Source organism: Undibacterium sp. Di24W, from assembly GCF_049340325.1.
Taxonomy (GTDB): domain Bacteria; phylum Pseudomonadota; class Gammaproteobacteria; order Burkholderiales; family Burkholderiaceae_D; genus Undibacterium.
Genome location: NZ_JBMPOP010000004.1, coordinates 57,672 through 173,014, shown reverse-complemented (window position 1 = coordinate 173,014; position 115,343 = coordinate 57,672). Strand labels below are relative to the sequence as shown.

The window sequence follows — 115,343 nt, the reverse complement described above, 5'->3', positions numbered from 1 at the left end:
ATTCATTGTTCATAAGTCCATCAAGGATGTGTACCGCTTCATATACACCGCAAGGAATAAAACGGCTGAACAACGCAATATACATATCAGAGACATGGTAGTAGCCAATACCACCATAACCACCATAACGAATGTGGTATTCAGAAAGTAAATTTTGTTCATAGACATTCCACTTAGTACCGTCGGCTGAGACGCTTTTTCCCGAGCCCCAATACTTAGGTAGAGCAAAACGATTATAAGAATTGATCACTTTGACTAGCGCCCGCTCTAATCGTTCTTCGGTAACATGCCGCAAATTGAGCCATGAAACCTGCTTGCGACTTAATCCTTTAACTGAGCGAGCCGTCTGGGTCGGGCCAAGATTACATCCATAGCAAAATAAAGTTGAAATAAAGCGCTTCCTCGGATCATCAATTTTTGACTCAAAACCTGATAATGGACCAAAGATCGTGTGCAAGTCTAACCACTGTTCTGTCTCAGTTAATATGTCCAAAATACTCGCAGTCTCCATCTGCTCAGTGATCGTTTGATCAATGATTTCCAAATTAGGCGGTGGTAGGTTGCGTTCGGTGCGTCGAATGATTAAGCCATCACTTGAGATTGCCACATGTTCGTTATCCGGAAATCGTTGATCAACCTCATGTGCCACATCCCTAAGGTCATCACGTAACTTATCAACGAACTTTTCAGAATCCATTGGGAGACCGACAACTGCACCGTAATTCATGATCTCCTTACGACATTCTTCCCAGCTAATAAGATGAGTTCGATAGTCGTCGTACTGATCACTATGCTCGATATAGATATCGCCTGATTTTAGTTCTTGCATGATTTGAGAAAATACACATAGCTCAAAATACTTTCTATGGATGCATAAATCATTCCCAGAAACTTGCGAACTACTTAGGATAAGGCGTCTCCATTTATCGGGTATCCAATCCAATTTTTCGATATTAATGTCAAATTTATTTGCAAAAACGTATTCTCGGTGACTGGATCGAAATTGGCGCATCCAACTTAGTGCGGCAAGCAAAGATTCATCTTGTGAACTAGATTTGAGAGAAAGTGCGTCAAGGCATTGAAAAAGCAAACCTCGCTTACCCCTATAAACTTGAAGCATGAAAGGATAATAATTGTTGCCTGCATAGGCCAGATGCTCGTCACATCGAATAATCCATGGTTCAGGATCACCCTCTAGAACTTTTGTTACTTGCAACAGACGATCATTGTCAGGAGTTTCATTTTGGAGAACCGTAAGTACGTCGCGAAATTGACTAATTAAGAGTTCTGTTTGATCGACATGCTGAGCACGATACTCACTTAGTTTACCTTCAGCGACATGATGCATGTTACGAATAGTTTTAATAAAAATGTCTGCAACATCGTCCATGGCCTTTTGTAACTGCGCTTGAATCAGTAAAACCGCTAAGGTGTATCGTTTGGCCTGTTTTGTTTCGCCCATATCGGATGCATTTAGAGCTCTCGCTTCAGTCACCAGCTGAGTTTTTTTGGGTACTGATAGGAAGGACGTGTCAGGTAAATTCTCGTGAAGCTGTGTCAGTTCCTGAATATGTTGCAAATAGCTAGCGACTTCTTTAACGCCAGGACGTTTGGGTTCGCGTTTTAATAAATCCCATCGAGTCCTACCCCCACGCCTGATTAAAAGATCATCAATACGAATACGCTGGTCTTCGGTCATCGCTGCCATAACCTTTTTATATATATGGTCGTTGTATTCTTTCCGTGCTTTGGTTGCTATACGGGATAAAAAGGAAAAACTTGGCAATTCAAATCTATGGTGAGCCAATTCCTCGATCAAGACATTGATGATGTCCGCGATTTCTTGTTTTGTGTGTGCCGTCTGAATTGCGACGTCGAACAACCAGTCTTGGTCAGACTGCGCTAGTTCCCTAATGTTGACGTAATTACGTAAGAAATTTTGATGTATCCATTTACTGCCTGACAGCTCGTACTTAACTAAAACACGTTTCAGTGGTGTCCGTGTTTTTAACCGTTGGCATATATGTTCAATAATTACTTGTGGTATCTCGGTAACTGCAATGAAATTACCTAGCCGCTGAAGCAATTTTAGTTGAATAAGTAAGATTGCCTGTGTAGCGACTTGCCTGTATTGAGAAGAGATGATCTGAATTTCATTCGTAGTAGGCGTGAATTGGGCAATGAGCTCTTTTTCTGATATTTCTGTATTAAGACGCGGATAAGCTGTTTCATTCACGCTACTCATCAAATTAACTCACTGAAAAAAATGTCAAAGGGAATTTTTGCTAAAAAATTATCCTTCGTTATTACTTCCACAGCAAACAAAACTCTAATTTACTGCGCAATTTTCGTAGTACCAAAAAGACAGTTCGGTTAGGGTGTATCTTGATGATACCGTTTAGTATCAATTTGATTCTAAAGAGTATTTCTAATTTGGCGACGGACCAAGTCGAGAGAAATTCACGCACAGGTTTCTAAGACGACTTTTAATGAAAATAACGTCAAGTTTACATCTTAGGAAAATTATGAAGAAAGCTGTATCTGGCAAAAGTGCCCTCGACTACTTTAAGCAGGATCACTTCCTGGTGCGAATGTCAGTCCTCATAATCGATCGATTGCCCAGTCTAATTGCAACGCTATTTGCGATTCATCGAATATTTTAAAGCTACTTTCTGGCGCTTAAGATGAAAGTAGCGATGCTATCAAACCGCGCTATGCTGCATAGTCCAACGCCATAGGCATTGAAGCCGAGAGATTTCCACGCCTTTTTGTAATCGTAGTCGTCATGATGATGTCCATGAAAACTCCAACCTACGTCCATCGATCGAGCAAGTTGATCGATTGTGGGAAATCCATGGGGATGACAGCTAGGCGCCTCATGCGTCACCAAAATATCTGCTTTTTGACTAGCTAATGAAGCATAGTCGATCGGGAAAATGGTACTGCGATGTTTTCTGGTGAGTCCTCCTCGCCACAAATTTCCCTTGCCGCCATGGTGTGCGTAGTCTTCTTGTGAATCGAATTTGGGATCGGTTGGTGGTATCCAAACTTGACCTCTAAAAACGCCACCGAGGCCGGCAATCCGATACCCGCCAATTTCAACCACGCGGCCATGTAAGTTTCGGTTGGCTAGATTTGAGCTAAATAGATGGTCATAGTCAGCATCGGAATCTGTGTCGTGATTTCCATGAATGAACCAGACTTCGGTCAGGTCGGTAATTTCTTCAAGTTCGACTTCTAACGGTCGCTTGGCTTGCAAGTCACCTAAAAAAATAATCGCCACAGGTCGATGCAATTTCACTGCATCAATCACATGTTGAAACTCACCGTGGGTATCCCCACAAAAGAATAGATCACCCATTTACTTTTGTGAGAAGCAATTGCTCATTTACGATATCGATATTGATAGCATCACCTTCATGCCAATTAAGTTTCTCTAGAAGTTCCTTGGGAAACTCGACATACCCATCGCCACTTCCATCGCCTGCATCGATCAGTGTGGCTTCCCATTTATCCAATGATTTTTCCGTTAAACTCATGATGATAATTTGGTTGAATTTTCTAGCCACCAATCGCTAAACGCAAGTAGATTTTGGTGACTTGAATCGATGTTCCCTAGCTCGTCACCAATATTAGGTGTGCCATTCGTTTCACGAGTGATTAATGCTCGATGTATACTCGGAGGAACACCTCGATGATAAGGAAGGAAATCATCGGCAAAAACAAGTGGTTTTAGCAGACGTAGAGCAGCTGCTTTAGGACTGATTGCCCCAGTGATACCGCTAGTTGCAATGACCCGTCGAATGGGAAAACCAAGGTTCATCAAATTTTCTAATCGTGCGCTTTCGAATTTTGACTCAATGGCGCTGACACAGACTAGCTCAAATCCCGCATCGTGCAATTGATTGCAGGCATGTATTGCACCATCGATTGCAGGAACAGTTCCCCAAAATTCTTCGTTAAAAAAGCGTCTAAAATGTGCCAATTCAACGCCTTCCAATCTGCGCACATCCCATCGGTCTATCGGCCAATAGGCGTTTTGATCTTTTAAGGCAGTAAGATGGTTAAATGCTTTATGCCAAGCGTTGCGATATGCGACATGATAATCCAGTAATACGCCATCCATCTAGGGCAATAATCTGTTTAGACATGTATTGTATTGATAGTTTTTATCGATTCTTTCTCGCGACTCTATCTTATAGAAAGTCCGAGCCGGGTAGCAATTAATTCCTGCTTAAATTTACCAAAAATATTCACACTCGCTTCATAGGTATCAGCCAGAGATGAACGTCCATGATTCATATGAATATTAGACACAAAATGTGATGGCTTGTCGAATGTCCGTCCTATGTTCAAGGTGATTCCCGAATTGAACGTACCATGATTTTCCAAGTTTGGATTTGGTTTTACTTCGCCTCTAGGTTTGGACATCGAATCAAATTTTACGGTCAAACCTTCTGGGACTTCTTGGGCTACCCTAGTTGCGTACTCAATTAAATCCGGCTCTGCTGGCATGTAGAGAAACGCATCGCTTTTAACTTCGCCATTGCTACGAAGTATTCGGCCAAGGACCTGACGAAAATGCAGTTCAGTTTTCACTCTCGTGAGGTGACAACAAACGCGTAATCTAGGAATGTCGGTTCCCTCGCTTATCATCCCAACAGCCACGATCCATTTTTCTGAATTGTGCTTGAACTCACTGATGACCTGCTGCGGATCATCGACGCGGTATGTCGCGATATAAGCTTGTTCGTTGAATTTCTCTTCGAGAATCCTGACGATTTTATTGGCGTGCTCAACCGTGGCAGCAACAATGAGTCCACCGGCATTGGGAATTTGTTTCCTGATCGTATCTAACTTGTCAGACGATTTGCCTAAAAGGTAGGTAATGAGTTCTTCGTTCTCGATCAACTGCTGATAGGAACACTTTGAATCTTTCAGTAGGTGTCCGAACGACGAATACTTAAAGTTCTCACCATTGTGCTTAACGATCACGTTATCGTTATCTATCAAGGTAATCTGAGGTGTTCTACAGACGTTGTCTGCAACGGCCTGCGGCAATCCATAAACGTAATCGCAGTGAATTCGATTATCTTGACAATAGCGAGCCAAAACAATGGGGATTTGATCTGACCGCCATGGCGTTCCAGTCAATGCCAAGGTGTATGTCGCACGACCTTGAATGTTTTCGATGATCTTTTGTCCCCAGGCATTCGAATTTTCAGGGCCATCACCAGCGCAATGATGAATTTCGTCAAAGATCACGAATATGCGATTGGCATCAAATAAGCTCCAAAATGACTCATCAAGATGAAGCATTCCTTGGTAAGTCAATGATCTTCCTTTTGAACCCAGAAGCCCGTCCATTCGCGAATGTGTATGCGTCGATAGCGATGACTCAAAATTAGTGGCTACGGCGACCGACGGTGAGAAACACAAGACAAGGTCGATCTTATTCTCAAGGAAAAGCTTATTGGCTAGCATCGATGCCATAACGGTTTTTCCAGCACCGGGCGTTGCTAAGCAAAGGAAATGATTTTCTACAGTCGCGAATTTACGCCATGCACGATCAATGCAAGCTGACTGCCATGTTCTCAGTTTCATGTTTATTGGGAACTTAGTGCGATCAGGTTTTCAATCGCTTTTACTTTACCCAATAATTTCGAGTATCGATCTCTCGATTCGTTATAGAGCTCTTGAATCTGCGCGCCAATTTCAGGGAGCTCTTTATAGATAGCGTCGTATTCCTCGGCTTCGCCTATTGCGGTGAGTAACATCAGCTTTTGTTGATTCAATCGCTCAGTGAGATTTTTTTTAAGTGCGTTTTTTTGCACTGGGGGTTCTTTTTGTTCATGCACAACAGGGGCGATTGACCCTGCGATTCGTGCACTGAACTGCTCCGTTATTTTGTATTTGTGCGCTCGTCCTTCAGAGTTCATTTGCACAATGTCGCCCGTTGATAGGAATCGCAAAATATTTCGATGTACAAATTGTCTTGCTGATTTTGGATCTGAGTGAATTTTGGAAGGTGTAGACATATACACATCAAGCGCTTGCCCGATGGTAAATGTCTTTCCAGCTAGAAGCTGAAATGTATCAATGACTTCCTTTTTGAATTTTCTATGCTTCATTTTGCGTCAAGTATTTGTATCGAATTTCGCTACATTGTAACGTGTCTCTACTATCGCTACAATGAAAACTTCATCCTACTCACCTCATTATGAAAAGCTTCGCTCTTGGTTGAAGCAAAGACGTGCGTTATCTTCATTGACATTACGCGAGTTGGCACCACTCATCGGCGCACATTTCACTAGCGTTGGCAAAATGGAGCAAGATAGGAAGAAGATTGAACTAGTCGAGTTCATTAAATACTGTCAGGCGATCGGCGCCGATCCGCACGAAGGGTTAGAAATCATCATTCAGTCGATATCTGAGCAAAATCCAGTCAAGAAGAAATCGACTAAAAGATAATTGATTGCGCTACATTCACTTGCGCGAACATTTCTAGGTTATTTTCAGAAAGTCGCTGCCTTATTGCGAAGCAGCTAGCAAGGCACGCAATTTTATTTCAGTGCTTTCGTTAAAACCAATACCTGATTCTGTTTTAATTAAAGTGGGCAAAAAAGGCCGAAACAAGTAAGGTTTGTCATCGATCGCAAGCCATGGCGCCCAGGGTTCCCCAGAATTTCGTAGCCACGCCTCAATTTCCACATGTCGTTGAAATCCAATGCGATCCATTAATTCAGGGTAATCACGCCAACTTGGCGTAACCCCGATGATTCGATGACGGATCTCAACGCAAAAAAAGTCACGCAAGGTGTCAATTGTGCGCGTCTCGCGCCAGGTACTGCTAATGACAATCCTAACTTGCGGAAAATCAATCAAGACCTTTTCTAATTTTGGCAGATGACAAAATAGTTTTTCTTGGTCGTAGCAAGGTTCTGGATGCAATACGCCATCAAAATCAAGAAATAAAATCATGAATAATTTTAAAGACTAAAGGCTGTCAGGATTTGTGTCCAATTATGATGATTCCAGCACCGAGCAAGGCAACGGCTACCCCAAGATAATCATTCCAGGTTGGCTTAATGCCGTCTACAACAGAAAGCCATGCAATGGCTGTGGCAATGTATACGGCACCATAGGTTGCGTAGACCCGGCCACTAGCTGCTGGATGCAAAGTCAATAACCAAACAAACACGGCTAAGCTCGCTGCCGCCGGGAGCAATAGCCAAGCTGTACCTTTGCCAGTGAGCCACAACATCGGCAAATAGCAGCCAATGAGTTCGGCAATGGCCGTTGCGACAAATAAAGCGAAAGATTTTCCGATGTCATTTAACTCCATTAACGGCCTCGCTTTAATTCAGGGACGGAAAAAGAATCAGGATTTGTAGCTAGTTGGATGCTGTCCTCAGGTCGTCTCTGCGGTATGACAGGCACCTGTAAAGTTTCGATGATGGAGCAGTATTTTGTTTGCCCGTCGACACAGCCAGCGTTACAGGCGCAGACGTAAGCATTCAACGTTTTTTCTAATTCACGCATTTCAGCTATTTTCTTTCGGATTTCATCAAGATGACGCTGTGCCAGATCTCTTACTTCTACGCAAGTGCGCTCACCATCCTCTAAAAGCTGACCCAATTGACGCACCTGCTCAATCGGAAAACCAAAATCGCGGCAGCGTTTAATAAAGCGCAATCGTTGAATGTCTTCTTGATGATAGAAACGATGCCCATTCGATGCCCGCTCAGATTGGGGCAAAAGACCAATTTCTTCATAGTATCGAATGGTCGGCACACTGCACTTAGTCTGTTTGGATAAGTGCCCGATTGTCAGTATAGATTTGTTCATCATCTCAAAAATAAAGCTTGTACCTCAAGTTACTTTAGCATGTACCTTGCAATTTTGGTAAAACAATTTCATTTTTAAGGAGATGGATATGGAAGTAACGAAGAGCAAGTCATGGCGCACTGCATTAGGTGCTGCCGCGGTAATTATTGCGGGGTGTGGCTTGTGCTGCCTGCCACTAATAGCGCCATTACTTGCGTCAATTGGTGTATCTATGGGTTTAGCTGCATATCTTGATGAACTGTCGATATGGCACTTCATCCCAATCACAGGTATAGGTATTGGGGTATTCGTCATGATAAGAAAACGATTTGTGCAACAAAAATGCAAAAGAGACTGCAAGTGTGAAAGCCAGTGCAATACGTCTTAAAAGGGTTTTCACTAAACTGTTAATGGCAGCCTTCCCCATGACTGCCCAGTTTTTTTATTGGCATACCTTCTGTCGTAGCCAAGTTATGCAAAATGCCGCAGTCTTTGCCTGCGTTGGAATTATGGCAAAGACTACGTAATTGCGTCAGTTGCTTTTGTAACTCGGTCAATTCATGAATGCGATGTGTAACATGGTCAATATGTTTATCTAAAATTTGATTCACTTCCGTACAGGTCTCCTGAGGCGCATCCTTAAAAAGTAAAAGCTGGCGGATTTCATGCAAGGTCATATCCAATGATCGACAGTGGCGGATAAATAAAAGTCGTTCAGCATGGCTGTCACCATACAAACGATAATTTCCTTGCGAGCGTATGGCTGGAGGAAGTAAGCCTTCCTTTTCATAAAAACGAATGGTTTCTACCTGACAACCAGATCGTTTTGCGAGTTCACCAATCTTTAATTCCATTCGATTCATCCTCATCGCAAAATAATGCTTGACCCTATACCTACTACAGGGTTTCTAATGGCACTATACGCCCTAAGGAGCTTTTATGTCATCCACAACTGAGGAAACATCCATTCGTAGCAGTAATCAACATGACTGCGCTTGTGGGGATACACCGCCAATCACTGCAACGTCACCGGAGTCACCCTCCGCCGTCGGTGCATCATCGGTGGTATATAGAATTGCGAACATGGATTGTCCAACGGAAGAAACTTTGATTCGTCAGAAACTGACTTCTGTTGAAGGCATTACGCAGCTTAAATTTAATTTGTTAGAGCGAAAACTCACAGTCGAACATCGACTAACCGATGAAAAACCGATTCAGCAAGCATTACAGGAAATCGGTATGCAAGCCGAGCTGGTCGATACGGCGACGCAAGCCCAACAACACCCAAGCACATCCCCTACGAGCAGTAAATCATGGTGGTTGATTGGTTTGGGTGTTGCCAGCGCAATTGCGGCAGAAGTGATTGCCTGGGTGAGTGGAAACGAATCAAGTTGGGCTGTGATTGCGCTATCCTTATTTGCCATTCTCATCAGTGGCGTTGGCACCTATAAAAAAGGATGGATTGCGCTTGCCAATCTCAATTTAAACATTAACGCCCTGATGGCAATTGCTGTTACAGGTGCTGTGATCATCGGGCAATGGCCAGAGGCGGCAATGGTGATGGCTTTGTTTAGCCTGTCAGAAATGATCGAAGCCTTATCCTTAGACCGTGCTCGCAATGCCATTCGGGGATTAATGGCAATGGCGCCCGAACAAGCGACGGTGAAACAGGCTGATGGTACTTGGCTCACCGTAGGAACTGACCAAATTCAAATTGGGGCAATTCTACGGGTCGCACCCGGAGAGCGCGTTCCGCTTGATGGCATATTGACTGAGGGGGCATCTGCGATTGACCAGGCACCCATTACAGGAGAGAGTATACCGGTCGCAAAAAATGTTGGCGATCAAGTGTTTGCTGGGACGATTAATCAAAGCGGTTCCTTTCTCTATCGTGTCTCTTCCACAAAATCAGATTCGATGTTGGCACGCATTATTGTGCGTATTGAAGAAGCGCAGGCGAGTCGCGCGCCTACACAACGTTTTGTGGATCAATTCGCCAAAATTTACACACCTGTGGTCTTCTTGTTAGCGTTGGCAGTCATGATTGTGCCGCCTGTCTTTTTCGGATTATTGTGGTCGGTGTGGGTCTATAAAGCATTAGTACTTCTCGTGATTGCTTGCCCTTGTGCGCTCGTGGTGTCAACACCAGTGACCGTAGTGAGTGGACTTGCCGCAGCAGCTAAAGCGGGCATCTTGATTAAAGGTGGGGTTTACCTGGAAGACGGTCGTAATTTGAAAGTGCTTGCACTGGATAAAACCGGCACCATTACGTTGGGGAAGCCTAGTGTCACCGATATCACGCCACTTCAAGGGGATACCAACGCCCATTTAGGGCTTGCGGCAAGTTTAGCGAACCGTTCAGACCATCCTGTCTCCGGTGCCATTAGTCGGTATTGGAAAACGCAATTTCCTACAGTTTCTCTCACTGAAGTATCTCAGTTTGAAGCTTTGATGGGACGTGGTGTAAAAGCACGTGTGGATGATCAGTGGTTTTACTTAGGCAATCATAGAATGGTTGAACAATTAGGTATCTGTAACACGAGCCTGGAAGCGACTTTACGCACCTTTGAAGGTGATGGAAAAACTGTGGTCATTCTCTGTAATGAAACAGCGCCACTTCTGATGGTTGCCGTAGCCGATACAGTTCGAGAAACTAGCCGACAAGCCATTGCCGAACTACATGCGATGGGCGTGCGTACCGTGATGCTGACTGGTGACAATACGCTCACGGCTAAGGCGATTGCCAAGCTGGTCGGTATTGACGACGCGCGTGGCGACTTATTGCCAGAGGATAAATTAGCGGCTATTCAGCAAGAGATAACACAATATGGTCACGTCGGGATGGTGGGCGATGGTATTAATGATGCCCCAGCACTGGCCAAAGCCCATATTGGATTTGCGATGGGTGCCGCTGGGACGGATACCGCATTGGAAACGGCCGATGTGGCATTAATGGATGATGATCTGCGTAAGATCCCTCAATTTATTCAATTGAGTCAACGTACCTCCCGCATTCTGAAACAGAACATTAGTTTAGCGTTGGGGATAAAAGTTGTTTTCTTAGTACTTGCAGTCTTTGGTTCTGCAAGTCTTTGGATGGCGGTTTTTGCGGATATGGGGGCAAGCTTGTTAGTCATTTTTAATGGCTTACGCTTAGTCAAACTTCCCGCATCCAAGCTTGCTGCGAAATCAGCATTATAGATAACAAATTTGTCATCCAATAGAGAAACAGATCAGGTATATAATTCGCGTCATGTATAAAAAATGGATCATCCTGTTAGTCCTTGCGTTGACCTTCCAACTAAGTTGGACGGCGGCAAGTGCTTTCTGTCAGCATGAAACAGATAAATCCACGCAACATTTTGGGCATCATCCTCACCAACATCACACTGCGGATCAAGAGGATCAAAAGAATAAGACAGGCAATCAGAAACCTGTGTCGCATCCAGATTGTACGACATGTCATCACGGCGCTTCAATGACTGCTGATGCACAAGTATGTCCATTTGATGATCTAGGACGTCAAGATTCCCGATCGCTCACACAACTTCAACTTCCCATACCGTTTTTGGCAGAGCCAGAACGTCCCAAATGGATGCGCGTCGTTTAATCCGGCGCCAATTCACTGTCATTCTTCATTATTTTCTTTTGTATTGAGATCCAAGGGTTGACAGTGCACGACCGGATTTTTCCTATCGCTTCATTTTAAGAATAGTTTCAGGAATTATTTCAGGGGAGTTCCATGCAAAAATTGCTTTTGCCGCCCACGTTGTCGTGGCTCGCGGTTGTATTACTTACGTCATCACCCGCATACCTTGTGGCGCAGACATTACAGACTATTACCAACATAAAAGATCAAGCGAGTACGCAAATGCTCGTAGCTAGACAACCGACAAATCAAGATCCAAATAACGACGTGAATAGTCGTTTGAGTTTGCGAGAAGCCCTACGTTTGGCCCAGCAATACCATCCGGATGTTGCTGCCGCCAAACGAGAGATAGCGGCGACCGAGGCAAGCTTACGTCAAGCAGGCTTACTACGTAATCCCGAACTGGTCACGATGATGGAAGACGCCCGAACTGAAAATCGCAATACAACCTGGCAACTCAATCAAGCGATCGAACTTGGTGGCAAAAGGCGTGCCCGCCTATCGGTGGCCGAAAGCGGTTTGAATATCGCTAAAATCGAATTCACCATAATGTTGAACGAGATTCGGGCCACCGTTACAACGCGCTTTAATGAGGTGCTGATTGCACAAGAGCGTCAACGATTGGCGCTCACTTCATTGGAGCTAACACAGCGCGCTTACAGTGCAGCTAAAAAACAAGTCACTGTGGGTAAAGTGGCGCCCTTAGAAGAGAGCAAGGCGCGGGTGGCGCAGTCCAGCGCGCAGCTTGAGTTAGCGAAATCCGAGAGTGAATTAGTGATTGCACGCCAACGATTGCACTCTATGATCGGCAATAACGCGACTTCATCCATTGAATTGGTGGGACGTTTTGATACTTTACCTGTGGTGCCTGATAGCTTGGATGTGGAAAAGCAACTAATGCAATCACCACAGATCATCAAAGCAAAAATAGAGGTGGAAAAACGCGCTGCGATAGCCGATGTAGAGCGCAGCAAACAAATTCCAGATATCACTTTAAGCCTAGGTGCCAAACGGGAACAACTGACCGGAAGACAGCAGCCTATGATCGGCGTTTCTATACCGATTAGCCTGTTTGATCGTAATCAGGGCAATGTGCAGGAAAGCATCAGTCGTCTGGATAAAGCGAAAGACGAACTGCAGTCGACACAGATTCGTGTGCGAAATGAATTGATGCAAGCTCAGCAGCGACTCCGATTTGCGGTCGACGAGGCACAGCTAAGCAAAGCAGACGTTCTGCCTAGCGCCCAAAATGCCTTTGACCTCGCGCTAAAGGGCTTTGAATTTGGCAAATTCGGTTTCTTAGACGTACTCGATGCGCAGCGCTCTCTCTTGGCTGCAAAAGCACAATATTTACGTAGTTGTGGCGATGCCCATCTTGCCGCAGCGGATATTCAAAGACTGCTGAATGATCAGGCGTTTGAATTCTATCCAGCGACTGACTCATTTTAGGAATAATCATGAAATTTTTATCTCAACTGACACAATCATCACCCCTCAAATATCGGAATCAGGCGATTGCCGTGGTCATCGTTCTTGTGGTCGGCGTTGTTTTAGCGACTGCTATCCTTTTTTCAAATAAGCCGACGTCTAAAACAGAAGACCACGAGAAAGCTAGTCATGCGGGAGAGCATGCAGAAAAAGCGGGAGAAGAACGAGCGAATGATCAGAAAGGCCCTCATGGCGGACGCCTATTTACGCAAGGCACTTATGCCTTAGAGGTCACTATTTTTGAAGTAGATTCTGTACCCGTCTTTCGACTCTATCCCTACCAAAATGGCAAAGCGTTGGCACCAAGTGCTAACGATGTGACGATCTTAGTGCAGCGCTTAGGTCAGGAAGTGCAAACGTATCGATTCAAGCCTGAGCAGGACTATTTGACCAGTACGGACGAACTTGAAGAGCCGCATTCCTTTGATGTCAAAATTAAGGCGACATTGAATCAAAAGACCTACGATTTTCACTATGAACAGATCGAAGGTCGCGTACAAATGAGTGAGCAGCAACGCAAAAATAACGGGATAGAGACGCAAGTTGCTGGACCGATGCTGTTGCAAAGCACGATGTCACTGTTAGGTGAAATTCGTTTAAATGCTGACAACACGGTGCATGTCGTGCCACGCCTGACGGGATTGGTAGAGCATGTATTGGTGAATGCGGGAGATAAGGTCAAACAAGGACAGGTACTAGCGGTCATTTCCAGTCAGCTTTTAGCGGATCAACGTAGTGAAGTGCTGGCGGCACAAAAACGGTTTGCATTAGCGAAGAAAAATTTTGAGCGAGAAAAGAAATTATGGGAAGAAAAGATTTCTGCCGAGCAGGACTATCTAGCGGCACAAAACGCCCTACAGGAAGCCGAGATCACACGTCAAAGTGCAGAGCAAAAATTAGCCGCTTTAGGAGCGAACTCCCCTTCAAACACGACTGGCGGATCACTCACACGTCTAGAAATTCGGTCTCCCATTAATGGCACCATCACAGAAAAAAATATCGCGATGGGACAAGTATTGAAAGAAGATGCCATGATCTTTACGGTGACCAATCTGGATACGGTGTGGGTGGAAGCGGTGATTCCTGCGAAAGAATTAGGACTAATTAAAGTCGGACAAAAAGCAACGATAAGCGCAACGGCTTTTGAATCCAATACCACCGGAAAAGTGAGCTACGTCGGCTCAGTGGTGGGAGATCAGACCCTAAGTGCGATGGCACGCTTGGTGGTGTCCAATGCCAAAGGTATGTGGTACCCCGGTCTACCGGTCAATCTGGTTGTGCAATCTGCCGCGGTGAACACACCGGTTGTTGTTGCCAGCGAAGCCATTCAAAGTGTGAATGAAGTCTCCAGTGTGTTTATCAAGGTCGGTGATCAATTTGAAGTACGACCAGTTGAATTAGGTCGGACTAATGGCAAATTTACCGAAGTAATTAAAGGCTTACAGGCGGGCGAAACGTATGTCTCAAAAAATAGTTTTCTGATGAAGGCGGAGTTGGGTAAGTCGTCAGCCAGTCATGACGACTGATTCCGATTCAAATGATCTTCTTATGAATTATTCCATTCATTTCAGAAAGTAAAAATTATGTTTGAGAAACTTATTCGCTTTTCCATCGATCACCGATGGATGGTGCTGGCCGTGACCTTGTGTTTTGCCGCATTGGGTATCGTCAATTATCAACGCCTACCCATCGATGCGGTACCCGATATCACCAATGTTCAGGTGCAAATTAATACAGTATTACCAGGGTACTCACCCTTAGAGTCAGAGCAACGTGTGACCTTTCCGATAGAAACTGTAATGGCAGGTCTGCCTTCTTTGCAGCAAACGCGCTCGCTTTCCCGTTATGGTTTGTCGCAGGTGACGGTGGTATTTAAGGACGGTACCGACATCTATTTTGCTCGTCAGTTGGTCAATGAGCGACTGCAAGAAGCGAAATCGAAATTGCCTGCAGGTGTTGAACCTACAATGGGGCCGATTTCAACTGGACTTGGTGAGATTGTGATGTGGACGGTCGAAGCTAAACCGGGTGCGCTAAATGCCTCCGGCGAACCTTATTCCTCGACCGAGCTTCGAGAGATCCAGGATTGGATCGTCAAGCCTCAATTACGTAATGTCCCAGGTGTCACCGAGATCAATACGATCGGCGGGTATAACAAAGAATTCTTGGTTGCTCCCAGACCAGAAAAACTCGTTGCCTACGACGTCACTTGGCAGGAAGTCGCTGCCGCAATCGAAAAAAATAATGCCAATATAGGTGCTGGCTATATTGAGCGACGCGGGGAACAATACTTGGTGCGTGCGCCTGGCCAACTCAACTCTATTGCAGATATTAAACAGATCATCGTGAAATCCATCCACGAAACACCGATTCGCATTGAAGATGTCGCTGATGTGGAAATCGGTAAGGAGTTGCGCACAGGAGCCGCTACTGAAAATGGTCGTGAAGTGGTGCTGGGTACCGTATTTATGCTAATGGGCGAGAATAGCCGGAAGGTGTCACTTGCTGTCAGTAAAAAAATCGAAGAGATTAATCATACATTGCCAAAAGGCGTGATTGTTAATACTGTTTATGATCGAACCATATTAGTGGATAAAGCGATTAGTACAGTGAAGAAGAATCTGCTTGAAGGTGCCGTTCTGGTGATCGTAATTCTGTTTCTATTCCTAGGGAACATCCGTGCTGCAATTATTACGGCGATGGTAATTCCACTAGCAATGCTGTTCACGTTCACCGGTATGGTTGGTAACAAGGTCAGTGCAAATCTGATGAGTCTTGGGGCATTAGATTTTGGGATTATCATTGATGGTGCCGTCGTCATTGTGGAAAATTGCGTGCGACGTTTAGCCCACGCGCAGCTGCACCATGGCAGGCTATTAACGCGGCATGAACGATTTAACGAAGTGTTTGAAGCAGCAAAGGAATCACGTAGGCCATTGCTATTCGGTCAGTTAATCATCATGGTGGTGTATTTGCCTATATTTGCACTGACGGGCGTCGAGGGCAAGATGTTTCACCCCATGGCTTTTACTGTAGTTGCGGCATTGATTGCAGCGATGGTACTTTCAGTGACATTCATTCCGGCCGCCGTCGCGCTATTTATTGGCGATAATATCGCTGAAAAAGAAAACGGCGCGATTAGTCGTATTCAAAAGCGTTACCAGTCATTATTGGATTGGACACTTCGTAGTAAGGCCTTAGTGCTCAGTATTGCAGGCACTACGATCATTTTGAGTGGCTTACTCCTAACTCGTATGGGAAGTGAATTTGTACCTAGCCTGAACGAAGGTGACATCACGATGCATGCGATGCGTATTCCGGGTACTGGCCTCAATCAGGCAGTACAGATGCAGCAGGATCTTGAACGTGTTATTCAAAAGTTCCCTGAAGTTGAACGGGTATTTTCAAAAATTGGCACAGCAGAGATTGCGACCGATCCAATGCCGCCAAGTTTGGCTGATACATTCATCATGCTCAAGCCAGAAAACGAATGGCCTAAGCCAAAACGAAGTAAAGACGGATTAATTGAGGCAATCCAAGAAGCTGTCGCCAAAGTGCCGGGAAATAACTACGAATTTACGCAGCCAATTCAAATGCGCTTTAATGAATTGATTTCCGGTGTCCGTAGTGATGTAGCGGTCAAGGTATTTGGTGACGACATGGACACCATGAATAAGTCTGCTGAAAAAATCTCTCAAGTGTTGGCTAAGATTGATGGTGCGACCGATGTTAAAGTTGAGCAAACAACTGGCTTGCCGATGCTTAATATTCAAATTGACCGGGATAAAATCGCTCGTTTAGGCGTCAACGTCAATGATGTTCAAGCAGTCATCAGTCACGCTATTGGTGGGCAGGCTGTTAGTACGATGTTTCAGGGTGATCGTCGGTTTGATATTGTAGTTCGCCTGCCAGATCATTTGCGCAATGATGTGGATACGATTAAACGCCTGCCAATTCGCTTGCCCAAAGATGGTATCAGCCCAGATAAAGCGGGTTATTTGCGATTAAGCGATGTTGCGACGGTCAGCATGGGAACGAGTCCCAATCAAATCAGTCGAGAGGAAGGAAAGCGCCGCGTGGTCGTCACCGCAAATGTCCGTGGGCGCGATATAGGGTCATTCGTGACTGAAGCCCAACAGAGTATGCGGAAAGAAATTAATATGCCTACAGGCTATTGGATCACCTGGGGCGGTACTTTTGAACAATTACAGTCAGCAAGTAATCGTCTGAAAGTTCTTGTGCCAGCCGCATTGGTGCTGGTCTTTATGCTGCTCTTTGCGATGTTTGGCAATATGCGAGACGGCCTATTAGTCTTCACCGGTGTACCCTTTGCATTAACCGGAGGCATAGTCGCCTTATGGTTACGAGACATTCCTTTATCGATTTCAGCGGGTATCGGTTTTATAGCCTTATCTGGCGTGGCCGTCTTGAATGGTCTGGTGATGATTGCCTATATTCGTTCACTCATTGATAAGGGCATGGATGTAGATGCCGCAATTAGTGAAGGTGCGGTAACAAGACTGCGTCCCGTGCTGATGACTGCTTTAGTCGCTTCTCTAGGTTTTATTCCAATGGCCATCGCCACAGGCACCGGCGCTGAGGTACAACGACCTCTAGCGACAGTCGTCATCGGGGGGATTATTTCCTCAACTTTGTTGACCTTACTGGTATTGCCATTGCTGTACAAGCTTGTGCCTTCCTATTTCACGAAAGAAATCGAAGCGTAGTTGTCGTTTAGGTTTACTCCACATGGTCGGTAATGGCATGTGGAGTTCTAATGAAGTCAAGGCTTACTTAATTGGTGTATTGGCGCAGACTTACCTAAACTGTGCTCGATACGTTGTTGAGAAAATTGATCAGCCACGTCGACATAGCGCATCGCTGATTGAATATTTTTCCAGCCAACATATTCCATTAGCGTCTTTAGATCCCATCCATTCGCTGTAGCCCAAGTAGCGAAACCGCGTCGAAGCGAATGGCCGCTATACAAATTAGCCGCTTCGATTCCGGCCGCGTGTAAAGCCGAACGAAAAATAGGAATCAAACTGTCTTCGTGCAAACTGATCTCAGATAGGTGTCCCCATCGATCAATCGCACGAAACACCGGACCAGAAGTTAATTGTGCGGTATGAATCCAATCGATAAATGCGTCGACTGGGCAGAGCCTTGATAAGGCTGGAGTTTTAAAACTAGTTCCTTGGTACCTTCTATCACTTTTCGTTTGTGATAAATAGCAAATCATACCTTCACCTGGTGATACCGTCACATCTTCTACTTGCAGTCGTGTGAGTTCATCGCCTCGGAAGCCGCGCCAAAATCCAAGTAGTAAAAGCGCTCTGTCTCGAACATAGCGTAGCTCGGCGCTACGGCTGCTTTCAGCGCGGGCACGCTCGATGGCTGATGCCAACCATCGATCTACCTGTTCAAGCTGGTCTAGTTGCAGAGGCTTGGCCTGTTTTTCTTTGGCAGGATGAAGTGCTTGTATGCCACGAAAAACCTTTCGTACGACGGGTGATTTGGTTGGATCTGGAAAACCCTGCGAAATATGCCACTGTGCCAAGGCGGCTAAACGTTGACGTAAGGTATTGATCGCGAGTGTCTCAGCGTACTCAACCAAGTAGTTAGCGATACTGTCGGCCGTAGCGGGCAAGAAACCACCCCATTCAATTTCAAAATGGCGCACAGCAGCTTGGTAGCTTTGACGGGTGTTGTCTCGGGTGGCTGCTTGAATATATTGATCAATCTTGCTCATGTTTTTGATGATTACATCTGAAATCAGTAATTTACCCCATTTTTAACACGTCACGCAGGATAACTCTATATTATCCGCTACCAATTTCAAGGAAAATTTACTTGAATTAATTCAAAAATTAGTATGTAATTACATGGTATGTAATGTATTACGATATTTGATGGAGTGACCATATGGCGCGAACTGGCTTATACAAATCGGAAGTGAAAAAGGCACGCGACGCCGTAATGGCACAGGGGCGACATCCTTCTGTCGACGCAGTTCGTGTCGCCCTTGGGAATACCGGCTCCAAGTCGACCATTCACAAATATCTCAAAGAATTAGAGATGGAAGATGGCGGGATTGCCGATCGAAAGACATCTATCAGTGAGGCCTTGCATGATCTGGTGGCGCGCTTGGCTGTCCAGCTGGAAGAAGAAGCCAATGCGCGGATTGGTGAGGTGCAAACACAAAGCACAGAGAAGGAACGGCAACTTAATGCATCAATTGCCGCATTAAACGCCGCCAATGAGGTGCTAAGCGATAAACTAAGTGCGGCCGAAGCCAGAACTCAAAGCGAAGTGGCGGCGCACGCCAGAACAGCAGAATCCTTGCAACGTGAAACGATTACCCGGCATACGTTAGAGCAACAGGTGGCCGATCTGAAAGAACGCCTGGTTGAAAACGATGCACACCGACAATCTTTGGAGGCCAAGCACATCCATGCGCGGGAAGCTTTAGAACATTATCGTGAGTCAGTAAAGGAACAGCGCGACCAAGATATTCGGCGCCACGAACACCAAGTACAACAGCTACAAGGAGAAATTCGCCACTTGCAGCAAAGCCTAGTGCACAAGCAAAACGAAATTACAGGACTCAATCAGGATGGCGCCAGGTTAATAACTGAGCTTTCTCAAGCGCAAAAGTCGATCTACGATCTGCAAAGTACTGAACGCCAACATATCAGTGAGATTGAGTCACTCAGGGTCACAACTGGTCGCATTCCTCTGCTGGAGTCTGATTCTGAGTTAAAAAATACCGCCATAGCAGAGTTGAAACGTCAACTAAATGAAGTCTCTGACACGAATCTTGGTCTACACGGACAGATTCAAACACTGCAATTAGAGCTCGCGAAGTCAACATCGGTAGTCGAAACTCAACAGAAAATGTTCGCAAGACTAGACGAGCATCTTAGTAAAGGCACTGAAAAAATATGATCCTAGATCAATTGGGAATAAATTTGGGAATATTTTGCTGTTGTTTTTGGTGTTAGCAACAATAAAGGTCACATCAACATCATCGCAAAGATAGGTGGATTGTTTGCCCCTTCAACTGTTACTGGCTCGTAGCAAGTAGGTAAAAAGACCTATTCATATTGTGAATATTCAGGAATTTCACATGATCAAATGGATGGTCACAAATCGCCAATGTAGGCAGTGCTCACAAAGTGGAACAATTTTTTTACATAAATACAATCATATAAATGTCGCTACATATTACTAAATGGCTTATGTGTCATTTCTGGCCTTATCTCGGCACATTCCCAATGGTCATATATAAAATTAACTATTAAGCGGTGGTGGCGTATTACTTTTGGTGTTATGGACGTTTTTTACCTGTATCTCGGCATGACACCTAGTTACCATACATCCATAGTCTGCGCCGTGGCTTGGCCGCCAGCGCCTATCGTGCTGACGCTGATTTTAAAGACATCAAGCGGCGAGGTGGTTCGCAACGATGGTACCATGCAAGGCTATATTGAAGAGGCTGGGCCGTTCGAAGAACATACCGCTAGAATGCCATTGCGACGCAAATAATTTTGAATGCATCAAAACGACTGCATTTAAGCGGGCGAATTTTCGATTGTATGAAGATACCGACTGTTAAGATAATACTGAAACGATTTGTAAATAATGCGGTACAAAACAAGCAATTTCCGTTACGATGATCGAATTTAACGATTCAATCAAAGAAAATTTAGTCTCAAATGTCTTTCCCACACCTATCTGAAGTACTGAAGATTCTGGACGGCGCGCTGCGATCAAATGCAACGATGTCCACCAATTACGCTGGCCTATTGGCCGACAAACTGGAACAGGATGGAGAACGTGAAATCGCCGTACGCATCCGCGAACGCTTGGCCCGCGCCCCGACGGCGGTGGCGTATGCCCTGGATGCGACCGGGTTGATCGGTGGCCTGCCGATCGATAGCGAGAGCCGGCTGGACACGCTCGACATCAGCACACCGAAAAAAGGCAGCGTACACCTCTGTCTACCGGGCGGCACTGCCAAACGGGTTGATGAATTTCTCCAATGCGTCAAGCACTACGATCGCTTGCACAGTGCGCGCGCTGCCACGCCGCTTCGCATGCTTCTTTATGGCGCACCAGGCACTGGCAAAACTCAGTCGGCGCGCTGGATCGCCAGTGAACTAGGTTTACCGCTATTGACCGCTCGCTGCGACACTCTGGTCAGTAGTCTACTTGGTCAGACGAGCAAGAATCTCCGTCGCATCTTCGACTATGTCGAGCAACGACCATGCGTGCTCTTTCTTGATGAATTCGACGCGCTTGCTTCCGCACGTGGCAACGAGCGCGACATCGGAGAGTTGCAGCGAGTGGTCATCGCGTTGCTGCAAAATATCGACGCACTATCCGACAATACCGTTCTGCTGGCGGCTTCGAACCACGAGAAGTTGCTAGATCCTGCTGTGTGGCGGCGCTTTCCCTTCCAGTTGCCGTTGCCACTGCCCGACGCGACATTACGACTGGAGATGTGGAAGGGAATGTTGGGCGACTACGCGCCCGACACGCTCGACTGGAATACTTTGACCGTGAAGTCTACAGGCGCCTCTGGCGCCTTGATCGAACAAGTTGGGCTGGATGCAAAGCGTCACGCCGTTCTCGACGGCCGAGCATTAATTGACGACGGGGAGCTCTTTCGCCGCCTGTCCTTGTCACTCGCGCTGATCCAGGGACATTCTCCTGCGAGCCTGAGCGACGAAATTGCCTGGTTGCGTCAATGGGACGCAAAAATATTTTCCCTACGAGAACTTGCCCGTTTATATAATGTATCAACAAGACAAATAAATCACTTTATTCAGGGGGAGCATGGCAACGCAAGCAAACCAACCCGAAAGAGGGGCGCCTAAGACTGCTAACCCGATCGCGCACGTCTCCTACGAACGGCGTGATCTGGTCGGTATGGATCCGCCTGCTGGTGGCGGCGGCAAAGAACTGGTCCCGGTCACCGCCGAACTACGGCAGGCGCTCGCGCGATCCATGGTCGATGCCGCCGCTCTGATTGCTGCCGAGGCGCGCTCACATCCGGACGTGCCGGGTGTGATGGTGATGCGTATGCGCGACATGGCCGTTGCCAAATCACATCGCCCGCTCACCCTGATCGCCGAAGCGAACATGCCGCAGGCAGGTCACGGCGAGATTAATGAAATGCTTGTTGCGGTCAATCCGGTCAGCCTCGACCAACTGGAGCATGTGATCAAGGCGCGCACGACCAAGGCAATCCGTGCCAATCTGTCGGCCGTTGATCGTTTCGAGGCTTGGGACATCAACCGTCGTTTGCCGAAGTACGCGCGCAACAAGCCTCTGGACCAAGTGCTGGCGACGTTTCGTCTGCTCGCAGTGCGTCTGATGGTACGTCTTTTTTCCCACGACTCGGCCGCGACGACCAGTCTGGTGGTGGAGCGCTTCGAGCAGCTCTTTCGCGAGCACGAAATAGCGGTCGTGCGGCTTCCGCAGCGTACCGGGCCACCTTTATTTCTGCTGACGATGAACGAAGCAATGAGTGTCGCCGCGTTCTCAGCCATCCTGCACTTTCAGGGGATACGCCAAGCTAGGCCCGAACCGCGCATCCTCCCTGCAGCCGCTGTTATGCCCGCCACCCCAATGCCAACATTCGCTGGAGCACCACCCATGTCTGGCCTGCCAGTCGTTGCCGTTTTCGACTCTGGCGTCGACCCAACCAGCGCCCACTTGCAACCGTGGATCGCGAGCCGCGACACGTATATCCTGCCACCCGATACCAATTTCGTGCATGGAACCGCTGTCGCTTCGCTCGTTGTCGACAGCCGTGGTCTCAACGGGCAGCACCCGTACTTTCCGATGGCGGCCGCCTGCCGAATTCACGATGTTTGCGCGCTTGAATCTGGACCATACGGCGCGCAACAGGGAGACCTTATCATCAGACTGCGAGAGGCGATCGCGAAGCATCCAGAGGTGAAGGTCTGGAACCTCTCGCTTGGCGGAGCAGAGATTGGCGACGATGAATTTTCCGAGTTTGGACGGGAGCTCGATGCCTTGTCGGACGTACATGGGGTACTATTCGTGGTTGCTGCCGGTAATTACAAGGATGTGCCGCGACGCGGCTGGCCGGCGCAGTCTGTTGCGATGGCAGACCGGATTTCCATACCGGCCGACTCGGTGCGGGCGTTGACAGTGGGAGCGATCACCCATCTGGAGAGTGCGGCAAGCCTGGTGCGCATCGCCGAGCCGGCACCATACTCCCGACGCGGCCCTGGCCCCGTCTTCACGCCGAAACCCGATCTCGTGCATGTGGGCGGCAACGCTGATACACTCCTTCAAACTGCAGGTATCGGCGTCAACGTACTCACTTGCGCCGGCACGGTCAGTAACGGTTGTGGCACCAGCTATGCATCACCAATCGCTGCGGGCTTGGCGGCACGCACCTGGCATTCGCTCTCCGCGCCTGGCCGCGCGAATCCGCTAACGGCGTCGCCCGTCATGGTGAAAGCACTCATGATCCACTGCGCGCAACTTGGCGCCCCCGATCGCACGGCTCTTGAACGTCGCTATTACGGCGCCGGAATGCCTGGCGATCCGACCGCCGTCCTTTACGATTCGGATTCGAGTTTTACGATGCTGTTCGAACTTGATATTGTTGATTCAATGAAATGGCGGAAAGCGCCATTTCCGATTCCTCCATCGCTGATCCATGAGGGAAAGCTCAAAGCTGAGATACTCATCACTGCCGTCTATGCGCCGCCAGTGGATCCGACGAAGGGTGCGGAATATGTACGCTTCAATGTCGATGTGGGCTTCGGGCGATTATCAACCAATGCCAAAGGTAACCTCGCATTCCAAGGTTGCGTTCCAATCGAAGGCGAACTTGGCACTACCGGTTTTGAGGAAGCACAGGTGGAACACGGCGGAAAATGGTCGCCCGTGAAGACCTACCGGCGCAGCTTCCCCAAAGGTGCGACGGGCAATGTATGGGCGTTGCAGGCGACACTGCTGCGTCGAGCATTCGAGCCGCCGCTGGCGCAGCCGTTGCGCGTGGTCATCGTCGTCACCCTCCGCTCGCTCGATGGCAATCCAAACGTCTACCAAGAAGGCCGTCGGCTACTGGCCGCGACAAACTGGTTGAACCAGGATATCGCGGCGCGGATCGTCGTACCAGTGCCGGCGTAGGCCTTGCTCCAACTTGCCACTGTGAAGGCGAATCCAGCGCTGACAAGTATTTGGGTAATTTTACATTTTTTGAGAGATGGGCAAATTTAACCCAGTACGAGTTGTTCGGGTACGAATTTTACTTATTTTGGCCCAATAGTGAAGAACTTGCTCAAGAATTTTCCTCAAGATTAAAGGATATAGTCGAGCTCCAACCTACGTGTTTGGAATTAAACTATGCCAATGGCGTTAGAAAAAATTACATACAATGAAAAAAAGTTGATCAGCTTATTTAGGAAGGAATCAGGTTTGAAATGGGACAAGCAAAAAACAAACAACGAGAGAATTTTTCGACACCCCTTATTGATGAGTGGGAGGCTGATGACTGCATCAACTTTGCCATCGCGCTGGCAAGATTGACAGGATGGCTACTTCACGTTGACTGGTGGGTTACCGATCCAACAGAAGATATTTCCGAGAATGAGATGAAGCCATTACGGGTGTATGTGGCTGATAACCGGGATGGTATTTTTGATGTGCGGGGTGTTAAGACGATTGCCGAATTTAATCAAAGCACGATCATTAGGTTAGCCAAGAAGAAAGGACTCGGATTCGGCGGTGTTCGCACGCGTTTTTATACTGAAGCAATGCTTGCCACTTTGCCTTTGAGAAGTTTGCCAAATGAAGACAAAATCAGTAAGGCTGTTGAGGTTATCAATTCACACCCACTTTACCTTAATGCAATTCCATCGAAACCACAGTCACGTATTCCTGCCTATGATGCTGCCAGATACACTTTTGGCCGCTGTGTTGCCTACGCCGAGGCAATATGCGAATTAATTGGTTTGCAGCCAGTAGCCATTATGGGCAAGCGATTTGCTCCATTGTATGAAGGCACTAAACGGTCGGCAGACGGCTACTTTCATAGCATTGTTGTACATCCAAATGGGATGGGAGAAGACGCTTGGGGTATCGCTCCGATTGAGGATATTGCTGGACGTTTTGGAGCAATCGAATTTGAGATAAGTGCAAACGTACACCAAGAAGTCGTGAAAAATTACAACCGAACATCCAGTGAAAATTACGAAGCAGAGTTAAAAATTGCTAGAGAATTAGTGGCCCAGTACCGACTTGATGCGTAAAAGCACGAGTTTAGCAGCACAGGTAATTAGTGTTTAAAGTGTAAGCAAAAAAACTTTTACCATTTCGAGGGGATGGGCATAAATAGCCAATTTGCTATGTGATCGAGATGAGTAGCGTCCATGAAACGGTCTATCTACGTTAAAGCTTGAGTTCACTGAACAGGAGCTCATAGACAAGGCGATTGAGGAGGGGATGAAGGCTCTTTGGCTTAAATTTATGTCAAAAAACTTTTACCTATCAGCAAAAGTCATTGTGCGGTTTAAAGGCGTAAAAAATTCTTAATTCTTACATTAAATCAAATACTTACTATACTTTCTGCGGATTTTTTACGAATCCTGGCCGACCCTCACCTTAGCTTGGTGGTTCACCTATGCCGCGTCGATCAATTCCTTTGAAATTATTCCGCTACAAGGAATCACGTTTAGTGGCCCATCAGCCGAATGGCTAATGCGTATTTTGTCGGCACCCAATACAGCCTTTAACTTCGATTTTGGCATGCTGCCGGCCGTTTTCGTAGGGTCGTTTATCGGCGCTTGGTATGGCAAAGACCTAAAACTAGAAGGATTTAAAGATGGATATAGCATGAGCCGCTATATTGTCGGTGCAATCTTGATGGGTTTTGGTGCGATGCTCGCAGGTGGTTGCGCAGTCGGCGCAGGAATCACCGGCGGCGCCATTTTTGCTTTAACCGCGTGGATAGCGTTGATCGGCATGTGGATGGGCGCTGGCGTGGCAGACAGATTGCTTGATAATGAAAAATTTTCAAACACACCAGAAAATCGCAACGACGCTACATCCGGAACTTTAAGAGCGCCGTGAATGAGCGAAGAAGAAATTGAAGAAACATCGCGTTTTAACTAATTACTCAAATCTCATTATTCTTAATTGAGTGATCTTGCTCATGACGATGTTGGTTTCTGACTTAGGAAACAGCCTGTATTAGTGAGGATTTACTACAAGAATATAATCAATAGATTTTCGCATAATTTATATTATGTAAAATGAGAGACAAGACCCCTCCGCAATTTGTACTCAAACGTCAGCTAACAAGTTAATGCAAAAATATGCAGAGTGAATTTGTTCTCGAATTGAAATCTATCGCAATAAGAAATAAAAAAATGAAGGAACAAAAATCGACTTATTGAACAACGCCGTGTGGCGAGGCATTGAAGGCGTTACTTAAGCTCACAACTAGCGGCAGATAGTTAAAATTCTTCCCACCCGGGATCCGCCTTGGTCGACGATTTCGGCTTGGCATTTGCAACAGGTTTTGTTGCGGACACGCTCTCGGCTGGCGCGGCCAAGCGTGGTGGAGCCGCCGAAGCCTTGCGCTCAGGCGCTGCCTTATGTGCCGCCGGCGCCGAACCACGATCGAGCTTGAACACACTAACCGCCGCCGCTAGATGGGACGCCTGCTCCTGCAGACTCTCCGCCGCAGCCGCTGCTTCCTCCACCAAAGCCGCATTCTGCTGCGTCACGCTGTCCATTTGCACAATGGCTTGGTTGACTTGCGAGATTCCTTCGCTCTGCTCTGCCGTGGCGACAGTGATCTCGCTCATGATCGCTGTCACGCGGCGCACGCTGGCCACCACTTCATCCATCGTGCTGCCCGCCTCATCCACCAGCCGGCTGCCGGTTGCCACCTTGCTAACAGACTCGTCGATCAACGCCTTGATCTCCTTGGCAGCCACTGCGCTGCGCTGAGCCAAATTGCGAACTTCCGACGCCACCACTGCAAATCCACGCCCTTGCTCGCCGGCGCGCGCCGCTTCCACCGCAGCGTTCAGCGCCAGGATATTGGTCTGGAAAGCAATCCCGTCGATGACACTGATGATGTCGACGATTTTTTTCGACGAATCGTTGATCGACGCCATCGTCGCCACTACCTGCGACACTACCGCGCCACTGCGCTGCGCTACATCTGACGCCGATCCCGCCAGCTGGTTTGCTTGGCGCGCATTCTCCGCATTCTCCTTAACGGTGCTGGTCAGTTCCTCGACCGAAGCGGCGGTTTCTTCCAGCGCACTGGCCTGCTGCTCAGTACGCTCGGACAGGTCGGTATTCCCGTGAGATATTTCGGCACTGCCACGCGCCACGTTCTCCGCACTTGCGCTTACTTGCACCAGAACATCGTGGATATTGCCGACAAATTGATTGAAGCCGTTGCCAATCACTGCAAGTTCATCGTTGCCACTCACCTCAAGCTTGACACTCAGATCTGCATCACCACTAGACAGCGCCGTCATGCGTTCGCCCAACTTGCGCAACGGCGCGGTCAAACGGAACACCACGGTGATCAGCACCAGAGCCGTTGCCATCGCGCACACTAGCGACACGATCAGCGTGTACAGCAATAGTTCGCGCGCGGGCGCCAGCGCAACGCTTTTCGGGAAAGTCAGCTGCACAGACCATAACCCTGTCTCGCCGTGGATGAACAGCGGCTGCAACAGATGCACCAGACCATCGGCATCTTCGTATTCATAGGCCTGTCCCTGGCGCACGCGATCGAGGCCGGCGGCCGGCACGTCGTCGGCTTTCTTACCTAGCTTTTCAGCCACGGGCGTACTTGCATACAAGCCACCATTAGAAATTAGACTCAGCCTGGCGCCGTCGTTCACCTCCAACTCGTTGAGTATCTTGGTCAGGCGCGTCAGCATGAAATCGGCGCTGGCAGTGCCTTGAAATTTGCCTTCGATCATGATCGGCGCCACCAGCGACGCCATCAGCGTAGGCTTACCGTCCACCGGATAGATGTAAGGTTCGGTGAAGAACACCTTGCCGCTGCTTTTGGGAATGTCATACCAGTCGTTGGCACCAGGCGCGCTGTCGAACACGATAGGTTCGACGTGGGTGCCACCGCCAGTGGCGCGAGTCCAATAAGGCATGTAGCGGCCAGTCGCGTCGTACAACGGCAGCTTACCGGCAAATTCGGCATCCTTGTTATCTAGCGCATTCGGTTCCCAGGTGACGGCGGTACCTATCAGGTCTTCCGATCCTAGCAACGTGGCCTTGACCATCTCATTGATCTGGTCGCGACTGAGCGCCTGGTTGGCAACCCGCGTGCCACGCATCGCGCCTGCCAGGTTGACCACCGCCGACAGGTTGCTGGCGATACGCGCCTGCAGCGATACTGCCACCTCGCGAGCAGACGTTCGGGCTAGGTTCATTGCGGCCGCCTCGGCGCTAGCGCTGCTGCGGACGCCGATCACAGTGGCCGTCACGGCGAGACTTAGCACCACCAGCGCAGTGGCTGCCGCGCAGATCTTGCCGTTTAATGAGAGGGAAAAGACGAATCGCGAACGCGGTGCGGACGCGGTTGTGAATGCTATGCTCATGTGAAGCCTGTTAAGAAAAGTCAGAAGGTTCGGGTCAGCGCCAATACCAGCGTGGCGTCAGCCGGATTCGATCTCTCGATCACTCCAGCGGAATTGGGTATGCCCAGCGTGTAGTTGTCATAGGCGTTGGTCTTGCCATGCGCCCTGGTGTAAGCCGCAGACACTGCCCATCCTGGCGCCAGCACCTTGGTGACGCCGGCCTTGTAATCGCGCCAGCTCCACATACTGTTGTTGGCCACGCGACCATGGCCGAAATGAAGATTGAGCGTGTAGCCGTCCCCCAGTTCGACATTGGCACCCAGGTCTAAATAGCCGGTGCCACGCGCATTCTCGATGCCGAAAAATTCCTTGGTAAACGTGTAGTTGTATTTGGCGTAGACGAATTTGTAGCTCAGTCCAAACGCCAACTCACCGTAATCGTAGGTGGTGCGGGTGGCGCGGATTTCGGCGCCCGGATATTTGTAGTAATAGAAACCCGCGCTGTAGCCTACATCGCCGACAGCACCACCATATGCGCCGAAAATATCCCATTCCAGCGTAGCGTTTTCGACAAAGCGGTTGCTGACATTGGACAGCCAAGTTCCGGCAGAAAAGCCGTTGGCACCCACATAATCGAAGCCGCCCTGAAGCGCAGGTTTACCCCAGGTTTGGCGGAAGCCGCGAGAGATATACTGTGACGTCAGCGTCACGTTTGAGGTAAGCGGCGACGCTGTAAGAGCCGGTTCGGCGGAGGTCTGAGCCACTGCTGGCGCGGCGGCAGCTAAGGCAAATGCGCCTGCTATCCCTATGCAAAATGCATGCTTCATATTTCGATACCTCCGACTGCGTTATGGAGCAGGTAGATAATCTGACGAAGGATAGGAAACTTTATTCCCTCACCTCAAGTATTTCACACTTCCCCCATTATCAATTGATTCTGGGCACGCGAAAAACATAATTCATTGCAGCCAATTTAGTTATTTACGATCTTTTCAAATTGCTGCACTACAAGCAAAATTGTTTTTTTTAACTTTCCTTGTATCTTCCAGTACGCATAGCAGCGCAAAATTATTGTCGTGCGATTGAAGAACTAAATTGGCAAGAAGTCTCGCTCAATCTGTACCAGAAATAATGAAGAACTTTCGAATTTTCGGTTTTCAATATCATGAGTCATTATGATTCTTTAACCATTCAAAATATTTTTTAAATACCTTATCTGTTGAACTTTAGCAACACATAACGGTAACAGGTGATTGTGACCAAAAAATTACATCGCATTGCAAGTCCAATTCATTTCTTAATAATTTAGCGGTACAAAAAAGGAATGGCACATGTTGCTTTGCCGAGAATTAATCTGCTTGAGGTGGACTGCCATGTACGTACGACAATTTCTCATCCTCAGCCAGAAGTGCGGATACTTTTAACGGCAGAATCAGTGTGAACCGCGTGCCTACACCGACGAGGGAGTGAACTTGTATTTGCCCTTCTAAAATGCCATGTACAATGTTGTAACAAATGTGTAGCCCGAGTCCAGACCCACCTTGACCTAGCTTCGTCGTAAAAAAGGATCAAAAACCTTATCGACGATCCTTGGCTCAATCCCGTTGCCGTTGTCGAGGAAGTGGATCTCAATATGGTCTTGAATTTCCTCGGATAGATTTGCCACAATCTTTATTTCTCCTTCTTTACGATTTTCAAACCCGTGAATAATAGCGTTGTTGAATAAATTTGCGATTACCTGAGTGAGTGGACCTGGGTAGCTGTCTAGTTCAATTTCTGGAGGGATGTTGAGAGAGAAATCAATCCGACTTTTTCGCAATTGAACCCTGAGAGTTACGGCCAATTCCTCTATTGTTTTCATCAGGTTAAATCGGCGCTGATTTTCACTTGACTGGTCGACTGCGACGGTCTTGAAACTCGTAATTAGTTCAGTCGCCCTTACTAAGTTTCTAATTAATAAGTCAGCCGCCTCCGACATCTCTGATTTAAAGCGTAGTAAAGATGATCGCTTCATTGTGCCTAACTCGAACTCGCTGTCAAACTCAGTTACTTTTTCAAGCACTGTAGTTGAAACCATATAAGCGTTTCCTATCGGTGTGTTGAGCTCATGTGCGATACCGGCAACCAAAGAACCAAGACCTGCTAGTTTCTCAGCATGGATAAGCTGGCGTTGAGCTTCTTTCAACTGAGTAAGACTATTTGCTAGTTGTTTGTTTGAACTCTCTAATTGCGATGTCCTTTTATCTACGCGTACCTCTAGAGAACGATTTAGCTCGGTTGTTTCGGCGATTTTGACTTCCAGAGAGTCGACTACACTATTAAATTGTTGTGCAATCTTCGTGAGTTCGTCGAACCCTCCAATCTCGACTCGTTGGCTGAGATCTCCTTTGACGATGGAGTCGCTTGCCTTTAGCATCGTCTGGAACCGTTTGGTAGTCCGGCTACCAATTTGAATGATCGCGTAAAAAGTTAGACCAATGACAAACAAAATACGGAGCAGTGAATTGCGATGCTGATCTTCTGTAGCTTCAATAATGTTCTCGGTGGAAAAGCCATACTGTAAGAAGCCAATTTCTGCACCAGGTAATAGCAATCGGTTTCTTACGTGAATCACACCACTTTTTGCTGCCTTATCAAGGTCTTTAACAGTATTTGGAATCGGCAACTTCTCGTTGTCTTTACGAGTTGAGATTAAGACTTGATTTTTCGAATCGCCAACAACGACATAGGTAAGACCATTCTTTGCGTTAGCATCTATCATCTCCGAAAAGTAAATCTTCACTGTCGCAAGATCTTGCTTGCTTGCTTGTGTAGAGGTTGTTAGATTAAGTAGCTGAGAAGTTTGGCTAATACTTGTTTTGACGTTTTCTAAAAGTGCGGCGTTAAGCGTCCTATTGTTATCATAGAGAACATTTAATACGAGAAGCAAAGATGCTAAGAAAGCGATGAGAATAAATTGACCTTTAATGCTGTATAGGTGACGTTTGATCTTTTCTCGATTTATCATGATGTACCCCAAAATTACGTTCGATCGTTAATTTTTCTCAAGCAAAGTACGGCACGGATGCAATAGTGTTGGAATTTTTCTGCGAAATTTTGCGTCGAACAAAGCCTTGAAGGTACATTTAAAATATTTACCGTTGATGACCCTTGGGCGAATGTTGAGTATGGTGACCGTATTCAACAATATGATCACTTATTTGTTCCGTTGCTTTTACACAGAATTTCTTACAGGCTCCAGAAGAAAATCTTTGAAGAAATGGTTGTTGTATTTGTTGATATGTATTAGCTCAGATAGTCTCGGACGCTGCTATGTATCTCAACGCAATTGAAGTCTAAAATAGTTAAATATCAGGTTAAAACATAAAGATAATGAATTCGTTGCCTCTTTTTTTTGACTTCATTCGTTCAGTTGATATTTTATTTTCTGCTAGTGTACTAGTAACTTCTGATTGAAGATAATGTACGAACACCTTCGTCAATGGCGTCAGCGCCATGCGGATTTACTTTTTGCAGTCTATGCCTGCGCTCTATTCTCGTTTGCGGCAACGCTTTTGTATCGTGCCTGGCTTGCCAAAGAGTTCGAATTTCATAATGTCTCAATATTACCGTTTGCGATCTGTTCGTATGTGTTGGCTGTCTTCATAATACTGCTTGGTTTTTCCACACCACGCTTTGTACATATTTCGCTGGATCGTATTACACAAGTGGGACTTGTGCTCATTCTAGGACCAGCCGATGCGGCGCTTATCAACGGTCTTGCTTCATTCACCTATCCGTTGTTGGCCCAACACCGGCAGTATGATATGCGGAAAGCTTTAGTGCATGCATTGCACAACAGTGCCATGTTCACGCTGATTATCTACTGTTCTGGTACCGCTTATCGATTGAGCGGTGGTGCAGTGCCTTTGATGGTGCTCGACTGGAACGCAGTACGCGCATTTATCGTACTTGTGGTTCTCATGCAATGTTTGAACGGATTTTTTTTGCGCATACGAGCCGTTGTAATGTCCGTCCCGCGTAAATGGGCTCTGGATTGGTATTCTCATGGAATTGAGGTTCCGGTTGCTTTGGTGGGGCTACTCACCGCCATGATCTACAACGGTATGAGTATGGCTGTTTTCGGTCTGTTCCTAATAATGGTCATCGCCGTCATCCTTATCGCCAAATTTCTAAATGAAGTGACAGTTGTTTTGAAGCGCCGCGTCAAACAAGTGATCACCATAAATCGCGTTGCAAAGGCTATTTCCTCTTCTATACAGCTCGATCATCTAATCCGTGTGGTTTATAACCAGTGCATGCAATTATTCAAACCAACGGAGTTCTATTTCTGCGTGCGAAACTGTAACAACGGGAAGCTCGAATGCAAGTGGGGCTATCGAACCGGAGCTCTACAATGCGCACCGGGAATAGACGCGCAGAAACTAATCCAGTACTCCGTGGAGCACCAACTTTCCTTGCACCTGACTTCGCTCCCTAACTCTCAATCTTCATTTCAACATATCCTCGACCCAATTCAGCTGACCGTCGGCTCACTTATCTGCTTACCGATCATGTATAACCACGAGATACTTGGCATTATTTACATATCCGATGATGTCGAATTCGCACTCACTCACCATCACTATAAGCTCATGCAGGCAATGTGTCGCCAAGTCAGTTCGGCGATCAACAATATCAATATGATCGAGCATCTGGAAGAGCATAAGATAGCGTTGGAACAGAAAGTCTATGAACGGGTCACTGAAATTGAGCAACAAAAACGGGTCTTGGCCGATATGAACCAAACCTTGGAAAAAGCAAACTTACGTCAGGAAGAATTACTTGCATCACTGCGCTTGGCGTCGGCCGAGCTTGAACGTCAGAATCGAGAAGACGCGTTGACAGGTCTATATAACCGACGCTATATGGATGAATTTCTCGCTCGCGAATATGCGCGCGCCATACGCCAGAACACCGCAATGTCAATTGCCTTGGTCGATGTTGATCATTTCAAACTTGTCAATGATCAATTCTCACACCAAGTGGGCGACGCAACTCTGAAAGCCTTAGGGGAAATTCTTCAAAATGTGGTTCGAGGACTTGATATGGTAGCGCGCTATGGCGGGGAAGAAATTTTGATATGTTTGCCAGATACAGAACTGAGAAGCGCGATTAACGTCTGCGAGAGAGCTCGAATGTCCATTCAAAACTACGATTGGGAACGTGTCGCATCTGGACTGAAAGTGACCGCAAGCTTTGGCGTTGCGCAGTGCTCAAGAAATGGTGTTGCAACACTGCTTGCAAATTGTGATCAGAAACTCTAAGAGGCAAAGCGTACCGGCCGTAACAAGGTTTGCGGATGACGGCAGCAGGTAGACTTAAACCGTCTCAGGAAACGCAAGGGTTCACAAGCGAACCTGACGCGTACGAATTCTCGATACTCATTCTCTCTTCCATTGTATTGGTGTAGCGCGGCTTATCGCCGAGCTAAGCGGCTGTTCTTAATTGTGGTTTTGTGAAATACTTTCACGCAGGAAAACCACAAAACTGTGACTTAAAAACTGTCCAGCACAGGCACGAAGTACCTGAGTGGCGGGTGCGCAACTTGTTATGCTAATACGCGTTTGCACCAACAACTTTAACTGTTACCTTTGAATATTCTGGAAACTTACGCTTGGTGCAACCACACTTAATCACAAAATTTTCTTCTTCATTTGGTGCAAGACTTTTACTAATGAATTCCGACTCTTCATAGACGAACTCACCTTTTTCGTTAAAAAATTCCGCTTCTAACTTAATTGAGCTAACCTTTTCCTTTCCAGAATTTTTGATTTTTCCTATTACCATGACAAAGTCGCCCTCTCTGGTATCGTGGAAACTTTGCACTTGGATACTCTTTATATGATCCTCTTCTTTTGATTTATAAGGATTGCTGTAGGCCTCATCGCTATAGAAAAAGTTAGAAATTTTGTAGTTCACTACGTTTGAAATGAAAAGAACCACCACCAAGGGAATTAACATTCCTAAACCAAGAATGAAACCCTTACGAAATATTTCACCAAATGAGTTTTGCATTTATTTCTCCATTAAGAGCATAACTAGATATAGGGGGCCATGGTGACGGGCGTAAAGGCCTCTTGTACATTCACTTTCCAGAGTTGTTTTGTATTCTCATACAGTACTAAATTTTCCTCGAAAAGCATCACGCTAATTTCTTTCCATTTTACCAAGTTCCCATATTATGTCAATGAAGCAATTAAATATAAGATTTATCATGCAAGTTTCGAGTATGTTTATCTTTTGGATTTAATCCAAGTATGTGGTAATGAAAGCAGCAACAACCGCCCGCCCCTTTTGTTCTGCCAGATCTCCCAAAACAAACACACCGCCGTCAGCCATTGAAAGGGCAGTTTTCACTTCGCTTTTGCGCAAGGTCAGGGGTATTAATTACCTTTTAGAATATTTCATTCCTCAACGATTGTATTACACCAAGTTTCCTTAATTCCGCACTCATTGACATGTAAAACGCGAAAAACTACACGCTAAGTGGATGTCTGACTCATAAAAATGATGTTTTTGACTGGCATGATGTTTGCTGAGATAACAATGACGGGATTGGCAGATTTTGTTTTTTTAGATTTTAGACCTGCTAGCTGTTAAGTTTTTGGCGAAACATGGATCGGACATTTCTACAGCGCAAAGCAGTTTGAAGTTTGGCGTGGATATGTTGTTCGCTTTAATCCTGTTCCTCGTTCCACCATCTCATTCATTGACTGTAAGACTAGGAGGAAACAAACTATGCATCTACCTAATTTCAATCGTAACGCTAAACGAAATGCGCTCACAACATTCATTGTTGGCCTGAGTTTTAGTTGTGCGTCGCTTACCAGCGCGACTGCACAAAATGTCGCACCTGCTGCACCTAAGGCATCTGTGGTACCGAGTTTTCCTTGTGGCGGTGTCAACCCGATTGGCGTTCAATTAAAGCCTATCCCTAAATTGAGCAATGGTGAATTCACCAATCCAGGTGCCGATTGCGCGATGTGGCAAACTTTTATCTATCTCAACTGGCCTGCCAAATCGGGGCAACGTGGCATCCCCGATACCTCTGCCCTATTCGGCGCACCAGGAACAACCGTTTGGGAAAGCTTTTTAACTGAAGAGCAAGTATTTTTGCCTAATGGAGCGAAGCCACAGCCTTGGAATAACAGTGTAGTTAATGCAGCGCTTCCAAAAGAAGTTGCTAGTGAAGTCGCTGTGGGTGGTGTGCGAATGTTGACCCGTACGGCAAAGGTATCTCCTACGGTCGCCAACCTTCAGGCAACGCTGAAGGCGAATAAAAGCCTGGCTGCGAACACGACCATTCCACTCGATGAGATCACTCAATCGGACGGCAATATTCTCTATGACCAGCAGAAAAATCCTGTGTATTACGATGTGGCCATGAATAAGGCTCAGTATGATTACATCACTCAAAACAGTTTGTACAACGCTACTACACAGGCTACTTTTGCAAAGACCACGAATATTGTGTTGCCTTCGGGGTCAATCGAGGTAAAAGCGGCGTGGAAAGTGCTGACTGCAACAGAAGCGAGCTCTGGGCGTTTTCATCTTGCAAAGGGATATATTCCTGGCGCTTCTGGTGGCAAATCGGTCACTATCGGCTTAGTTGGATTTCATATTTTCGCCAGTGGTGGAAAACAAAATGCCGGACTGTGGGCGACCTTTTATCAAGTAGATAATGCACCATTAATGGGTGCAACGCCTAAGCAAAACTACAGCTTCAATAATCCTGCAAGCAAGACCCCAGTGAACACCAAGGGCACCAATCCAACCCAGGTCGTACAGGTATTTCCGGATGATGTGAATGCGGCTCAAGTCAATACGCAAGCGCAAAAAATTATCATTGAGGGCTATGCAAAATCACCGTGGCAATATTACGCGATGATCGATACACAGTGGTCCAAGACCGTACTCAACCTCGCGACTCCAGTTCCGCTGTCTGTACCACTGTCTCCAGGCAAACCTGGCGATATCAGCACCAATACGCTGATCAATCCTGTGCTAGAAACTTTTATGCAAACCAAAGGGAATAGCTGCATGGGTTGTCATTCTTTTGCCACGACCGCACAAAAAGGCAGCAAAACTGCGACAGGCTTCAGCTTTATGTTCGGTAACGCGCAGGCACCCAAGTAGTCGGTTTTCATACTAAGTTCAGGTCTAATGCTGCCACCACCGTGGCAGCAATTCTTGAATTTGTGATTGTTTAAACCGATCATCAATTAAGTAAATCACGCCGCGATCAGACGTTGTGCGAATGACTCTTCCCGCGGCTTGAACCACTTTTTGCAATCCTGGATACAAATAGGTGTAGTCATAACCCGCACCAAATAGATGTTGCATGCGTTGTTTAATCTGTTCGTTGATAGGATTCAATTGTGGCAATCCCAAGGTCGCAATAAATGCACCTATCAAACGAGTACCAGGTAAATCTATCCCTTCACTAAACGCCCCGCCCAAAACAGCAAAGCCTATTCCTTGACCGTTTTCTGTAAAGTTCGCGAGAAAGCTATTTTTTGCCGGTTCATCCATGCGTCTCGTTTGCGTCCAAACCGTAACTTCCGGAAAACGTTCTTGAAAAAGACCTGCTACCTGATCCATATAATCAAAGCTGCTGAAGAAAGCGAGATAAGCACCAGGCAGTTCCTTAAATTGTGTTGCCATTAACTCTGCGATCGGTGACAAGGATTGCTGGCGATCAGCGTAACGGGTTGATACAGATTCAACGACATGTACCGTCAACTGATCCGCGTTGAATGGCGATTCAACATCGACCCAGGCGGTATTATCGGGCATGCCTAGCAAATCGCTATAATAATTCCAAGGACTTAAGGTCGCCGAGAATAAGGCACTGGTGTGAGTTGCTTTAAAACGTGGTTGCAAAAATGGTCCTGGAACGATGTTGCGAATACAGAGCACTGATCCGAACTTTGATGTGCTTATATCGAAAATCGAATGCTCGCCAAAACTCTCACTTAGTCGAATGAAGAGCAATGCATCGAAATAGAACTCTTGTAGTGATGGATTGATGGTTGAAGGGTGCTCCGCAAAATACGCACCGATTTCGCCGCACAGCGATGCCAATACCTTACTGAATTTGCCTGGCAGCGTGGCGTGCACTAGGTATCGATTTTCGTGCTTGTTACTGACGTCATCAGATTTCTCTAATGCCAGCCATTGTCGATGTAGTCGGTCTAGCGCTTTCTTTAAAATTGCAGGAGCTTGTTTACGTACTTCTTTAAAACGCGCATGACTCAATTCAGCCGTGTACATAGCACGAGCGCGCGACACCATATTGTGTGCTTCATCGACTAACAGACCAACCTTCCAACCGTTACTCAAAGTCAAACCGTACAACATCGCATTGAGATCAAAGTAGTAGTTATAGTCACCAATAATGACGTCGCTCCATTTCGCCATTTCTGTACTCAGATAATACGGACATACTTGGTGAGCCAATGCGACTTCTCGCATTTGGACCTGATCGAGAATGGCTATTTGCGCCGCCGCCGCGCGTGCAGCAGGTAGACGATCATAGAAGCCTTTGGCTAACGGACAGGAATCGCCGTGGCAGGCGTTTTCTGGATATTCACAGGCATTGTTTTTGGAAACAAGCTCCAATGTTCTTAGTGATGTGCTTGGCAATTCTTCCTGCAAGGTTTCTATCGCATTAAGTGCCAATTGGCGACCAGATGTTTTGGCAGCTAAAAAGAAAATCTTATCGAGCTGATGTTCGGCACTAGCTTTAAGCATAGGGAAAAGGCTCCCAATCGTCTTGCCTATGCCGGTCGGCGCCTGTGCCAGTAGACAGCAGGCGCGATTGCTCGCTTTATACATCGCCTCGGCCAGAGTCCGCTGCCCTACCCTAAAGCTAGTATGCGGAAAGGGCATTTCACGAAGCACCAGATCACGCAGCTCTCGATGAACTATTTCTTGTTTCGCCCAATTGAGAAACTGTTCGCACAATCGTTTATAGAAACTTGCTAACAACACGGTGTCGTACGATTCGACCATCGGAGTCTCAGCCTGTTTATCGACGTCGTAGTAAATCAGCGCGACTTTCATTTCAGGTAATGCTAGCTTTTGACAAAGCAAGTAAGCATAGATTTTCGCCTGTGCCCAATGAAGCTGGCGATGATTGTCAGGTATCGCTTGAAAATCGCCACGATAAGTCTTGATTTCCTCTAGCTGTACAAGATCGGGATCGTAGCCATCTGCCCGACCTTTAATCCATAGTTCCTCAAAGCGCCCTTCAAGCCGCACTTCGCGTTGATAGCTGACTTCTCGGCGGGATGTGACTTGATTATGCCCTTCGATACCTTCTAGACCTGAAGGTGAAGGGGTAAAACGAAAGTCCAAATCGCCCTGTTTGGCAGCAAATTCAACCAAACTCCGCACGGATACGATGTACGGATCTTTGCTCACTGGCTATCCTCAGACCATTCGAGATAGCAGACGGAGATTGGCATCTGATGTAAAGCGCAGTAGTCGATCAAGCGCTTCTGATTGTCTTGAAGGCGATCACCTGGGCCTTTGACTTCGATCATGTTGTAACGCTTCTCTTGTGGCCAAAACTGGATGAGGTCTGGAAAGCCATTTCTATTGGCTTTGATGTCAGACAAGATGCGATTAAACCAATGTTTCAGGTGTTCGGGCGGAATGCAATTTAATGCAAGATCAAGCAAGGTCTCGTCAAGCGCGCCCCAAAATACAAAGGGTGATTGAATACCATTCTTGACTTCAAAGGTTAGGCGGATGCTTGTGATATACGCATCTGTATCGAGTTGCGCTAGACAGCGAGCGAAGTCCGCCTGTCGTCGAGCATGAAAATCGACACTCGTTAAATCAACCGGACCACGATGAAAAGGATGAAAAAAAGCACCGGGTATCGGTTTAAAAATCGCATCCCAACACAACAAGCCAAACAAGGAATTGATGAGGGTGTTTTCTACATAAAACACTGGCGTATCTTCGCTATGTAAAAAATCTCTCACAACGCCTTCTACATTAAAAGAACCTGTTGGATAGGGCAATTGGAGTTCTATCACATCCACATCTGTGACGTTGGGTGCCGATGGCTTTTGATGACCAAGCTTACGGTTCAAACGTGGTGCGCTACGTTGTAACTGCTGCAGCTCGGCTTCACTTTCTGGTGCTACTAAGGCTTCATTGAGCAACTGCAAGGCTTGTGCGCTTTGCCCTATTTTCTCAAGCACACGGATTTTACGTAGTCTTACGCCAAGGTAAGGCGTCTGTCCATAGATCCTTAAAGCCAAGTCCCATTCTTTGAGTTTTTCCGCCTCCAGTCCTAGCTGGAATAAGAACTTGTGGCGGCGTCGGGCTATCCAATCGTTGTCGAAATGTAGCCCAGAAACTTCTCCGAAAACGATATCAATGGGCTCTTCTTGTTCAAATAGCTCGCGGCATAGCTGCAAGGCGATATAGTCTTCGATATCACGCCGTGTTTGAAAGCCGCGCGACTCGCGGGAGATATCGATGGATTCATAACGATAAATGCCGAGATCCGACAATACGAATTCGGACCAATCTTGGCGCCCGTTACCAAAGAAGATCAAGCGCAAGCGATCACATAGTGCTTTGTTCTTGATATGAATGAGCACTTCTTGCGAACTTGGATGCCAAGCTGAGTACCGTTTTATCCCGGGCTTCAGCTCGCGCAGGTAGAACAACTGCTCAGCTTTGTTCAATTGCTTGTAGGGAGCCGTGAGCGCAAAGGCTGATACGATTTCCGGCTTCTGCAGAACATCAAAAAGCTGGTCAATCGATAGCGCCGGATCTAGATCTATCCATCCTGCATTCAGCAGCGGCGCTAAAGCCGCTTGCCCATCTCCGATCTCCGCATAACTCAATTTACTTAATCGGAAAAATTCCCCTTTGCGCATGACCATACGGACAAACAAAGCACGAGCATTTTGTGGCATTCCTGAAAAGGTAGTGATCAATTCTCGTTCTTCATCGATCAATAAATCGTCATATCGTTCACCTACCCAATCGAGTACCAACTGAAAATTTTCAAGGTAATACAGCGGATTTTCTAAGACTGGTTTCATGGGGAGATTGCGATGTGTAAATTTGCCGCTGAAATTTCTATAAATATTTTCTAATTGTTTAATAAAAAATAAATTGCTTCAAAAATGAGATGGATAGGTCTTTTAAAAATTAAAATCTAGCAGTGCAAATAGATAGAACGAGAAGGGAAAAATTGAGCAATCGAATGAGCGAAATTTCCCTCCACAATACGTATAATTTTTACCCAGTTTGCATTGACCACGACAACTAATCAATAGGGAAGATATCATTTCTGGCCACCGTCAGGTACTTTCCGGATTTGTGGGCGGCGTGCAGACCTAAGGTATTTCGATGACGACATTACCTGTCTTCACGCCACTGGCGACGTAATCGTAGGCAGCAGCAATTTGATCCAATGGAAAACTACGATCGAGTATTGGAATAAATTTTCTGTTCTTCAAGCGTTCCACAATAAAACGTAGACTCGCCTTAATCGGACCTGGAATTGGAAAGACCACTTTTTGACCACTCGAAAAACGCGTCAGCAATGGTAGGTATAAATTCTGTGCGAAGCGTCCAAGCTCCGATGAAATGTAGATCCCATGTGCATTCAATACAGATTTACAGCGTTGATACGAATGTGTTCCCACCACGTCAAATACAAAATCATACTGAGTCTGCTCTCGGCTAAAATCTGTCTTTCGATAGTCGATGAAATATACCGCTCCAAGTTCAAGCAAGAGATTGCGATGCCGCTCTTCGCTGACTGCAGTGACTTCAGCGCCTAACTCCACACAAAATTGCAACAACGCTGAACCAATCGCCCCGCCCGCACCATTGATGAGGATCTTGCTCCTTGGTTGGATACTAAGTTTATTGATGTAATTGTAGGCATAATGTGCGCCTTCTATACTAGCAGCAGCCTGCTGCATGGAGAGCTGACCTGGCACCAACGCTATCGCCTGATTCGTGTTGATTGCCAAGTATTCGGCGTGGGCACTTAGGCCTAAGTCATTAAAGCCAAACACACGATCACCAGGTTTAAATTCCTTAACGCCCTCTCCTACTGCCAGCACTTCACCTGAAAACTCAGTCCCTAAAATTGCTTTCTTAGGCTTGAGAAGTCCTGTAAAAAAACGCATGATGAAAGGTCGTGCGCTTAAAATAGCGCAATCGGTGCGATTGACGGTACTCGCATTAACCCTCACCAAGAGCTCTTGGGAAGCAGGCTCCGGCCGATCGACGTTTTCGAGCTGTAAGAGCGAAGGCGCTCCATATTGTCGGCATAGAATTGCTTTCATCGATACGCTTTCTCTTTTGTGATGGATCGCTTTTTTTACAACAAACATGTTAAACTTACGATGTAAGTAAAAATCATTTGCACGCTGCCAAGGTCACTTCGTAGATACATTATGTGCGGTCGTATAATTCCTCCCAGCCTGTGTTGCACTTTGATGCTCATAGTGAGCGTGCTGCTTGGCGCTTGTGACACTAGAAACGAATGGCAAGACGGTGCATATCAATTGCGCTGGATAGACACGCCGGAATTATTTCTGGTTTACACCAACGACAAAGGGCGAAGCATGACACTGATCGACGCGGATATCATTGGCATCGGATCAGACGAAAAGCATATCATCATTCGCCATAGACATCACCTTAGTCGAGAGATATCGTATTTCGTCATAGACAAGCAGGCCACGAATACGCACAACAATGCACAAGCAGTACCTCTTCGACACTTGAGTGAGGAGGAATACCGCTCACAAGCCGCTCAGACCACTTGGCCAAACATTAACCGTGAATTTCATTACCCATAACTAGGATAAGATCCTCATCATAAGCTCCAAGCATCATGCCCTTTTTCTACATTAAATTCTTGCATTTAACTTCGTTAGTCCTCTTATTCGCCGCTAGTGCTTATAAGAATGCGCAACTCAACGCGCAATATTGCGATCATAAGCTACTGAAAAAAAACTTAATGGCGGATCGCCTCTCTGCGCTCAACGCGACGCTGATGGTTATTACTGGGCTGGCGATGCTACTAAAAGACTATCCCGTCAATCTATTCCGTCTGCATCAAACTGTCTTTTGGATCAAGATCGGAATCCTAGGCTTGACCACCAGTTTGATCATCGTGAGCAAATTTACTTTACGCCGAATCGCTCACGACCACGAAAGCATGCCAAACAGCCGTATATTCATTCCTCGTTCGATCAAATTCATACTAGGGATTGATCTCATTGGTCTGGTGTCGATGGCGGCGCTCGCTTCTTTCATGGTGCGCTATTGAGCGTTCAACGAGAGTCTATCCATTTCATCAAAGCGCTTTTAACAGCTTGGTGATATCGGTCGCGTAAAAATAGCTGTTCAACGAAAACGGTGTTTTGCAAGTCAGGTACAGGGATTCTTGGTTCGTGACTTGCACAGACGCGAGGCCGTGTTGCTGACAGGCCGTAAGTAACGCAGGTAAGGCCTGTGTATTGCCAAATATGGCATACCCTTCGAGTCCGATCACCTTCATCTTAGGCTTCAATTGTTTGCAAGCCTTTAAATCATCAATGATCAAACCGTCGCTTGCTTCAAACACACTGCTCTCACCACAGTCTTCTTTTATCATAGATGAGAAGACTTTCTTGATCATCATATCCAGTTGCACTTGATTCGGCGGAACGCGACGCGCGAAGCCCGTTTGTTGAAAAAAATCGTCCCACACTGTGGCCATCGGGATGGCACTCGTAAATAATTGGGGCAGCCACCTTGGGTGACAGTCTAGCTTGTCACCACATTCGATTGCATCAAAAAAGTCTGGCCGTATTCCATCTTGAATTTTCGCGTAAAACTCCGCAACATTGCTAATGCCTACGCTCAAATTTTTTCGTGCCGCCAAGCCAAACACATAAGCTGCAAAACCGCAGCGATAATCAAGTTGACGAGGTGCGGTATAGTTTTTAGACAAAGCCTGCCATGGTTTGTTTTCTACGCCCAACAAGCAACGATTCAAGGCATCGTCGAGATCTTTCGCTGCCTCCTCTTGATTCATCCAACCCAACTGCACTGCTGTGTGCCAGCGCAGATACTCTCCACCGCCTTCATGTATCACGCGACTCAAAGGATAGATATCGACTTCGTCTCGTTTTTGAAAGCGATGGCTAAACTCATGACCAACAAAATCGCTAATAGATTTTTTTTCTTGAGCTGTATATTCACTCGGCCAATTGAACAGACCCAGGCGCAAAACATTTCCTGCATCACCATCAAAACCGACAGCGCCAGCATGCGGCACATTCGCAGCCGCGAGTATTGGCATCATAAAGCGTGCTTTCGGCATCGCGGTGCGCAGGTATTTAATTGTTTCGCGGGAGACTTCTTGTATCCGTGATACATAGGCTGGCGATAAATTTTCGTCGACATAACTCAGTACGCCAGTGCCGGCATCAATAGTCAAGGCCTGTGTTGAAAATAGAATTGGAAAGCTACTCTCAGCAGCTGGTGCGAATCGGCTACTGCTTTGATACGCTCTTCCCTCGTACGCCAAGTGTGGTGCGAACATTGAGTAACGCATCTCGCCACAGCGTGAGTCAAGCTGGTAATTGCTCGTGTGCACATAAAGCGCCTTCGCCATCGGAAAGGCGGCGGGGTAGCCTGTCACTTTATTGACACTACTTGGCACAAAAAAACGGGCGACATGACATTGCGGCTTGAGCTTAATCTCGTCTCCCTCGATGCTAGCGCATTCGTCTTCCGCGCGCCAACTTGCGCGAATCTGTTGAGCTAGTGGTCCATCTTTATCAAAACGAAGTTGCGTGCACTGCGGCGGTACGTGATACTCCAGACTCAAGCCCTGATCCGGTAACAAACGCATGTGAATTTCTATCTGCGCCGTCGCGTTAAGACCGTACCACAAAGCTGTGTTGCAAAGCATCAGCTGTATCAAACGTAGGTAAGTTCTCTTCATCTTGAAGTATTCCTTTGTTGTGTATCAAGGTCTGTAAATACGGGGCGCATTGGGTTCACAGAGTTCCATTTTCAGCTGAGTAATTCCACCACGCGAAACCAAACAAGCGATCAATCTCAGCTTCCTCGAAACGGTATTTTAGGACGCGAGCATAGTTTTGCCGATCTCTTTTATTGAATCTAACGAAACCAACTTTTCGTCTGCTGCAACTTGATTTTGCGTGTCCTCCTTTGATTTTCTAGGGTTGGCATATGCTAAAATCCAAGGCGAGATTATGATACTTACACCGTAAGTAAGTCAAGGAGATTGATTTTGGCAACAAAGAAAAAGCTGTCAGGCCCAGAAAGGCAAAAGCTTTCTAGAGATGTCGTGATTCAAGCCGCAATTAAGCTGACCGATGAGATCGGTATTGAAGCACTTTCTATGCGTAAGTTAGCTGAAAATCTCAATGTTGAAGCAATGTCTTTATACAATCACGTCAAGAATAAAGAAGACTTGTTAGACGCCATGGTGGACGAGGTCGTTGCACAAATGTATTTACCCAATTGCGATGGAAACTGGCGTCAAGAAATTGAGCAAGCCAGCCTCTCTGCGCATACCGTACTAATGAAACATCATTGGGCTAGTATGCTATTAGTCTCTCGTCCTGCAGTGGGTAGCGCTAAATTAGCTCATTTTAATGCAATCCAAGGATGTTTCGTCGATGCTGGCTTTAGCCCGCAAATGGCGGATCAAGTACGGCACGTGATCGACGGGCATTTATATGGTTTTACTTTACAAAAACTGCTCTATCCAACACCTGAAGGCGATTATGCGACAGCGGCTTCACAATTTTTGCCTTTGCTGGCACGTGACTTTTATCCACATTCCTACAACTTGGTCGAGACAGTAGCTAAGGGCAAATATGACGGCAAACATTACTTCGAATTCGGACTAACCTTACTCTTAAACGGCATACAGAAAATGCTTGAAATCGAAAAAGCTAAACCCGAAGTAAAGAAGCACGCTCTCAAAAAAATTAAGGATTGAAACGAAACTTGAAGTTAGCCAAGTCATGGCGATCTGTAAATGCAAAGTTTAAAAAAACACATTGAACTCACGATAAAGGCTCTTTTGGCGTTAGAATTACATACTTACAGTGTAAGTTCCAATCTAAATGCGCTCTTCTGAATCTGGTATAAAAAAATTTCTGGGATCGTCAGCATGCAATAGAGCGATTGTTGCTTCGCTACCGATTATTTACCGACTGAGGTCATACATATGAAAAAACTCCACCATCTCCTTTTCTCTGGCTACCAAGCATCAGCGCGTTTGATGATGACTATCCTAGTTTGTTTCGCCACATTCGTTTCGCACAATGGTCAAGCACAGAATATCGAATACGAGACCAAAAAGATTGCGTACAAGGATCTGGTCGCTAAACTCTATTTGCCTAAAACAGTCGGCAAAGTGCCTGCGGTGATTGCCTTTGGAGGCTCCGATCCGAGTTGGGCGCTAGCTGATGCTAATGGCGAAATGATGGCGAAAAATGGCATCGCAGTGATTGGAGCCGTTTACTTCAAAATGGATCCATCACTACCTGTCAGCCTAGACCAAATTCCGATGGAGTATTTTATTAAGGCGATTGACTACGCACAGACGGTGCCGCAAATTGATGCAAATAGAATTGGTGTAGTCAGTGGCTCGCGTGGATCAGAGGCAGGCTTTTTACTTGCTATTTTGGATCAACGCATCAAATCCGTGGTGATCACGACGCCGAGCAAAGTAGCTTGGGGTGGCATGACAAGCCCACAATCCGCGTGGACATACCAAGGTAAAGATATACCTTCCTTAAATTTACCTGACAACGCAAATGCGACACAACTCGAACGCTTTTATCTCGCACTCTCAGACCAAGAAAAAGTTAAGAAAGCGATGTTTAGCTTCGAAAAAATCAATGGCCCTATTCTTTTAGTGTCGGCAGAAAACGACCAGATTTGGCCTGGCACCGCGATGAGTAATGATATCGTCGCCTATCTAAAACAAAAAAATTTCGTCCATTCCATCATCCACAAATCGTATCCGACTGGACACGCGTTTAGTCGCGAAACTGCACCAGAAATCAAGCAAATGATTATCGATCACTTTATCCGTACTTTGCGAGACCAATAGTTCTGGCTATGCGCAGTTTGAACCAACATTGGATGCTCGCTGAAATGATCGTGATCTTTATTCCGATCACCTTTATCTTAATGATGTCGGCACCATTTGTGGTGATGGTTTCTTTGAGCAGGCCCTTGCAGATCGCTAACCTGTTACTTGGCATCACGTATTGCGTCTCAAGTGCGGCGCTCTACGCTTCATGGGTATTGGCACTGCGCTTCTGGCGTCATGGCGCAGATGGCCTAAGAATGGTTTCAAAACACTATACGGTAATTGTGACACTAGGTGCTGTCATCGCAGTCATCTCATCCGGCATGGCATTATTTGAACAGACAACAGGTTTTCTTCTGGGAGTGCCTATGCTGATTCCTTATTCACACTTAATGTATGAGCTTCGTGCCTCAAATACGGTTTGATACACGCTACGAAATACTAAGACAACAACCAATAATAAGAGAAAAACTCTGCTAATTTCACAGTTAGCAGAGCTTCGACTCATCATAACCGAAGACGAAAATGTTAATGCTCAATCGGTCGATGACCGATTGAGCCGCGCGGACTTCTTTATTGTAAAAGCATGCAGTGAGCTATTGGCTAACCACACTCACATCATCAATCAAGAACGAAGTTGCTGTGACAGAACCTTCAGTACCAAGGAAGTAAATGCGGATGGTCTGTCCCTTGTACCCACTCAAATCAAACGACTTGCTGATATAACTTGTCCCCTTGTTTAGATTCGAGTAAGTAGCAAGCGTACTGAGCACTGCGCCACTACTATTGCGAATCTGTACCTGCAGAGTATCATAGGCCTGAGTCGTTGTCGTTTCATCTGACACCACCTTCAACCAGAAATTTAAGGTGGTGGAAGTACTGGTGCTTGGAATGACGATTTGTTGATACAAACTGTCGACATGTGCCGCACCATAACCATTGAGCCATGCTTTATAGGTCCCGGCGCGGGCAGCTTGCGTTGTGTCGTTGCTAATGACCCCGCTGGTTGCAGTCCATGAGCCGGCACCACTTTCAAAACCACCGTTGACGATCAACTGCTTCGTCACTGTGTTGTTGATACTGAAGTTCACCGACGCCGAGGTACCAATATTATTTGCAGCATCGTAGGCTTTTGCTACCAATGTATGATTGCCGTTAGCTAGCGTGGCGGAATTGAGCGTCGTGCTATAAGGTGCGGCAGTAAGTGTCGATTTCAAAGTGCCATCGACATACAATTCCACACGACTCACCCCAACGTTATCGCTAGCTGCAGCGCTTAAGATGATTGTGCCGCTGGTGCCGCTTTCGCTCGCACTTACCGTTGGCGGTGTGCTATCGACCACGGTATTATTGACATTGAAATTGACCGTACTTGAGGTGCCCACATTATTGGCCGCATCGTAGGCTTTTGCTACATAACTGTGAGCGCCATTTGCCAAGGTATTTGAGTTGACAGGCAAGCTGAAAGGCGCAGCTGTGGCTGTGCCTTTCAATATGCTGTCGATGTAGAACTCGACCTTGCTGACACCGACATTGTCGCTCGCGCTAGCGTTTAACGTAATCGTGCCACTGGTTCCTGTTTCACTTGCGCTGATCGTTGGTGGCGTCGTATCTCCTGAACTCGTGCCTTGACTCACCCAAATCGGTGCAGACCAGAGAATATTACCGTCGTCTTGGGTAACTCTAGCGTAATAGAAATGTTCACCAGATGTTGGTGTAATGGTCGTGACCGCAGTATTACTTAATTGAGTCACTGTACCATTGCGTCCTGGCACACCTTCAAAAATTTCTACCGTGCTCGCTGTACGGCCGTTGCTATTCGCAAAATTCGTTGTCAGGGTCAAAGCACCAGAATTGCTGAAGCGCTCGCCCATCATGCGGCCATTGGCAGTCAATACCAATTGTGAATTCTTATCCATGGTCGCGAACAAACGGCGTGCTTTTAATGCAGCGATGAAGTTGGCGTTATTCAATGGCAGACCATTTGGAATCAAGACACCGTTGCGGTTGGTGTAGGAAGCACCCCAGTTGGCGCAGTGATTATCTTGGTTGGTCGTGAATGCGACGTGGTAACCTGCTTCCAAAGCCTTGTTACAAGCTGCTTCATAATTGCTGCGGCCAGTTTCTGTCTCGGTCGTATTTGTCGAGAAAGCTGACGTATTCAACACTTCACAAGCGACCATGGCTTGGTCACCGTCCGCCGAATAGGCCAGTGGCACCGCGTTGATTTGGAATTGTCCACTCGTTGCTGGATGATTGAACTGACCAATCCAACCGCGTTGTCGCATCAAGGTGTACAAAGCAGCATAGTCACCTTTGGTAGTCAAAGTATCGGCGATTAACTGATTGCTACTGTTATATTCCCAACCCAATAATTCATTAGAGTTGAAAATATTCATGTGTCCGCCGTTGTTGATTACGCCCCACTCCATGCCATAAATACCCAAGAAGTTTGGATGGCTAGAATTAAAGCTACTGGCTGCAGTTAAACCGGATTGATAGAGATTTTTTGCGGTGACCGGATTGGCATTGGCATTGGTGCCATCAGAACCGTCATACATGTGGTTGTGCTCTGAAGTCATTAAAAAATCGAGGCCAAGGTTTAATGCATATTGGTAAGCGTCTATCGGACCAAATGCCGCCGACTGCGGATTCTGCGCGCCCGTGCATGAGCTCAAACTACCGCCGCCATCGCTATGATTAGTTTGGCTGTGCAAATTGCCGTAGTACACCGTGTAAGGCAATGTGTTCGTGGCTGGCACAGCTGGTGCCATAGTTGGGTTAATCGCTGGTGGCGCACTCATCTTGCGAGTGTTTTTGCCAGTACTCATCGCTACAAAAGCAGGCATAGCCACTTTGTTGGCAGCGCCAATCTGCATGGGCCAGGATTGTTCAATAACGTCTGCTTTATTGTGAAGTAGGACTTCGTTGACCAACTGGGATACGGACTTTCGGGCAGCGCCGGCGATTTCTTTTGCTTCCAAAGCTGCAGTCGTTAAACGCAACTGGTATATGCCATCGGGTAGGCTGGCGGCGTTCGTTGCAGTACGGCCAGGCCAGTAAATTTGCTTTGAAATTGCTTGAGTCAATAACTTCTCGGTACCATTCCAACTTTGAACAACCCGACCACCTGATGCAACGAGCTCGAGTTTCCAAGCTACCGTTTGTTCTTTTTGATTCAGTGGAAAACTGAAGTCTAAAGTAAACGTGCGAGACTCATCACCCCCGCGTGCGCTTGCGACGGCTCGGTAAGGCACATGTAAGCTTGCCTCAAATTCATGGTGATCTGAGTTGGCCGCATAAACAGTTGAACTGGTAGTGAACGTAATTGCGCTGAGCGCGAACAAGCAGACCGCTCCGAACTTTTGCCGGATATTTGTTAGGTAATACATGGTTTTCCTCTCCCCTATGCTTTGGCTTGGGCAGACTGACCCGTACCAAACATAGTCTTTGTAAATTGATGATTCGATACAGTGAGTAAATTGTGTTCACTCGTTGCATCGCACCAGCATTTCTAAGTTATAAAAATAGTTTTTTGTATTGCACAGGCTAAATTTAGAGCCTCTGATGACGCTGCATTGAAGCTACATTTTTTGCCTGAAATCAAACTTCTTTAGATGTTTGTTTGCAAACTTTCGAAGGCTGACACAGGGATGTGACAGTTCAATTACAAAATGAAATGTCAATTTCAAAAAAGGAATTGAAAAAGGAGGAATTTTCAACAGGTCTGCCCTCTGATGGACACAGGTTTTTTGGCTTTACATGAGAACTTAGAACGATCTCTCTAATTGGTTTTTATCGTGGTAAAAATGGCACGGCATTTGAATTGAATGGTCTAGCTTTTGGCTTTGAACAATTCAATATTTTGATGTGATGCGTAAAAGGCCTGGGTGCATTTGAAAGAACTATTCAATTTATAAGTCAATGGCAACTATTCGAATGAATATTTTCTTTTACGGAAGAATGCGTTGGAGTAAACAAAAAAACTAATCCTTTTCTAAGTGATTAATCCCCATCTATTGGGTGAGCCGTTGTAAGCGGCTTTCTAGATTTCATTCTCCAATTTCTTTTTTAGATATTTTTTGTTGATTACTGCTTTTTGTGTTGGCCATCACAGAGTTTAAGTATTGCGCAACTTAAGATGTGCACATCACTCTTAATCATCGCTTCAAAAAAAGGAATATCAACATGTTGGCCGCAATCAAAGATTACAAAGAATGGCGTAGTTATAAAGTCCCAGTTGGACAAGCAATTCGCCTGACACTAAAAAGTAAATTGGCACTTCGTACAAAGTGATTGGTGTCGATTATCTAGTTAGAATTTTTCCTCTAGTCCGCTCATATTTGCTTCCAAAACCCTGACGACTGAAGATAAAGATAAATTAATCTTCAGTCGCTTGCCTTATCTACTCTATCTAGCTGTTCAAAGCAGGAAAGACGCGCCACTACAAATGGCTGGCGGTGGAGCGAGAGTTTGCTTTTTTGACTGGGATGCGGCTCAGCTTGCCGAGACAGGACAACCCTATCTATTCTGTAATTACACTGCGATCCCTAAAAGTTTTTGTAATTCGCTCGTATTGACATCACTCGCTGCAAAATCATCAAAAGCTCGAGCACCCGTCGGAATGATATGGCGTTTGATAAACTCAGCGCCTTCCCTTGCGCCCGTCTCGCTGTCTTTCAGGCAGCACTCCCATTCCAGTACCGCCCAACCGCTGTAATCATATTGCGCGAATTTGCTAAAAATCGCAGTGAAATCAACTTGCCCGTCACCCACACTGCGGAAACGCCCTGCTCTTTCTAACCATGAGGCATAGCCGCCATAGACGCCACACTTTCCCGTAGGATTGAACTCGGCATCCTTAACGTGAAACATACGGATACGCTCGTGATAAATATCGATAAAGTCGAGATAATTGAGTTGCTGCAAAACGAAATGACTAGGGTCATACAGCATGTGACAACTTTCATGCTGATCGACCGCCTCTAAGAATCGTTCAAAACTAAGACCGTCATGTAAGTCTTCACCGGGGTGAATTTCATAACAAAGATCAATCCCATTCTCCTTATACACATCAAGTATGGGCTTCCAACGTTTCGCTAATTCAGCGAACGCTAGCTCGACCAAACCATTAGGACGCTGTGGCCACGGATACATGTAGGGCCAGGCTAGAGCGCCAGAGAATGTCACGCTGGCGTTCAAGTTTAATCGACGCGAAGCTTGCGCTGCGAGTTTGAGTTGCTCAGTCGCCCATAGTGTTCTGGCAGTCGAATTTCCATGTACCTGCTTAGGAGCAAAGCCATCGAATAAACTATCGTAGGCAGGGTGAACTGCTAAGCATTGCCCTTGCAAATGAGTCGATAATTCACTGATAACGAGTCCATGCTCAGCGAGCTTGCCGGCGACTTCATCGCAATAAGTTTGGCTGCTGGCAGCTTTGTCGAGATCAAAAATATGACTGACATTGCTAGGCATTTGCACACCAACAAAACCTTTTTCGGCGGCCCATTTTGCTAAGCCATCTAGCGTATTAAAAGGTGCTTCACCTCGAATAAACTGCGCGAGAAAGACCGCAGGACCTTTGATGGTTTTCATATAATTAATCCCATTTTTTTCGTTTTAGTTCTATTTTTTTTCTAGCTCTAAGTCTAGTTTTAGTTCTTTACAACCGATGATGCCGAAGGTACTAAGTGTTATTTATTTTCAATTCTGTCCAAGTTGAATCTTGGCTAGATGAACGAATGCAAGCTTCGATAAAGCAAAGATCGTGATAAGCCGGTGTGGCTGAATGTTTAGTGTCTCCGTTTTGGCCAGCAACATTGGGGAAAGCGAGCAATTGCGCAAACTCGCGATAAAGAACTGCAAACGCTTCCAAGTAACCTTCGGGATGTCCCGCGGGAATCAGGCTAACATCGCGACTGGCCTGACTGATTTGATGGCGTGCCCGGCTCAATATCTGTGTTGCGCCCTCCAGGCTAGCAAAACTCAATTGATTCGGATGTTCTTGACACCAATCAAGTGCACCTTTATCGCCAAAAATTTGCAGGCGTAAATGGTTCTCCTTACCGACCGCCACCTGACTACTCAATAAACTACCTCGCGCACCATTGGCATAGCGCATGAAAACTTGTGCGTGATCATCCAACACTCTACCCGGGACAAACGAATGCAAATCTGCCGCAATCTTGGTCGGCGTCATGCCAGAAACAAATTGGGCTAAGTTAAAGGCATGCACGCCGATATCACCAAGACAGCCAGCGGCGCCTGCTTGCTTAGGGTCGGTACGCCAGCTAGCTTGTTTCTGTCCAGATTGTTCGAGTGCTGTCGCAAGCCAATCTTGACTGTATTCGACTTGGATGATGCGGATTTCACCAAGGTCGCCGAAACGCACGCGCTCACGTGCTTCCCTGATCATCGGGTAACCCGTGTAGTTATAGGTGACGAACAAATGTTTACCAACACGTTCGCTAACCGCTATCAACTCGCTCGTTTCTGCACTGGTCATGGTCAAAGGTTTGTCGCAGATGACGTGTATGCCGTGCTCTAGAAAACATTTTGCAATCGGAAAGTGCAAATGATTGGGCGTCACGATAACGACTGCAGTTATTCCCTCTGGGCGAGCAGCTTCGACGCGCGCCATCGTTTGATAATCAGGATAGCTACGTTCTGCAGGAATCCCTATTTCCTCAGCACTGCTAGCGGCGCGCAGAGGATCGGAGGAAAAGCAAGCTGCATCCAGCGAAAACTCATCACTGATACGCATCGCGATCCTGTGGACATTACCAATGAAAGCGCCCTGTCCACCACCCACCATGCCTATACGAATTTTTTGTTTAGTGTTGTCCATGCTCATTACTAGAGTTCGCTTTGAGTTTATACATCACACAGTAAAATAGCGCGCTTCAAGGAGCTGGCTTTTTCTTCGGGCGTCGTACCCGCAGGTGAAAATTCCTGCGCAACATAACCTTGAAAACCTGTCGCATGAATTGCCTTCATGATCGCGCGATAATTTAACTCCTGATTGTCGGTAATTTCACCGCGCCCCGGGACGCCACCTGTGTGGTAGTGCCCGATATAAGGCGCACATTTACGTAAGCGACGGATAATGTCGCCTTCATTAATTTGCACATGGTAGATGTCGAACAGCATCTTCATATTGGGCGAATCTATCTGCTTGCATAACTCATATGCCCAATCACTGCTATCTGCCATATAGTCAATGTGATCAATCCGGCTATTGAGTATTTCCATATGTAAAGTGACGCCGTGCTTTTCTGCATGGGACATAATTTTCTTCAGTCCATCAACGCAATTCTTTAAACCCACTTGATTATCCATGCCACGTCGGTTGCCGGTGAAACAGATCAAATTTTTATAACCTGCTTTGGAGACTAGTTCTATATGTTCGAGGTAATTCTTGATCAAAGTTGGATGATATTGAGGATCATTCCAACCGTTTTTTAAATTAATCTCGGCACCATTGCACATAGACGAATCGATCCCGTGGGCTTTTAAGATCGGCCATTCTTTCGGACCAATTAAGTCGACGGCGGAAAAGCCTATCGTCTTTGCCAAACCACAGACTTCTGGCAGACTCAAATGCGAAAACGTCCAGCGACAAACCGAATGGTGAATATTGCCTTTTAAAGATCCAGATGCCTGTGCCATCGCCAGATTGATGGCGTTCGGTGCCAGCATGGCGATCGCGCCTAATGACAATTGTTTTAACATGCTACGACGATCTAATGGGTACATAGATTTCCTTTTCTATTCAACGCAAATACGGCAATCAAGTTAAAGCTAGAAAATTGTAGGCCGGGTGAATCCCGCACCGCCACCCAACTAAGCACCTGAGCAGCGCGGGTTTCACCAACTCTACAAAATTGCTTACTTGATTGGATTAGCCCCAAGCACGCTGGCCTTTGATATAGGGCACGTTGCCGTCATAACGACCGGGAACCGCCACATAACGCAAGGTCTTAGTTGCACCAATCTCTGAGGTAAAGAAGCCCAATAAGGTCAATTGCTTTACCATTGTGTAGAAATGCTTAGGCAGGCTTTCAAATTCCTTTTGCAATGCAAAGTTATTGTCTTTGTTCTCAGTTTCTAAAGCATGACGCCGTTCTTTATCCAGTTGGGATTGCTCCGCATTGAAGGTCTTGGCCTCTTTTTCTAAGCTCACTAACATTTCATGTCTTTGTTTGACGCTCATACTAAGGAAATTTTTCTGATACTGCGCTAGACACAAACCTGGAAAAATTCTCAGACCTTCAATAAATGCAGCTCGCTGCGCCGAGGTATAGCAATCGCGCACCATCACTTCCATGAAACGCCCTACTTTAGCGGCTTTAGCACCAGGCGTGTCGGTCTTGGGAATAATCGTTTCTGCAATTTCGTCCAGTAAGTTGATATCTCGTGCCGAGAAGCGTAAGCCAGTATTGCTCACTGCGGCTCCGTTAGATAGGCTTGCTTCTGCATGCATTGCAAAAGCCTCACTACCGATCACCGCCATCCCTGTCATGGTGGCGACCATTTGTAAGAGTTCTCTTCGATTCATTTTTTCCTCTTAGATATTTAGGCGTTTTTTTGTTAGTAGCTTGTTATAAGTTGCCGCGCTTTAGTTCATTCACCGCAAACTCGGCGGCACGTGCGGTCAACGCCATATAAGTCAGAGAAGGATTGACGCACGAACTGGAGGTCATGCAGGCGCCATCGGTAACGAAAACATTCGGAGCATCCCAAACCTGGTTATTCCCATTTAACACTGAAGACTTAGGATCTCGCCCCATACGAGCCGTCCCCATTTCGTGTATACCTGATCCCACTGCATAGCCACTGTCATAGGTGTAAACGTTTTTTAAACCTGCCGCAGTTAACATCTCTTTAGCGTCGTTCACCATATCGATGCGCATACGTTTTTCATTCTCTTTCAACTCAACATCCATCGCTAAGACGGGCAAGCCCCACTTGTCTTTCTTGGTGCGGTCGAGACTAATTTTGTTTGAGTGATCAGGCAGCATTTCACCAAAAGCGGTCATGTTAAAACCCCAGTTTTCAGACGGCACGCTCATCGCTTCTTTAAGCTCCTTGCCTATCGTAAATTCGGCGATCTCTACACCACGTCCGCGCCCTGCTCCACCTTGATAGCCAAAGCCACGCAGATAGTCACGTTTGTCGTCATACACATTGCGGAAGCGTGGCACATAAATACCAGTCGGACGTCGCCCAAAATCATACTTATCACCGAAGCCTTCGACCGTACCACCCGCGCCCAATTTAAAATGGTGATCCATGACATTGTGACCTAGCTCGCCACTACTACTGCCTAAGCCACCTTCCCACACATCGGTGGCAGAATTCATTAATACCCAAGTGGAATTGAATGACGACGCGCAAACGAAGACAATTTTCGACTTGAATTCATAGGTCTGATTTGTTTCTGCGTCCAAAACCTCAACACCGCGTGCGCGCTTGGTGTTTTTGTCATACAGAATTTGCGTGACGATAGAAAATGGACGCAAAGTTAGGCGCTTGGTCGCCATTGCCGCGGGCAAGGTCGAAGATTGCGTACTGAAATAACCACCGAAAGGACAACCGCGCCAGCACTTATTCCTATATTGGCAGTTAACCCTATCTTGCAGCGGTTCGGTAATATTTGCCGAACGGCCGATGATCAAATGACGCTGACCTTTATATATCTCTTCCAAGCGTTTCTTAACGTGCTTTTCAGCGCAATTTAATTCCATTGCTGGCATGAAGTGGCCATCTGGCAAAACGTCCAAACCATCTTTGCTTCCTTGTATGCCCGCGAATTTCTCTACGTAGCTATACCAAGGTGCGATATCTTCATAACGGATCGGCCAATCAACACCAACACCTTCTTTCGCATTCGCTTCAAAGTCCCATCGGTTAAAACGATAACTTTGACGCCCCCACATCAACGAACGACCGCCCACTTGATAACCACGGAACCAGTCGAATCGTTTTACCTCTGTATATGGGTTTTCGCTGTCTTTTGCCCAAAAATCAAGTACGGTTTCATTGAGTGGATAGTCTCGCTTCAAAACCGGATAATCTTCTATCATCTGCTGAGTGCGACCACCACGATGGGGAAATTCCCAATTCTCTTTCATAGCGTTAACGTAGCCTTTCACGTGCTCAATATTGCGGCCACGCTCCAGCAATAGAACTTTTAAGCCTTTTTCGGTCAACTCCTTGGCGGCCCAGCCACCGCTAATACCTGAGCCAATTACGATCGCATCATAAAAATTGTCGTCCATATTTTTCTTCTTGAAAGTTGTTTTTAAATCGTCTTAGGGTTTTGTGGCACTTTTAAAGCGAGCGAATTTTGATGTTTCTAAAGCTGACGGCATCTCCGTGATCCTGCAAACCAATGCGTCCTTTCTTTGCCTCACCAAAACCTGGCATGCTTCCGAATTTGCTTTGTTTCACCAGCTCTTTCCAGGCACCCGTCCATAGTTGGGTATTCACGATGTGTCGACTATTCAAATAAAAATTCAATTCACCATGATCGCTAACAATATCGACCTGGTTCCATAGCCCAGGGGCTAATGCAGCAGCCTGCGTTGCAGCAATCAAGTCATATAAGTCACCAGCGCGATGTTTGAAAATCTTTCCGTCAGCGTGTCCGTCGTTATCCAAAACTTGCATTTCTAGCCCGGTATTCCAAGCATAAGGAAATTGCTTCGCATCTTCGTTCACATATAAGAAAATCCCACTATTGCCGTTCTTTTGCAGTTTCCATTCCAGCTGCAAATGAAAATTATCGAATTGCTCATCGGTGACAATGTCCCCACCGCCGGAAGTTTGCCAACCGTCTTTTTTGCTGATGTCTAATTGCAATTCACCCTGATAAATTTTCCAGGCGCTGCCTATCGTTGGTTTGCCGTATCCGTGCCATCCTTGTGTGCTTTTACCGTCAAACAGAAGCTTCCAACCGTTTGCTTGCTCGGTTGAGGTTAAGGTATTAAGTGGTTTGCCCGTTCCTACTTTTCTGACCGCGATGACGGCTTGCAATCCTCGTAATGATTGCTCGACACTTTGCATGGGACTCAATCCATTTGGATATTCTTCTTGCTCGACCACTATCCATTCTGTACCACCCACCTGGACATTTGCTTGATACAAAGCATCCCAATCAATATTGTCTTGACCTATGATCGTCGTATAGGATTTACCATTTTGTGAGCTGAGTGGTTTTAAAGGTAGTTTGCTCTTGTAATGTGTAGTCAAGGTACGGCCAGGATAGCGTTTTACAAACAGCACTGGATCTTTACCTGCATAGCTGGTCCAGCCCACGTCTTGCTGCAAAATCACCTCATGCGGCGTATTTTGTGCGATCGCATCCCAATAGGTTTTACCTTCGAATGCGTTCATTTCTACACTGTGATTATGAAAACCGATTTGCATTCCAAATGGTTTCAACTGTTTAGACAGGGAACTTAGATCTTGCGCCAATAGTTTCACGCCGACTGGGTCTCCAGCACGTGAGTCACTTGGTACAATCAACTTATTACAACCGATATCTTGATAAAATTTGACTAGCTTGGCGAAGTTATCAGGATTTAACTGCGCAATGCCGACATGAGCACCTGACGCTTTCAAACCAGTCTTATCTAAGAATCGTTTCAGCCCCGGTGCATCATCTTTGTAGGGACCAAAATTGCCAGCGAATTCGACACCTTGAAATCCCATCGCCGCAAGTTTCTTCAAAGTCCCTTCAAAATCTTTACTAACATCATCCTTCACAGACCACAGTTGCACACTCAGCTGAGGGGAACTGCTTGTTTGCGCTGTTGCAGAATCGTGCGCTTGCCTGGCTTGCGCCATGCTTGATCCTAGTAGGCTAAAACTCAACAACATACCCGCTCCCAGATTGCTAATTGTACGAAACGAACTCTTCATTTTTTGTCTCCAACTGATGGTGGTCTTTTTTTGACTAATGTTATAAATCAAACTTCTAACTGGCTTTGGCCTGTTCTGCTATTAATGAGAATTGACGTGGCGTCATGCCGATTACCGCACGAAACTCTTTAGTAAAATAACTCTGGTCGCAAAAACCCGTTTCCGAAAATGCCTTTTTAATGCCATAGCCGGTCGCTAACAATTTACAAGCCTGATGTATGCGTAAGTGTTTCAGATACTGCATCGGGGTTTGCGAAAAATGTTTCTTAAACTTACGTTCAAAGGTGCTCAAAGACATGCAGGCCAGTTCAGCGAGGTCGGCGATATTGACGTCGTTCATGTACTCACGTTGCATGTATTCGATGCTCGATTTAAATACCTGAAATGGTTCTATGATATTTTGCGAACGTTCCGCATCGCGGCTGAAACCTTCAACACCAACGATCGCACCCTTACGATTTTTGATGGGAGTCTTGGTGGTAAACAACCAAAACAACTTACCATTCACACCGACCACCACCTCGAACTTATCTTTGACGACTAACTGCCCTGACATCACCGCAAGATCATCTTCACGAATCCGGCTTGCGACATCGTGACTCAGAAAATCAAAGTCCGTCTTGCCGATAACATCTTCCGCGCTGTCTAAATCAAATTTTTCTTGCAAGAGTTTATTGGCGCAGACAAATTGCCCGTCGCAATTCTTCGCAAAGTAAAAGGTGTCTGAAAGTAGATCGAAGATGGCATAGGGTGACGATATGCCGTGCCTCGTGTAAAAATTCTTAACATCAATTTCAGTCATTTAGTTTCTCAATTTATGGTCGGCTGTAAATCAAGTATTAAGCACTGACTGATCGGCGTTTTTTTTGTTCTGACGACGATCATGTAGCCAAATCGCAGCAAAAATTGGCAATAAAAGTAATGGCACCATCGCTATAGCTTGAAAGGATTCGCGTGAGGCAATTTGAATTACTTGCGCTGATTGCTCTGCCGATAAGGTCGCCAATTTGTCAGCACCACCGGCTGCGAGATTTTTGGCATCATCAAAAATTTTACCAAGGGCTGGTAGTAGAAACTGTATCGCCATGCCACCTGTAAATCCCATTAAGCCCATGGCCAACGCACCACCTCGGACAAAGCGTTCGGAAACCACCGCCAACATAGTCGGCCACATGAAGCAAACGCCCGCACCCCAAATCGTCGCGGCTAACACCGCCGTCACGGGGCTATTCGCACGACTGAGTGCAAACAGACCTATCGCTGCCAGCAAACTACTAACCCACAACAGTCCTATGCTCGAAAGGCGATGGGCAATTGGCCCGGCAAAATGACGCATAACAAACATCAAGGTACTAACATAAATCAAAATAAAGATGCCACTCATACCTACCGTGTGACTCAAAGTGAGATCGACCCATTGACCCGGTGCCAGTTCGCTCGACGTCGTGAGCCACATGCAGCATAAGAAGATTAAGAATTGAGGGCGACGATATAATTCGCGGCACATATCAGCGTAGGAAACGCCTTGAGCTACCCGCTCCGTGACAGGGAAAACCTGACCACGCACCAACATGATTATGGCGAAAGCTGGTAAACATAGTACGACTAGATTAGTCTGCCAAGGCAATCCAAAGGTCTTAACAGCGATACTAAACAGGCCACCAAACACGATGCCGGCGGGCCACCACGCATGCAAAATATTTAGACGTTTGATCTTATTCTCAGGGTCTATGCTTACCACTAGAGGATTGACAGCACCTTCGACCCCACCCCATCCCAAACCGGTCAACATTAAGCCAATCAAGACGATGGTGTAGCTAGTGGCATCGACTGGACGCACTGATGCCCACAACACCAACAAACTACCGAGTAAATTACTCAAAGCGGAAAACACCAAAATACGCTTTGAACCTAAGATATCGACCAATGAACTGCCGATTAAAAGTGTGAAGGCAAAACCGAGAAAGGTCATACCCAGCGCTTGACCAACCATGGTTGCCGATTGTGCGGCATCAATCACGCTAAAAATCTTTACGCGCAAATCATCGGCAATCGCAGCTCTTACCGCAAAGCCCAAACCTATCGTAAAAATCGCCAAGTTTGAAGTAAACAACAAACGCGTGTTGAAATTATTCTTTGTCTCCATCTGCTTTCCTTTTTTTGGGTGTACTGGAAATGCTCTTTTTTTCGCCGCTCTAAAAATGGGCAATAGTTAGACTAAAGAATGAGACTCATGAAAACAGTTTCAGTTCATTCAACGCCGATTTTGCAACAGCACATTTTTGTCACGATGTCGCAAGTATAGTAGCAAGCGAAATTGGGAAGCACTATGGAAAAATCCGCAAAAACTATAAGAAATTCGGCAAAGGATGATTTTTAGTTGCGCCATCCAAGCTGCATTACTTCACTTTTGCTCCAAGTTTGCTTAGCGGCTAAGTATCTTTTAATAGTCGCTTAACTAAACATGAATTTTGTTCGCTAAACAAAGCAATGTTTTGTGTACTGCAACATTTTTGTTAAAAATAGAATGCTCGAGATACTACGAATAAGTTGGGGCGCCAGGCGCATCAATTAGCTAAAGTAGCTAATGCCAATGGTTTGCGCTGCGCCCCTACTCTTGAACCTTAGTTCAGTCGATAATGTACGGAGTTTTATTTCATACTTTTACTTCCATCACCCGGCCATTCTTGCGACTGCTCTCCGCCATAAATCCCATAATGTGACTTTCTATTGACTCATCAATAGTTGAGGTTAACAGTGCTGGATTTTGTTGAGCAACAGCTTGAACGAAATCTTTCACCAATAACCAGTCGCCACCACCATGACCACTATTTTTATAGCCTGCGACATCCTCGGCGTCAGGCACAAATCTAGTCTCTTTCTTAGTTCTAAAGTCATGAACGACCAATTCATTCATGTCGCCAACCATATCGCCCATCGAACCCATCACCCGGGTACGGCGACCGTGGTAGGCGGTAAAGGCTTCCATGGAAAAACTAGCGGTCACGTTATCACTGAACTGTATACTCGACACATAGTGGTCAGGCTGATCATTATCCATACGATAGACACAGCGACCATAATCACTGGTCTTGAGTTTTTCGCGAGCCGCAAGCTGACGATCTGGCACATTATCTGGAATATCCAAAACATGTGATCTGCCAACGACATCGACATACTCTTTGATGGCGGAGTAAGGGCAAGTACGCTCAATCGCACATCCATCGGTACATCGAGCCGTGCTACCTTGTGGCGCATTTTCACGACGGAACCATTTTAAGTTACCCATTGCGACGATCTTTTCAGCTTTCTTATTGATGACCCATTTCATGATGTCGAGATCGTGACAAGACTTTGCCAAAATAATAGGCGTGGTCTTCTTGGAGTTATGCCAATTTCCACGTACATAGGAGTGAACCATGTGGGTGTGTTCGATAGGCTCAAGATGCTGCATGCTAATCACCTCACCGATCGCACCTTTAGCAATCAGCTCTTTCATCTTAACAAAGTAAGGCGCGTATCTTAAGACATGGCACACAGCCACTATGCGCCCGGTTTTCTTCGCTAGGGCGAGAATGTTTCGGCATTCTCTTTCGGTTGGCGCAATTGGTTTTTCTAACAAAACATCGTAGCCAAGACGCAATGCTTGCATGCATGGTTCGTAGTGGAGATTGTCTGGCATTGAGATGATCACTGCATCTGCCATCTTTGGTTTCTTGAAGACGTCTTCCCAGGTATTGAATCGGTTTTCTGCCTCAATATTATGTTTCTTCGCATACTTTTCATTGCGAAAAGCAACTGGCTCCGCGACGCCGATGACCTTCAGTTGTTCTGGAAATTGTGTTGCATAATCGCCGTAGACATTTCCCCTGCTTCCTGCGCCACAGGTAATCACCGTCACAGGTTTAGACAAAGGCTGATGGGTAGTGTTTTCTCCAATCCGATAGCTATAGGAATTCTCTCCTGTGCGACCCAATACATCGGTAGTGACGATACCAGCCCCTAGGCTCAGGCTTATTGTTTTGAGGAGATTTCGACGATTCATCTTATTGTTCCTTTTCTTTAATTTTTTTGTTTGATTCTCTAGCTTTTGATTACAGATTACTTGGTGAAACTAGCAGCTATTGGTCGCAAAATTAAATATATTAATGAAATATTTAACCGGTTAAAAGGATACTAGCATTAAATTTTAAGTTTCTCTTATTTGAAAATCCGCAATATTTATAAGGAATTCGGCAGTTTTGAGAATGGTTTTTGAGTGCTCATGACGACCAAAATTGATGAATATTTTTAATGTCTTTAGTCCCCTATTCTTGCAGATTTTTAAGGCATAAGCTCCTCAATTTTTTGTACACGTCACACCAAAAATATGTCGCTGGCATGCACATTTGTCTCTCTCTAGAATCAAGCGTTGAATTAATTGTTAAAAAATATCCTGCACAGAAAAGGAATTTTTTTCATAGCAATTATTTCTTACTTAGCAAAGTCGACTTAACGTGGACTTTGTAAATTCAAATCTATGGGAGAGAGACATGAGATTGAGACAAAGGATGGGTATCCATATGATCATCGTTAGCCTGTTTAGTCTGTTAACTGCGTGCGGCGGACAAACGACTGCCAGCAGCCTCAGCGGCAATAGTCCAGCAGGACCACCCGCTGCGACGGTCTATAACGCCACGGTCAATTTAGGCGGCAATGCCTTTATAACCAGCGCCAGCAGCTCTGCATCGGAAATGATTAACGATAGCGGCCTAGCTAATTGGACCAACGCATCGACTGTGACTAGCGTGTATTTTCGTCTGGCACAGGCAGGTCAATTAAAGTTCGGTTTAGTGGCACGACTGGCTGGCTCCACCATGAGTACCGTCAAAGTGACGATCAATGGCACACCATTCAATGTCAACTTGAGTGGTGCATCATCAAAAACATATGATGTCGGCACAGTCAATATTGCGGCAGCTGGCTACGTCAAAGTTGACCTTCAGGGCGTCAGTAAAAATGGTGACTATTTCGGTGATGTATCAGCAATCAAAATAGCAGGAACTGCTGCAAGCACCGGCATGAATTACGCCAACGATGCCGCCAATTACTATTGGTCGCGCCGCGGTCCTTCGGTGCATGTTAACTATGTAACGCCGACCAATACCGAGTATTTTTACAATGAACTCACGGTACCCGCTGGTCAAGACAGTATTGGTTCCTATTTCATGGCGAATGGATTTGGCGGAGGCTATTTCGGCATGCAGGTCAAATCTACGACTGAACGCTGGATGCTCTTCTCAGTGTGGGATGCGGACAATGGCGCTAAAACCACCTTGATCAGAAAAGGACCGAATGTGGTTGACAATACTTTTGGTGGTGAAGGCACCGGAGGCCAGGCTTATTTGGTCTACAACTGGCTTGCAGGTAATACCTACAAGTTCATCACAAAGGCAACCCCTGACGGCGCCGGAAGCACCCTCTTTTCAGCATGGTTCTACGCTCCAGAAACAGCGGCATGGCGCTTTATGGCGAGTTGGAAACGTCCTAGCACTTCCACATATTTAACCGGGTCACATTCCTTCCTTGAAAATTTTATTGATACCAAAGGCTATCTTGGACGTAAAATTTTGTTAGGTAATCAATGGGCCCGCAATACGTCTGGCGTATGGTCTGAAGTCACTCAAATGAAATTCACTGGTGATGCAACTGCCATAAACAAACAACGCATGGATTTCGCGGGCGGTTTAGAAAACGGTAAATTTTATATGCGCAACGGCGGCTTTTTTGCCGATTATGTGACTTTGGGGCAAAGCTTTACACGTCCCGCTTTAGGAACTGCACCTAATGTGGATGTCGTTACTTTGCCATAACTTGATGGTCAAATTTCCAGTTAAAAACCTGACTGCTATTTTGATGGCAGTCAGGTTTTTATTTTTTTCTTATCAAGACCAAACTTGATATGGAACGAACGATTAACAACTGTTGCGGCTTGGGTCCCAACTTAAACTCTTCATAAGCCGCAACCAAAAAGAACTCTTCTCATTTGTCCAGGCGCTCAATTCCTAGCATTTTTAAGACGTATTTTTCGTAGATGGGTTCGGAATTTCCCGTTTTCATTTTGCGAATAAAATATTTCTCGAAAGCGATTTTGGCGTAGTGCACCCACTTTCCTTTTTTAAACCAATTGACATTGCGTGGTGGCATTTGCGGCAAAGCGACAAAGGCGGCGCCGGTGTCACCCATATCCGCTAGACATATTGCATTCCAACTGCCTTTGGCTGTTGCTGGTTTGCCGCTTAGTTCAGACTCAATATTGTGCACGATGGCAGTCACCATGGTCTCTATCATATAGCCAGTTTTTTGGCGCGCCGGTCGGGACAGGTGTAATTTCGATAGGTGGGATCGCGATGCACACACCAGCAGAAAAAATATTGGCAAATTTTTTACTGCGCTGATGGTCATCGACCAGCACAAAGCCACGTGGATTGCATAAACCTTCAACAGCAGCAATCGGGTCAACGCCCCGAAATGACGGTAGCATCATGCTGAATTTGAAGGGCAACTCATGTTCTTTCTTTAGATTGCCGAGATCATCCATTTCACTGAGGTACATCTTGCCATCTTCGACACGCGTCGTTTTGGCGTTGCAGATCCACTTGATATCATTGTTACGGAATTCGCTTTCTAACATCGACTTTGAATCACCCACACCTCCTAAACCCAGATGTCCTATATATGGCTCGCTCGTTACATAGGTAATCGGTACTTTATTGCGTAATTTGCGCCGCTTCAAATCAGTGTTAAAAACGAAGGCAAATTCATACGCAGGTCCAAAGCACGAGGCTGAAGGCATCGCACCTATGATGGCTGGGCCTGGGTCGTCAAGAAACTTTTGGTAGGCCGCATACGCGTGCTCGGCACGATCCACTGAGCATATAGATTGAGTAAAACCATTTACAGGTCCAGCACCGGGAACTTCATCAAAGGCCAATTTCGGGCCAGTAGTTATCACCAGATAATCATAGGTTTGTACACTACCATCGGCCAGTGTCAATGCGTTCTCTTGTGGCTGCAAACTAGTTACCGCTTGAGCGATGAAATTAATACCTTTTTTCTCAAGGTAAGGGAGGATTTCAAACGTTATCGCCTCGCGTTGACGCCAACCTACTGCTACCCAAGGATTGGAGGGAACAAATTGAAAATAGTCGACCGCATTAATGACCGTGATGCTGTGCGTTTTATCGAGTTTTTCGCGTAATTCATAAGCGGCTGGCATGCCGCCAGTACCCGCGCCGAGAACAATAATATGTGCCATGTCTTCTCCAAATGATTCAAGTAAGCGATACAGCGAATTAACTACCCTGTCATTACAAGTACTGTCGCGCCCAGGCCAGAATCTGCGCTGCCGGCATCACCCCGCTTAGCCTTGCAAGCTCTACGCCACTTTTCATCAGTAATAAAGTCGGTATGCTACGAATGGCAAATCGTTGACTTGCTAAAGGTGCGGCATCACTATCAACTTTGACAAAACGTATTTCGGGCGCCATCTTTGCGGCTTGTTCAAATTGTGGTGCCATTGCCTGACAAGGTCCGCACCAAGCCGCCCAAAAATCAATCAACACGGGTAAGTCCGTATTTGAAATGAATTTAGGCAATTGCTGTTCCGTCAGTTTGGCCGGCTGAGCTGCCATTAGCGCATGTGCGCACTTGCCACAGACAGGCTGGTCTGACAGACGTTCATCAGGGATACGATTCGTCGCATTGCAAGCGGGGCATACAAGTTGCATGGTGTCTCCTCATCTAAAACATAGCTAGGACGCTGGGATTTGAGTAGAAGGCTTTAGTTTAATTGCTGGCCTTAAAACCCAATTTACGCATGATGATTTCCATCAAACACCATTTAGTGAGACCACTTTGTAAAATATTTGCGCCCACAAAAGCGGTGAATGCGAGCCACCATTGATTCATAAAAATTGGGCTGGCAGGAAGACCTAATGCCAGACTCAATAAAATAAAAGTGCCCGCTACTACGCGTACCATTTGCCATGAAGTCATGATGTTTCTCCTTGAAAATAAAGATAAGATTGAAAATAGGATTTAAAACGTTAACAAGATCGAGCTACGCAGCATCCGTCGCCACTTCATATTTTTTGCGATATGCCATGAAGTACAACAAAGGAATGACAATCAGCGTCAACAACGTAGAAACAAAAATACCGAATATCAATGAGATCGCTAATCCATTAAATATCGGATCGTCGAGAATAAAGAACGCTCCCATCATGGCTGCCAAACCTGTTAATGCAATTGGTTGCGCTCGGGTAATCGCTGAACTAACAACGGCGTGCTTAAATGCCATCCCTGTCGCCACTTGGACATGAATGAAGTCAACTAACAAGATAGAATTACGCACGATAATTCCCGCCAAAGCGATCATGCCTATCATGCTAGTGGCTGTGTATTGAGCACCCAACAATGCATGTCCAGGCATCACGCCTATGATGGTCAGAGGAATAGGCGCCATGATAATCAACGGCGTTAAGTAGGAGCCAAACTGCGCGACGACCAGCAGATAAATCAAAACCAAACCTACCGCGTAGGCGGCCCCCATATCACGGAAGGTTTCATAAGTGATTTGCCATTCGCCATCCCATTTCAAACTAAAACCACGATAGGGATCTTGTGGTGCACTAATAAAAAATTCGTTCAATTTACCACCACCAGGCGTGACGATTTTGGCGATCTCGCTGCGCATAGCAAACATACCGTACAGAGGACTATCAACTTTGCCTGCCATGTCAGCAACGACATAGTTCACCGGCAAGCCATCTTTGTGATAAAGCGGTTGCTCGCGTAAGGTATCAGTCACTGTCACCAATTCACGAATCGGCACGATGCCACCTTGCGCATTTTTTACGCCGAGCGACAGTAAAGTATCAAGATTCCCTTGCTCAGACAGCGGCAATCTTAGATTGGCAGACACCGGATATTTACTTTCATCGCGCAGGTAGGTGCTTGCATCACCAGCTAATCCGGTGCGCAGCGTCATCACAATATTTGCCTGAGAAATCCCTAGTTGTGCCGCTTTGCGTCTGTCAATAATGAGCAATTTACGCGGTGCGAAAATGATGCTGCTATCGTCGACATCAACAATGCCTTCTGACTTTTCAAACACGGCGCGCACTTGTTTGGCGACTTGACGGCGTTCCAGATCGCCAGGGCCATACACTTCGGCGACGATAGGCGCTAGTACTGGTGGGCCCGGCGGCACTTCAACGATTTTTACGTTGGCTTCTGGGTCAATCTTTTTCGCCAGTGCTTGCAATTGCGGACGTACACGACTTGCAATGACATGACTCTTATCTGAGCGATGGTGCTTATCGACGAGATTAACTTGAATGTCCCCTACTTCACCACCTGCACGCAAATAGTATTGACGCACCAAGCCGTTAAAATTAATTGGCGCAGCAGTGCCCGCATAAGCTTGATAGTCAGTGACTTCGGGTACGGTCTGCAAATAAATACCGAGTTCGTGCAAGACCGCCGCCGTCTTTTCAACGGGCGTACCCGCTGGCATATCCACGATCACCTGGAACTCCGACTTATTATCGAAAGGCAACATCTTTAATTGCACCAAGCCGAGTACTGGTAATGCGATAGATGAAGCAATCAAAGCAGCAACACCAAGCCACAGTTTTTTGCGATTTTTGCCGCCAGACTTCTCGTCCAAAAATGGCTTGAATATGCGCTGAAAATACGGTGCTAATTTACCGGCTGTACCATCGCCTGAATAATGCCCTTCTTTCATCCATATGCGCGCCAACCAAGGCGTCACCACAAAAGCAATCGCCAATGACAACAACATACCCATGCTGGCATTAATGGGGATAGGACTCATATAAGGTCCCATCAAGCCACTAACAAATGCCATCGGCAACAAGGCTGCAATGACTGTAAGCGTCGCCAGTATCGTGGGGCCGCCGACTTCATCGACCGCGCCGGGAATAATTTCCGCCAGTGTTTTATGTGGAAACAGGGCTTGATGACGGTGTATGTTCTCGACCACGACAATCGCATCGTCCACCAATATTCCTATAGAGAATATCAATGCAAACAAAGAGACACGATTGAGTGTAAAACCCCAAGCCCAAGAGGCAAACAAAGTCACTGTCAGGGTTAATATCACTGCAGTACCAACGATCGCCGCTTCGCGACGACCCAGTGCGATAAACACCAACGCGACCACCGATAGCGTGGCAAACAAGAGTTTCTGGATGAGTTTCTTGGCTTTATCGTCGGCAGTCTGTCCATAATTACGCGTTACATTGACTTCAACCTCCGCCGGGATTACCGTATTTTTCAATAACTCAACTCGCGCGATGACGGCATCTGCGACATCAATGGCATTTTGTCCTGGCTTTTTAGTCACAGCGATGGTGACCGCTGGATACTCTCCAGCGTTTGTTTTTGCCGTACCTGCTATCCCATGCCAGACGTATTTGCTTGCTTGCAAAGCACCATCTTCTATTGTCGCCACATCTTGTAAGAATATCGGACGCTTATTTTTGACTGCGACCACCAGTTCACCGACGCTACGCGCGTCATTCAAAAAGGGACCTGCTTCGATGGCGACATTGCGATTACCTGAACTCAGTTCACCAGCGGGCATGCTGAGATTTGCTGCTTGTAGTGTACCTTGCAGATCCATCACGGTGAGGCCGTTAGCAGCCAATTTGGTCGGATCTAAGGCGATGTTAATTGCTCTACCCGGCCCACCTATCGTGCTGATTTCACGTGTACCTTTAACACGCTTTAAATCGGCTTCCACGCTGTGCGCCACCGCCTCTAATGTGGACGCGCCCGTATCAGCAGCTTTGCTCCACATCGTCAATGAAACGATAGGCACATCATCAATTCCTTTGGGTTTGATGATGGGCTCTAAGGTACCCAAATTCGCTGGCAGCCAGTCGCGATTACTATGCACCGTGTCATAGAGTCTGACTAAAGCCTCGGTGCGAGGCACTCCAACTTGAAACTGCACTGTAATAATCGCTAGCCCCGGACGTGCTACCGACATCACATGTTCAACGTTGGCAATTTGCCCCAAGACCTGTTCAGCGGGAATTAAGACAGCTTGCTCCACCTCTTTCACTGAGGCGCCAGGAAAAGGAATCAGAACATTTGCCATCGTCACATTGATCTGCGGCTCTTCTTCACGCGGTGTGACCATTACCGCAAAAAGGCCGAGTAAAAAGGCGACCAATGCAATCAAAGGCGTCAATTGCGCCGATTGAAAAAATTTTGCAATTCGGCCTGAAACACCCATAGCTTGTGTATCCGTGGACATGCGCGCTCCTTATTTTGTGGTCGACAGACTTGCCGCTAATGGATCAACAGCAACCAATTCACCTTTGCTAACGCCGCTTAAAATCTCTTGCTCAGAACCCGATATCGGCCCAGGCTTAATTTGCCTTAACACAGCTTTACCCTGCGCATTGACCACATAAACGGCGTACAACTCAGAACGGCGAAAGACGGCAGAACGTGGTACGTACAGACGACTATCATCACCTGCGACGATATTTGTTTTGGTTTTAATTAGCGTGCTTGTGTCCAAACTCAAACTAATTCTTGCGAACATCCCTGGCTGTACCGCCTTCAAACCTGCAGGCAGATCTAGGCGTAGTTGAACCGTGTGAGTTGATGCATCAGACAGCGGCAACACAGTGACTGATTTGGCAGCGATATAGCGCGATTCCACTGGCAAAGAAGGAATCTCTATCGTCAATCCTTGTGCTAGCTTTAATGCTGCGATCTTGGCTTGCGGCACTGTAAAAATGACGCGCAACGCGCTTGGATCATATACCGTCATAATCGGACGCCCAGGCATCGCCATGTCACCAATCGCGGAGGGCATGTCCGATACGATACCGTTATAGGGGGCCGAGATGGAATAGAAACCAGATTGAGTTTGTACCGCACTAGTCTGAGCAATTTGTACATTCGCCTGAGCCGCAGCGGACTTAAATTGAGCCTGCGCCCGATCTAACTGCGCCTGACTAATGTAGTTTTTTTCAAATAGTAGTTTTTGACGTTCATAGTCTTTTTCTGCTACTGCCAAGTTGGCTCGTGCCGCGTCAACCTGCGCTTTACTTGCTGCCACATCTTGCTGTGCGGAGCGAGCGTCGAGTCTCACCAATAACTGCCCTGCCTTAATGACGTCACCAGCCTGTACTGGAAGCTGCACAATGGCGCCAGATACTTGCGGTGAAATCACGGTATTACGCACTGCTTCTACGACGCCATCAGCACTAATTTGCGTATCGTTGCTCGCGGCGCGCACTGGCACTGTCATCAATGTTTTTGGTGTCTGCGCCCATGTCATACCTATTCCCGAGAATATCGCAATGTAAATTACGAGGATCAAAGGTTTTAATAAAAGTTTCGGCATTTTCAGTGCTCCGTAGGACAAAAAAAGAAGAAATAGATTTGTTTGCTTTTGATCAGATAGAATAATATACTTATTTGCGTAAATGCGCAAATAAGAAATTAAAAAAACTTTCCAACGGAAATTCTCTTTTAAAACGATACCTTTATGACACCAAATACAGAGCCCTATGCTTCCATCGAAGGCTTGTCAGAATCTGCGATCTTTCATGTCGCGCAGTACTTTTCTGCGCTGTCTGAACCAAGTCGATTACGAATACTGAATCACTTACGTGATGGGGAAAAGAAAGTGGGAGACCTAGCTGCAATCTGTGCGTGCTCGCAAGCGAATGTTTCGCGCCATTTATCAATTCTAGCCAAAAGCGGCCTAGTCACAAGAAAAGGTCGCGGCTCATTTGTCTATTATCAAATCGCCGACCCAACTACTTATCAATTATGTGAATTAGTTTGTCGCAAGCTCGCACTGCAGCTACAAATACAAATAGACTCATTTGATGGTGTAACAATTGGGACAGATGATAGCTTGTAATTTAAATGCATGAAGTACTCGTTTGAACGGAACTTAGTTTCTCAGCGATGTGCGCCCCTGGACTTGACAACAAGTTATATCCGCACCAAAAAGCGCTCGTTTTAAATTTTGCCTGGTACAGGCGTTAGAGTATAAAATCGGCATCATTCTGAAAACTAAGCTAAGCAAGAAGAAAGAAATTGGCAAACATCTGTACGAAGTAGTGGATGATTGCGTACATCACTAAAGGAATAGAGATACTTAATGCGCGTTGTTCAATGTTTGTTTATCTTGATTGTTTGTAGCCTCGCCTCGTTTTGCGAGGCCGCCCTCGTTCTTCGAACCGCAGCACAAGAATCATCTGAACCTAAATTTCTAAATTTAGGCAAACCTGGCGGGTCGGCTGTCGGTGGCATCTGTGTCGATATTTTCAGACAGATAGAAAAAATCAATCCTGAAATACGTTTTGTCGGCGACCAAATTTGGATGCCGCGCGCGCGAATTGACGCTTATGCCAAAGCAGGCAATATTGATGTCATTTGTGGTTTGCAAAAAATTTCCCGTAATACCGTCTTATATGATTTGTTAGACACGCAATTGTTCTCAGTTGACTACTTATTGGCAGTTCGTGCCGACGACAAAATAAATATAGAGAGTTGGGATGACATTCGACGTTTGGGTGATGACGGGATCATTTTAGCTTTACGCGGCTTTGGTATCGTTGACATATTACAAGGTGTCGGTGGTTTGACGATTGACGCTGGTGGCACTTCTTCTGCGTCGAATTTAAGAAAGTTATTAATGGGGCGTGGCCGTTTCTATTGCCATCGTTCACCCGGTATCAAACAAGCGATACGCAGTGCTGGAATGCAAGATCAAATACGCTTAATAAGCAAGCCCGTTCACACAGAAAAATTCTTTATGGGTATTAGAAAAAATTTACCCACGGAGCAGGTAAAGAAAATCAATGAGGTGCTAATACTTTTGGAAAAGAGTGGTGAACTAAAAAAAGTATTCGACAAATACAAGGAGTAAAGGAGTCCCTCCCTGCTTTGCAATCCAAGAAAAAAGCTTCGCTTAGTCGAGTTAGACTGAGGAAGCTTTTTTCTTACAAGAGGCTGACTAAACCGTGATATCTCATTAATGGAATATCTAGATTGAAGCTTACTTCACGCGCATATCATTCTTTACTTGTGACACGCCTTTTACATTGCGCGCCAGCGAAACTGCTTTATCAATATTGGCGGCATTGGTAACGAAACCGCTCAATTGCACAATGCCCTTAAAAGTCTCCACATTGATTTCGGTTGATTTCAATGTGGGTTCGTTCAAGATTTCTGCTTTTACTTTGGTGGTAATCCAAGAGTCGTCAATGTATTCGCCTGTACTTTCTTGTTTTTTTGTTGCGGCACAACCCGCCAAACCGACCAAGGAGCAAGCAAATAATACGGCAAGAATTTTTTGTGACATTTTCATAGTTACTTTCTAAGAGTTAAGACGAGTAATCAAATTACTTGAAGGTGCTTCCCGTCCAAAAATTGACGAATGTTCACAAGCCTATTTGTAGGCTCATTGATAAGCGAGCAAACTTATTTTCCAAATTTCTTCTTCGCACTACTAACGCATGTATCTTTAGCGGTGCCAGTCATCGCGTCACATTTTTCAATGGCGACTTTATACTCCGCATTTTTTTTATCTTCAGCTTCATCAGTACGCGCCTCGCTGACTTTTTTGTCGGCTTTTGCTGTTGCAACGGCGGCGACTTTGTTTGATTTAGCTTTTTTAATACAAACGTCTTTCTCATTGCCTACCATTGCCATACATTTTGCTTTATCCACTTCGTAATCAGCATCGGCGATTTTCTTTATAGCACTCGTGCGAGCGCTTAACGTATTGTGAAAATTAGCTTGTGCATTTTCTTCAGTATGTACGCGAGCTGATTTAGCTTCAGCAACGCAGACATCCTTGGCGTTATCAATCATGGACGTGCATTTTGCAGAGGCGATTTTGTAATCCGCTTCTGCTTTTATTTTTGCATCCTTCAATATTGTCGCGGCGTCAGGGTCTGCAGCAAAGACACTCATGCTCATACTGATAGATGCCGCACAAATCATAGAAGCGAGTAAGATTTTTTTCATTTTTTACTTTCATTAGTAGAGATTAGTAAACCGCAACAAGCGATTCGAAAAGAGCCAGCCATTTGTTTCGGTTGGTCTGTCAGAGTTATTCGACTGTATTGTTATACCTGTCACAAAAAGAGACTTCCGTTCGTTGTCGAACATAAGCTTTATGATCTCAGCATCAAGGCCAGATATTCGTAGAAAAATAGAATCGTGGGTGTGCGTCAACGTACAGAAATCTCAATTTTTATTTTGTATGGTGAGCTTCTTTACTAGGAGTCATTATGAAAAACATCGTTTCAATATCGCTGGTCGCCTGTATCGCCGCACTAAGTGCATGTGCTAGTAATACGCCCTATCAAACATCAACACCCTACAACAATGCTTATGCTCAGCACGGTTCCTTTGGCACTGTTGAATCTATACAGTGGGTAGGAAATGATCGTCCTAGTAGCGGCGCGGGTGCCGTGGTCGGCGGCATTATCGGCGCAATCGTCGGCAATCAAGTGGGTGGTGGCACGGGACGGGCTGTTGCGACAGTCGCTGGTGGCATAGGCGGTGCCGTGATTGGCAATAACGTTGAAAAAAACCGTCAAGACAACTACTACCAAATCAATATTCGTATGGATGATGGCGGGTATCAGGTGGTCCATCAAGCGGATATCGGTAATCTGCGGAGCGGGGACCGGATTCGGATTGCGGATGGACACGCATACAGAAACTAAGTTTCATATCTAGTCTTCAACGCAGAACTTCAGCGGTCTCACGTTTTTTCGGTGAGCGCGGCTGTGGTGCATTGCACTGTATTTATTCTCTAAAAATGCTCAACAATAAAAAGGAAATATCATGTTGTATACCCTTGGTGTCGTTCTTATCGTGCTTTGGCTTTTAGGCTTCGTTAGTGCTTATACGCTGGGCGGTTTTATTCATATCTTACTGGTCATTGCATTAATTGTTTTATTGATTGGATTCATTAGTGGGCGGCGTCGCCTGTAGATCCCCTTCACTCTTTTAGGTTTCGGTCGAACCAGCCAGCAACTGTTCAAGTACTTCGATGCGGTGTCGCCGTGGCGTCGTGATGGCATAAAAGCGTTCTTGTAGTGCTGTCGACTGACCCACGGCGACGAGAATGCCGGCTCGCAGCTCATCCTGAACCACCACCTCGGGTAACAAAGTCAACCAGCCACTGTCGCGAGCAATCAGACGTAGCATCGCCATGTCATCCACCTCGGCTCGTAGTCTAGGGCTAATACCTGCGGTTGCGCAAAGTGCGTCAAACTGAGCGCGCAAAGCATGACGTGGGCCTGGGAGTGCGATGTCCAAACCATCGAGATCTTCTGGAATCCGTAGACTTTGTGATGCCCACTTGCTCGCCGGACCTACCAGCGAGATCAACTGGCTACCCAAAAAACGGCAATGCAATGGGCGATCAGGATCAGTCGGCACGGTCTCATTTGCTAATACCACGTCCAACTGATGCTGTACCAGTCGCGCAAGTAAGCCTTCCAATAGCCCCGACTCTAAAGTCAGAACCACAGCTGGGTTGGTCAATGCTGGTCGAATCCAGTTTTCCTGATAGTTTCGTGACAGTGTGGCCACGCTGCCGACGCGAAGCCTGGCAATCCCGGCTGAGCGGCCTTCCAAGCGTCCCAGCATTTCCTGACCAAGACCGAAGATGTTATCGGCGTAAGCCTGGACAAGTTGTCCCGTGTCAGTCAGCGTAAGTCGCCGACCTTCACGAATAAACAAGTCTTCGCCTATCCGTTCTTCTAATTGGCGAATCTGAGCCGAAACCGCTGATTGCGAGGTGTGCAATTCCTCTGCAGCCCGCGTTAGATGCCCGAGTTTGGCGACTCGCCAAAAATAGAAAAGGTGATGAAAATTAAGTTGACTAAGAATTATCATTCGTTTTTTAACATTAACTTGTTCTGATTAATCTATTTTACAGAAGTTTCTTTAACAAGCATCATCCGCCTAATAAATTTAAACAGGATCATGCGATGGATAATCTTCAAGTGTTGTATTTAACTTGTGCCTTGGCACCAGTTATTTTGATGGCGACGCTGGCAGTAGCAGCTCGACTGAACTCGATCTCGACACCGAGATTATGGCGCCTATTTCAATGGGTTTCGATTGCCGCATTAGTAAGTACAGGCCTATCACTTCCTTTAGTAAGTCAAGGCGCGCAATGGCCTGGGGCAATAACAGCAACGGCTTTGAGCCTGATCATCGCTTTGCTGGTGCAACTATTAGGTGCAGTCATTGGTGCATTTTCCGCGCGTTACTTGATGGGTGAATCCGGTCAACAACGCTATGTCAGCGCCTTGGCCGCTGTATTAGCCAGTGTTCACCTTCTCTTGATGGCAGATCACTGGCTGTTACTCATAGCAGCCTGGGCATCAGTTGGAATAGCGCTGCAGCAATTATTGTGTTTCTACTCGGATCGCCCGTTCGCCCTGCTTGCTGCGCACAAAAAGCGCATTGCTGATCGCTTGGCTGACGTAATGCTAATCGGCGCCGCCGCACTGGCATGGATAGAAGTCGGCAGCGGCTCGCTCTCAGCTTTGTGGTTGCATATCGCGCAGCACGGCATGTCCTTATCCTTGCAATCGAGCGCCGTCTTACTCGTGTTAGCCGTCATACTTCGCACTGCCTTGTTACCGGTGCACGGCTGGCTAATTCAAGTGATGGAAGCGCCGACCCCAGTTTCGGCCTTGTTGCACGCGGGAGTGGTCAATCTAGGCGGTTTTGTCATCATCCGCTTCGCACCGATGTTAGAGCAAGCAACCACGGCCCGTATGTTACTTTTGGTATTTGGTCTGGCGACTGCCGTACTAGCGGGGATGGTAATGTTGACCCGCATCAGCATCAAAGTTCGCCTGGCTTGGTCTACCGTTGCTCAGATGGGGTTCATGCTACTTGAATGTGCGCTCGGCCTCTATACCCTGGCCGCCCTCCATCTTATTGGTCATTCACTCTACAAGGCCCATGCCTTCCTGTCGGCATCGACAGCTGTGAGTCAAACCCGAGCGCAAGTTCTGCGTGGTGCTTCATCACCTATTGTCGCCAGTTTGGTACTTGCACCAGTCCTGACAATTTTCACTGTCCTCTTGGTGCAGACACTGACGGGACAAACATCTTGGCCTTGGTGGTGGAGTCTGATACTTGGCCTTGCCTGGGCACCCATGCTGTGGTTACCTGCGGCGCAATCCGACTGGTCAACACGAACAATACAAGCCTTTTTCGGGTTCTTGATGGTGACTGGTCTGACACTGGCTGCAACTGCCGCTCATGCGCTACCTTTTGGGCTCGAAGACGCCCCTCACCGAGAACTCGGTCTGATCGCACTGATAGGCATGGCTGCCTTGTACTTGTTCCAAGCACTGCTGCAAGGACGACCGCAGTTGCTGACGCATTGGCGTCGTTGGAGTTATGCCGGTTTCTATCTGGACGAGGCCTACACACGTCTTGCCCTGCACATTTGGCCAACTCGCTGGACGCCTAAGGCTATCACGCAGCTTGAGCCCAAATCCGCCACATCGCCGCTCGCTGATGCTGCGCACTAAACTGAAAAACTGGAGAAACTTATGATAGACATACTGACTACAGACACACAGCCGAATACGGCGCAACCCGCTCCAGCCGTTTCCGATCACAAGGCAATGCATCAGCAGATAGAAATTGCGTGCAATCAAGCCTGCTGCACGATTGCTCCAGCGTGGCCGTTAGATCGTGCCATCGCAGTCAATCCACATTGGTCACGCATCAATATGCCGGTACGCCGGGTCGCTGCACGGATGGCTGTTCTGGGTGGCATCCAAGTATTTCCTTCGCGAGATCAGCAGCTGAAAGCGTGGCGTGAAGGTCGCATCAGCGGCACCGATTTAGCACTAGCGTTGCAACAGCTTCCCGAGGCGCAGGATGCTAATCTCAAGCCAGATCAGTGCATAGACGCGCTGCAAGCGAGTGCGCCGCAGGCACAATTACCCTTGCTGATTGATGTGCTCGACAATGATCCCAATCGCCATGCGCGTTTGTCTTGGCGCGATGCCATTACCCATCAGGTAAGTCAAACCTGCGCCGCTTACTTCGATGAACATCAAGCCATCTGGCAACCAGAGCGAACTCAAGGTTTGTACGCTTTTTGGCGGGACACCTTACAACATGACCACGGCATAGGCTTGTTGATGGGTTTGCCTCGTATCGGCAGTGCCGTCGACACCTTGCCCGCCACAGCGATTGAAGCTGAACGTTGGGCCTTGCAACGTCTGGGTCTACCACAAGCAGTATGGACGGACTACCTTGAGTCGGTGCTGCTGACGGTCAATGGATGGGCTTCTTGGTGTGCCTACCTCAATTGGCAGGCTGGTTTGGAGGGCGGCAAGGACGTGCACTTGCGCGAGTTGCTTGCGATTCGTTTAGCATGGGGCGCACTCTTATTAGAGTGCAAGGATGACGCGACCACGAAGCAGGCGTTTGTCGCGCTTCAGCAGGCCTGGAGCCAGGCTCCGTTAGTACTAAAAGAGGCCGAGCAGGCGTTTTTAATCGATGAAGTGTGGCAGTTGGCGCTGGAGCTTGGTTATCAGCGTAACTTGGCACAGCGCTTGTCTTTGGCCAGCAGTCATGGCTTGGTGCCACAAGAAATCGAAGTCCAGGCGGCCTTCTGTATCGACGTGCGCAGCGAACCACTACGTCGCGCTTTGGAGGCCGTGTGGCCGGGCATTCAGACTCTGGGATTTGCTGGATTTTTTGGTCTTCCAGTTGCTTACACGCCACTCTCGACCCAAGCCCGACGGCCGCAGTTACCGGGCTTGCTTCCTGCTTCGATCGAGGTTCGCGATTGTATCGTGAGCACTGACTCATCCCAGCGCGGAGCCGATGCAGCGCTGCAAAATGCCGCAAGTCGTGCACGCCAGAGTCGTTTTGCCATGACGGATCAATGGCAGGCCGCCAGCCGTTGGCCAGGCGCGGCCTTCTCTTTCGTGGAAGCGGCTGGCTTAGGCTATCTTGGCAAACTGGGGAATTGGCTGTTACCGAATAAGCATGAACGTGCCCAAGATGACCTGGAAGGCCTACCAAGTCGCTACCGCAAGATCTGCCGTCCGCAAATGCAGGGCTTGGATCTGGAAGCCAAAGTCGGTCTAGCGGCACGGGTGCTCCATGCCATGGGTTTGGAGCAAAACTTAGCGCCGTTAGTGCTGCTCGTCGGCCATGGAAGTCAATCCGCCAATAACGCCCATGCAGCTGCATTGGATTGTGGTGCCTGCTGCGGCCAAACCGGCGAAGTCAATGCGCGCAGCTTGGCGCAATTGTTGAATGACCCAGCGGTTCGGCAAGGCTTACAAGCGGGAGGCCTTAGCATCCCTGACACTACCGTGTTCGTGGCAGCACTGCACAACACCACTACCGACGAAATCGAAGGATTTGATCTTGATTTGCTGCCGCCTTCAGCTCTCGCTCGCTGGGAACGCCTGCAGACGGTGTTTGGTCAAGCCTGCGATCAGGCGCGCCGCGAACGGGCACCCAGTCTACAACTAGATCCGCGTATGCCACATGATGAACTCTTGAGTCTACTGCGTCGTCGTGCCAACGATGGCGCGCAGACGCGACCTGAATGGGGTCTCGCAGGTAATGCTGCTTTTCTGATCGCACCTAGACACAGAAGCCGCGGCGTTGTGCTGGGCGGACGTAGTTTTCTGCACGATTATGACGCCAGCCAAGATAGCGACGGAAACGTGCTGGAACTGCTGATGACCGCGCCTATGCTAGTTACACATTGGATCAACTGGCAATATCACGCATCTACCTGCGATCCCTTGCGCTTGGGTAGTGGCAACAAGGTGCTGCACAACGTGGTGGGTGGCAAACTCGGCGTCTTCGAAGGCAATGGTGGGGATTTGCGAATAGGTCTGTCTCGCCAGTCGCTGCATGATGGCGAACGTTGGGTACACGAGCCCTTGCGCTTAACTGTAGTCATCGATGCGCCGCAGGCGGCCATTGAAACGGTGATCAACAAGCATGCGGTCGTCAAACAACTGTTAGACAACGGCTGGTTGCACCTCTGGCGCTTCAAATCAGTAGGTTTCGAACGCTATGAGCTAGGAGCATGGTCAGCATTGTCGCTGGAGGTCAAATAATGGCAAAGCCATCTCGCTACTATGGAAATCGGGTAGCCTTATTGACGCAACATGGAAAGGAAGCTGTGATCGCACCAGTACTTGAGCCCGGACTTTCGTGTTCTGTCGAATTGGTGACAGGTTTTGATACGGATCAGCTCGGTACTTTTACCAGAGAGACGGCGCGGTATGGTACCCAACTCGAGGCGGCCAGACGCAAGGCAAGAAAAGGAATGGAGCTCACAGGTGCTTCGCTGGGTATCGCCAGTGAAGGCAGCTTCGGGCCTGATCCCTATACAGGTATGTTTCCTTGGAATGTGGAGTTGTTAGTCTGGATTGATGACAACGAGGACATAGAAGTAGTCGGCATCGCCCAAGGCGCTGCCAATAGCGGTCATATTCTGAGCAAAGATTGGCAGGCAATTGCTGACTTCGCCGAGCAAGTCGGCTTTCCTAGCCACCAACTTGTGTTGCGCCCAGATGGTCAAAACGACACGCGCATTTTTAAGGATATTGACGATTGGATCAAGTTAAAGAACTGCTTTGAAAGCAGTGTCGCACAATCGCGTAATGGCAGCGTTTTTGCCGAAGTAGATTTGCGTGCCTTCGCTAATCCTAGTCGCATGAAACGCATCGAGCAGGCTGCAAGCGATTTGCTGCAACGTCTACAATCGACCTGCCCTACCTGTGATGCACCTGGCTTTTGGGTTAGTGAACGGAAACCGGGACTGCCCTGCGCCACTTGTCGCTTGCCCACGTCGAGCTTTCTCAGCGAAGTCTGGACTTGCGTGCGTTGTGAGCATCAGCACAGCGCTGTGAGGACCGATAGATCAACGGCTGACCCTACACATTGCGCCCACTGCAATCCTTAACCCCTCAGGAGGTTAAAGTTAGTAGCTATACCTTAGATACAGATTTGCAAGAGTCATGCTGCGTTTATGTGCTGAAACGTACAGAGAAATACCAATGGAAAGTTGAAACTGATTTCGCTCAAACATAAAGTGTGCGAGCCCAAAAATCCCATTGTTATAAAAACGACGTTACTGAGAGGTATCGTCATTGACTAGAAAGCAGCTCATGAACAAAGATCAGGCAAACGGTGCACTCAAAAATATGAGTGGCAAAGTGCAGCAAAGTATAGGTAAAGTCATAGGCAACAAACAGCAACAAGTGGACGGTCTAAAAAACCAAGTGGTTGGTAAAGCGCAAGTTGCAGTGGGCGATACTAAAGCTGCAATTAAAGACATTCAAAAGTCTGTTAGCAAAAGCTTTAAAAAGTAATCCCCAATATTGGAAGTTATTGGCTAGCCCATTCACAAACGTAGAAGGCAACCAGTCATGGTTGCCTTCTACTTTTACACATAAAAAAGGTCGCAATAGAAATCATGGCGGCGTAAGTATCAGGCACAAATCATTTGCTTCAATTCGCACCTGATACGGAGAAATTAGTGCCCAGACGGGTGATAGTAATTATTCACACTATCAGTCCATCCTTGATTAGCCATGTTAGGCCAATGATCAGAGTTAAAACCAGGGGCATTCTCAAAACGTGTTTTTGCGATATTCATCGTAAAACGTTTATTCGTTGTGTCTAAGTTCAAAGACTCCCAAGGTACCGCGAATAATTTTTCACCTATCGTAAATACGCCGCCAAAAGACATGACTGCATAAGCAATTTTACCGTTCGATACGTCTAGCATAATTTCTTTAATATCGCCCAAATGTTCATCTTGCAGATTGTAGACTGCATCGCCAATCAAAGTGTCTGCGCCCATTAAACGCGGGCCTGGTCCATATTCGGCATCTCTTTTATACATCCCATACAAATCGCGATTTTCATAATTCATGGTGTGGTCCTCATTTTGTTTTAGCGGAAGTGCTGCGTCAGTCTCACGTAAATTCTGCATACTATCGGTACGTTCACGTACATTAAAGCGACGATATAAACAATTGATAGTATATTTTTTTGCTAGAGGTAAATTTGCAATTGAGCCTAGATAACGTGCTGGTAGTTCAGGTTTTGATTGGCGATTGGATTACTCTAGTTGGCGTCTTTAAATCAAACACTGTGTGAACCCGCAATATCGTGGCAATTGCACCTGTGAGTTGGTTTTTTCCAGCAGCACCTCCCCTAATTTCGCGAAATATAGAAAGACGTCTGGCGAAAAATATAGGTTTCTTTCATGCCCAAATTAGATGGTGAGCTCCAGGACGAAGGATGCATCACTGTACATTTTATCGAGCTAAGATCTTGATCAATGAATTTCAAACTCTTGACGCTGACGATGCCTTTTCGCAGCACATTGAGAATGTTCCACTTCTAGTCTGGCTACCACGAAGACTTGATCCGCAAGAAATATTCTTAACCTCTGCGCAATTGTAGAAGTGAAGCCAATACCAGCACCCATCAGGTCGCCAGCTAACAACAACGCAATAGGTTGATTATTGGTGCTGGTATATTTCCCGACCGCCAGCCCCGGTAGTTAATTCGTAATCGTAGCTAAGAATTGCTATGACCAGAAGAATGAAGAACAGCTTATAAAGAAATTCTACTCTGCTCAGTGCGCTAACCCACATTGCCTACAATGTCGAATGGACTAAAAACAATGTGCGTTAGCGCACCGTCACTAAGTTCTCTTTCTCATACTCTAAACCTATCGCTATTGCTCATTGTAAACAGCCATAATTTGCGAAATGGAACAATTATGAAAATTACTGAAACGGGTATTTGGTCACGTGGGTTAATATTGTCGGTACTGTTGTTTAGCGTAAGCACAGCGTACTCAAGCACATTCTCACAAAGCCAAACGTCGAGTTATATCAATCGTAAAGTCGATCCACAGATTCAAGCGTTCTCTGTTAACGAAGTAAAACGTATCGCGCCAGGAGTCGAATTAAATTTTAGTGTTTATGGAACACCGGGTGGACAAGCCAGCCTACGTATCGCTGGTGCAACGCGCAATCTAAATTTGCTTGAAGTTGATGCCGGCGAATATGAAGGTACTTACACGATTAGCGCACGGGATAGCATAGCTGCGCGAAGTCAGGTTACCGCAAATCTGCGAATTGGCAACCAGGTAACTAGCGAGAAATTGAACGAAAGCTTGCAAGCCGGCGTAGGCTACCACCCCAAAATGGACAGTACAAAAAATCTCGCTATTCAAAGCTTCAAGCTTGATGCGCAGGATGATTTAAATGTAGGTAATTCTTTAAATTTCCATCTCTTGGGTAACTCTGGTGCTAGGGTTGAACTCACAATCACTGGCGTTAAAGGTAAAGTTTTACTAGCAGAAACGGGTTATGGCGAATACTCAGTTAACTACATTATTCGAAGCCGTGACCGCATTACTCCCAACAGCGAAGTAATCGCCTATTTGATCATGCAAGATCGCTCTATCAGTCAGCATTTAGGTCGCAGTTTGTCAGATAGGAATGCAGATCGCAATGGCGTTCAGCAAACTCATAACGGCGTATCAAAAAAGATAGCTTGTTATAACTGTGGTCAGGTAGAAGCCATTAATGTGATTGAAACGCGTGGTGAAGGTGGCTATCTGGGAACTATAGGAGGTGGTGTGATTGTGGCTCTACTCGGTAGTCAGATAGGGAATGGTAATGGTCGCACCGCTGCACAAATAGCCGGTGCTGTGGGCGGTGCCTATGCCGGCCGGGCAATTGAAGGAAACAGTCGAAAAACTAGCCATTTTGAAGTCATCATTCGCCTCCAAAACGGCGCATCACAGACACTGAGTTTTGCCAACAACCCTGGATTTCAGGTAGGTGATCAGGTCAAAGTCGATAATGGTCGCTTGATCCGCAATTAGACATGCGCAGAATTGTCGGACTTACTCTTTAATCACATTCATCAGCCTCAACCACCAAGAAAGTCCCGTCATGATGCAATCAATCGCTATGCCATCCCGAATTGTCTTTGGTCACCACTCAAAAGCAACGGGAGAGTTATGGTCAAATATGAGTGATATTTGCGAACTACTGAAAATCGAAGCGCCATCAAATTTAGATAAAGATCTTAGACAATTCCAACATCGCCGTTTTAAAGCGGGGCAGACTTTGCATCTGCCAAATGATGCCTTGGATAATTTATTTCTGGTTAATTGCGGCTTTCTGAAGTCATCAATGACCGACGATAATGGCAATGAACTGGTATTGAATTTTCCCATGAAAGGCGAATTGATTGGGGTCGATAGTGTACATCTCAGGCGTCACCAATCCGCAACCATCACTTTATCTGATTGCGACATCATCTTGATACCTTATGCTGCGATCCTAGAACTAACGGAAGAATACGTGCAACTAGGTCAGGCTCTGCTACACATTATGAGTCGTGAACTTGCACGAGAACGCTACATTTTAGGACCGCAACGAACGTTAAGCGCAGAAGCAAAAATCGGACGTTTCTTATGTATGATGGGTGAACGGTATGCGCAACTGGGTTACTCTTCCCGCCGATTTAATTTGCGTATGTCACGCAATGAAATTGCCAATTATCTTGGTCTTGCTATCGAAACGGTCAGTCGTGTCTTATGTGTCTTCCACCGTCTTGGCGTGATCACCGTACACCAGCGTGAAGTCGTCATTATCGATGCTGAGTTCCTCAGAGGATTAATCAAATTATCGACAAGTAGAAATAAGCCGATGACAGATACGGGCAAGAAAAACCTGAAAAATGATCGTCTAATTTCTGATCTCTCTTTGGTACATGTTGCTGATCGACACACCGGCACCACGATGTCGGGCGTATCTCACATGTAGCTTGTTTAGTGATCGGAATCAGCATTGCGTGAGAACACTAAGCCACCAAGAATAAAGCAAACTCGACACCATTATTGAATCGCGGCGGCATGAAAAACTTATCGATAAATTCTAGGCCACCGACTTTTTTCAAACCCCGTATCGGCCGCACGATGGGCTACTTAGTTAAAGTGTTGCTACTTGCGCTTTGTTGTTCATGTTCGAAGCTAGCAGCCTTAACAAAAAACACAACACCAAATAACTTTTACGACTTCGCAGATACTCATTCCAAATACAGTGCTGAGATCAAACTAACAGATCTTCGATCTGAGCAAGCCAAAAGCAAAATGCTAGGTACGGTTGCAACACACGAAACAAAAGACCCCATGGTGATCGTAACCAACTCGAAAGGGAAATTGGTCGGAAAAAGCAGTAAAGCTTTACTCAAACAACGTTGGCGCAACGCTTATCAAGACTTAAATCTGCTTGCCAATCTGGAGCAAGCAGTGACCGGCAATCCTCTGATCGATGGCAATCAAATTACTCTATTGCATGATGGTCCGCAAACTATGGCGGCCACGAAGGTCGCCATCCAAGAAGCGAAGCATCACATCCATTTAGAAACCTACATTTTCGATCAAGATGCGCTTGGAATCGCCTTTGCCGAGCTATTAATAGCCCGCCAAACCGCCGGCGTTCAGGTTCGCATTATTTATGACAGCGTCGGCACTGTCGGTACGCCACAAGTTTTTTTTGAACGATTACGAAATACGGGGATAGAGTTATTGGAATTTCATCCGGTTAATCCAGTGAGTACCATAAGACAAGGAATTGCATGGTCTCCCAATCAACGAGATCATCGCAAACTTTTAGTCGTGGACGGCAATATTGCTTTCGCTGGCGGTATTAACATCAGTAACAGTTATGCGACCAGTTCTCTATTTCGTTCTAAACGAGCCGGCAATACGTCAGTCGGTTGGCGAGATACACACATACAAATTACAGGGCCTGCAGTCGCTGCGATGCAGTGGGTATTTCTAGATACTTGGCTTGAAGAAAAAGAACTTAACTTTGAACAATTGCCCGCCGCCGACTATTTTCCTTTGCTAAAAAATGCGGGTACGAAGTTGGTCAGAATACTTGCCAGCGGGCCCGAAGACAATCAAGATATTTATCAGGCCTATCTGTCTGCCCTATACCAAGCCAAGCGTAGCATACATATCACGTGCGCTTACTTTGTCCCAGACCAGGCAATTCTAAACGCACTGAACGCTGCAGTACAACGAGGTGTCGATGTGAAGCTGATACTACCAGGCGTCAATGATAATGACTTGGTATCACAGGCTTCAAAATCCTATTTTGATGAAATGCTCTCCTCTGGCGTGCAACTGTTTCAATTGAAAGTTGCTGTACTACACGCAAAAACAGCGGTCATAGACAGTCAGTGGTCCACCGTAGGCTCGACTAATATCGACACACGTAGTTTTCTACACAATCGGGAAATCAATGTCATGGTGTTTAGCACAGAGTTCGGCCTAGAAATGGAAAATGCTTTTACTGAGGACATTCAATCTTCAGTGCAAATCAATAAGGACGTATGGGCAGATCGTCCCGTATTTGATCGCGTGAAGCAATGGTTGGCGAGGCAATTAGGCTATTGGTTATAGCGAGGCATTTAGCACAAAATAGACGTTGAAACAAAAACCTTAATCATCCTCATGAGGATCCAACTCCGGAAACAAAACCTCAGTAAACCCAAACTGCGTCAAATCCTTAATCCGCATAGGATATAAAACCCCATTCAAATGATCCGTCTCATGCTGCACGACCCGTGCATGAAAACCATCCACGTCACGAATAATCTTCTGACCAAACTGATCAACCCCCTCATAACGCAAACGACTCCAGCGCGGCACCAAACCTCGCATGCCTGGCACGGATAAACACCCCTCCCAGGCATCATCAGTTTCATCCGACAAGGGTGTCAAGACGGGATTAATCAATACTGTTTCAGGTACATTCGGTGCATCAGGATAACGTGGATTTTTCTTGAACCCAAAAATGACTAATTGCAAATTGATGCCAATTTGCGGTGCGGCCAAACCCGCGCCGTTGGCATGCTGCATCGTGTCAAACATATCCGCAATTAGCTGATGCAAAGCTGGCGTGTCAAATTCTTGAATAACATCCGATACTTTGAGTAAGCGCGGGTCACCCATTTTCAAAATTGGATAGATCATAGCTCTACATCTCCGGTTAGCATCATTAGCAACTACTTAGAACCCATCAAGTCGTGCAAATATTTGGCGAATTCTTCACCTACATCGGGGTGCTTTAAGCCGAGTGCAACACTGGCTTTGAGGTAACCTAATTTGGAACCGCAATCGTAGCGTTTCGCGTCGCAGCGATAGGCGAACACCGGTTCATCCTTTAACATCGCTGCGATACCATCGGTCAATTGAATTTCGCCACCAGAACCCTTACCTAAATTTTCCAAATAACTAAATATTTTCCCCGACAATACATAACGCCCCGCCACTGCCAGCGTGGATGGTGCCTCTTCCGGTTTTGGTTTCTCGACGATGCCTAGCATACGCTCCAGGTTTGGTTTATAAGCTGAACCACTGACTATGCCGTACTGATTAGTAAATTCGCGCAAAACATCTTGCACCGCGATGATACTGCCACCCTCTTGTGCATACAGATCAGCCATTTGCGCGGTCACACCCTTTTGCCCGGGACGAACATCCATCAAATCATCTGCTAGCAAGACCGCAAACGGTTCATCACCCACTACCGGACGAGCACATAAAACAGCGTGTCCTAAACCTAAAGCGTGAGGTTGACGGATATAGATGCAATTGATGTTATTTGGAATAACGCTACGAACTATGTCGAGTAAAGCATGCTTACCGGCTGCTTCAAGTTCGCTTTCCAATTCATAGGCGGTATCGAAATGATCTTCAATCGCGCGCTTATTACGTCCTGTTATGAACACCATCTCGGTGATGCCTGCTTCTACGGCTTCTTCTACCGCATATTGGATCAGCGGCTTATCAACGACGGACAGCATTTCTTTTGGCTGTGCTTTTGTCGCTGGCAGAAAACGACTACCAAATCCAGCTACTGGGAAAACGGCCTTCTTAATTTTTTTCATTTGTGTCCCTCACCATTTTTTTACTTTTATATTTCTACTTGACTTGCTATCGAACCATGTTGGCCTGCACTTCATTTAGCAGCAACCTACTAATCACTTATTTTCATGCGTTGCATAGCGCAAGCAATTCTTCCTCAGACAGAACAGTAACACCCAACTCTCGGGCTTTTAAAAGCTTGCTGCCTGCGTCTTCACCAGCTACGACATAACTGGTTTTCTTGGAAACGGAACCAGCTACCTTGCCGCCATTTCTCTCTATCAGTGCGCCCGCTTGTTCCCGACTCAAAGTTGGCAATGTTCCTGTTAACACCAAAGTTTTGCCTGCAAACGCAGCGGCGCTCAAATCCAGTTTTTCTATCACTGGCCAATGAATTCCGGATGCAATCAATTGGCGAACTAATTCAACATTAAAAGGATCAGCAAAGAAACGGATTATCGATTGCGCGACCACGGGACCGACATCGTTCACCTGCAATAATTGCTCTTCGCTCGCAGCCATCAGAGTTTCCATATCGGCGAAACTCAGTGCTAAATCTTTTGCGGTCGATTCACCAACGTGGCGAATTCCTAGGGCATAAATAAAGCGTGGCAAAGTCGTTGATTTGGAAGTCTCTAACGCATCAAGCACATTCTGCGCCGATTTCTCTGCCATACGATCAAGCTCAGCTAATGCCATTAAGCCCAATTTATAAAAATCCGCCGCCGTCGTCACCACATTTTTATCGACCAATTGCTCGATCAATTGCTCGCCTAAGCCTTCAATATTCAAAGCCTTACGCGATGCAAAATGGAATAGACCACCTTTGCGCTGTGCAGCACATTTGATCCAACCACCAGAGCAGCGGGCGATCGCTTCATCTTCTAGTTTGACAATATCGGAACCGCAAATCGGGCATTGTCGCGGCAATACAAACACGCTGGTTTGTTCTGGTCGCTTCTCCAAAACACTAGAAACAACTTCGGGAATCACATCGCCAGCGCGGCGCACAATCACAGTATCGCCAACGCGTACATCTTTGCGCTGAATTTCTTCTTCATTGTGCAGGGTTGCATTGGTGACCGTCACGCCGCCGACGAACACTGGCGCTAAACGAGCTACTGGTGTAATCGCCCCGGTGCGCCCCACCTGCACTTCAATATCGAGCACTGTCGTTAACGCTTCTTCTGCTGGGAACTTATGCGCAATTGCAAAGCGCGGTGCGCGTGACACAAAACCCAGAGTTACTTGCTGGTCAAAGCGATTAACTTTGTAGACCACACCATCAATTTCGTACGGTAACTGCGCGCGTTTTTCTTGTATGCTGCGGTAAAAATCTATCAGCGCAGGCGCACCTTTGACCAAGGCTTTTTCTTCACAAGTAGGAATGCCTATGCTTTGATACCAATCGAGCAAATCACGATGCGAGGCTGGCAATTCTGCTCCTTCCAACAGGCCGATACCATAAGCAAAGAAACGCAGATTACGTTGCGCCGTAATTGTCGAATCAAGCTGACGCAAGCTCCCCGCAGCGGCATTGCGCGGATTTGCGAATTCTTTCGCACCTAGGTCGCGTTGGCGCTGGTTCAGCTTGTCAAAATCAGCCTTAAACATCAAAACTTCACCGCGCACATCCAAAATCGCAGGTGGATTTTCACAACGCAATCGTAATGGCACGCTACGAATTGTCCGTATATTTTCAGTGACATCTTCACCGGTATAGCCATCGCCGCGCGTCGCCGCCTGTGCAAACACGCCATTGACATAACGCAGATTAATCGCCAAGCCATCAAACTTTAAATCGATCGCGTATTCAATATCTTGATTACTGATTTCTAGTCCTTCGCGCGCGCGACGGTCAAACGCGATCACATCCTCGTCTTCGAAACCATTATTCAAAGACAGCATCGCAACCGCGTGTTGGACCTGAGAGAATTCCGGCAGTATGGCACCGCCCACGCGCAGGGTCGGACTATCCGTTGTCTTTAGTTCGGGATGCTGAGCTTCTAGTGTCTGCAATTGCTGGAACAGCTTATCGTATTCCGCGTCGGGTATGGTCGGTGCATCCAGCGTGTAGTAGTTATAGCCATGTTGCGTCAACTCGCCACGTAAACGCTGCGCTAAGTCCGCCAATGACTCTTCTACGCGTCCGGCTTGCTGAACGGCATTACCGGCAAATAAATCATTTTGCATGATGAAGCGCTCTACTTATTCAACTAAATAGACGCTTAGCGCGACGTGAACCCGCTGGGATCTCAGCCACCGCCATCGCATTACAAAACTCGCGAACCTGGTCGGCAATCTCCGCTAAGGCTTGTTCGGAAATGGGATTATTTCCGTCGTCAACCACGGTACCGCCAAGTCGAGATGCCAAAGAGCGTGCGCATTTTGCCATGACGCCAAAACCTTCCAAATCTGGCGATACACAAGGTACATCCAACAACAGGGTCAATTTAGAAGTGACAGTTTCGCTTGCACTGACATTGGTTGAGAGCGTAAATAAATTACCGACATCGCCATCCGGCATGACCAAACGACCATCTGGGCGTACGTCGAATCCTTGCTTCTCCAAAGCCCCCAATAGCGTCGTGATATCCCAAGGCGCGCCATTCGATAAAACATTAACGCTCAGTTGCGCATCGTGTTCGGCGACAAACTGATGCAATTCGCGCGCATTCGACATCACACGATTCATGTCTGGCACATCAGAATGGGCATTGAGACGATCAGCAATTTCGCGCAATTTACTGACGAATTCCGAGTATTCCAATTCATTCAATGGACCGCTGCGACTCACCATTTGCACCCCAGCAAACAGCGCTGTGTAAACACCACCAAGTGCAATCTCATCGCGCAGTCCGTCATGTGTTAAGCCGATGAAATGCACAGGCTTACGTCCCACGTATTTCAAATCATTGATTTCTTTAAGCAATTTCTCACCACGAATCGGCGCTTCGAATTCCAGTGGTATAACACAATCGATCAAATCATCGACCGACAATTCTTTGCCATCTATCGTGGCATCAAGGTCAGACTTACTGTTCTGAACCTGATCAGCACTGGAGGTTTCTGAAGTTTCCTCATTGACAATATCGCCCAAATCATCTTGATCAAATTGTGGTTCCTGACGAACCAGTTCCGCATCATCGCGAGCATTCATCAAGACATCATCGTGCCCACCAGAAAAGGCGCGATCGACACTTTTTCTTGCGCGATATTCTTGCCATTTACTGTAAACATAAACCACCACTACAAATGCGCCACCTGCAATGATCAAACTCATCGTTAATTCTGACATACTGCTTAACCCTCACCAACTAAACTTGCCGCCGATTCCATATCGACTGCAACGATTCGAGAAACCCCCTGCTCTTGCATGGTGACACCAATTAATTGTTGTGCCATCTCCATTGCAATCTTATTGTGGGAGATAAATAAAAATTGTGTATTGCTAGACATGCGTTTCACCATGTTACAGAAACGCTCGGTGTTTGAATCATCCAAGGGCGCATCGACCTCATCGAGTAAGCAAAATGGCGCTGGATTTAATTGGAACATCGAGAACACTAATGCAGTCGCCGTCAAAGCTTTTTCACCGCCGGACAGCAGATGAATCGTCGCATTTTTCTTGCCCGGCGGCTGTGCCATCACCTGCACCCCAGAATCGAGAATTTCGTCGCCCGTCATAATCAATTTTGCCTGGCCACCGCCAAACAATATCGGGAACAATTCGGCAAAATGATGATTCACTCGATTGAACGTGTCTTGCAACAAATCACGAGTTTCAATATCGATTTTGTGAATCGCATCTTGTAGTGTCGTGATCGCTTCCGTCAAATCGGCATATTGCGCGTCAAGGAAAGTTTTGCGTTCAGTGGCCTGCGCCAACTCGTCTAAAGCCGCCAAATTGACAGCGCCCAATGCCGCAATTGCATTGGTTAAACGGGTGACCTCGCCTTGCAAATACGAAGGTTTTAAGTCATCGTGTAATTTTTCTTCGAGCGCGGCTTCGTCGACTTCAAAATTTCGTAATTGTTCTTCAAATTGTTCTTGATTGAGACGCGCTGCTTGTTCTTTCAATTGCAGTTCAACAATACGGTCACGTTGCGGTTGCAAGCTACGCTCGACTTGCATTTTTGATTCTTCTGCATGACGCAGTTTTTGCGTCAGTTGATCGAGCTCATGACGTGCATCGGCTAAAACACGTTCTTGATCACTACGTTTTTCTAACAATGTTTGCAAACCAGCGTGCGCGGTTTGTTCATCCATGCTTTCTAATTCAAGCTGACCCTGCTGCATATTCGCAAACAACTGCGAGGACTGCTCCAAAGCGGTAGCAATACTGCGCTTGAGTTCTTCCATTTTGACGCGGTGAGTTTTTTCAGAAAAGCTCGCTTCTTGTGCTGCTAGTTCTAGATCACGCAAGCGGGAACGCGCATCATTCAATTGCTGTTCTTTTTCCAAGAATGCAGTCTGTCCATCCTCATGGGTTTCCTGCATTTCGGCCAGGGCGATATCGAGTTCCTCGAACTTCGCTTCCGATTCTGTACGTGCGGTTTGTTGTTCTTGCTCTTGCTCAGCGATTTCAGCCAAGTCTGAATGAATCTGTGTACTACGTTGATTAAAGCGTTCCTGCACTTCTGCCAACTTCATGTACTCGATTTGCAAACCATGCACCGCTTGCGTTAAACCTGCAACGCGTACACGTAATTCTTGCAGCGCCTGGGTGGCCTGACTTAATAAAGCTTCGGCACGCACCGCGCGGGTTTTCCCCTCATCGGCCAACAAATGTTGTGCGCGTGCTTGTTTCGTGATGTTTTCAATCTCTTGCTGACGCGCGAGAACACCATCTTGTTCAGAATCCGCCGCATAAAAACGCACGCTGTTTGCGCTGATTAAATGGCCTTCTTTGGTAATAAAACTTGCGCCTGCTGGCAACTTTGCACGCTCCGCAAATGCGGTTGGCGCATCTGGCGCAATATACACATTGTGCAGCCAGTCTTGCATCACACTACGGACACCTGCATCATTGAGTAGCAATAAACTCAGCAGTGGCTTCAAACCTTCTACCATCACAACGGGTGCTATCACCTGCGGCGCATACAGTGCTAACTTAGCTGGTGGTGCATCATTGAAAAAAGCCTTGGCCCATTCCAGATTAGACATTTCCAGCGCAGAAGTACGCTCACGGAGAATGGACTCAAGGGCGGTTTGCCAGCCGTTTTCTATCTGTACTTTTTGCCATAATTTCGGCAATTTTTCTAATTCATGTTTCGCTAACCACGGTTGAACTTTGCCTTGGCTTTCGACTTTTTCTTGCAAGGACTTTAAAGCAGCAAGACGTGCATCGAGTTGGGCCGATTGCGCTGTATCTTTATTGACTTGCTCTTGGGTCGAACGACGCTCATCTTCCAACTGTGGCAGGCGCTCTTGAGCCTCTTCCAGTTGCATGGTCGTTTCTTCTAGCATCTGCTTTTTCTCTTCAAGTTGCAGTGCCAAATTTTGTAAATGCGAAGTGTCTGGAATAACCAGACCTTGCTTCTCTTGATTCAAACGTTCACGGCGAACCGCCAAGGTATTCAAAATATTAGAGGCATTGCGTTGATGCGCAGATTCGAGCTCTATCTGCTGTTGCATCTGCATGATTTTGGCGCGCGACTCAGTCGATTTAAGTTGCGCATCACGCCAGACTTGCTCCAGCGCTGGAATTTTCTCGTTTTGTTGTGCTACCGTCTCTTGCGCTTGCTCACTGCGCATCGCCAATTCTTCGACGTGCATTTCGGCATCGGACAAATCATCTTGGAATTGTTGACCTTGGCGCTGCCATTGATCACGTTGGGCAGACAAAGAATTTAATTGTGATTGCAAACGTGCACGGGATTCAATGACGAACTTAATCTGCGCTTCGAGGCTTCCAATTTCAGCATTCGTTTGATACAAATTGCCCTGAGCCTGATGCGTTTTGTCGCCGACTGCATAGTGCGCTTGGCGCATTTGATCAAGCTCTAACTCGACGTGACGCAACTTAGCCGTTTGTTCTTCCAGATCGAGCTGACATTTTTCGATTTCAGCGAAATGCTTTTTCTGTTCCGTCGCGGCTTCACGCTTACGTAACATCCACAGCAATTTTTGCTTTTCTTCCTGGTCAGCTTGTAAAGAGTGGTATTTGTTCGCAACAACAGCCTGTGCTTCGAGTTTTTCTAAATTAGTATTTAACTCACGCAAGATATCTTCGACACGCACGAGGTTTTCATGGGTATCGTGAATTCGATTTTCGGTTTCGCGACGACGTTCTTTATAGCGAGAGACGCCCGCGGCTTCTTCCAAAAACACACGCAACTCTTCGGGACGTGATTCAATGATCCGAGAAATCATACCTTGACCAATAATCGCGTAAGCGCGCGGCCCGAGGCCAGTGCCTAAGAAAATATCTTGAATATCGCGGCGGCGTACCGGTTGGCCATTGATGTAGTAAGTCGAAGTTCCATCTCGCGTCAAAGTGCGTTTGACGGCAATCTCGGCATATTGGCTCCATTGCCCTGCTGCTTTGCCTAAACTGTTGTCAAAAATCAACTCTACCGAAGAGCGTCCGGCGGGTTTACGGTGTGTGGAACCATTAAAAATGACGTCTTGCATAGATTCACCACGCAATTCAGACGCTTTCGACTCGCCCAAGACCCAGCGCACGGCATCGATAATATTCGATTTACCGCAGCCATTTGGACCAACCACACCGACTAATTGGCCAGGGACATGAAAGTGAGTGGGATCGACGAAGGATTTAAATCCAGCTAATTTAATAGAAGTTAAGCGCACGTTATTTTTATTTATCGATTTTTAGACCAAGATACACACATCCAACCCACTTGCATCACGCTAGCAATACGTCTTTCATTTCTGCAAAAACATAACAATAGATGACAATTTCTTTAGTATTCAACTTACCATTCAAACAAGTAAGACCGCACATCATAACATTCTGTAGCCCTAGTTTTACAGATTTTGGCAAGCAGACGACGCTAAAAAACGCAGACCTTGACAGTTTATTTTGGGAATGCCCTGAACTTCCATGAACTAGCTCGTTAGCACACTCTAAGCACGGCTATAATACGAGTTTATTTGTGCGAAAGATTTGTTTGAATTTTGCTCACAAAAGATCGCTTGAGCAAACAAACGGCAGCGGCACAATTACCAAGTTTTAATTTTAGATCTTATTTTCTTCGTATTTTTAAGTGAATTTCTCCGTGAATCCCAATTTAGCAAAATTACAAGCTTATCCGTTTGAAAAATTAAAACGCCTGTTTGCCGACATAACGCCTAATCCCGATTACAGCCCCATCAGTCTTGGCTTAGGCGAACCTAAACATGCCACGCCAGAATTGATTAAAGATGCCTTGATCGCGAATTTGAATGGATTAGCTAATTACCCATCAACCAATGGTATCGAAGAGTTGCGCATTGCCATCAGCAACTGGTTGGCTCAACGCTATGACATTCCAAACCTTGATCCGGCGACGCAAATTTTGCCCGTGAATGGTTCACGTGAAGCCTTATTTTCATTGGCGCAAGCGGTAATCGATCCTAGCAAAAATCAAGATGGCCTACCAATCGTGGTTTGTCCCAATCCTTTCTACCAAATTTACGAAGGCGCGGCTTACTTGGCAGGCGCTGAACCGTATTTTGCCAATGCCAATCCGGCAAAAAATTTCGCACCCGATTTTAGTCAAATACCAGAGGCCATATGGCAACGCACGCAATTGCTTTACGTCTGTTCCCCTGGCAATCCGACTGGCGCAGTATTAACGCTGGATGACTGGAAAGAACTATTCGACTTATCGGATCGCTATAACTTTGTTATTGCTGCAGATGAATGTTATTCAGAGATTTATTTTGGCGAAACAGCGCCACTCGGCAGTTTGGCAGCGGCGCGCGCTTTGGGACGCAATGACTACCCACGTTTAGTCACCTTATCCAGTCTTTCAAAACGTTCAAATGTACCAGGCATGCGCTCTGGCTTTGTCGCAGGCGATGCAAGTATCATTAAGCAATTTTTACTTTATCGCACCTATCACGGTGGCGCGATGTCACCTAGTATACAGAAAGCGTCAATCGCAGCTTGGAATGATGAACAACACGTCATCGAGAATCGTACGCTGTACGTGAAGAAATTTGCTCAAGTTACACCTGTTCTACAAGAAGTCCTCGATGTTGCTTTACCTGACGCTGCTTTTTACCTTTGGGCTAGCGTTGATAAGCACATTCAAATCTCTGACACAGAGTTCGCGCAAGGTCTTTACCGAGACTATAATGTGACCGTTTTACCTGGTAGCTTTTTGGCTCGGGAAGCACATGGCATTAATCCTGGCAGCAACCGTATTCGTATGGCCTTGGTTGCCGAAGTTGAGGAGTGTATGGAAGCCGCGCAAAGAATTGCTACCTACACAAAACAATTAATGAAACTCAATAGCGCTATATAGCGCGAGATTGCGCCAGATTTACGCCTCTGGATTCGATTTATTACTTTCACTTTACTTAAAAAACGTCATGACACAGCAATTACAAAACATCATCAATCAAGCATGGGAAGACCGCGCTAGTTTTTCTCCTAAAAATGCGCCAGCGGAATTGCGTGGAGCGGTTGCGCATGTGTTGGAGCAACTCGATTCCGGCAGCTTGCGCGTCGCGCAGAAAATTGACGGTGCTTGGCAGGTCAATCAATGGGTGAAGAAAGCGGTTTTACTGTCCTTCCGTCTGGAAGATAATATCGTCATGCCGTCCGGCGAACATATGCAATTCTTCGACAAAGTGCCAACCAAGTTTTCCAATTACACGGCAGAAGATTTCGCTAAAGGTGGCTTCCGTGTGGTACCACCAGCGGTGGCTCGTCGTGGTAGTTTCATCGGCAAGAACGTCGTGTTGATGCCTTCTTATGTCAACATCGGCGCGTATGTCGATGAAGGTGCGATGGTCGATACGTGGGCGACTGTAGGTTCCTGTGCACAAATCGGTAAGAACGTACATTTATCTGGCGGCGTTGGCATCGGTGGCGTATTGGAGCCTATGCAGGCTAATCCAACCATCATTGAAGATAACTGCTTCATTGGCGCGCGCTCCGAAGTGGTTGAAGGCGTGATCGTGGAAGAAAATTCTGTGATTTCTATGGGTGTCTATCTTGGTCAATCGACCAAGATTTATGACCGTGCAACAGGCGAAGTGACGTATGGACGCATCCCTTCGGGTTCTGTGGTCGTCTCGGGCAATTTGCCATCAGCTTGCGGTAAATACAGCTTGTACTGTGCGGTGATTGTGAAGCGAGTAGATGCACAGACACGTTCTAAGACTAGCATTAATGAATTGTTGCGTGGCGCTTAATCTGCTATTCGACATTTAGCTAGCCTACGCCGCGACAGAGCAAAATCATAATATCAAACACTAAGGTTTAATCCTTCTCATCTTTATAGAGGAATTATCATGGCAATGGATCGTTTGTTTCAGTTGATGAAAGACAAAAATGCGTCGGATATGTTTTTCGCGATCAACTCGCCGATACATTTAAAAATCAATGGCAATCTCCTCCCCATCAATCAGCAGAAGATGGATGAAGAAAATATTATGGCTTTGCTCGCCGAAGTTCTTTCTGCAGAACAAATCGCGCAATATAAACGCGAAAATGAACTCAATGTTGGTATTGGCATGGCGGGTGTTGGGCGCTTCCGCTTATCTGCGTTTACACAACGTGGCTCTACTTCTGCGGTCTTCCGTTTTGTGCCTGGCCATATTCCTGCATTCACAAGTTTGCATTTACCTCCTGTGCTCGCCGAACTGATCATGGAAAAACGCGGTTTAATCTTAGTGGTAGGTGCAACAGGTTCTGGTAAATCAACTTCAATTGCTTCGATGCTCGATTACCGTAACGAAGTAAAAACGGGTCATATACTCACCATTGAAGATCCCATCGAGTATTTATTCCGTAGCAAAAAATCGATTGTCAATCAACGAGAAATCGGTACCGATGCGGACAGCCTAAAAACAGCCTTGCGTAATTCCTTGCGCCAAGCGCCTGACTGCATCTTAATTGGCGAGATTCGTGATCTAGAAACGATGATGGCGGCGATTGCATATGCACAATCTGGTCACTTAGTGTTGGCGACCCTACATGCCAATAATAGTTATCAAGCACTGAATCGCATTATCAGTTTCTTCCCGATTGAAAATCGCAGCGCTTTGCTCCTAGATTTAGCGTCAGCAATCAAGGCCGTTATCTCGCAACGTCTAATTAAAGCCATAGACGGCGGCCGCTGCCCAGCCGTCGAGATTATGTTGAATACTCGCTACGTTGCTGAGTTGATTGAACAAGGAAATATCTTCCAGATCAAAGAAGCCATTGAAAAAAGCTTGGCTCCAGGCTCTCAAACTTTTGAACGCGCGCTAATGCAATTGATCAAAGACGGATTGATCACGCAAGAAGAAGGTCTGGCAAATGCTGACTCCGCCAATAACTTGTTGTGGTTACTTAACAATGACACCGCCTTGACACAAAAAGCACAAGCAGAGCCTGAGCCAGAGACGCCTATGGAAGCCACATTCACTGAATTTAATTTGAACATGTAATTGTATGAGTGCATCCACTAGCATTACCTTATTTGGCATCCCAAACTGTGACACAGTCAAGAAAGCGCGTACCTGGCTAGAGCAGGAAGCAATCCCTTTTGTGTTCCATAATTTCAAAAAGGATGGATTAAGTCAAACTCAAGTAGAAGTCTGGCTAGAAAAAATCGATCTCAACACCTTAATCAATCGTAAAGGCACTAGCTGGCGCGCGCTAAGCGAAGAGCAAAAAACACAGGCAGATAATCGAACAGAAGCGATTGCTTTACTGTTAGCCAATCCGTCACTCATCAAACGTCCAGTGTTGCAAATTGAAAGCAAAGAACGACAACATGTTGGCGTTGGTTTCAACGATCAACAATATCAAATCATTTTTAAAGAAATTTAAGTTTTCATGAGTAAAACTCTCGCCCTGACGGAACAATTAATTGCTTTGGACTCCGTAACTCCCGAAGATAAAGGCTGTCAAAACACCTTAATCAGTTTGTTAAAACCACTGGGATTTAACTGCGAAACGATACAATCCGGCGAGGTCACTAATCTGTGGGCGCGTCGAGGCACGACTCAACCCTTGGTCGTATTTGCAGGTCATACCGATGTGGTGCCGACGGGTCCAGTCGGACAATGGCAATCTGAGCCATTTGCCCCGACACATAGGGATGGCAAATTGTTTGGTCGCGGCGCAGCCGACATGAAAACCTCGATTGCGGCATTCGTGGTCGCGACCGAAGAATTTGTTGCGGCACACCCTGATCATCATGGCTCGATTGGTTTTTTAATTACCAGTGATGAAGAGGGACCTGCCACAGATGGTACTGTGGTCGTATGCAATCAATTAAAAGCACGTGGCGAACAGCTCGACTATTGTATCGTTGGTGAACCAACTTCTAGCGACGTGCTCGGTGACACCATAAAAAATGGTCGTCGCGGCACGATGTCTGGCAAGCTCATTGTCAAGGGTATACAAGGGCATATTGCTTATCCTCAATTAGCGAAAAACCCCATTCATTTGGCGGCACCTGCTATGTCAGAATTGGTCAATGAAGTCTGGGATCATGGCAATGAATATTACCTGCCAACTTCTTGGCAAATGTCGAATATTCATGGCGGCACAGGCGCTTCTAATGTTATTCCGGGTGAAGTGGTGATTGATTTCAATTTCCGTTTTTCCACAGCCAGCACAGCGGAAGGCTTGCAACAACGCGTGCACGAGATCCTCGATAAGCATCAACTCAAGTACGACTTAAAATGGACCGTAGGCGGTCATCCTTTCTTGACACCTAAAGGCAATTTAAGTGATGCCTTGGCCAAAGCCATTAAAGACGAAACCGGTGTCACCACCGAATTATCTACAACGGGCGGCACCTCAGACGGTCGTTTTATCGCAAAAATTTGCCCACAAGTGGTCGAGTTTGGACCACCGAATGGCAGCATTCATAAAATTGATGAGCATATCGAAGTGCGCTATATCGATCCACTTAAAAATATCTACCGCCGCGCGTTAGAGAATCTTTTACTAGACAAAAATTAATATGACGAACGCCAATACACTCCCCTTCCAAACGCTACGCGATCTGCTGCGCTATGCGGTGACTCGCTTCAATACTGCGCAGTTATTCTTCGGTCATGGCAGTGCCAATGCATTAGATGAGGCCGCTTATCTGTTGTTACATACTTTAAAGCTACCGCTCGACAAAATCGACCCGTTTTTGGATGCACGTCTGTTACCACATGAAATCGATGCGGCAATCGCAGTGATCGAGCGCCGCGCAACGGACAGAGTTCCGGCGTCTTACATTACCAATGAAGCTTGGTTAGGCACCTATAATTTTTACGTGGATGAACGTGTCATCGTACCGCGCTCCTTTATCGCCGAATTGATCCCTGAACGCTTCACACCTTGGGTGCAAGATCCTGAAGAAGTCACAGACATTCTAGAGCTTTGCACAGGTTCTGGCTGCTTGCCCATTATGTTGGCCGATGCATTTGAAAATGCACATGTGGATACTGTCGATATTTCAAAAGACGCATTAGATGTCGCCGCAAAAAATGTAGCAACCTACGAATTAGAAGATCGCATCACACTGATTGAATCAGACTTGTATAGCAATGTCCCGGACAAACTCTACGACATGATCATCACCAATCCGCCGTATGTGAACTCCAACTCCATGAGTAAGCTGCCAAAAGAGTATTTGCATGAGCCGCAAATTGCTTTGGCTGGTGGCGACGATGGTATGGATCTGGTGCGTAAAATTGTAGCTGGTGCTGCATCGCGTCTCAAACCAAATGGCATTTTGATGGTAGAGATTGGAAATGAACGACTATTCGCTGAAGAGGCTTTTGCCGAGTATGGTTTAACTTGGTTATCTACCAGTGCTGGTGACGATATGGTATTCATGCTGACGGCTGAGCAACTTCAAGACGCGAATTAAATCGCATCAGAAATCACCAGATTTTTTTGTTTCAATCGTTTTATCGCTCAAAACGCCCAAAAAAAGCGTTTTGAGCATTTTTATTTTTGTAGTTCGCTACTCCTCCATTTTTTTGTTAGTCAATAATGATACGTCTTCAACAGGTCATCCTCGCCCGCGGTACCAAACCCCTCTTCGACAGCGTCGATGTCACCCTCAATCCAGGCGACAAAATCGGCCTGATCGGTTCCAACGGCGCTGGCAAATCCAGCCTATTTGCCATGCTGCGCGGTGAATTGCACCCAGATCAGGGCAGCATAGAATTTCCTGCCAAATGGCAATTGGCGCACGTCGCTCAAGAGACACCACCTTTGGAACGCAGTGCGATTGATTATGCCATCGATGGCGACGTCACCCTGCGCAAGCTCGAAGCACAATTAGCTGAACTCGAAGCACAACCGGAGTCACATGATAATGGCATTGCGATTGGCGAAGTGTATGGTGCATTATCCGACGCTGATGCCTACACCGTGCGTTCACGTGGCGAGCAATTATTGCTAGGATTAGGTTTCACCCTTGAGCAGATGGAGCAATCGGTTGCGAGTTTCTCCGGTGGTTGGCGTATGCGTTTGAATCTGGCACAAGCTCTGATGTGCAAATCAGATTTACTGTTGCTCGATGAACCGACCAACCATTTGGATTTGGATGCAATTATCTGGCTGGAAGATTGGCTCAAGCGCTATGCAGGTACACTGATCATCATTTCACATGATAGAGACTTCTTAGATGGCGTCGTCAATGTCGTCGTCCATATCGATGAGCGTAAACTCAAGCGTTATTCAGGTAACTATTCTGCATTTGAACGTCAACGTGCTGCGCAATTAATCCTAGCGCAAAGTTCGATAGAAAAACAAAGCCGCAAACGTGCCCACTTGCAATCCTTCATTGATCGCTTCGCTGCAAAAGCGTCGAAAGCCAAGCAAGCACAAAGTCGTATCAAAGCTTTGGAGAAGATGGAAGAATTGGCGCCTTTACGCGCTGCCGCTGAATTCTCTTTTGAATTCCGCGAACCGCTGAGCGCGCCGAATCCAATGCTGGTGATGGATGATGTCGATTGCGGCTATCGCATGGAATCACAGACTGACCATAGTTTTACTGAAAAGAAAATCGTTAGCGATGTGAAGTTCTCTTTGCAAATCGGTCAACGTATCGGTTTGCTTGGAATTAACGGCGCGGGTAAATCGACCTTGATCAAAACCATCATGGGCGAATTGCCTCCCCTGACGGGCACAATCACCACAGGCAAAGGATTGTCGGTAGGCTATTTCGCTCAGCATCAGGTAGAAATGCTGCGTCATGATGAATCGCCACTCTGGCATTTAGCGCATATCGCACCTGATGTGCGCGAACAAGAATTACGCAATTTTTTAGGTGGTTTTAACTTCCCCGGCAGCATGGTCACCAGTCCGATTGCGCCGTTCTCCGGCGGCGAGAAAGCACGTTTAGCACTTGCCATGATCGTGTGGCAGCGCCCTAACCTCTTACTCCTTGATGAACCGACCAACCATCTTGACTTAGAAACACGCGAAGCCTTGACTGAAGCCTTAGCCCAGTTCGAAGGCACTCTCGTGGTCGTATCACATGACCGCCATTTGTTGCGTGCCACGACCGACCAATTCATCATCGTTGCTGATGGCAAGCTTTTACCTTTCGATGGCGATCTCGACGATTACAAAGATTGGCTTTACAAAACCAAATTAGAACAAGCCGCTGCTGCCGCTAACGCCGCAGCACTACCGGTAAAATCCAAAGAGAAAGCCGCTGCATTACCACAAGCGCAACCGGTACCAAGCGTACCTGTCGATGAAAAAGAACGCAAACGTCGCGACGCCGAAGAACGCCAACGCATCGCTGCCTTACGCAAGCCGATAGAGACCAGAATTAAACGCCTTGAAGAGCAAATGGCTAAGTTAAATCTGAAGAAGGATGATTACAGCAAACAACTCGAAGACAGTGAAATCTATGACGATGCCAACAAAGAAAAATTAAAAAATCTTTTATTGGATCAAGCGTATGTGGTCAAAGAACTTGAACAATTAGAAGTTGACTGGCTAGAGCAACAAGAATTTTTGGAAGCTGCGGTTTAGTCTGGTTTTAGCTTAGTTTTAACTTAGTTTCAGCTCAATTTCTGCTCAATTAGAACTAAGTAAGAACTTCATTTAATCTCGGCCAAGGTGTTTTATCAGAAATAGCAAAAAGAGGGTATGATCCCTAATGCTGTTCAGCCAAGCTCAAAATATCGAAGCGTCATCCCTGCGAAGGCAGGGATCCAGTGCCTTTAGGCGTTTAAATCGCTGGATTCCCGCCTTCGCGGGAATGACGATACATGGCATAAAGCCTAACTGAACGGCATTAGAGTATGATCGCCTCTTTTTTGTTGCTAAAGTTGTGCAATCCTTGCGCAACCATATTTTCAGCATTACCATACTGCATCATTCTTCTCAGATAGTGAGAGCAACATGCGTTCAACTTGCTTGCTTCTGTATCAATTCTTATTAGCCTCATCGCTTATATCGTCAAACTCGCTTTCTCAGGCTCAAACATTACAGGCTTATACGGAAACATGGCCACCTTACAGTTACGAGCATCAAGGTACACTCACGGGCTATTCCACTGAATTGCTGAAAGCCGTCTTACTTGAAGCTGGGATTGATGCCAATTACACCGCCTTAAGCTGGAGTCGTGCCTATCAACATACGACTACGGAGGCTAACACTTTGCTTTACACAACCACGAGAACACCTGAACGTGAAAATCTATTTGAATGGATAGGCCCAATTGGTGTCAGAAAACTTTGGCTGTTCAAGCTCAAGGATCGTACGGATATACAGATCAGAGGGTTGAATGATCTTAAAAAATACAAAGTCAGCATAGTGCGTGATACGTCCAGTTTAAAATTAGTCATGGATCGCGACCTGTTTCCACACAATCATATTGACGAGGCACCGACCACTGCATCGAACGTCAAAAAACTTTTTTTCAAGCGCGTTGATCTTATTCTCGCAACCAATGGCGGAGCCAATTACGAGCTAAGCCAATTATCCTACCCCAAAGATGCGATGGAGCCCGTGTATCTACTGAACGAGGAATATTTATTCTATTTTGCGATTAACAAGAAAACCGACCCCTTGATTATCCAAAAAATCCGTCATGCGTTCGAAAAAATAAAAGCTTCCGGCCTCGTCGAGGTGCTCAAGAAAAAATATATGGTCGATTAACCTTGGTCGTTTATTCGGGGCGATAGACACGCACAAAGCTAGCAAATTTGGGCAAACCATTTGAAGTCAAGTCACGATACCGATAAGTAACCAAAGTGCCGACCTGTGGTGGATTTTTTCGTTGTGCAACATCAAAGCCTGTACCCAATTTAAAACGCGTTCCTTTAGGCGTCTCAAGTAACAAAGCGCCCATCATGCCTTCGTACTTTCCCTGTCCAGCCTGTATGGCAATCACTTTTGCTTCTGCATCATGTTGCGGTTTTAGCTTATAAACGGACTCACTGCGTCCTGATTCAAACCCAGCACTTGCTAGATGCAAGACCAAACCCTCTGCCTTTTGTAGCGTCAATTGCCTTAGCTTCGTCTCAATCTGTTCCACTGACAATACCAACTCTTGCGGAATCACACGGAGCCAGGGTATCTGCACTTTTTCCACTGTATTTTGTAAGTCTCGCAAACGCTGACGAAAATCACCTGAGGCTAAAGGATATTCAAACAGGCAGTACTGAATCTGCCGCCACTCTTCATCAATGGCCTGTTGACGCCGCACCGCCCCGGATAGACGTTCAAATTGCGCGCGCCCCATCCATAATTCACCATCCATAGGATGTGCTGGAAATTTCTCGGTGAACCAGGCAGGTGCGCTGATCAGGCGAGCGCTGCGGAAATACAGTTGTTTGCCATCCCAATAAGCGCGCACGCCATCTAGTTTCTCGCTCATCAAATAGTCGCTGATGTTCGCGCCTAAATGACGGGCGTCCGATAAGGTTTGAGGTAAGACTAAAGCCAAGTTGGGAGGATTATCTCGATCTAAAGATAAGTCAGCAGACATTTCCACTGCATTGACCTGTTTACTGTTAACCGACGCGGTAAAAAAACTCAAAGGTAATAGAGAACAAAATAGAACCTGACGGCGCATTCTTTGTTGACTGTTCAGCTTCTTAGCAAACGTTTTCTTATACTCTTCCATATCAGCACCTTTACGTGTTTTAAGAAATGTAAGTATAAAAACATCTAAACAAAATAGCACCATTATTTTTTATAATGTAGCAAAAAAAACAAAACCACCGCTCACGAATGTGGCCGGTGGTTTTATTACTTACTTTTCTTCGTTTACGTAATTCCGAAGAGTAAAACTAGATAACAGAAAGGTTCAAGCTAAAATTATTTCTGCGCCTTCACAACCTGCATTGCACTCGCTATCAAGCCACTCATATCACTCATATTGGCAGGCACGATGATGGAATTATTGGTCTTCGCTAAATTCGCAAACGCTGCAACATACTGCTCTGCCACTTTCAAATTCACCGCATCCGCACCACCAGGTTCACGAATCGCCGCCGCTGTTTGACGTATTGCTTCAGCACTCGCTTCAGCAATTGCTAAAATCGCGCCAGCCTGACCCTCAGCACGATTGATCGATGCTTGTTTTTCACCTTCAGACTTCGCAATCGACGCTTCACGTTCACCAGTGGCGATATTGATTTGCTCTTGCTTACGACCTTCTGAAGCAGCGATCAAGGCACGTTTTTCACGTTCTGCTGTGATCTGCGCTTGCATCGCGTGCAAAATTTCTTTTGGTGGCGTCAAATCTTTGATCTCATAACGCAAGACTTTCACACCCCAATTCGCAGCAGACTCATCAATCGCATTCACGATCGTGGTATTAATGTGATCGCGCTCTTCGAAGGTTTTATCTAGCTCCATCTTACCGATCACTGAACGCAAGGTAGTTTGTGCCAACTGCGTGATTGCGGCGATGTAATTAGACGAACCGTAAGAAGCGCGCATCGCATCGGTAATTTGAAAATATAAGATACCGTCAACTTGTAATTGCGTATTGTCTTTGGTGATACACACTTGCGGCGGCACATCGAGCGGGATCTCTTTCAAGACATGTTTGTAGGCGACACGATCGACAAATGGCACGACGATATTCAGACCAGGGCCCAAGGTCGCATGATACTTACCGAGACGCTCGACCACCCATGCATCTTGCTGCGGTACGACCTTGATGGTCTTCATGATAAAAACCAAGGCCAAGACAAATAACACCATCACGACAAAGCTAGAATTTTCCATTTTATTTCCTTTATTATTTTGTTTAGATCATAGTCAAAACGAACTTACAACTTTTCATTAACATGGGCGCACAATTAAGCGGCTACCCTCTACGGCTTCAATCACAAACAGGCCCGAGCTTCCATTGGCATGACGCGACTCCACATCCCACATTGCACCACGATACTTGGTTCGGGCAACGAAAACACCGTTGCCTTGATCTTGCCATTCATCGACTTTCAATTGCTGACCGATATCGATATTCACATTCGGATCACGTGCAGTATCGCCTCTTTCCTTCCAACCGTATTTGCTATTATGTAGCGCTATCGTGGCAGCACTACCGATCACGGCAGCAATCAACATCTGCAATTGCACCGAACCAATCAGCAAAGACGCGATCGATGCACTGACCAAGCCCACGGCAAACATCAATAGATAAAAAGTCCCGGTGAACAGCTCCAGAATCACCACCACACCTGCTAACACCAACCACCAAATCCAAGCTTCCATTTTTTATTCTCCTTATAAAGAATTACAACAGTCTGCCCGATAACTAACAAATTGTCATCGGTATTTCACAAACAAAAAAACCCTCGACATCGACGATGTGGAGGGTTTTTTTGCAGGTAATTTGAGTGATTGCTAATTCTATGTTTTTTCTTGTTTTGATGAGGTTACTGTACGAGCTAATTGTGACGAGTTGATGAAATCGTTTTTGTAAGACGTGGTAACTCGCAATTTTTTTCGTAAGGCGTCAATAGCCGAAGGCGTATTGCGCCATCAGGTAGTTGAACATGCGAACCATCACGTCCTATGCCTCGTTTGATCGACAACTACATTGTTTCGCTGTTGGTCCATTGATCATAGGACGATGAAATACATCTTAGACTATTACACCCTATTGCTAAATCCAAACGCTATGTTCCACATGATCGTCTGGAATATACGTCAGATATTGCACCATACGTGGTGTTTTTCCGTAATTGGGTGTTGCGCAATGAGGCAGTGCTTGATGCCAGATGACGAAATCGCCAGCCTTACCTGGCACTGCTCGTGGTCGTAAGCTTTGTGCTGCAATCTGACGCGGATTTTCGCTGCACGGCAATTCACTTAACCAGCGTCCGATCTGGTGTTGAAAGCCCGGGACGCAATGGAATGCACCGTCGCCCTCGTCGCAGTCGCTCAAATACAACAAGCCTTGATAGCGCTCGGGGATAGGTTGGGCAAGACTGACATCCCAATGGAGACCATTGCCACGAAATGTAAATTCGGCCGTCTCTGGTGGATTGAAGCTGAGATGGTCAATAGTCTTGTAGATCGCACTAGTGCCATACAGCTGTTCATAGACAGCTCGAACGCGTTTAGAGGCGCGGTTCGTGTTTAGGCGTGGATGATTGTATAGAGGCAGCATCAAACCTTGCTGCCGACTTTGCGCACCGTACCAGCTAGCTGGCTCTCGCAGATTGGCATCCAAAAATTCCCACACGGCTTCACAACTTGCGGCACAGGCTGCTGCATCGATGACCTTGGGTAGAACCAGATAACCATGCTTTTTCCAAAAAGTGATTTGTTCTGGTGAGAGACGATAATCCGTTTCCTCAAACTCGGCGGGTTCTTCTAATAACTGATAAGACTTACGTGAGTCGTCTATCCAATCAAAAAAGGCTTGTAGAGTTGGGCGTTCTTCTATTAAAAACTTGAGTGCCATCGGGTGTGCAATATTATTGGCATAAAGTGTCTTTACTTGCAGCCGCCATAAGGCAACATCTTGAGGCATATTCTGGTGGGCAGGATCGCAATGGTGCTGCCAAAGTTTTTCTAGTGCGGACATGCCCTGCATGACTTGCCTTTGTGGTGATGTTTTTTTTATTTGGGTGATTTGCTAGTAGTTTAAGCTGAGTCGCGCTATTGAACAATCGCGGTGCTTGGGACCGGTGCTATCGATATCCGCTTATACAAAGGATATTTTGTTGTTGCCTGATATGCTACGTTACTCCGACATCAAATCTCCAACAAAAAAGCGCGAAGACTCCATTGAATCTTCGCGCTTGAACTTACCGAGATATTAACTCGATATTTTACTTAGCCACAGCAGCTAACTGCTTCCACGTATCGATCACAGAATCAGGATTGAGCGAGATAGACTCAATACCTTGCTGCATCAACCATTCCGCGAAGTCTGGATGATCAGAAGGTCCCTGACCGCAAATACCGACGTACTTACCTGCTTTGAGACAAGCAGAAATCGCCCGTGACAACATCGCTTTGACTGCAGGGTCACGTTCATCAAAATCTGCTGCTAACAACTCCATGCCGGAGTCACGATCCAGACCCAAGGTTAACTGCGTCAAATCATTGGAACCGATAGAGAAACCGTCAAAGAATTCTAAGAATTCTTCAGCCAGAATCGCATTCGAAGGTACTTCGCACATCATGATTAAACGCAAGCCATTTTCGCCGCGTTTTAAGCCATTCTTACCGAGCAGATTCACGACTTTTTCTGCCTGACCTAGAGTACGTACGAAAGGCACCATGATTTCGACATTGGTCAAACCCATGTCGTTACGCACGCGTTTCATTGCCGTGCATTCCATCTCGAACGACTCGGCGAAATCGCTGGCCAGATAACGTGCCGCCCCGCGGAAACCTAACATTGGATTTTCTTCGTCCGGTTCGTAGCGTGTACCACCGATGAGTTTTTTGTACTCATTCGATTTAAAATCAGACAAGCGCACGATGACTTTTTTAGGCCAGAAAGCGGCTGCGATTGTTGCGACACCTTCTGCTAATTTATCGACGTAAAACGCTTTTGGTGATGCGTGACCACGTGCTACTGATTCGACCGCCTTTTTCAAGTCTGGATCAATATTCGGGTATTCCAAAATCGCTTTGGGATGTACGCCGATATTGTTATTGATGATGAATTCCAAACGCGCCAAGCCCACGCCTTCGTTCGGTACCGATTGGAAATCAAATGCTAATTGCGGATTACCCACGTTCAGCATAATTTTCAAAGGCAATTTCGGCAATTCGCCACGAACTTCTTCTGTGACTTCGGTTTCGATCAAACCGTCGTAAATTTTACCTTCGTCACCTTCGGCGCAGGATACGGTCACCAGTGTGCCGTCTTTTAACAAGTCAGTCGCGTCACCACAACCAACCACCGCTGGCACACCAAGTTCACGCGCAATAATCGCCGCGTGACAAGTACGACCACCACGATTGGTGACGATAGCGGCAGCACGCTTCATTACCGGTTCCCAGTTAGGATCGGTCATATCTGCGACCAAAACATCACCTGGTTGTACCCGTTCCATTTCGGATGGATCGTGAATTACACGTACACGACCCGCACCAATTTTTTGACCGATCGCACGACCTGATACCAATACCGCGCCTGTACCTTTGAGTTTGAAACGTTGTTGTGCGTCGGTTGCTTTTTGCTGTGACTTTACGGTTTCTGGACGTGCTTGCAAAATGTAGAGTTTGCCATCGCGACCGTCTTTGCCCCACTCGATGTCCATAGGACGACCATAGTGTTTCTCGATGATCACTGCGTACTTAGCTAATTCAACGACTTCGGTATCGTTCAAAGAATAGCGATTACGCAACTCGATAGGCACATCCACCGTCTTCACCGAGCGACCTGCTTTAGCTTCGCCTGTGAATTCCATCTTGATCAATTTGGAACCGATATTGCGACGAATTACAGGCAGCTTGCCTAATTCCAACATCGGCTTATGAACATAGAATTCATCCGGATTCACCGCACCTTGCACCACAGTTTCGCCGAGGCCATAGCTAGACGTAATGAACACGACGTCTTTAAAGCCAGACTCCGTATCAATGGTAAACATCACACCAGCCGCACCCAAATCAGAGCGCACCATGCGTTGTACACCTGCGGACAAGGCGACTTCCGCATGCGTGAAACCTTTGTGGACACGATACGAGATTGCACGATCATTGTATAAAGACGCGAATACATGTTTCATCGCTTCTAATACATTGTCGATACCAACGACATTGAGAAAGGTTTCTTGTTGACCTGCGAAAGACGCGTCTGGCAAATCTTCAGCGGTTGCAGAAGAACGAACTGCGAACGACATTTCAGCTGTCGAATCAGCGACGAGTTTGTTATAGAAGGTTTCGATTTCTTTTTGCAGACGTGGTTGGAAAGGCGTATCGATAATCCATTGACGAATTTCAGCACCGGCTCTCGCCAATTCTTTGACGTCCTCGATATCCAAAGTGGCGAGACGATCTGCAATGCGCTGTGCCAATGGCAAACCGCCATCGATACTATGCGATAAAAAATCACGAAATGCTTGTGCCGTAGTGGCGAAACCACCTGGAACACGCACGCCTGCGGAAGCAAGCTGGCTAATCATTTCGCCAAGTGAAGCATTTTTACCACCTACGGAATCCACATCGGTCATCCGTAAGTTTTCGAACGAGGCAACATACACAGATTCACTGCTTGCCTCGATATTTGCTGCGTTAGACATAACAACCTCTTTTTTTTGATGATAAGAAATCTTTCGCACTGCTTCGCTGCGCAAGACTGCTGCGCATTGATTCGTTGTCATGTGGGCTAATTTATTATTTTGTTGCCAGCATCAACTTGATATTGATCATCATTTTACCTTGTGCGCTGCAAAAAACACATTTGGCAGAAAATTTTTATGGACTTTCCAATTTGATATATTTAGTTCGTCGAATTTCTCTTACATTCCTTACTTGACCATTCAATTACTGTACAATTTTTAATCCTCATTAGATCCACATTTGACTATTACTCCCTATGCCAGATCGTCACTCTCCCGCAATTCCCGTCGCCAACCGCACAGTATTCTTTGTATCTGATGGAACTGGTATTACCGCAGAAACATTTGGGCATTCCGTCATCACCCAGTTTGACCTCAAATTCAAGCAAGTTCGCTTGCCGTTTATCGACGATATTGAAAAAGCGGAAGAGGCGGTGAGACGTATTAATGAAGCTTTTGAGCTGACAGGAAACCGACCTATCGTATTCTCCACCTTGGTTAAGCCAGATTTAGCCAATGTGATTTTCAAATCCAAGGGTTTACACATGGATTTAATCCAAACTTTCGTTGCCCCCTTGGAAGAAGAACTAGGTATTAAATCGACACATACCGTCGGCCGCAGTCACAACATCGCGGATACCGAAGAATACAAAAACCGGATTGAAGCAATTAATTTCTCGTTGGCTCACGATGATGGGCAATCCAATAAAAATCTGTCGATGGCCGATGTGATTTTGGTTGGCGTCTCACGTTCGGGTAAAACGCCAACCACGCTGTATTTGGCAATGCAATATGGTATTAAAGCGGCCAACTATCCTTTAATTCCGGACGATTTTGAACGCGGCAAATTACCATCCGCTTTACCTGAGTTTAAAGGCAAAATGTTTGGTCTCAGCATTGCACCCGAACGATTATCTGAAATTCGTAATGAGCGCCGCCCTGGCAGCAAATATGCGTCTTTAGAAAACTGTCGTTATGAAGTGAACGAAGCCGAAGCCATGATGAAGCGCGAAGGCATACGCTGGTTATCGTCCACCACAAAATCCATCGAAGAAATCGCCACCACGATTCTGCAAGAAGTCAAACCAGATTCTCGTTTGTAGAAAACAAAAAAGCTTGAAGTAGGGTTTCCTACCTCAAGCTTTTTTACAGAAAATGGTGAGAAATAAATTCAGCTGATTTATTTTGATGCGCCTGCAATTTGCTGCCGAACTTGCTCAAAAAAACAAATCGCCGCACTCGCGGCCACATTTAAAGATTCTATCTCTGCTTTCTGTGGAATCGTCACCGTATCAGTTGCCAAGGCCATCAATTCAGGATCAACGCCCTGCCCTTCGTGCCCAAATAACCAAGCCAGTGGACGATTTAAGTTGATTTGATAGATGGTCGACTCAGTATGCGAACTAGTTGCTAGTACCGGAATGTTCGACGCACCAATCAAGGCATGCAAATCAACAGCTTCATAAATATCTAATAAAAAATGTGCTCCCATGCCTGCTCGCAATACCTTGGGAGACCAAGCAGAAGCACTGCCGGGGCTACAAAACACTTGCTCAATTCCTGCGCCTGCAGCGCTGCGCAGAATTGAACCCAAATTCCCCGGATCTTGCAAGTTATCAAGCAACACCGCATTTACTGACAACTGCAACGGTGCCCGGTCTTGGTTCGCAGCGATTACAAAAAGGATACCAACACCATTTTCAACCTGGCTCAAAGCTTGATATAAATTATCAGGAAGTACGATGCAATCAGCACCGTCTTCTTCGCACAGAGCGAGAATGCCAGCGACTTCATGATGCCCCACACAACTGGCAGAGACCACACATAATTCAGGTGCACCGCGATGCTGTAAAAATGCCTGGCAAAGATGTACACCGTCGAGCATGGTCTTAGCGGCTTTTTTCCTTGCACTGGCACTGCTGGCTAAATGTTTGAGTTCTTTGTATAGCGCATTCTCGCGTGAACTAATCTGTTTCATAGTCACTAGTCTTTCAAGAGCGCTTTCACAGGCGCATAGGATTTTCTATGGATAGGAGAGACACCGTGCTGCTTGAGCCGCTCTAAATGTAGTGCTGTCGGATAGCCTTTGTGCTGATCTAAAGCGTATTCTGGATACTGTATATGTAATTGCGCCAATAAATGATCGCGCGCAGTTTTTGCTAATATCGATGCAGCGGAGATTGCAGGGACTTTATCGTCTCCTTTAACAATCGCTTCAGATCGTATCGCCATCACTGGACACCGATTGCCATCAATCAAAGCCAAAGTGGGCGTAACTTTTAATGCTTCGACCGCACGGCGCATCGCCAGCATGGTCGCTTGTAAGATATTGAGTGTATCAATTTCTTGCTCTGAGCATTCAGCAATTGCCCAAGCCAATGCCTTCTCTTTAATCTCGATTGCTAAGGCATCACGTTGCACTTCACTTAACTTTTTGGAGTCTCGCAAACCTGCAATCGGACGTGCAGGGTCGAGTATCACCGCCGCAGCGGTTACTGGCCCAGCTAAAGGACCTCTACCGGCTTCATCAACGCCGCAAATAATTTCACCTTCATAGTCAAATAGCGAAAACAAAGAGAGATTTTCTTGTTCTTGGACCACTTTTTCTTTTGTTTTCTTAGTCATTCAGGAAGGTCTTCAATTGTTCTAAATCCAAAAAATAGTGGCAGATCTGTTTTGATTCTTCGCCCTCTTTCTGTCCGTATAGGACTGGCACCAATTCATCAAATCGCGTAAGTAGTTCTTCATCTGCATCCACATCCACGACAGCTATCGGAATGTCGACATCACCCAAATACTGTTGTAGTTGCAGCAGCATGTCATCGCATAAATGACAATAACTTCGAGAATAAAGCGTAAAGGATGGCATGAAATCAACTCGGAAAACTGTAAAACCATAAAGTCAGATTATATCGCCTTCGATAGCATTTCCAATTGAAATGAGTGGAAATGAAAAAGCCGCGCTGCAAGAAATACAGCGCGGCTTTATTTACTTCAATTTAAAGTTAGCTAACAGATAGGGGCTTTCAAGCCTTCTTTGAATTACACACTTTTTTATCAGCCGGCTGGTCGTATCACCAAGAACTGAGAGGCTTCACCACGACGTACTAATAAAACCACGGATTTCTTGGTGTCTAATTTAGCTAGCATTGCATCAAATTGCTTTGCGTCTTTAATGTCAACATTATTCATCATTAAAATAATGTCGCCTGGACGCAAACCACTACTAGCGGCTAATCCATCTACAACGTCAATCACGACACCATTGCCATTTGGCATACTGCGTTTTTGTGCCTCACTCAAGTCAGACGCAGCAATTCCGAGATGATTATCTACTTTCTCTTTTTTACTCTTCTTGTCATTTTTCTGACTAATCGGCTTGTCCGCATCTGCTTCGCCAACAATCATCGTAATATCTTTAGCTGAGCCTTTACGCCATATCGAAACAACTGCTTTGCTTCCAGGCTTGGTAGCACCAACCATGCGTGGTAAGTCACTACGTTTTTCTATCGCGTTACCATTCAACTTGAGGATCACATCACCCTCTTGTATGCCCGCCTTTTCAGCTGGCCCACCAGCTTCCACGCGCGCAACAAGAGCGCCCTGCGCCTTGCTTAAACCCAAGCTTTCTGCAACTTCTTTACTTAATTCACCAATTTCAACGCCCATGCGGCCACGAGACACTACACCAGAGCTTTTCAATTGTTCTACTACTCGCATCGCTTCATCAATCGGAATCGCGAACGAGATACCCATATAGCCGCCAGACCGACTATAAATCTGTGAATTGATGCCTATCACTTCGCCACGCATATTAATCAAAGGCCCGCCAGAATTTCCAGGATTGACCGCGACGTCGGTTTGAATCAAAGGTAAATAGTCGCCTGTATCGCGCGCTTTGGATGAAATAATTCCAGAGGTTACGGTGTTATCCAAATTAAATGGTGAGCCGATCGCGATGACCCATTCACCGGCCTTAATTTTGTCGGAATCGCCGATGGCTATTTTAGGTAATTTACTGCCTTCTATCTTGAGTACTGCGACATCGGTGCGGCGATCACTGCCTATCACTTTTGCCTTGAACTCGCGTTTATCGGTCAATTTCACATAGACTTCTGACGCGTCTTCAACGACGTGGGTATTGGTCAACACATAGCCGTCCTGACTCACGATAAATCCAGAACCGACACCGCGTGGTACTTCTTGTTCTTGTTGTTGCCTAGGCGCTTGGCGGCGATTCTTTGGCGCTTGTTGAGGTGCAGGCATACCGAAGAAACGGCGGAAGAATTCTTGCGCCTGCTCGTCATCAGAAAAAGGATCGCCTTGGGCCTGTGTGATTTTTTGCGTGGTGCGAATATTCACTACAGCGGGGCTAGTTTTTTCCACCAACTGGGTAAAGTCAGGCAATCCGGTTACCAACAAAGGTGCTGGCACTGCATTAGGATTTGTAGGATTGGTTGTGCCAGCAGGATTTTGTGCTGCGGCTTGGGCGTTCGCATGATTGCCAGAGCTAAAGAAGCTAATACCAGCAAAAACCGAAGCAGAAATTAATACAGAAGAAATTAATATAGAAATATGTTTTTCAGCAGGAAAAAATCGCATTTTTTTCATCTTCTCACCATTAGTCTAAAACCGAGGTAAAAACTAACTAACAGTAAATTTACCTCTTAAATTGAACAGAATTCATTACTTGCTTAATTGCCGCATTCG

Annotated in this window: 91 protein-coding genes and 2 pseudogenes (2 of these 93 cut by a window edge); 40 read left to right on the top strand and 53 right to left on the bottom strand. The window is 46.5% G+C overall.

Annotated elements, in window-relative coordinates; genetic code table 11:
* The 6 genes from ACO0KZ_RS09910 to ACO0KZ_RS09885 form a co-directional block, all read right to left on the bottom strand.
* Positions 1-2,245, bottom strand: the 5' portion of a protein-coding gene (locus tag ACO0KZ_RS09910) for a Tn3 family transposase (protein WP_422995004.1). 737 nt of this gene lie to the left of the window's left edge; 2,245 of the gene's 2,982 nt are visible here — the first part of the coding sequence; its start codon is at positions 2,243-2,245; its stop codon lies off the left edge, out of view.
* Between the two features lie 420 nt (positions 2,246-2,665).
* The gene (locus ACO0KZ_RS09905; protein WP_422995003.1) at positions 2,666-3,361 is read right to left on the bottom strand and encodes a metallophosphoesterase family protein; all 696 of its coding nucleotides are present in this window, start codon (positions 3,359-3,361) and stop codon (positions 2,666-2,668) included.
* On the bottom strand, positions 3,354-3,539 hold the full coding sequence (locus ACO0KZ_RS09900) for a hypothetical protein (RefSeq protein WP_422995002.1): 186 nt from the start codon (positions 3,537-3,539) through the stop codon (positions 3,354-3,356). Before ACO0KZ_RS09900 ends, ACO0KZ_RS09905 begins: the two co-directional genes overlap by 8 nt.
* On the bottom strand, positions 3,536-4,000 hold the full coding sequence (locus ACO0KZ_RS09895) for an HAD family hydrolase (protein WP_422995001.1): 465 nt from the start codon (positions 3,998-4,000) through the stop codon (positions 3,536-3,538). Before ACO0KZ_RS09895 ends, ACO0KZ_RS09900 begins: the two co-directional genes overlap by 4 nt.
* Positions 4,001-4,191: 191 nt before the next feature.
* A complete protein-coding gene (locus ACO0KZ_RS09890) occupies positions 4,192-5,604 on the bottom strand; it encodes a DEAD/DEAH box helicase (RefSeq protein ID WP_422995000.1) in 1,413 nt (470 codons plus the stop codon).
* A gap of 2 nt (positions 5,605-5,606) precedes the next feature.
* Positions 5,607-5,945, bottom strand: coding sequence for a hypothetical protein (locus ACO0KZ_RS09885; protein WP_422994999.1), 339 nt, complete (start codon positions 5,943-5,945; stop codon positions 5,607-5,609).
* A gap of 247 nt (positions 5,946-6,192) precedes the next feature.
* Here ACO0KZ_RS09885 and ACO0KZ_RS09880 point away from each other — a divergent pair, with 247 nt between their 5' ends.
* Entirely contained in the window at positions 6,193-6,471 is a 279-nt protein-coding gene (locus ACO0KZ_RS09880) for a helix-turn-helix domain-containing protein (RefSeq protein ID WP_422994998.1), read from the top strand.
* A gap of 60 nt (positions 6,472-6,531) precedes the next feature.
* Here the strand turns inward: ACO0KZ_RS09880 and ACO0KZ_RS09875 are convergent, their stop codons facing one another.
* The 4 genes from ACO0KZ_RS09875 to cadR all read right to left on the bottom strand — a co-directional run bounded on the left by ACO0KZ_RS09875 (position 6,532) and on the right by cadR (position 8,690).
* Positions 6,532-6,981 carry an HAD domain-containing protein gene (locus ACO0KZ_RS09875; RefSeq protein ID WP_422994997.1) on the bottom strand — a complete coding sequence of 150 codons (450 nt, stop codon included), beginning with the start codon at positions 6,979-6,981 and terminating at the stop codon, positions 6,532-6,534.
* Between the two features lie 25 nt (positions 6,982-7,006).
* Positions 7,007-7,345, bottom strand: a complete 339-nt coding sequence (locus tag ACO0KZ_RS09870) for a YnfA family protein (protein ID WP_315472581.1) — start codon at positions 7,343-7,345, stop codon at positions 7,007-7,009.
* Positions 7,345-7,848, bottom strand: a complete 504-nt coding sequence (locus tag ACO0KZ_RS09865; protein ID WP_422995293.1) for a MerR family transcriptional regulator — start codon at positions 7,846-7,848, stop codon at positions 7,345-7,347. The genes ACO0KZ_RS09870 and ACO0KZ_RS09865 overlap by 1 nt, the downstream gene beginning before the upstream one ends.
* 386 nt (positions 7,849-8,234) lie before the next feature.
* Positions 8,235-8,690: a Cd(II)/Pb(II)-responsive transcriptional regulator gene (gene cadR, locus ACO0KZ_RS09860; RefSeq protein ID WP_422994996.1), complete on the bottom strand. Its 456-nt coding sequence runs from the start codon at positions 8,688-8,690 to the stop codon at positions 8,235-8,237.
* A gap of 76 nt (positions 8,691-8,766) precedes the next feature.
* On the opposite strand from cadR, the gene ACO0KZ_RS09855 reads away from it, so the two are divergent.
* The 5 genes from ACO0KZ_RS09855 (at position 8,767) to ACO0KZ_RS09835 (ending at position 17,691) form a co-directional block, all read left to right on the top strand.
* Positions 8,767-11,028: a heavy metal translocating P-type ATPase gene (locus tag ACO0KZ_RS09855; protein ID WP_422994995.1), complete on the top strand. Its 2,262-nt coding sequence runs from the start codon at positions 8,767-8,769 to the stop codon at positions 11,026-11,028.
* A 52-nt stretch (positions 11,029-11,080) separates the two neighbouring features.
* On the top strand, positions 11,081-11,437 hold the full coding sequence (locus ACO0KZ_RS09850) for a hypothetical protein (protein WP_212682623.1): 357 nt from the start codon (positions 11,081-11,083) through the stop codon (positions 11,435-11,437).
* 132 nt (positions 11,438-11,569) lie between these two features.
* Positions 11,570-12,925 (top strand): TolC family protein, encoded by a 1,356-nt coding sequence (locus ACO0KZ_RS09845; protein WP_422994994.1) that lies wholly within the window; start codon positions 11,570-11,572, stop codon positions 12,923-12,925.
* An 8-nt stretch (positions 12,926-12,933) separates the two neighbouring features.
* Positions 12,934-14,490, top strand: a complete 1,557-nt coding sequence (locus tag ACO0KZ_RS09840; RefSeq protein ID WP_422994993.1) for an efflux RND transporter periplasmic adaptor subunit — start codon at positions 12,934-12,936, stop codon at positions 14,488-14,490.
* 57 nt (positions 14,491-14,547) lie between these two features.
* Entirely contained in the window at positions 14,548-17,691 is a 3,144-nt protein-coding gene (locus tag ACO0KZ_RS09835; RefSeq protein WP_422994992.1) for an efflux RND transporter permease subunit, read from the top strand.
* A 56-nt stretch (positions 17,692-17,747) separates the two neighbouring features.
* Here ACO0KZ_RS09835 and ACO0KZ_RS09830 read toward each other — a convergent pair whose 3' ends face one another.
* The gene (locus ACO0KZ_RS09830) at positions 17,748-18,716 is read right to left on the bottom strand and encodes a site-specific integrase (protein WP_422994991.1); all 969 of its coding nucleotides are present in this window, start codon (positions 18,714-18,716) and stop codon (positions 17,748-17,750) included.
* 173 nt (positions 18,717-18,889) lie between these two features.
* On the opposite strand from ACO0KZ_RS09830, the gene ACO0KZ_RS09825 reads away from it, so the two are divergent.
* The 6 genes from ACO0KZ_RS09825 to ACO0KZ_RS09800 all read left to right on the top strand — a co-directional run bounded on the left by ACO0KZ_RS09825 (position 18,890) and on the right by ACO0KZ_RS09800 (position 26,083).
* Complete coding sequence (locus ACO0KZ_RS09825) at positions 18,890-19,912, top strand: DNA-binding protein (protein WP_422994990.1); 1,023 nt, start codon at positions 18,890-18,892, stop codon at positions 19,910-19,912.
* Between the two features lie 384 nt (positions 19,913-20,296).
* A complete protein-coding gene (locus tag ACO0KZ_RS09820) occupies positions 20,297-20,512 on the top strand; it encodes a hypothetical protein (RefSeq protein WP_422994989.1) in 216 nt (71 codons plus the stop codon).
* A gap of 170 nt (positions 20,513-20,682) precedes the next feature.
* Positions 20,683-21,846 (top strand): anti-phage ATPase IteA, encoded by a 1,164-nt coding sequence (gene iteA / locus ACO0KZ_RS09815; RefSeq protein WP_422994988.1) that lies wholly within the window; start codon positions 20,683-20,685, stop codon positions 21,844-21,846.
* Positions 21,806-24,142: a S8 family anti-phage peptidase IteS gene (gene iteS / locus ACO0KZ_RS09810; protein ID WP_422994987.1), complete on the top strand. Its 2,337-nt coding sequence runs from the start codon at positions 21,806-21,808 to the stop codon at positions 24,140-24,142. The genes iteA and iteS overlap by 41 nt, the downstream gene beginning before the upstream one ends.
* Positions 24,143-24,435: 293 nt before the next feature.
* Entirely contained in the window at positions 24,436-25,263 is an 828-nt protein-coding gene (locus tag ACO0KZ_RS09805) for a hypothetical protein (RefSeq protein WP_422994986.1), read from the top strand.
* Positions 25,264-25,558: 295 nt separating this feature from the next.
* On the top strand, positions 25,559-26,083 hold the full coding sequence (locus ACO0KZ_RS09800) for a YeeE/YedE thiosulfate transporter family protein (RefSeq protein WP_422995292.1): 525 nt from the start codon (positions 25,559-25,561) through the stop codon (positions 26,081-26,083).
* A gap of 386 nt (positions 26,084-26,469) precedes the next feature.
* Here ACO0KZ_RS09800 and ACO0KZ_RS09795 read toward each other — a convergent pair whose 3' ends face one another.
* From ACO0KZ_RS09795 to ACO0KZ_RS09785, 3 genes and pseudogenes are all read right to left on the bottom strand, one after another.
* On the bottom strand, positions 26,470-28,599 hold the full coding sequence (locus ACO0KZ_RS09795) for a methyl-accepting chemotaxis protein (RefSeq protein WP_422994985.1): 2,130 nt from the start codon (positions 28,597-28,599) through the stop codon (positions 26,470-26,472).
* A 20-nt stretch (positions 28,600-28,619) separates the two neighbouring features.
* Entirely contained in the window at positions 28,620-29,405 is a 786-nt protein-coding gene (locus ACO0KZ_RS09790) for a TorF family putative porin (protein WP_422994984.1), read from the bottom strand.
* A 522-nt stretch (positions 29,406-29,927) separates the two neighbouring features.
* A pseudogene (locus tag ACO0KZ_RS09785) lies at positions 29,928-31,339 on the bottom strand (sensor histidine kinase).
* A gap of 700 nt (positions 31,340-32,039) precedes the next feature.
* Between ACO0KZ_RS09785 and ACO0KZ_RS09780 the strand changes: the two are divergent.
* Complete coding sequence (locus ACO0KZ_RS09780; RefSeq protein WP_422994983.1) at positions 32,040-33,884, top strand: GGDEF domain-containing protein; 1,845 nt, start codon at positions 32,040-32,042, stop codon at positions 33,882-33,884.
* Between the two features lie 289 nt (positions 33,885-34,173).
* Here ACO0KZ_RS09780 and ACO0KZ_RS09775 read toward each other — a convergent pair whose 3' ends face one another.
* Complete coding sequence (locus tag ACO0KZ_RS09775; RefSeq protein WP_422994982.1) at positions 34,174-34,635, bottom strand: hypothetical protein; 462 nt, start codon at positions 34,633-34,635, stop codon at positions 34,174-34,176.
* A 723-nt stretch (positions 34,636-35,358) separates the two neighbouring features.
* On the opposite strand from ACO0KZ_RS09775, the gene ACO0KZ_RS09770 reads away from it, so the two are divergent.
* Positions 35,359-36,756: a hypothetical protein gene (locus ACO0KZ_RS09770; protein ID WP_422994981.1), complete on the top strand. Its 1,398-nt coding sequence runs from the start codon at positions 35,359-35,361 to the stop codon at positions 36,754-36,756.
* A gap of 24 nt (positions 36,757-36,780) precedes the next feature.
* On the opposite strand, the gene ACO0KZ_RS09765 is transcribed toward ACO0KZ_RS09770, so the two are convergent.
* From ACO0KZ_RS09765 to ACO0KZ_RS09755, 3 genes are all read right to left on the bottom strand, one after another.
* Positions 36,781-39,045 carry a helicase C-terminal domain-containing protein gene (locus ACO0KZ_RS09765; protein ID WP_422994980.1) on the bottom strand — a complete coding sequence of 755 codons (2,265 nt, stop codon included), beginning with the start codon at positions 39,043-39,045 and terminating at the stop codon, positions 36,781-36,783.
* Positions 39,042-40,691 carry a VRR-NUC domain-containing protein gene (locus ACO0KZ_RS09760; protein ID WP_422994979.1) on the bottom strand — a complete coding sequence of 550 codons (1,650 nt, stop codon included), beginning with the start codon at positions 40,689-40,691 and terminating at the stop codon, positions 39,042-39,044. The genes ACO0KZ_RS09765 and ACO0KZ_RS09760 overlap by 4 nt, the downstream gene beginning before the upstream one ends.
* A gap of 297 nt (positions 40,692-40,988) precedes the next feature.
* Complete coding sequence (locus ACO0KZ_RS09755) at positions 40,989-41,951, bottom strand: NAD(P)-dependent alcohol dehydrogenase (RefSeq protein WP_422994978.1); 963 nt, start codon at positions 41,949-41,951, stop codon at positions 40,989-40,991.
* Between the two features lie 162 nt (positions 41,952-42,113).
* Between ACO0KZ_RS09755 and ACO0KZ_RS09750 the strand changes: the two genes are divergently transcribed.
* Both ACO0KZ_RS09750 and ACO0KZ_RS09745 read left to right on the top strand, forming a co-directional pair.
* Positions 42,114-42,470 carry a hypothetical protein gene (locus tag ACO0KZ_RS09750; protein WP_422994977.1) on the top strand — a complete coding sequence of 119 codons (357 nt, stop codon included), beginning with the start codon at positions 42,114-42,116 and terminating at the stop codon, positions 42,468-42,470.
* Between the two features lie 35 nt (positions 42,471-42,505).
* Positions 42,506-42,943, top strand: a complete 438-nt coding sequence (locus ACO0KZ_RS09745; RefSeq protein ID WP_422994976.1) for a DUF2214 family protein — start codon at positions 42,506-42,508, stop codon at positions 42,941-42,943.
* Between the two features lie 27 nt (positions 42,944-42,970).
* Here ACO0KZ_RS09745 and ACO0KZ_RS09740 read toward each other — a convergent pair whose 3' ends face one another.
* Complete coding sequence (locus tag ACO0KZ_RS09740) at positions 42,971-44,608, bottom strand: hypothetical protein (RefSeq protein ID WP_422994975.1); 1,638 nt, start codon at positions 44,606-44,608, stop codon at positions 42,971-42,973.
* Between the two features lie 312 nt (positions 44,609-44,920).
* On the opposite strand from ACO0KZ_RS09740, the gene ACO0KZ_RS09735 reads away from it, so the two are divergent.
* From ACO0KZ_RS09735 to ACO0KZ_RS09725, 3 genes are all read left to right on the top strand, one after another.
* Positions 44,921-45,637 (top strand): TetR/AcrR family transcriptional regulator C-terminal domain-containing protein, encoded by a 717-nt coding sequence (locus tag ACO0KZ_RS09735; protein ID WP_422994974.1) that lies wholly within the window; start codon positions 44,921-44,923, stop codon positions 45,635-45,637.
* A 231-nt stretch (positions 45,638-45,868) separates the two neighbouring features.
* A complete protein-coding gene (locus ACO0KZ_RS09730) occupies positions 45,869-46,759 on the top strand; it encodes an alpha/beta hydrolase family protein (RefSeq protein ID WP_422994973.1) in 891 nt (296 codons plus the stop codon).
* Positions 46,760-46,767: 8 nt separating this feature from the next.
* On the top strand, positions 46,768-47,166 hold the full coding sequence (locus ACO0KZ_RS09725; protein ID WP_422994972.1) for a hypothetical protein: 399 nt from the start codon (positions 46,768-46,770) through the stop codon (positions 47,164-47,166).
* Between the two features lie 171 nt (positions 47,167-47,337).
* Here the strand turns inward: ACO0KZ_RS09725 and ACO0KZ_RS09720 are convergent, their stop codons facing one another.
* The 10 genes from ACO0KZ_RS09720 to ACO0KZ_RS09675 form a co-directional block, all read right to left on the bottom strand.
* On the bottom strand, positions 47,338-50,133 hold the full coding sequence (locus tag ACO0KZ_RS09720) for a CehA/McbA family metallohydrolase (protein WP_422994971.1): 2,796 nt from the start codon (positions 50,131-50,133) through the stop codon (positions 47,338-47,340).
* Positions 50,134-51,277: 1,144 nt separating this feature from the next.
* Entirely contained in the window at positions 51,278-52,336 is a 1,059-nt protein-coding gene (locus tag ACO0KZ_RS09715) for a sugar phosphate isomerase/epimerase family protein (protein ID WP_422994970.1), read from the bottom strand.
* A gap of 91 nt (positions 52,337-52,427) precedes the next feature.
* Positions 52,428-53,588, bottom strand: a complete 1,161-nt coding sequence (locus ACO0KZ_RS09710; protein ID WP_422994969.1) for a Gfo/Idh/MocA family protein — start codon at positions 53,586-53,588, stop codon at positions 52,428-52,430.
* A gap of 26 nt (positions 53,589-53,614) precedes the next feature.
* On the bottom strand, positions 53,615-54,496 hold the full coding sequence (locus tag ACO0KZ_RS09705; protein ID WP_422994968.1) for a hydroxypyruvate isomerase family protein: 882 nt from the start codon (positions 54,494-54,496) through the stop codon (positions 53,615-53,617).
* A gap of 145 nt (positions 54,497-54,641) precedes the next feature.
* Positions 54,642-55,298, bottom strand: a complete 657-nt coding sequence (locus ACO0KZ_RS09700) for a gluconate 2-dehydrogenase subunit 3 family protein (RefSeq protein WP_422994967.1) — start codon at positions 55,296-55,298, stop codon at positions 54,642-54,644.
* Positions 55,299-55,341: 43 nt separating this feature from the next.
* Positions 55,342-57,021 (bottom strand): GMC oxidoreductase, encoded by a 1,680-nt coding sequence (locus ACO0KZ_RS09695; protein ID WP_422994966.1) that lies wholly within the window; start codon positions 57,019-57,021, stop codon positions 55,342-55,344.
* A gap of 52 nt (positions 57,022-57,073) precedes the next feature.
* On the bottom strand, positions 57,074-58,666 hold the full coding sequence (locus tag ACO0KZ_RS09690) for a family 16 glycoside hydrolase (protein WP_422994965.1): 1,593 nt from the start codon (positions 58,664-58,666) through the stop codon (positions 57,074-57,076).
* A 55-nt stretch (positions 58,667-58,721) separates the two neighbouring features.
* Positions 58,722-59,468, bottom strand: a complete 747-nt coding sequence (locus ACO0KZ_RS09685) for an AraC family transcriptional regulator (RefSeq protein ID WP_422994964.1) — start codon at positions 59,466-59,468, stop codon at positions 58,722-58,724.
* Positions 59,469-59,498: 30 nt separating this feature from the next.
* Positions 59,499-60,812 carry an MFS transporter gene (locus ACO0KZ_RS09680; protein ID WP_422994963.1) on the bottom strand — a complete coding sequence of 438 codons (1,314 nt, stop codon included), beginning with the start codon at positions 60,810-60,812 and terminating at the stop codon, positions 59,499-59,501.
* 510 nt (positions 60,813-61,322) lie between these two features.
* Positions 61,323-62,711 carry a Gfo/Idh/MocA family protein gene (locus ACO0KZ_RS09675; RefSeq protein ID WP_422994962.1) on the bottom strand — a complete coding sequence of 463 codons (1,389 nt, stop codon included), beginning with the start codon at positions 62,709-62,711 and terminating at the stop codon, positions 61,323-61,325.
* Positions 62,712-63,198: 487 nt separating this feature from the next.
* On the opposite strand from ACO0KZ_RS09675, the gene ACO0KZ_RS09670 reads away from it, so the two are divergent.
* Positions 63,199-64,518 (top strand): DUF3472 domain-containing protein, encoded by a 1,320-nt coding sequence (locus ACO0KZ_RS09670; protein WP_422994961.1) that lies wholly within the window; start codon positions 63,199-63,201, stop codon positions 64,516-64,518.
* Positions 64,519-64,687: 169 nt separating this feature from the next.
* Here the strand turns inward: ACO0KZ_RS09670 and ACO0KZ_RS09665 are convergent.
* The 5 genes and pseudogenes from ACO0KZ_RS09665 to ACO0KZ_RS09645 all read right to left on the bottom strand — a co-directional run bounded on the left by ACO0KZ_RS09665 (position 64,688) and on the right by ACO0KZ_RS09645 (position 71,099).
* Positions 64,688-65,963, bottom strand: a pseudogene (locus ACO0KZ_RS09665) (NAD(P)/FAD-dependent oxidoreductase).
* 52 nt (positions 65,964-66,015) lie between these two features.
* Entirely contained in the window at positions 66,016-66,435 is a 420-nt protein-coding gene (trxC, locus tag ACO0KZ_RS09660; RefSeq protein WP_422994960.1) for a thioredoxin TrxC, read from the bottom strand.
* A 58-nt stretch (positions 66,436-66,493) separates the two neighbouring features.
* Positions 66,494-66,703 (bottom strand): YgaP family membrane protein, encoded by a 210-nt coding sequence (locus ACO0KZ_RS09655; protein WP_422994959.1) that lies wholly within the window; start codon positions 66,701-66,703, stop codon positions 66,494-66,496.
* A 64-nt stretch (positions 66,704-66,767) separates the two neighbouring features.
* Positions 66,768-69,995 (bottom strand): efflux RND transporter permease subunit, encoded by a 3,228-nt coding sequence (locus ACO0KZ_RS09650; protein ID WP_422994958.1) that lies wholly within the window; start codon positions 69,993-69,995, stop codon positions 66,768-66,770.
* 9 nt (positions 69,996-70,004) lie between these two features.
* On the bottom strand, positions 70,005-71,099 hold the full coding sequence (locus tag ACO0KZ_RS09645; RefSeq protein WP_422994957.1) for an efflux RND transporter periplasmic adaptor subunit: 1,095 nt from the start codon (positions 71,097-71,099) through the stop codon (positions 70,005-70,007).
* Positions 71,100-71,243: 144 nt separating this feature from the next.
* On the opposite strand from ACO0KZ_RS09645, the gene ACO0KZ_RS09640 reads away from it, so the two are divergent.
* Positions 71,244-71,624, top strand: a complete 381-nt coding sequence (locus tag ACO0KZ_RS09640; RefSeq protein WP_422994956.1) for an ArsR/SmtB family transcription factor — start codon at positions 71,244-71,246, stop codon at positions 71,622-71,624.
* A 243-nt stretch (positions 71,625-71,867) separates the two neighbouring features.
* Positions 71,868-72,638, top strand: coding sequence for a substrate-binding periplasmic protein (locus ACO0KZ_RS09635; RefSeq protein ID WP_422994955.1), 771 nt, complete (start codon positions 71,868-71,870; stop codon positions 72,636-72,638).
* Positions 72,639-72,767: 129 nt separating this feature from the next.
* Here ACO0KZ_RS09635 and ACO0KZ_RS09630 read toward each other — a convergent pair whose 3' ends face one another.
* Together ACO0KZ_RS09630 and ACO0KZ_RS09625 are read right to left on the bottom strand one after the other, a co-directional pair.
* The gene (locus tag ACO0KZ_RS09630) at positions 72,768-73,079 is read right to left on the bottom strand and encodes a BON domain-containing protein (protein WP_422994954.1); all 312 of its coding nucleotides are present in this window, start codon (positions 73,077-73,079) and stop codon (positions 72,768-72,770) included.
* A gap of 113 nt (positions 73,080-73,192) precedes the next feature.
* A complete protein-coding gene (locus ACO0KZ_RS09625; protein ID WP_422994953.1) occupies positions 73,193-73,585 on the bottom strand; it encodes a hypothetical protein in 393 nt (130 codons plus the stop codon).
* 422 nt (positions 73,586-74,007) lie between these two features.
* Between ACO0KZ_RS09625 and ACO0KZ_RS09620 the strand changes: the two genes are divergently transcribed.
* Both ACO0KZ_RS09620 and ACO0KZ_RS09615 read left to right on the top strand, forming a co-directional pair.
* On the top strand, positions 74,008-74,448 hold the full coding sequence (locus tag ACO0KZ_RS09620; RefSeq protein WP_422994952.1) for a glycine zipper 2TM domain-containing protein: 441 nt from the start codon (positions 74,008-74,010) through the stop codon (positions 74,446-74,448).
* Positions 74,449-74,569: 121 nt separating this feature from the next.
* Positions 74,570-74,719, top strand: coding sequence for a lmo0937 family membrane protein (locus ACO0KZ_RS09615; RefSeq protein ID WP_422994951.1), 150 nt, complete (start codon positions 74,570-74,572; stop codon positions 74,717-74,719).
* 15 nt (positions 74,720-74,734) lie between these two features.
* On the opposite strand, the gene ACO0KZ_RS09610 is transcribed toward ACO0KZ_RS09615, so the two are convergent.
* The gene (locus tag ACO0KZ_RS09610) at positions 74,735-75,625 is read right to left on the bottom strand and encodes a LysR family transcriptional regulator (protein ID WP_422995291.1); all 891 of its coding nucleotides are present in this window, start codon (positions 75,623-75,625) and stop codon (positions 74,735-74,737) included.
* Positions 75,626-75,723: 98 nt separating this feature from the next.
* Here ACO0KZ_RS09610 and ACO0KZ_RS09605 point away from each other — a divergent pair, with 98 nt between their 5' ends.
* From ACO0KZ_RS09605 to ACO0KZ_RS09590, 4 genes are all read left to right on the top strand, one after another.
* On the top strand, positions 75,724-77,289 hold the full coding sequence (locus tag ACO0KZ_RS09605; RefSeq protein ID WP_422994950.1) for an NADH-quinone oxidoreductase subunit L: 1,566 nt from the start codon (positions 75,724-75,726) through the stop codon (positions 77,287-77,289).
* A gap of 21 nt (positions 77,290-77,310) precedes the next feature.
* Positions 77,311-79,860, top strand: a complete 2,550-nt coding sequence (locus ACO0KZ_RS09600) for a YbcC family protein (protein WP_422994949.1) — start codon at positions 77,311-77,313, stop codon at positions 79,858-79,860.
* Positions 79,860-80,711 (top strand): DUF6671 family protein, encoded by an 852-nt coding sequence (locus ACO0KZ_RS09595; protein WP_422994948.1) that lies wholly within the window; start codon positions 79,860-79,862, stop codon positions 80,709-80,711. Before ACO0KZ_RS09600 ends, ACO0KZ_RS09595 begins: the two co-directional genes overlap by 1 nt.
* Before the next feature lie 205 nt (positions 80,712-80,916).
* The gene (locus ACO0KZ_RS09590; RefSeq protein ID WP_422994947.1) at positions 80,917-81,120 is read left to right on the top strand and encodes a CsbD family protein; all 204 of its coding nucleotides are present in this window, start codon (positions 80,917-80,919) and stop codon (positions 81,118-81,120) included.
* Between the two features lie 164 nt (positions 81,121-81,284).
* On the opposite strand, the gene ACO0KZ_RS09585 is transcribed toward ACO0KZ_RS09590, so the two are convergent.
* Positions 81,285-81,686: a PRC-barrel domain-containing protein gene (locus tag ACO0KZ_RS09585; RefSeq protein WP_422994946.1), complete on the bottom strand. Its 402-nt coding sequence runs from the start codon at positions 81,684-81,686 to the stop codon at positions 81,285-81,287.
* 858 nt (positions 81,687-82,544) lie between these two features.
* Here ACO0KZ_RS09585 and ACO0KZ_RS09580 point away from each other — a divergent pair.
* The 3 genes from ACO0KZ_RS09580 (at position 82,545) to cls (ending at position 86,255) form a co-directional block, all read left to right on the top strand.
* Positions 82,545-83,660, top strand: a complete 1,116-nt coding sequence (locus ACO0KZ_RS09580; RefSeq protein ID WP_422994945.1) for a glycine zipper 2TM domain-containing protein — start codon at positions 82,545-82,547, stop codon at positions 83,658-83,660.
* A 70-nt stretch (positions 83,661-83,730) separates the two neighbouring features.
* Complete coding sequence (locus tag ACO0KZ_RS09575; RefSeq protein ID WP_422994944.1) at positions 83,731-84,609, top strand: Crp/Fnr family transcriptional regulator; 879 nt, start codon at positions 83,731-83,733, stop codon at positions 84,607-84,609.
* A gap of 365 nt (positions 84,610-84,974) precedes the next feature.
* On the top strand, positions 84,975-86,255 hold the full coding sequence (cls, locus tag ACO0KZ_RS09570; protein ID WP_422994943.1) for a cardiolipin synthase: 1,281 nt from the start codon (positions 84,975-84,977) through the stop codon (positions 86,253-86,255).
* Between the two features lie 39 nt (positions 86,256-86,294).
* Here the strand turns inward: cls and def are convergent, their stop codons facing one another.
* The 5 genes from def to smc form a co-directional block, all read right to left on the bottom strand.
* Positions 86,295-86,828 (bottom strand): peptide deformylase, encoded by a 534-nt coding sequence (def, locus tag ACO0KZ_RS09565; protein ID WP_422994942.1) that lies wholly within the window; start codon positions 86,826-86,828, stop codon positions 86,295-86,297.
* 32 nt (positions 86,829-86,860) lie between these two features.
* Positions 86,861-87,745, bottom strand: a complete 885-nt coding sequence (gene galU, locus ACO0KZ_RS09560) for a UTP--glucose-1-phosphate uridylyltransferase GalU (RefSeq protein ID WP_422994941.1) — start codon at positions 87,743-87,745, stop codon at positions 86,861-86,863.
* Between the two features lie 103 nt (positions 87,746-87,848).
* Positions 87,849-89,915: an NAD-dependent DNA ligase LigA gene (gene ligA, locus ACO0KZ_RS09555; protein WP_422994940.1), complete on the bottom strand. Its 2,067-nt coding sequence runs from the start codon at positions 89,913-89,915 to the stop codon at positions 87,849-87,851.
* Positions 89,916-89,934: 19 nt separating this feature from the next.
* Positions 89,935-91,020: a cell division protein ZipA C-terminal FtsZ-binding domain-containing protein gene (locus tag ACO0KZ_RS09550; protein ID WP_422994939.1), complete on the bottom strand. Its 1,086-nt coding sequence runs from the start codon at positions 91,018-91,020 to the stop codon at positions 89,935-89,937.
* A gap of 5 nt (positions 91,021-91,025) precedes the next feature.
* Positions 91,026-94,538, bottom strand: coding sequence for a chromosome segregation protein SMC (smc, locus tag ACO0KZ_RS09545; RefSeq protein WP_422994938.1), 3,513 nt, complete (start codon positions 94,536-94,538; stop codon positions 91,026-91,028).
* Positions 94,539-94,966: 428 nt separating this feature from the next.
* On the opposite strand from smc, the gene dapC reads away from it, so the two are divergent.
* The 8 genes from dapC to ACO0KZ_RS09505 all read left to right on the top strand — a co-directional run bounded on the left by dapC (position 94,967) and on the right by ACO0KZ_RS09505 (position 104,022).
* Positions 94,967-96,199, top strand: coding sequence for a succinyldiaminopimelate transaminase (dapC, locus tag ACO0KZ_RS09540; RefSeq protein ID WP_422994937.1), 1,233 nt, complete (start codon positions 94,967-94,969; stop codon positions 96,197-96,199).
* Between the two features lie 67 nt (positions 96,200-96,266).
* A complete protein-coding gene (gene dapD, locus ACO0KZ_RS09535; protein WP_422994936.1) occupies positions 96,267-97,094 on the top strand; it encodes a 2,3,4,5-tetrahydropyridine-2,6-dicarboxylate N-succinyltransferase in 828 nt (275 codons plus the stop codon).
* A gap of 99 nt (positions 97,095-97,193) precedes the next feature.
* On the top strand, positions 97,194-98,333 hold the full coding sequence (locus ACO0KZ_RS09530) for a PilT/PilU family type 4a pilus ATPase (RefSeq protein ID WP_422994935.1): 1,140 nt from the start codon (positions 97,194-97,196) through the stop codon (positions 98,331-98,333).
* 4 nt (positions 98,334-98,337) lie between these two features.
* Complete coding sequence (locus tag ACO0KZ_RS09525; RefSeq protein ID WP_422994934.1) at positions 98,338-98,718, top strand: arsenate reductase; 381 nt, start codon at positions 98,338-98,340, stop codon at positions 98,716-98,718.
* Positions 98,719-98,724: 6 nt separating this feature from the next.
* Positions 98,725-99,861 (top strand): succinyl-diaminopimelate desuccinylase, encoded by a 1,137-nt coding sequence (dapE, locus tag ACO0KZ_RS09520; protein WP_422994933.1) that lies wholly within the window; start codon positions 98,725-98,727, stop codon positions 99,859-99,861.
* A 1-nt stretch (position 99,862) separates the two neighbouring features.
* The gene (prmB, locus tag ACO0KZ_RS09515) at positions 99,863-100,765 is read left to right on the top strand and encodes a 50S ribosomal protein L3 N(5)-glutamine methyltransferase (RefSeq protein WP_422994932.1); all 903 of its coding nucleotides are present in this window, start codon (positions 99,863-99,865) and stop codon (positions 100,763-100,765) included.
* Between the two features lie 125 nt (positions 100,766-100,890).
* The gene (locus ACO0KZ_RS09510) at positions 100,891-102,891 is read left to right on the top strand and encodes an ATP-binding cassette domain-containing protein (protein ID WP_422994931.1); all 2,001 of its coding nucleotides are present in this window, start codon (positions 100,891-100,893) and stop codon (positions 102,889-102,891) included.
* Between the two features lie 372 nt (positions 102,892-103,263).
* On the top strand, positions 103,264-104,022 hold the full coding sequence (locus tag ACO0KZ_RS09505; RefSeq protein ID WP_422994930.1) for a substrate-binding periplasmic protein: 759 nt from the start codon (positions 103,264-103,266) through the stop codon (positions 104,020-104,022).
* A gap of 10 nt (positions 104,023-104,032) precedes the next feature.
* Here the strand turns inward: ACO0KZ_RS09505 and ACO0KZ_RS09500 are convergent, their stop codons facing one another.
* The 5 genes from ACO0KZ_RS09500 to ppsA all read right to left on the bottom strand — a co-directional run bounded on the left by ACO0KZ_RS09500 (position 104,033) and on the right by ppsA (position 110,594).
* The gene (locus ACO0KZ_RS09500) at positions 104,033-104,992 is read right to left on the bottom strand and encodes a DNA ligase (protein WP_422994929.1); all 960 of its coding nucleotides are present in this window, start codon (positions 104,990-104,992) and stop codon (positions 104,033-104,035) included.
* A gap of 194 nt (positions 104,993-105,186) precedes the next feature.
* Entirely contained in the window at positions 105,187-106,104 is a 918-nt protein-coding gene (locus ACO0KZ_RS09495; protein WP_186889639.1) for an SPFH domain-containing protein, read from the bottom strand.
* A 57-nt stretch (positions 106,105-106,161) separates the two neighbouring features.
* A complete protein-coding gene (locus tag ACO0KZ_RS09490; protein WP_422994928.1) occupies positions 106,162-106,596 on the bottom strand; it encodes an NfeD family protein in 435 nt (144 codons plus the stop codon).
* Between the two features lie 394 nt (positions 106,597-106,990).
* Positions 106,991-107,926 (bottom strand): phytanoyl-CoA dioxygenase family protein, encoded by a 936-nt coding sequence (locus ACO0KZ_RS09485; protein WP_422994927.1) that lies wholly within the window; start codon positions 107,924-107,926, stop codon positions 106,991-106,993.
* 238 nt (positions 107,927-108,164) lie between these two features.
* Positions 108,165-110,594 (bottom strand): phosphoenolpyruvate synthase, encoded by a 2,430-nt coding sequence (gene ppsA / locus ACO0KZ_RS09480; RefSeq protein WP_422994926.1) that lies wholly within the window; start codon positions 110,592-110,594, stop codon positions 108,165-108,167.
* Positions 110,595-110,890: 296 nt separating this feature from the next.
* Between ppsA and ppsR the strand changes: the two genes are divergently transcribed.
* Complete coding sequence (gene ppsR / locus ACO0KZ_RS09475; RefSeq protein ID WP_422994925.1) at positions 110,891-111,736, top strand: posphoenolpyruvate synthetase regulatory kinase/phosphorylase PpsR; 846 nt, start codon at positions 110,891-110,893, stop codon at positions 111,734-111,736.
* A 77-nt stretch (positions 111,737-111,813) separates the two neighbouring features.
* On the opposite strand, the gene ACO0KZ_RS09470 is transcribed toward ppsR, so the two are convergent.
* From ACO0KZ_RS09470 to ACO0KZ_RS09450, 5 genes are all read right to left on the bottom strand, one after another.
* Positions 111,814-112,611, bottom strand: a complete 798-nt coding sequence (locus ACO0KZ_RS09470) for a TrmH family RNA methyltransferase (RefSeq protein WP_422994924.1) — start codon at positions 112,609-112,611, stop codon at positions 111,814-111,816.
* Positions 112,612-112,616: 5 nt separating this feature from the next.
* A complete protein-coding gene (gene rnhB, locus ACO0KZ_RS09465; protein WP_422994923.1) occupies positions 112,617-113,258 on the bottom strand; it encodes a ribonuclease HII in 642 nt (213 codons plus the stop codon).
* Positions 113,251-113,502: a glutaredoxin family protein gene (locus ACO0KZ_RS09460; RefSeq protein WP_422994922.1), complete on the bottom strand. Its 252-nt coding sequence runs from the start codon at positions 113,500-113,502 to the stop codon at positions 113,251-113,253. The genes rnhB and ACO0KZ_RS09460 overlap by 8 nt, the downstream gene beginning before the upstream one ends.
* A 188-nt stretch (positions 113,503-113,690) precedes the next feature.
* Positions 113,691-115,244 carry a DegQ family serine endoprotease gene (locus ACO0KZ_RS09455; RefSeq protein WP_422994921.1) on the bottom strand — a complete coding sequence of 518 codons (1,554 nt, stop codon included), beginning with the start codon at positions 115,242-115,244 and terminating at the stop codon, positions 113,691-113,693.
* 49 nt (positions 115,245-115,293) lie between these two features.
* A protein-coding gene (locus tag ACO0KZ_RS09450) for a MucB/RseB C-terminal domain-containing protein (RefSeq protein ID WP_422994920.1) crosses the window boundary here: on the bottom strand, positions 115,294-115,343 show its 3' end. The gene runs 949 nt beyond the window's last position; only the last 50 of its 999 coding nucleotides appear in the window; its start codon lies beyond the right edge, outside the window; it ends in the stop codon at positions 115,294-115,296.

Coding starts and splice junctions, on each gene's coding strand:
- ACO0KZ_RS09695 (WP_422994966.1), bottom strand. CDS start 57,021: ATGGACGACAATTTTTATGATGCGATCGTAATTGGCTCAGGTATTAGC.
- ACO0KZ_RS09615 (WP_422994951.1), top strand. CDS start 74,570: ATGTTGTATACCCTTGGTGTCGTTCTTATCGTGCTTTGGCTTTTAGGC.
- ACO0KZ_RS09580 (WP_422994945.1), top strand. CDS start 82,545: ATGAAAATTACTGAAACGGGTATTTGGTCACGTGGGTTAATATTGTCG.
- ACO0KZ_RS09620 (WP_422994952.1), top strand. CDS start 74,008: ATGAAAAACATCGTTTCAATATCGCTGGTCGCCTGTATCGCCGCACTA.
- ACO0KZ_RS09705 (WP_422994968.1), bottom strand. CDS start 54,496: ATGTACCCATTAGATCGTCGTAGCATGTTAAAACAATTGTCATTAGGC.
- ACO0KZ_RS09645 (WP_422994957.1), bottom strand. CDS start 71,099: ATGCCGAAACTTTTATTAAAACCTTTGATCCTCGTAATTTACATTGCG.
- ACO0KZ_RS09585 (WP_422994946.1), bottom strand. CDS start 81,686: ATGAATTATGAAAATCGCGATTTGTATGGGATGTATAAAAGAGATGCC.
- ACO0KZ_RS09510 (WP_422994931.1), top strand. CDS start 100,891: ATGATACGTCTTCAACAGGTCATCCTCGCCCGCGGTACCAAACCCCTC.
- ACO0KZ_RS09630 (WP_422994954.1), bottom strand. CDS start 73,079: ATGAAAATGTCACAAAAAATTCTTGCCGTATTATTTGCTTGCTCCTTG.
- cls (WP_422994943.1), top strand. CDS start 84,975: ATGGTGATCGTAACCAACTCGAAAGGGAAATTGGTCGGAAAAAGCAGT.
- ACO0KZ_RS09710 (WP_422994969.1), bottom strand. CDS start 53,588: ATGGACAACACTAAACAAAAAATTCGTATAGGCATGGTGGGTGGTGGA.
- ACO0KZ_RS09760 (WP_422994979.1), bottom strand. CDS start 40,691: ATGAAACCAGTCTTAGAAAATCCGCTGTATTACCTTGAAAATTTTCAG.
- ACO0KZ_RS09455 (WP_422994921.1), bottom strand. CDS start 115,244: ATGAAAAAAATGCGATTTTTTCCTGCTGAAAAACATATTTCTATATTA.
- ACO0KZ_RS09550 (WP_422994939.1), bottom strand. CDS start 91,020: ATGTCAGAATTAACGATGAGTTTGATCATTGCAGGTGGCGCATTTGTA.
- ACO0KZ_RS09780 (WP_422994983.1), top strand. CDS start 32,040: ATGTACGAACACCTTCGTCAATGGCGTCAGCGCCATGCGGATTTACTT.
- ACO0KZ_RS09845 (WP_422994994.1), top strand. CDS start 11,570: ATGCAAAAATTGCTTTTGCCGCCCACGTTGTCGTGGCTCGCGGTTGTA.
- ACO0KZ_RS09675 (WP_422994962.1), bottom strand. CDS start 62,711: ATGAATCGTCGAAATCTCCTCAAAACAATAAGCCTGAGCCTAGGGGCT.
- ppsR (WP_422994925.1), top strand. CDS start 110,891: ATGCCAGATCGTCACTCTCCCGCAATTCCCGTCGCCAACCGCACAGTA.
- iteA (WP_422994988.1), top strand. CDS start 20,683: ATGTCTTTCCCACACCTATCTGAAGTACTGAAGATTCTGGACGGCGCG.
- ACO0KZ_RS09745 (WP_422994976.1), top strand. CDS start 42,506: ATGCCCTTTTTCTACATTAAATTCTTGCATTTAACTTCGTTAGTCCTC.
- ACO0KZ_RS09840 (WP_422994993.1), top strand. CDS start 12,934: ATGAAATTTTTATCTCAACTGACACAATCATCACCCCTCAAATATCGG.
- ACO0KZ_RS09870 (WP_315472581.1), bottom strand. CDS start 7,345: ATGGAGTTAAATGACATCGGAAAATCTTTCGCTTTATTTGTCGCAACG.
- dapD (WP_422994936.1), top strand. CDS start 96,267: ATGACACAGCAATTACAAAACATCATCAATCAAGCATGGGAAGACCGC.
- ppsA (WP_422994926.1), bottom strand. CDS start 110,594: ATGTCTAACGCAGCAAATATCGAGGCAAGCAGTGAATCTGTGTATGTT.
- ACO0KZ_RS09850 (WP_212682623.1), top strand. CDS start 11,081: ATGTATAAAAAATGGATCATCCTGTTAGTCCTTGCGTTGACCTTCCAA.
- ACO0KZ_RS09855 (WP_422994995.1), top strand. CDS start 8,767: ATGTCATCCACAACTGAGGAAACATCCATTCGTAGCAGTAATCAACAT.
- ACO0KZ_RS09770 (WP_422994981.1), top strand. CDS start 35,359: ATGCATCTACCTAATTTCAATCGTAACGCTAAACGAAATGCGCTCACA.
- ACO0KZ_RS09805 (WP_422994986.1), top strand. CDS start 24,436: ATGGGACAAGCAAAAAACAAACAACGAGAGAATTTTTCGACACCCCTT.
- ACO0KZ_RS09790 (WP_422994984.1), bottom strand. CDS start 29,405: ATGAAGCATGCATTTTGCATAGGGATAGCAGGCGCATTTGCCTTAGCT.
- cadR (WP_422994996.1), bottom strand. CDS start 8,690: ATGAATCGAATGGAATTAAAGATTGGTGAACTCGCAAAACGATCTGGT.
- ACO0KZ_RS09505 (WP_422994930.1), top strand. CDS start 103,264: ATGCGTTCAACTTGCTTGCTTCTGTATCAATTCTTATTAGCCTCATCG.
- galU (WP_422994941.1), bottom strand. CDS start 87,745: ATGAAAAAAATTAAGAAGGCCGTTTTCCCAGTAGCTGGATTTGGTAGT.
- ACO0KZ_RS09640 (WP_422994956.1), top strand. CDS start 71,244: ATGACACCAAATACAGAGCCCTATGCTTCCATCGAAGGCTTGTCAGAA.
- trxC (WP_422994960.1), bottom strand. CDS start 66,435: ATGCAACTTGTATGCCCCGCTTGCAATGCGACGAATCGTATCCCTGAT.
- ACO0KZ_RS09865 (WP_422995293.1), bottom strand. CDS start 7,848: ATGAACAAATCTATACTGACAATCGGGCACTTATCCAAACAGACTAAG.
- ACO0KZ_RS09820 (WP_422994989.1), top strand. CDS start 20,297: ATGGACGTTTTTTACCTGTATCTCGGCATGACACCTAGTTACCATACA.
- ACO0KZ_RS09490 (WP_422994928.1), bottom strand. CDS start 106,596: ATGGAAGCTTGGATTTGGTGGTTGGTGTTAGCAGGTGTGGTGGTGATT.
- def (WP_422994942.1), bottom strand. CDS start 86,828: ATGATCTATCCAATTTTGAAAATGGGTGACCCGCGCTTACTCAAAGTA.
- rnhB (WP_422994923.1), bottom strand. CDS start 113,258: ATGACTAAGAAAACAAAAGAAAAAGTGGTCCAAGAACAAGAAAATCTC.
- prmB (WP_422994932.1), top strand. CDS start 99,863: ATGACGAACGCCAATACACTCCCCTTCCAAACGCTACGCGATCTGCTG.
- ACO0KZ_RS09460 (WP_422994922.1), bottom strand. CDS start 113,502: ATGCCATCCTTTACGCTTTATTCTCGAAGTTATTGTCATTTATGCGAT.
- ACO0KZ_RS09900 (WP_422995002.1), bottom strand. CDS start 3,539: ATGAGTTTAACGGAAAAATCATTGGATAAATGGGAAGCCACACTGATC.
- ACO0KZ_RS09690 (WP_422994965.1), bottom strand. CDS start 58,666: ATGAAGAGTTCGTTTCGTACAATTAGCAATCTGGGAGCGGGTATGTTG.
- ACO0KZ_RS09730 (WP_422994973.1), top strand. CDS start 45,869: ATGAAAAAACTCCACCATCTCCTTTTCTCTGGCTACCAAGCATCAGCG.
- ACO0KZ_RS09500 (WP_422994929.1), bottom strand. CDS start 104,992: ATGGAAGAGTATAAGAAAACGTTTGCTAAGAAGCTGAACAGTCAACAA.
- ACO0KZ_RS09755 (WP_422994978.1), bottom strand. CDS start 41,951: ATGAAAGCAATTCTATGCCGACAATATGGAGCGCCTTCGCTCTTACAG.
- iteS (WP_422994987.1), top strand. CDS start 21,806: ATGGCAACGCAAGCAAACCAACCCGAAAGAGGGGCGCCTAAGACTGCT.
- ACO0KZ_RS09720 (WP_422994971.1), bottom strand. CDS start 50,133: ATGTATTACCTAACAAATATCCGGCAAAAGTTCGGAGCGGTCTGCTTG.
- dapE (WP_422994933.1), top strand. CDS start 98,725: ATGAGTAAAACTCTCGCCCTGACGGAACAATTAATTGCTTTGGACTCC.
- ACO0KZ_RS09825 (WP_422994990.1), top strand. CDS start 18,890: ATGGCGCGAACTGGCTTATACAAATCGGAAGTGAAAAAGGCACGCGAC.
- ACO0KZ_RS09795 (WP_422994985.1), bottom strand. CDS start 28,599: ATGAGCATAGCATTCACAACCGCGTCCGCACCGCGTTCGCGATTCGTC.
- ACO0KZ_RS09650 (WP_422994958.1), bottom strand. CDS start 69,995: ATGTCCACGGATACACAAGCTATGGGTGTTTCAGGCCGAATTGCAAAA.
- ACO0KZ_RS09530 (WP_422994935.1), top strand. CDS start 97,194: ATGGCAATGGATCGTTTGTTTCAGTTGATGAAAGACAAAAATGCGTCG.
- ACO0KZ_RS09470 (WP_422994924.1), bottom strand. CDS start 112,611: ATGAAACAGATTAGTTCACGCGAGAATGCGCTATACAAAGAACTCAAA.
- ACO0KZ_RS09685 (WP_422994964.1), bottom strand. CDS start 59,468: ATGACTGAAATTGATGTTAAGAATTTTTACACGAGGCACGGCATATCG.
- ACO0KZ_RS09670 (WP_422994961.1), top strand. CDS start 63,199: ATGAGATTGAGACAAAGGATGGGTATCCATATGATCATCGTTAGCCTG.
- ACO0KZ_RS09600 (WP_422994949.1), top strand. CDS start 77,311: ATGATAGACATACTGACTACAGACACACAGCCGAATACGGCGCAACCC.
- ACO0KZ_RS09835 (WP_422994992.1), top strand. CDS start 14,548: ATGTTTGAGAAACTTATTCGCTTTTCCATCGATCACCGATGGATGGTG.
- ACO0KZ_RS09625 (WP_422994953.1), bottom strand. CDS start 73,585: ATGATTGATAACGCCAAGGATGTCTGCGTTGCTGAAGCTAAATCAGCT.
- ACO0KZ_RS09655 (WP_422994959.1), bottom strand. CDS start 66,703: ATGACTTCATGGCAAATGGTACGCGTAGTAGCGGGCACTTTTATTTTA.
- ACO0KZ_RS09590 (WP_422994947.1), top strand. CDS start 80,917: ATGAACAAAGATCAGGCAAACGGTGCACTCAAAAATATGAGTGGCAAA.
- ACO0KZ_RS09525 (WP_422994934.1), top strand. CDS start 98,338: ATGAGTGCATCCACTAGCATTACCTTATTTGGCATCCCAAACTGTGAC.
- ACO0KZ_RS09575 (WP_422994944.1), top strand. CDS start 83,731: ATGATGCAATCAATCGCTATGCCATCCCGAATTGTCTTTGGTCACCAC.
- ACO0KZ_RS09905 (WP_422995003.1), bottom strand. CDS start 3,361: ATGGGTGATCTATTCTTTTGTGGGGATACCCACGGTGAGTTTCAACAT.
- ACO0KZ_RS09725 (WP_422994972.1), top strand. CDS start 46,768: ATGCGCAGTTTGAACCAACATTGGATGCTCGCTGAAATGATCGTGATC.
- ACO0KZ_RS09890 (WP_422995000.1), bottom strand. CDS start 5,604: ATGAAACTGAGAACATGGCAGTCAGCTTGCATTGATCGTGCATGGCGT.
- ACO0KZ_RS09605 (WP_422994950.1), top strand. CDS start 75,724: ATGGATAATCTTCAAGTGTTGTATTTAACTTGTGCCTTGGCACCAGTT.
- ACO0KZ_RS09485 (WP_422994927.1), bottom strand. CDS start 107,926: ATGCAGGGCATGTCCGCACTAGAAAAACTTTGGCAGCACCATTGCGAT.
- ACO0KZ_RS09775 (WP_422994982.1), bottom strand. CDS start 34,635: ATGCAAAACTCATTTGGTGAAATATTTCGTAAGGGTTTCATTCTTGGT.
- ACO0KZ_RS09700 (WP_422994967.1), bottom strand. CDS start 55,298: ATGAATCGAAGAGAACTCTTACAAATGGTCGCCACCATGACAGGGATG.
- ACO0KZ_RS09680 (WP_422994963.1), bottom strand. CDS start 60,812: ATGGAGACAAAGAATAATTTCAACACGCGTTTGTTGTTTACTTCAAAC.
- ACO0KZ_RS09740 (WP_422994975.1), bottom strand. CDS start 44,608: ATGAAGAGAACTTACCTACGTTTGATACAGCTGATGCTTTGCAACACA.
- ACO0KZ_RS09635 (WP_422994955.1), top strand. CDS start 71,868: ATGCGCGTTGTTCAATGTTTGTTTATCTTGATTGTTTGTAGCCTCGCC.
- ACO0KZ_RS09830 (WP_422994991.1), bottom strand. CDS start 18,716: ATGAGCAAGATTGATCAATATATTCAAGCAGCCACCCGAGACAACACC.
- ACO0KZ_RS09880 (WP_422994998.1), top strand. CDS start 6,193: ATGAAAACTTCATCCTACTCACCTCATTATGAAAAGCTTCGCTCTTGG.
- ACO0KZ_RS09595 (WP_422994948.1), top strand. CDS start 79,860: ATGGCAAAGCCATCTCGCTACTATGGAAATCGGGTAGCCTTATTGACG.
- ACO0KZ_RS09495 (WP_186889639.1), bottom strand. CDS start 106,104: ATGGAAAATTCTAGCTTTGTCGTGATGGTGTTATTTGTCTTGGCCTTG.
- ligA (WP_422994940.1), bottom strand. CDS start 89,915: ATGCAAAATGATTTATTTGCCGGTAATGCCGTTCAGCAAGCCGGACGC.
- ACO0KZ_RS09715 (WP_422994970.1), bottom strand. CDS start 52,336: ATGAAAACCATCAAAGGTCCTGCGGTCTTTCTCGCGCAGTTTATTCGA.
- ACO0KZ_RS09875 (WP_422994997.1), bottom strand. CDS start 6,981: ATGATTTTATTTCTTGATTTTGATGGCGTATTGCATCCAGAACCTTGC.